Genomic DNA, 106,612 nt, shown 5'->3' with positions numbered 1-106,612 from the left:
GCTTTCGCTCAAGCGCTTTCGTGCTTGGCGCAAGATTGAATAATACGCGCCTCCCCGGGCCGTGTCCAGAACTATTTTGCGATAGGCGTCATCTTCACATTCTGCACACATATGGGGTCCGGGAGGGGTTCGAGGGGGGTGTTGCGGCCCCTTGGGGCTATGAGGGGATTCGGGCGCTTTGCGCCCTTCCCTGTACATTGATGGGGAGCGCCCCGAGGCGGGGTGCGCCGCTCGGCATAGCGGCAATCGCAACTACCGAGGGCAGAGCGCTGGGCGACGCGGGGCGAATCCAGGCTGGTGCCGTTTACATTCGCCAGAATAATGAGGCCAACACATCGTGGGCGTCTCATCCCTATACGCAAACGGAGAGGGCCGATCTTCGACCCCCTCCGTTCGATTCGCTATATATAGTTACAACTTCTAGCGTTGCAGCTAGACCAGGCGCAGGAACTTCTTCTTGCCGACCTGGATCTGCGCGCCCTCGAGACGGGCGGGCTCCAAGTTGTAGGACTTGGGCTCGAGCGCCTCGCCGTTGAGCTTGACGCCGCCGCCGTCGATGAGACGTCGTGCGTCGGAAACGCTTTGCGCTGCGCCGGCATTCACCAGCAGCTTGGCGAAGTATACGGTGCCGTCCTCGCCCGGGGTGAGGTCGGCCTGGAACGTGGGCGCGTCCTCCGGGAAGCCGTGGTCCTTGAACTTCAGGTCGAAGTCGGCTTCCGCCTGCTCGGCCGCAGCCTCATCGTGATAGGCGGCGACGATGTTGCGAGCCAATGCGCGCTTGACCTTGTTGGGATGCAGCTTGTCCGCCTTCAGGTCGGCCTCAAGCTGATCGATTTCGGCAACGGACAACGTGGATGCCAGGCGATAGTACTTGATCATGAGCTCATCGGGGATGGACATGACCTTGCCGAACATATCGTTAGCGTCATCGGTGAGGCCCACGTAGTTGCCGTAGCTTTTCGACATCTTGCGCACGCCGTCGGTGCCCTCGAGCAGCGGCATGGTAAGCGCGATCTGCGGCTCCATGTCCATCTTCTCCATGAGGTCGCGGCCGGCCAGAAGGTTGAACAGCTGGTCGGTGCCGCCCATTTCGACGTCCGCCTTCACCATGACCGAGTCATATGCCTGCATGATGGGATACAGGAACTCATGCATGGCGATGGGCGTTTGGGACTGGTAGCGCTTCGTGAAGTCATCGCGCTCGAGGATGCGGGCGACGGTGAACTTGCTCATAAGGCCGAGGAGGTCCTTGAGATTCAGCGACAAGATCCAATCGGCGTTGTAGACGATCTTCGTTTTCTCGGGGTCCAGGATCTTCATAGCCTGGGCGACGTAGGTTTCGGCGTTGGCCTGCACCTGCTCCTGGGAGAGCTGCGGGCGGGTGGTGTTCTTGCCCGACGGGTCGCCGATGAGCGCCGTGCCGTTGCCGATGATGAGCGTGACGTTATGGCCCAGGTCCTGGAACTGGCGCATCTTGCGCAGCGGAACCGCATGGCCCAGATGCAGGTCGGGGCTGGTGGGGTCGACGCCGAGCTTGATGTTGAGCGGCTTGCCGCGCTTGAGCTTCTCGAGCAGGCCGCTTTCGGGCACGATTTGCGCAGCGCCCGATGCGATGATGTGCAGTTGTTCTTCTGCGGACAGCATGGTTTCCTCTTTCTAAACGAGTATCTTCGGGATTCTAGCACATGCAGCTTATTGCACGCCGCGGAACAGGTGCCCGCTGGTGCAGCCGGGCTCTTTCGGCAGCGCCGCGCCCTGGGCGTGCGCCACATTGCGAGCACGGACGACTCGCTGCACTGCCTGAGTGGTTTCTTGCACGTTCATAAGCGTGCTGTCCACCAGAAGCCAGGTGATGCCAGCCTGAACGATATCGGGGGCGGCATGCGCGACATCAAGCTGCACGCTGTTATAAAGATGGCTGCGACCGAGCTGATCGGATATCACCGGGAAGTCGTAACCCTTGCGATCCTTCAGGAAATGCGGGCTTTTGCGGCGCGCACACGTTGCGCACTCCTGAGCGCAGGGACCCTGGCTCATGAGCATGCAGTGCTCCGTGGTCATGAGCTCCTGACGCCCGATGACGGTAAGGCCGAGCTCGACGGGGCTTTCCTTCGCCAAATCGGAGATTTGGGCCAGGTTGAGCTCGGGCGAGAGCCAGACCCGCTTCGCGCCAAGGCGCGCCGCGGTTTGCAGGGCGAGCGCATTGGTGATAGGCAGGTGCGGACCCACCTCTACGCAAGCGCCCATATCGCGAGCACGGACGAGCTGCCCAAGGCTTTCGGCCATAACCGGCTGATCAGCGTGAACGCTGCGCCAGGCGTCGAAGCCGCATGCATGCTCGCGCGTGAGCTCGCAGTCATCATGGTCGGCGACGGGCAGCACGACGGCGCATGCCTTCGGATAGCTTGCCTGCTCGGCGGTTTCCGAAAGCTGGCCGGCGATGGTGGCCTGGCCATGCGCCAGGTTGACCGCGGGAACGTACACCTCGTCGGCGCCGGCGCGCTTTGCCGCCCGAGCGCAGGCCGGGTTGGTGGCCAGCACCGCGATATGGACGCCGCCGGCATGCGCCGGAAGCATACGGCTTCCCACCTCCACGCGCGGCAACGGGCGCTGGAACGTGCCTTCGAGCAGAGCTTTCTCAAGGGAGTCGAGCGCCTCTGCGCGCACATGATGCAGCTGCGAGAAGCCGATTCCCACGCCCTCATCCATGTCGATATCAAGGTTCACCAGGGAAAATGGAGTCTGCCCCAACCTGTCGATATGGGCACGGACGTCATCTTCGCTAACCGCCTTGGTGCGTGCGGGTTCGATTTGCTGGCCCTCGGCAGCCCCAACGGGCAGCGCGCCCTCGGCAAAGCGCTTGCGGGCGCCGCGCAGCGCGCGCGGGTCGGCGGGGTTGTCGGCCAGGCAAAACTCGATGCGAAGCGGCTGCCCGATGCGCAGACGCGCGCGACCCTGCACCTGGATGCGCGGCAGGCGGTCGTCATCGACGAACGCAGCCTCAGCGCTGCGCACACGGAACACGCGATCGCCCTTCCCCACCGCACGCTCCGGCGCAAGCAGCAGATTGCCATTGCGATCGGTATCCACCTGGGAAACGGTGTAGGCGAAATGGCCTTTGTTCGTCCAAAACTCGAGCACGTCGCCCGCAACGATGGGGCGCTCGCATGCCACGGCAGCCTTTCCGTTCTTGACAGACGCCACACGTCCGACGAACACGCCGCGGTTGTTCGGACGGCCGTAGCTCATGATCTCGTTTCCGCGTTTGCCCTCCAGGTATGCGGTAGTGAAGCCACGGGAGAATGCCTCGGCAAGCTGGGCGTGCTCCTGCTCCGTTCCTCCCGGAGCGGCCCAATCCTGCGCACCGCTTTCGCGCGCGGCGTCGCGCGCCACGAGAACGCGGTCGAGCGCGGCGCGATAAGCGCTGGTTACAGCATAGACATATTCGGGCGACTTCATGCGGCCTTCGATTTTCAGGGACGCCACACCGGCGCGTACCAAATCAGGAAGCAGGTCGATGCTGCACAGATCCTGCGGAGACAGCAGGTGGTCGCCCGGTGCCGGGAGCGGCTTGCTCTTCGCCACGTTATGCAATGCGTACGGCAGGCGGCACGCTTGCGCGCACAAGCCGCGATTGGCCGAGCGCCCGCCGATGAGCGAGGACATGAAGCACTGGCCCGAATAGCACACACACAACGCACCGTGGGCGAACGTCTCGATTTCCAGGCCCAGCTCATCGCCGACCTTCGCCAAATGCTCGATCTCGGGCAGCGACAGCTCGCGCGCGAGCGTCACACGCGCTGCCCCGAGCTGGGCAGCGGCTTGCATACCCGCCTCGTTGTGCGTGTTCATTTGCGTGGAGATATGCAAGCGCGCCTGCGGCAACGTTCGCGAAAGCTCGGAGGCGATGCCGATATCTTGCACGATGAACGCATCGGCGCCGGCGCGATATGCCTGGCGCGCCGTTTCCATGGCGCTGTCGACCTCGCCGGGCAGAATGGCCGTGTTGAGCGTAACGTAGACGTTCACGCCGCGCAGATGCGCGAAAGCGCAAGCGTCGGCGAACGTATCGATGGTGAAATTGTCGGCGCCACGTCGCGCGTTGAACGATTGAAGGCCCAGGTAAACCGCATCGGCGCCGCCACGCACAGCGGCATGGAACGCCGCGATGCCGCCAGCCGGCGCCAGAAGCTCCACTTCTTGATCCATATATTCAACCCCCATTGAGTAGAGAAGACAGCTGCAAGTTCCACGCGGCAGAAGCCGCCTTGTTAATTCCAGTTGCAACAGCATAAGAAAAAAGCCACGGTAGTATAATCGAACAATGAAACTCAGACGAAAACAGCGTGAAATGCGCACCCATGCCGCCGCCTGGCTTTTGCTGGTTATCGTTGCATGCCTGTGTTTCACGGGCTACTGGGGCGTCAAGGGCGCCCTGCGGGTAATGGACGGCTGGTGCGACGACCTTCCACCCATCGAGGACACTGACTTCACCAACCACGCACGGGAATCGGTGATGTATGCCGCCGACGGCTCCACGGTGTTGGCGGAATTCCAGCTGGAAAAGCGCGATCCCGTTGAATCAGACCAGGTCAGCGACCTCGCGAAACAAGCCACAGTGGACACCGAGGACGTGCGCTTCTACCAACATGGAGGGGTTGACCTCCCGGGCATTGCGCGCGCATTCGTCAACAACCTTGCCGGAGGCAGCCTGGAAGGCGCATCCACCATCACGCAGCAGCTTGTGCGCAACACGGTGCTCACCCAAGAGGCCAACGAGATATCGATCGAGCGCAAGGTGCGCGAGGCGCAGTTGGCCATGGATCTTGAGAAGCAGTACAGCAAAGACGAGCTGCTTATGATGTACTTGAACACCGTGAACTACGGCGATGGCTGCTACGGCATACAGGCAGCTGCGCAAAACTATTTCCAAACCGATGCTGCCGATTTGAGCCTTACGCAAGCCGCCACCTTGGCCGGCATTCCGCAGTCGCCGACGTTCCTGAATCCGAAAACGTATCCCGACGCAGCGCTGGAGCGCCGCAACCTTGTCCTTGAGCGCATGCTGTCCGCCGGCGATATCACCCAAGAACAGTGCGACGCCGCGCAGGCCGAGCCGCTGAACCTCGATCCCGCTCCGGAGGTTCCGGAGGACGGCATTTACGCATACCCGTATTTCACCAGCTATGTGCGCAACCTCCTTATGGAGGAGGACAATCCCTTCGGATGCTCGTATGCCAGCCTGTTCGAAGGCGGGCTGACCATCCGCACCACCTTGAACCCCTCCTTGCAAGATGACGCGGAGGCGGCATGCGCCGCGCAGCGAGCCCGCATGAGCGGAGACCTTGATGCATCCCTAGTTGCCATCGACCCCGCAACGGGCTATGTCGAAGCCATGGTCGGCGGTGGCGACTACGATATCAGCCAGGTGAACATCGCCACAGGAGCGGGCGGCGGAGGCCGCCAAGCGGGATCGACGTTCAAGGCGTTCACGCTTGCGGCAGCTATAGAAAAGGGAATCTCGCCTCAAACGCGCATCAACTGCTCCTCCCCTATGACCAAGGAGGTCGACGGCAGGGAGCAGACATTCGAAAACTTCGACAACATCGATTACGGGGTGCGCACCATCCAGAGCGCCACAGCTGTTTCGGCGAATACGGGGTACTTGCGACTTTCCGAGGAAATCGGGCAAGCCGCAACGACAGAGATGGCCGAACGACTGGGCGTCGAGTCGCCGATGAGCACGGTGTACACCACAACGTTGGGCGTAGCCAGCGTGACTCCGCTCGATATGGCCAGCGCCTATGCAACGCTTGCAAGCGGCGGCACCAAGCGTGAGCCGGTTGTGATCACGGAAATCGAAGACAAGGACGGCAACATCATCTACAAGGCCGATGACACCTCGAAACGCGTGATAAGCGAAGAAGTTGCCGGCGCGACCACTAAAGTGCTTCGACAGGTCTTCGAGGCGTCTGATGGCACGGCGCAAACCGCGAAGCTTGGCAACGGCCAGCCCGTTGCGGGCAAAACGGGCACTTCGACCGATTTCGCCGACCATTGGCTGGTCGGGTACACCCCATCGCTTTCGGTGGCAACCTGGATCGGCAATCCTGCCGGAAGCATAGCCACGGACACGCAGCTGAACTGCAACGCCCTGTGGAAGGACTTCATGGACCGCGCATGCGCGGATAAGGCGGTCGAGCAATTCCCCGAGACGAAAGCCCCCAGCTACAACAATGCCTTCAACGAGAAGCAGAAAGCAGCGCTTGGCGCTGAGGAGGAGAAACCTTCCGAGAAGCAGACGCCCACGACGATAACCTCAGGTTCGCAAACCGCAGCCTCATCGCAGGTTGGCAACGCAGCAAGCTCGAAAACGCCGCCGGACGCCACGGGCAAAACGCTTGAAGAAGCGAAAGAGCTGCTGAAAGATTGGAAGGCCGGCTCGGTGACGGAATACTCGAGCACTGTGCCGAAGGATAGCGTGATCAGGCAATATATTGCCAGCGACGGCATGGTGGTGGTCGTGCTATCCACCGGCCCGAAAACCAACTAGCAAATCCAATCGCCGTTTGGTTGCGCGGCGCGGTCAGCACAAGCCGAGTTTCGCCAAGGAACTTCGCAAGCAGCTTGGCGAAGAAGCGTTAGATGCCGGAATACCCAAACGCTACGAAAACGAGGACGACCCCCGCGAAACGGTGTCGCGGGGGTCGTCCTCGTTTTCGTCTTGCCGTCATCGGCCTTAGGCTCGATGACGGCATTATCTTCTAGAAGGCCTTATTGCGGAAGATCAGCGGCGGTTTTGTCGCCTTCCTGCAGCTTTTCGATACCGCTGTTGTAAGCGGCTTGAATATCAGCAAGGCGCTGGTCGTACGTAGACCAATCGAACGGCTGCGCATCCGTTGCGCAGTCGATTTCCGTGTACAGCTCAATATAGGCGTTCAAGGCGTTTTCCAGCTGCTCGCTGCCGTCGACATAGCACTGCTTCACGTCTTTGAGGGCATCGGGCGCCTCTTGGCTATCAAGCTCATCGAGGGCTTTAAAGGCGTTGTCCGCCTGAGTGCGCATGGTGACCACATCGCCACGGGACACGGCATCCGAAAAACCGTTCAAACGGGTTTGCAGCGTTTCCATGGTTTGATTGACCTGCGTCATATAGGCACGGTTGTCAGACTGCGCCTGCGATGCCGCAGAGGTTTGCTGCTGGGGCATGCAGCCGCCTAGCACGGCAACGCTCAACGCCGCAGCGCAAACCGTTGCCGTCAGTTTTATCATCGTGTGAGCCATTTCCGGTCCTGTTCTACCTGTTGCCAAACCATATCTTACTGGGTTGCCGCACCGCCGCCGGCGGATGCGCCCCCGGAAGCTGCGCCCTCTCCGGTTGCCGACCCGGCGCCGCCTCCGCCGGTCGTACCGCCGGTTGCCGACCCGGTGCCGCCTCCCGTTGCGCCGCCGGTCGTTGCGCCGCCGGTTGCACTGCCGTTACCGGAGGCCGTGCCGCCTGAGGCGTTCCCGTTTGTGCTGCCGGTACCGTAACTATTGGAGTTGCCATTAGCCGTGCCGTACTGGCTGTTGCTAGAGCCGGTGGAACTGTCGTTTTGGTTAGCGCTCGAGTTTCCAGCGGAGTTCGTGCTGTTGGAGGACGAGCTGGAAGACGTCGTCCCGATATGGTACGTGGCATTCGAGAACGCCTTGTACGTGGGGTTCGAAGCCTGAGGGAACGTTTCGGTTTGCTTGCCGTACAGCGCCGCCGTCATGAACTTCTTGAACACGTCCGCCGCGCTAACGTCGGTGGGAATAGTTTCCTGGTTGGACGGATCGCCGAACCAGATGGCGACGGACAGCTGCGGCGTGATACCGCAGAACGTGATGTCATGGTACTCGCTGGAAGTACCCGTCTTCGCCGCCACTTCCTGGCCGTTATCGAGCTTGGCCAGCGTGCCAGTGCCTTCGGAGGTGTTCACGACGCCCTTCATGACCTCGGTTGCCGCGTGGGCTACTTCGGCGGAGATGACCTGCGTCCCCGACGGATGGCTGTTATCCACGATAAGGTTGTTGTTCTTGTCGTAAATCTTCAGGATGGGCTGCGCATCGTACTTCGTGCCGCCATTGGCGATGCAGGCATACGCATCCGCCATGTCGAGCATAGTGACGTTGGACTGGCCAAGCGTCAGCGACGGATTAGCGTTGAGCGTGGAGGTGATTCCCATCTTCTTCGCGGCATCGATGACCTTTTGGGTTCCCAACGCCATTTGCAGTCGCACGAAACCGGTGTTGGACGACACGGCGAACGCACGCGCGATGCTGCGGGTTCCGTAGTTGATATTGTTGATGTTCTGCAGCGGATTGGAGCTATCGTATCCGGTATCGGGGATCACCGAAGGCGAAGAGCAATCCACCATGGTTTGCGGGTCGATGCCCTCTTCCAAAGCCGCGATCAGCGTGAACGTCTTGAAGGACGAACCGCAAGGACGGCCGCCGTTGGTTCCCTCGCCGGTTGCCAGGTTGGTCTTTTGCGTGTCCCAATCCTTACCGCCGACCAATGCACGGATGAAACCCGTGGAAGGATCGATTGCCACGAGCGAACCGCTGATCGCATCGCTCAGGCCTTCTTCCTTCGTGCGGACGGCATCCTCTGCGGCCTCTTGGGTGTCAACGTCAAGGGTGGTGACGACGGTTAGCCCGCCCTTGAATACATCGAGCTGGGAGTACTGGTCGGAAAGCACGTTTTTGACGTAACTGGTGAAGTACGGGTACTTCTCGATGCCATCCGAAGAGGGCACGGAAGGATTGAGCACCAGATCCTGGGCTTTTGCGGAGTCGTGCTCTTCCTGAGTGATATAGCCGTTCGTCAGCATGCGATCGAGGACCAGATTACGACGCGCATAGCAATTGTCCGGATAATCGATAGGGTTGTTATACGTAGGCGATTGGGGAATGCCGACAAGCGCCGCCGCTTCCGCCAGCGTCAAATCGGTTGCATCCTTGGAGAAATATCGCTGAGAAGCCGCCTGGATACCATAAGCACCCGAACCGTAATTCACGGTGTTCAGGTACATGAGAAGGATGTCGTTTTTCGAGTACATCTCCTCGATTTTGACGGAAAGGTACATCTCGCGGACCTTGCGCTTAAGCGAGATATCGTTCATCTCGTCGGCGAGCACCGTGTTGCGCACGAACTGCTGCGTAATGGTGGAAGCGCCTTCGCGACCAGACCCCGTAAGCGTGACGAACGCGGCACGTGCGATGCCGACCAGGTCAAAGCCGCCATGGTCGTAGAATCGCTCGTCCTCCGTTGCCACAGTGCCCTGCATCACGTACTTGCTGATGCCGCTCAGCTCCACCGGCTCGCGGTTTTCCACCTGGAAACGCGCAAGCTGCGTGTTCTCATCGGATGCAAGCACCGTAGTCGGCGCAGACGAATTCAGCTCGGATACTTCCGAGACATCATAGGTTTTCAGGTCGCCGATCCAGGAATCGCCCAAGACGAAAACGCCTATGCAACCGGCGAGGCAAATAGCCGCGATGATACTGAGAAATGCAAGCAGGCCGACAAAAGGACGCTTTTTCTTAATGCTCGGCCTGTTCTTTATCGAACGAGAAGCCACGAACCACCTCCAAGAAACTTGGGTAATTGTACCATCGGGGGAAATAGGGTTTTCAAAGCACACAAGTTCGTAGCAAAAAAGCCAAGGGCGGCCAAGGAATCGACTGTCATTCCCTTGGCCGCCCTTTTGCTTTTCGAGGCGTTGCGGCTATAGCAGCGACTCATCTACGGCAAGCGCCGATTTAGCTTTCCCCATCTGCTGGGCCACAGCCGCTTCGCCCGTTCCCCCTTCCGTGGTTCGAGCAGCCACGATGCTGGGAAGATCGAGCGCTTTGACGATGTCCTCCTCGAACAACGGGCTTGCCGCCTTGAAGTCGTCGAACGACAGGTCGTCGAGGTTGCAACCGCGCTGCTCGCACAGCAACACCAAATGCCCCACCACTTCATGCGCATGACGGAACGGAAGGCCCTTCTTCGCCAAGTAGTCAGCCACATCCGTCGCCGCCAAATGGCCGAGTTTCGCCTGCTTGAGCATGTTCTCCGGCTTGATGCTCATGGTTTCTATCATTCCCGCGGCGCATTGCAGGCAATCTTCCAGCGTTTTCGTCGAATCGATTACCCCGTACTTGTCTTCTTGAAGGTCCTTGTTGTAGGCAAGGGGAAGCGCCTTCATAGTCACCAGCAACGACACCAAATTGCCGACCACGCGACCGGTTTTGCCGCGGATCAGCTCGGCAAAATCGGGGTTCTTCTTTTGAGGCATGATGGACGAACCCGTGGAGAACGCGTCGGACAGCTCGATGAAGCCGAACTCGGACGTTGACCAAAGCACCAGCTCCTCGCACAGACGCGACAGATGCATGCAGGAAACGGCGCAAGCGTAATCCAAGTCAAGCAGGAAATCGCGGTCCGACACGGCATCGAGCGAGTTCGGGACAACCGAAGCGAAACCCAATTCCCCTGCCGTCATCTGCCGATCAAGCGGATACGTTGTCCCAGCCAGCGCAGCTGCGCCCAGCGGACAGGCGTCGGCCGCATCTCGTGCAGCCTGAAGGCGCCGATAATCGCGTGCAAGCATCCACACATACGCAAGCATATGGTGCGAGAACAGGACCGGTTGCGCATGCTGCATGTGGGTATAACCAGGCAGGATAACATCGAAATTCGCCTCGGCCTGGCCTATGAGCGCATGACGCAGCGTAACATTGGCGCGCATCAAGTCGGTTGCTCGCTGCTTAGCATACAGACGCGTATCCGTTGCAACCTGATCGTTGCGGCTGCGGCCTGTGTGCAAACGCGCTCCCGCATCGCCGATTTCAGCAGTGAGCGCCTTTTCCACCGACATATGGATATCCTCGTCGTTGATATCGAACGAGAAACCACCTGACTCGATATCGGCTTTGATGCGATCAAGCCCCGCAGCGATTTGCCGAGCGTCCTCTTCCGAGATCACGCCGACCTTCGCCAGCATCTTCGCATGGGCCTTCGACCCTGCGATATCCTGTGCATACAGAGCCTTATCAACAGGCAGCGAGGCGCCGAAGCGTTGCGTGAACTCGCTAACGTTTTCCGTGAATCTGCCGGACCAGAGAGCCATAGGTTACTCCGTTTCCTTGTGGGCCTCAGCGGCAGCTTCCTGACGGAACAGCGGCGTGACGTCTTCGTAACGGCCGCGCTTGAGGGGGCCCTTTTCATTTTGAGCATCGAACAGCTCGGCAGGAGCGCCTTCCTGACGACGATTGACTGCCCAGGTTTTCGTGGACAGCGTCTGAATCTCGATAAAGCCCTTGGCTGCGTCGCGATTAAAGGTATCTCCCTTGTCGTACGTTGCCAGACCCTGATCATAGAGCGAGTATGCGGACTTGCGACCGACCACCGTGCAGGAGCCCTTGAAGAACTTCAAGCGGATGGTGCCGTACAGGCAGCGCTGCGTAGAAGCCATAAATGCATCGATAGCCTCTTTTAGCGGCGAGAACCATTGGCCGTTATAAACGCAATTCGCCCAGGTTTGCTCCAGCGCAAGCTTGTGATGCAGGACCTCGCGCTCAAGAACCAGATCCTCCAGCGCCTTATGCGCCTCGATCAGAGCCATTCCCGCAGGGGCTTCATAGCATTCGCGGCTTTTGACGCCTACCAAGCGGTTCTCGATCATGTCGATACGACCGTAACCGTGCTTGCCCGCAATCTCATTGAGCTCGTAAATGATGCCCAGATAGCTCTTCTGGTTGCCGTTGATCGCATAGGGCACTCCACGAGCGAAGGTGAGCTCCACATATTCCGGCTGATCAGGCGCCTGCATGGGATCAGCGGTCATGGTATAGATATCCGCAGGCGGCTCGATCCAAGGATCTTCCAGTACGCCGCACTCGATTGCGCGGCCCCACAGGTTGTCATCGATGGAGTATGGGGAATCCTTGGTGGCACCGACCTCCACGCCATGAGCCTGAGCCCACTCGATCTCATCGGGACGGGTAAGCAGATTCCACTCGCGAACCGGAGCCAAAATCTTCAGCGACGGATCGAGCATGGTGATGCTGGATTCGAAACGCACCTGGTCATTGCCCTTGCCCGTGCATCCGTGAGCGATATACTTTGCACCGAACTTATGCGCAGCATCCACAAGATGCTTCGAGATCAAAGGACGAGAAAGCGCCGACACCAGCGGGTACTTGTTCTCGTACATGGCGTTAGCCGCAAGCGCCTTCGTAAGGTATTCCTGCGCAAACATCTGGCGCATATCCACTACGATGCACTCGAGGGCACCGACGCGCAAAGCCTTTTCCTTGACCTTCTCAAGGCCATCGTGCTCCTGCCCCACATCGCCAACTACGGCGATGACGTCGAGGTTCATTTCATCCTGCAACCACTTTATGCAGCAAGATGTATCAAGACCACCGGAATATGCAAGTACTACTTTGTCTTTCTGCTCTGCCATGATAATCGGCCCTTTCGTCTGCGATTCGTTTTGCAATAAGGTGAGTTGGGTCCACGAGTGCCACAAGATACAGGTATGCCCCGTACTGCCTGGTTACAGACTAGTTTCCCAAGTGAAATTTCCTGAAACTACAGTAATCCCTTAGGAATTATACGTGCACAATTATCCAGAGATGACGCGCAGCGCAATGATGTAACAACTTGTAAATACAACGTGGAATATGCAAAGATAACCGTCTTTGCAACGGTAGAAAAACTAGACGATTATCGTCGTCGCAGACGGTCGATGGCTCGCTCGACCTCCACCGCAGCCTCGGGGCTTTCTGCTGCGATCATAATGGTGTTGTCGCCGGCAACGGTGCCGAGCGCTCCACGCAGGCTGGCTTTGTCAAGGGCTGCGGAGACGCCGGCAGCACCGCCGGAGAACGTCTTCACGACAACCAGATTACCAGCGACGTGCACCTCTTCAACTAATTCGGAAACCATGCGCTGAAGACGCATTTCCTCAGGGAGGACATAATAACCCTCGCGAGACTTCACGAGGCCCATGTCCATGATATCGCGGGAAATGGTAGCCTGAGTGCACTCGTAGCCGGCAGACTGCAGCTGATTAGCGAGATCGCGCTGCGTCTTGACATTGCGATCGCGAATGATGTCGCGAATCACGTCATGTCTTTGTTGCCGTTTCCTCATGCCTCGTTACTTCCCGCCCCAGATGGGGCATTGTACCCGGTTTCCTCCAATGATTCCTGATGCATATGCAAAATAGTGTAAGTGCCATCAAGAATATGCAATTCATAATACCGCAAGATTCGATGATCAGCGAGATGAAATTTAAATTAGCGAAGAATATGCCGCTTCCCTTGTATCGGCGAAACGTTGCCCCGAAATCCCATCCGCATGGATGCCAAGGGTCCACGCCGCAACATGGACCCTTGGCAAGCGTTATAGAGCCCTTAGGCTTCGATCATCTGGTTCAGACGCTCGACCATTGCATCGATATCGCCCTTCTCGCACACCAACGGCGGAAGGAAGCGCAGGGTATGGGCGCCCGTAGCGTTGAGCAGCAGGCCCTTGCCCAGCGCCTTCTGAACCAAAGCAGGCGCATCAACCGATTCATCAAGGTCGATGGCGTTCATGAGGCCAACGCCGCGGACCTCCTTGACCTTGGACACGCCGGCAAGCTGTTGGCGCATGTATTCGCCGGTTTCCTGCACATGCTGCTGAAAACCATTGGAAAGCGTATCAAGCGTTGCCGTTGCGGCCGCCACTGCCAAGCAGCTGCCGCCAAACGTGGTACCGTGGTCGCCAGGCTGATACGCCTTTGCGATATGGGCGGGGGCAGCACAGGCGCCCATGGGCATTCCACTGGCGATGCCCTTCGCCATGGTCACGATATCGGGGGTGACTCCGAAATGCTGGAAGCCAAACGGGGTACCGCAACGGAAGATTCCGGTTTGAACCTCGTCGCACACCATAAGAGCGCCATGCTCCTTGGTAAGATTGCGCACCGCCTCCAGGAATTCCTTCGTGCACGGATGCACGCCGCTTTCGCCTTGGATGCACTCGAGCATGACGGCGCAGATATCATGGCCCTGCTGCTCGAACAAACGGGTAAGAGCCTGAACGTCATTGATAGGCGTGCTTACGAAACCGCCGGGCAAGGGCTGGAACGCCTCCTGCTTCGCAGGCTGAGCAGTGGCCGCAAGCGTTGCGAGGGTTCGTCCATGGAAGCTGCGATCAAGGACCACGATGGTGCGCGGAGCGCCATCGAACGCCTGCTTGACCTGGGCCTCATCCGCTCCTGCGGCACGAGCGGCCTCTTCGGCGTTCTTACGCGCATACAAGCGAGCGAGCTTGATAGCGCACTCGTTCGCCTCAGCTCCGGAGTTTGCGTAGAACGTCTGCCACGACTCGGGGCTTGCCGGATCCCCACCATTGAGCAGCCCAGAGATTTTGCGGGAGAGTTCACCGCGACCCTCGATGTAGTAGTAATTGCTCACGTGGATCAGACGCTGAGACTGGTCTTGCAGAGCCTTGGTGATGACAGGATGGCAATGACCAAGACTGCATACGCCGATGCCCGCGATGAAGTCGAGGTATTTATTGCCTTCGGCATCTTCGACTTCCATGCCCTTGCCGGAAACGAGCTCGACGGGCTTACGGGCGAACGTATGCATCACATACTGCGATTCAAGTTCCTGCTGTTGCTCTAGCGACATGCTATCAACTTCCTTCATAAGGTAACGGTTGCTTTAATGCACGGAAGAACCTTGGATAGAGGCTTTCTGAGCGGCCTCGACTTCTTCACGGTTCTCCAGAAGCTTCGAAGCGAATTTGCCCAGAGGATGGCTATCGAAACGATAGGCCTCCTCGGTGGAATGCATGGTCGTGCCGACGCCGGTGCTGGTAAGCATTTCGAGCAGCAGAGCGTGAGGCGTGGTTCCGTTAATGATATGCGCACGCTGCACGCCGTTTTCCAGCGCGTGGATGCACGACTTGAGTTTCGGAATCATGCCCGTGGACACCACGTTGTTCTCGACCATATAACGAGCCTCGAACACGGTAAGGTTGGAGATGAGCGAGCTTTTATCCTCGAAGTTTTCGTACAGACCGTCGACGTCGGTGAGGAATACCGCCTTGTGAGCGCCGATGGCAGCAGCGATATGGCCGGCAACCATGTCGGCGTTCACGTTGTAGAAGCCGCCGTCCTCTCCGATTGCGACCGACGCGATAACCGGAATATAATCCGACGCCACCAAGTCATCGAGCAGCGGGCGATTGATACGCGTGATGCGGCCGACACGGCCCAGATCAGGACTCGCCTGCTCGGCCACGATAACGCCGCCGTCAGCGCCGGAGACGCCCACGGCGAAATTGCCATGATGGTTCAAGGCCTCGACCAATTCCTGATTGACCTCGCCCATAAGGACGGTGCGGACAAGATTCATGGCCTCAGGCGTGGTAACGCGCTGGCCGTCCTTGAACTCGACGGGGAATTCCATGAGGTCCATCGCCCTAGTGATGGCCTTTCCGCCGCCATGGACGATGACAGGATTCACGCCGACGATCTTGAGCAGCACGATGTCGCTCATGACATCCGCGCGCAGCTTCTCGTCGACCATGGCGGATCCGCCGTATTTGATGACCACGGTTTTACCCGTGATGTTTTTGATCCACGGCAGCGCCTCGACGAGGATCTTAGCTGCCTCAGTTGATGCGCCCTCGGGGCGCGTATCCTTTGCGTACTTCATGAGCGGTAATCTCCATTGATAGTGACGTATTCGTGCGAGAAATCGCATGTCCACATGGTTGTTGCGCAGTTGCCGGCGCCAAGGTCGACGTCGATGACCACTTCGGGCTCCTCGAAACGGCGAAGCGCCTCGTCCTCATCAAATTCCACGGTTAAGCCTTTTCGGCATACCGGAAGCCCCATGATATCGATGGCGACATCGCCTTGGGAGAACGCCGCGCCGGACCTGCCGAGCGCTGCGGCGATACGACCCCAATTAGCATCGTGTCCGTAAACCGCCGTTTTCACCAACGGCGAATTCGCTACGGTACGCGCCGCCTTGTCCGCATCCTCCGGATTTGCGGCTCCCGCTACGTTAACGGTGATGAGGCGCGTAGCGCCTTCGCCATCGACCGCCATCTCGCGGGCAAGCGCAACGCAAACGGTGCGCAGTGCGTTCTCGAACGCGTCGAAGACAGGCGTACCGGGCTGCATGCACGCAGCGCCTTGCGGCGCTGCCGCACCGCTTGCCATAAGGAAGCACGAGTCGTTCGTGGAGGTGTCGGAGTCGACGGTGATCTTGTTGAAGCTAATCCCCACCGCCTTCGAAAGAGCCTCATGCAAGTGGTTTGCGGCAATGGGCGCATCGGTGGTGATGACGCTGATCATGGTGGCCATATTGGGCATGATCATGCCCGAGCCCTTTGCCATGCCGCCCACCGTGAACATGCATCCATCGTAGCCCAAGCCGTTACCGCTAAACGTTACGGCGAATTCCTTCGGCTTGGTGTCCGTCGTCATGATGGCGCGAGCCGCATCGGCACCTCCCGCAGCAGACAGCGCCGAGACGGCCAGAGGCGCGCCGCTTTCAAAAGGCTCCATCTGCAGATGCTGGCCGATAACGCCCGTGGACGCCACCAAAACCTCTTGCGCCGGGCAACCGAGTGCATCGGCGACGATGCTGGACGATTGGCGCGCCGTCTGAAGGCCCTTGTCTCCGGTAGCCGCATTTGCGATACCCGAGTTGATGGCCACTGCACGCGCGATGCCATACCCTGCACCATCAAGGTGCTCCTTGGACACCGTGACCGGAGCCGAGCAGAATACGTTCGTGGTGAACACCGCGGCACACGCCGCCGGTTGATCAGCTGCCACCAGCGCAAAATCCAAACGCTTTGGATCAGCGCGGAATCCTGCGTGGATGCCGCAAGCCTTGAAACCCTTCGCCGACGCAACGCCGCCTGCCGGCAAAAACGGCAGATCTGCGTAGGAGTCGGCGGTGCTTGCGTTATGCAGAGGTTTCACCGCGTTCCCCTTAGACGCAGCGGAAACTGCATGAGTCATTACGCCCTCCTTCTGAAACGCCCGCCGAAACGGCGGGCGGATTGGCTATACGGGAACCGCCACCTTATCGAGGCCAAGGTCCTCTGGCAGCCCGAACACGATGTTAGCGCACTGAACAGCTTGATTAGCAGCGCCTTTACAAAGGTTGTCTATAGCTCCGACGGCAATGAGCATGCCAACCCGCTCATTGACGGCAAGCCCGATATGAGCGCAATTCGTGCCCACGACGGAAGACGTCTTGGGCATAACCCCTGCATCGAGCACGGTTACGAACGCGCTGTCTCGATAGAACTCTTTATAGCTCTCGACGATCTTCGCCACATCGCGCGTTGCCCCAGCCGCCAAGGGCAGGTTCACCGTAGACAGAAGGCCCCTGTTCAGCGGCGCCAAATGAGGGGTGAACACCAAGCGGTCGGAAACGCCCAGGATCTGCTCGATTTCAGGCGTATGGCGATGCGTAGCAACGCCGTAAGCCTCGAGATTTTCGTTGGCGAAACAGAAATGGGTGCGCGCCGTAGCCTTCTTGCCTGCACCCGTCACACCTGAAATGGCATCTACGACAATCGGAGCTTTGTCATCGACAAGGCCGAGACGCACGGCAGGCGCTGCAGCAAGCGTGGTTGCCGTGGGATAGCAGCCAGCGCAACCGACGACCGCCCCTTTGCCTTCCTTGCGCTGCTGCGCGGCGGCGACAAGATCGTCGGGGAACAGCTCGGGCAAGCCGAAGGCGGCGCGCTTGAGCAGCTCGGTTTGAGTATGAGGGACTTTGTACCACTGCTCGTAAACCGCAGGGTCCTTTAAGCGGAAATCGGCAGACAGGTCGACCACCACACCCCCACGATCGACGATACGAGGGGCCATTGCCATTGCCGCGGTATGAGGCACGGCAAGGAACACGACATCGCACTGATCGAGAGCCGGGTCGTCATGCCTGGAGAAGGCAAGGTCGGTTGCTCCCGTGAAGCAAGGGTATTCCTTGGCCACGGGGGTTCCAGCAAGCTCATTGGAGGTAACGGCGACCAATTCGAACTCGGGGTGCCGCAGCGCAACTCGGACCAGCTCTATGCCAGCGAAGCCGGCTGCACCGACAATACCGCATTTGATGCTCATACTATGCCCTTCCCATTCGAGGTGTAATGGTACGTTGGGACCGCCTGTTCAAGCATGCGAATAGCTTCCCCATCAGTTGCCGAAAGCGCGTTTTCCAACTCATCGAGCTTCGAGGCAACCTGATCATAGCTGATTTCCTGGCCCGTGGAGATCATGATGGACTGGTTATCGGTGGGAAGCGTGCTCTCCTCGTCCATGAGCAGTTCCTCGTACATCTTCTCACCTTCACGCAGACCCGTAAACTCTATTTTGATATCCACGTCCGGCGTAAGGCCTTGCAGTTGGATAAGGCCTTTTGCCAAATCGACGATCTTGACGGGTTCGCCCATATCCAAAATGAAGATCTCACCGCCATGCGCCATACCTCCCGCTTGGATAACCAATCGCGACGCCTCGGGGATGGTCATGAAGAACCGCTCGATATCCGGATGCGTGACGGTAACAGGCCCACCGGCGGCGATTTGACGCTGGAAGACGGGAATCACGCTGCCGTTAGAGCCAAGCACGTTGCCGAAACGCACTGCGGTGAAAATGGTTTTCGACGTACGCGCATAGTACTGCACGATCATTTCGCCCATGCGCTTGGTCGCCCCCATGACGCTCGTGGGGTTAACCGCCTTGTCGGTGGAGATGAAGATGAAGCGCGCCGCCCCGTATGCATCAGCGGCACGAACGGCATTCAACGTGCCGAACACGTTGTTGTGAACGGCCTCGCGCGGGCAATGCTCCATAAGAGGAACGTGTTTATGGGCAGCCGCATGAAACACCGCGCCCGGGCGATATTTCGCGAACACCTCATTGACGCGCTCCTTGTCGCATACGTTACCGATCTCGATGACGATATCGATGTCGTCGTATTCGGACAGAAGCTCGTTGCGCAGCATGTACGCATCATTCTCGTAAATGTCGAAGATGACTATGCGAGCAGGCGCCACCGTGCACAGCTGACGGCACAGCTCGCTGCCGATGGAACCGCCGCCGCCAGTGACCAGCACGGTTTCACCGGCGATATAGCCGGAAACCGCACGAGTGTTCAGAACGATCTCCTCGCGACCAAGCAGGTCCGCCACATCGACGTCGCGCAGGCTTACATCCCCGATTTCATCAAGGGACAAAGCGCGAACGTTGGGCAGCGTGCGCAAACGGCAATCCGTTTTCGTGCATTCGCCGTAAATGCGCTTACGCTCCTCGGGCGTGGACGAGGGGATAGCTACGACGATCTGCTCGATATCGTAGCGATCAACCAGATCGACGATGTCGGAGGTTCCGCCAGAAACCTTCACGCCATGGATGCGTTGACCTCGCTTCGCAGGGTCGTCGTCAGTGGCGACAATGGGGATACCGGGCATGAGCGGATCTTTCGACGCCATGCGCCCGATTGCCAGCGAGCCCGTTTCGCCCGCGCCGACCACCAGCGTGCGCGGGCGATCGCACGTGCGCTGCGACGAGGCGATGGCCCTTCCCTTTTGGCGCATGAAGCGGAACACGAAGCGGATACCGCCCATGAAGAAGATCAAAAGGAAGCACGAAACGACGAAAACCCTGATAGGAAGCCTAGTGCCGATAATCCACAGAAACACGGCGCCGCCCAACGTGCCGAGCACGGTTGCGCCGACGATTTGGATGACCTCATCGATGCTGGCATATTCCCATAAATTGTTGTACAGGCGAAACGTCGCCAAAACCACGACGTTGATAAACGCGAGAATACCCAATACGAAGTAAATCTCGTTATTGACGAACACCTCTCCCTTAACGTTGGTGAGAATAGATGCAAGCCAATACGACAGATACGTGGCGATGATGTCGAGCAGCAACAAAAGCGCTGTTCTTTTTGTGATATGCACGTCCAAACCCGGCCCCGTCTTCATCTTCAAATAGAACAGTTCATAGTGTCAGATTACCTACAAAGGCTGCCGACTGAAGGCCTATTGTAGCCAAACTGGCGTATGATTGCAGCGATATTACCGGCCAAGGAGCTTGTTACATGAATATTCCAGCCCCCGAAAACCATACCGACGCCACCCCCGGCGACGTCTCCCAACCTGCTCGTAACCACAATATCGAAGCGCTGACGGCTTTCTTCCGAAGCGGCATAAAACCCGCTGAATCGCACGGGAAACTGGGCATCGAGCTGGAACAGACCATTGTGCGCGCTGACGGCTCCCCTGTCTCCTATAGCGAGGAGAACGGCGTTGCGCATTTGCTTGAACAGCTAGGAGAATCCTATCCGCAAGCGACCGTAGATGAAGAAGGCGACCTTCTTGGCGTAGCTCGCCCAGGAGAGGCGATCACCATCGAACCTGCCGCCCAAATCGAGCTATCGGCGGGTCCGTTCGATGACCTGCAAAAAGCCCTGGAGACGTTTACCGCATATCGGAAAACGCTTGATGAGCTGCTTGCCCCCAAAGGCATGCATGTGGTGGCGCAAGGATACCATCCCACCGCCACGGCACGCAGCTTGGACCTGATACCTAAGCGCCGCTACGCATTCATGAACCGATATCTTGGCGCAAAGGATATCTACGGCCCCTGCATGATGCGAGGCAGCGCCTCAACGCAGATCTCCATCGACTACACAAGCGAGCAGGACTGCCTTCGAAAAATGAGGGTCGCCTATGCGCTTACTCCTATTTTGAGCTTGATTTGCGACAATTCGCCGGTATTCGAAGGCAAACCCCGCTCGCACAAGCTGATGAGGACCGACATATGGCGCCATACCGACAGCGACCGATGCGGCCTTGTGCCCGGTGCCCTTTCAAGCGGCTTCACGTTCGAAGACTATGCGAAGTACGTGTTAGACACGCCCGCTATAGTGGCGCCCGATGAAAACGAGGGCTGGCGCTACTGCGAGCAGACCTTTGGACAACTGTACGCCAACAAGCCGATGACCCGAAAGCAAGTAGAGCACGCGGTTTCCATGCAATTCCCCGACGTGCGGCTGAAAACGTACTTGGAGATCCGCCCGGCGGACTCTATGCCCATCCCCTATGTGATCGCCTATGCCGCCCTTATCAAGGGCTTGTTCTACGACGAAGACAACCTGCAGCAGCTTGAAGCCCTTTTCGCCGATGTAGACGCCGACGCTTTCGAAATGGCGAAAGATGCCCTGATGGAACGCGGCTACAATGCTGATGTTTACGGAGTGCCGGTAGCCGACCTGTGCGACCGCGTTATCGGGTTGGCTGAAAACGGCTTAAACCCCGATGACCGCACGCTCCTTAAACCCCTTTCCGACCTTGTGGCCCAACGGATCACGCTTGCCGACCTAGCAGAGAAGGAAACCGCAGAGGCGTAAAGCAACGGCAAAGGAACTTTTCGCGGTTCCCCCGTCATTACCGAGCCCGGCTTCAGGTTTGTCGGGTAGACTTAACCGAGCGAAATACCCATACGACAGGAGACGTTTCGATGAGCAACAAAGGCAAAAAGGTCAAGGTTCATTACACCGGCACGCTGGACGACGGTACGAAGTTCGACTCTTCCCTGGATCGCGGCGAGCCCTTGGAGTTCACGTGCATGGCCGGGCAGATGATCCCCGGATTCGATGCGGCAGTTGAGCTCATGGAGGAGGGCGAGACCAAAACCGTGCACATCCCCGCTGCCGACGCCTATGGAGAGCGCAACGAGGAACTGGTGCAGCGCATCCCCTTGGATCAGATCCCCAACGGCAACGAGCTTCCCGTTGGCCAGACGGTATACATGCAAAGCGGCGACGGCCAGATCTTCCCCGTGTTCGTGCAGTCGATCGAAGACGGCGTGGCAACCTTTGACATGAACCACGAACTGGCAGGCAAGGACCTGAACTTCGAGATCACGCTGGTGGAGATCGAAGGCTAGTCGATATAGCTTTTCAAGGTACCCCAGGCCGCTCGTTCGAGCGGCCCTTTTCATTGCAGGACGCTATGCCGCCTGCAGCCGATCTATAAGGTTTTCCACCCTGTTGAGAAAATCACCCTCACAAGCTTGATTAATCCTATCGACCCTGGCGATAAGGCGCTCTTGGCACGCTTCTTCCAAAGCATCGGGAACATACAAGCCCATGGACGCGGCTCGCACCGCCGCAAGCCTGCCAACGGAGTCGGCCGAAGGAAACGCTTCTTCGCAGCTTACGAACGAGCAATCGCAACGAGGCAACGATTGCGCCCCCGCCTTAGAGGTCGCGCTTTCCGAGGAGGTGCCGAGAATCCCAAGGCTCGAATCGCCTTGCCTCGACGCCGGCGCTTGGTGCGTCAGATGCCAGAACGCGCTTGCAAGGACCATGTAGCGCTCGCAGCAATCCCAGGGGCCTTCGAGCCATACGCGATACGAAAGCCCCTGCGACCAGGGAACGCAGCCGAACAGGCGCCCGCCTTCGGAGACATCTTGCCGCACTGCGCCCGCAGACAAGTCTGCCACGCGGGCCCGCACCAAACGCTCGATGCTTGCCTGGCCCCGTCGCGCATGCACGACGAAGCGTTCTTCGGGGAATATGCACAGGGCTTTGCCGCTTTTGCGCTTCACCACGCAATCGAGCATGGCGTCCAAAGCGCGGCCCATGCGCTTGCGAGCAACGCGGCGTTGCTGCGGAGTGGACTGACCCCACCCCGGCAAATGACGCGCATAACCCTGCTCGACCATGGAAAGCAGCGTTTCCCTATCGCAGCACAGAAAGGCATCCTGTAACGTGGGAACCTGTTTTCGAGACACCGACTGCGCATCCCAAAGAAGATCAGAGCACAACATGTCCGACCTCCTGCACAAGGGACACCGCATCGGCGCAATCCATAACGCATGCACATCGAAGCGGGAAGGCGCCGGGCAAGACCTGATCAAGCGCGGATCCAAACCCCAGCTGATCGAACTCCCGCCAATCATCAGCGCCTTCTCCGTCGCATCCCACCGGGATAAAGCCCTCTTCGAACAGCTGATACTCCATCGAATCGAGCGCATCGCGCAACTGACAGAGCGGAAGCGCCGCTATAACCACCAATGCACCTGGTTGCGCGCAGCAAGACACAGACCCGTTACCGGACATGGCAAACACCTTCTTCGATTGTTCCAAAAACGGAGAGGATCTTGCAAGCGTGGAACGGGCAGCGAGGAACACCGCTGCCATCTACGGGCGACCTTGGAGGGAGGCGCTTGCACTGGCTCTGATGTGTTGACGGGAGTATAACACGATTTCGTACGTTTGTTCGTTATAAAGTTGAAAAAAATCCCGGCAAGGGAGGACGCTATTGCCCAATTCCCCCTGCCGGGATGAAAGATTACCAGCTCAGAAGCTCATAGCCGGTTTCCGTGACCACCAGCTGCACTTCCCACTGAGCGGAGGGCTTGCGGTCCGCCGTGCGAACGGTCCAGCCATTGGGGTCGGTCATGTCGATCTTATGACCCCCCATGTTGATCATGGGCTCGATGGTGAAGCAGCAGCCCGGCGCCAGCACCATGCCCGTTCCGGGCTCAGACACGTGGCTGACGAAGGGATCTTCGTGGAACTCCAAGCCGATACCGTGGCCGCCGAACTCGCGCACCACCGAGAAGCCCTGCGCGTGCGCGTATTCGTGCACCGCAGCGCCCACATCGCCCAAAAGCCCCCACGGCTTCACCGCGGCAAGACCGGCTTCCAGCGCCTTCTTGGTTTCCTCCACAAGACGGCGCTTCTCGTCGGACACCTCGCCGATGCAGAACATGCGTGAGGAATCGGAATAGTAGCCGTCCAGGATGGTGGAGCAGTCGACGTTGACGATATCGCCGTCTTTCAGCACATCGTCGGGCGACGGGATGCCGTGGCAGACCACTTCGTTGATGGACGTGCAGACGCTTTTCGGATAGCCCTCGTAATCAAGGTCGGCCGGGATGCCGCCATGCTCGACGGTGTAATCGTAGATCCACTTGTCGATCTCCTCGGTGGTGACGCCCGCTCCGATGCGCTCCGCCACAAGATCCAGCACGCCGATGTTGATGGCGGCGCTTCTCTTGATGCCCTCGATCTCCTCCGGCGTTTTCAGCAAGCTGCGCTGGGGAACCTCGAAGCCCTGCTCATAGAGGCTTTGCAGGCGCTCGTCGAAATCAAGGTGGCACTTCTTGTATTTACGCCCACTGCCGCACCAACACTCGTCGTTGCGACCGGGGCTTTTCAGATTGTCGTACATACCGCATCCTTTCGTTTGCGCCCTATTGTAACGCTGTTAGCCATGGTTAAGTCTTAGAATCCGCCTGAAACAAGGAAACCGCCGGGCATGGACTCGGCGGCTTCCCTAGCGCGTGGGCTGATCGCCTTTACGCGCGGACCTCGGCGCCGGTGGCGCCGCAGACCTTCTTCACCAGCTTCGCATGCGCCTTATCGACCTCTTCGCCGGTAAGCGTGCGATCGGCGGCGCGGTACGTCAGCGCGTACGCCATGGACTTCTTGCCCTGGCCGATGCGCTCGGAATCGCGGTACACATCGAACAGGCGCACCTCGGCCAGCAGCTTGCCGCCCGCAGACGACATGCACTGCTCCAGACGCTCGTGCGTGACATCCTCGTCGACCACGAACGCCTGGTCGATGGAAACGGCCGGGAACGTGGGCACGTCGACGTAGTCGCGCGCAGGGCGGCAGGCCTTAGCGAGCGCCTCGACGTCCAGCTCGAAGGCGACCACGGGCGCCTGCGCGTCATAGGCGGCGCAAGCCAGCGGATGCAGCTCGCCCACCCAGCCGAGCACCGTGCCGCCGGAGAGCACCTGGGCGGCGCGGCCGGGCTGCAGATGCGGGGCCTCCTGCGCGGACAGCGCCTTGTAGCGGACCTTCGGGATGGCCAGCTCGCGCATCAGGTTCTCCACGACGCCTTTGCCGTCGAAGAAGTCGAACGCCGCAGGCTGCACGTTCCAGGCAGCGTCGCCGAATGCGCCCGCCATGACGCCGGCCAGGCGGCGGCGCTCCTTGGGCTGCTTCTTGCCTTCGTGAGCGAAGAACACCATGCCCTGCTCGTAGAGCTGGATGTTCTTCACGCCGCGAGCCTGGTTGTGCGCCACCGAGCGCAAAAGGCCCGGGATGATGCTCTGGCGCATGACCGACTGGTCGGAGTTCATGGGGTTTATGAGCTCCACGGGATCGCCCAGCCCCTCGACGGGCATGCGCAGACGCTCGAGCTCGGTGGGCTCGGCGAAGGAATACGTCATGGTCTCGTTGAGGCCGGATGCGGTCATGGTGCGGTTGACGGCATCCAGCACGTGCTCCATATGGGAGCGCACGCCGAAGCGGCCGCGGCCGCCGGGCAGCGTCTCGGGGATGAGGTCCATGCCGTACAGGCGCAGCACCTCCTCGTACAAGTCGATCTCGCGCGGCAGGTCGGGGCGGAACGTGGGGGAAACCACGTCCAGCACGTCCTCGTCGGCGGTGTTCTCGACCTTGCAGCCCAAACGCTCCAGAATCTCGACGATGAACTTGCGCGGGATCCGGGCGCCCATCATGGAACGGAAGCGCGGGATGCGGAACTTCAGCTGCGCAGCAGTGCTGGGCTCGGGCCACACGTCGATGATGCCTTGGTCGTCGGCCGCAGCGGCGCTTACGGTACCGCCGGCAACCTCCACGATGAGCGCGGCGGCGGCGGCGGAACGCGCCTCGATGCCGTGGTCGTCCACACCGCGCTCGTAGCGCATGGAGCTTTCGCTGATAAGTCCGAGGTTGCGGCTGGTACGGCTGGTGCGGCCCGCCTCGAACGTGGCGGCTTCCAGCAAGATGTTCACCGTATCGTCGGTCACCTCGGTGTCAAGGCCGCCCATGACGCCCGCCAGGGCCACCGCGCCCTGCTCGGGGGTGGAGATGACGGTCATGTCGCTGGTAAGGGTACGCTTCTCGCCGTCGAGCGTGGTCAGCGGCTCGCCGTCCTGCGCGGCACGCACCACGATGTGCGCACGGCCATCGGCGTTCTTCAGCTTGTCCAGGTCGAACGCGTGCAGCGGCTGGCCGAACAGGAACAGGATGTAGTTCGTGACGTCCACAATGTTGTTGACGGAGCGCTGGCCGATGGCCGCAAGGCGCTCGACCATCCAGTCGGGGCTGGGGCCCACCTTGCAGCCGCGGATGACGCGCGCCGTGTAGCGCGGGCAGCGCTTGGCATCCTCGACCGTGATCTGGACCTCTTCGTCGACAGGGGTTGCGGAGGCGTCGAGCTGGAGCTTGGCGGCCATTTCCGCCAGCGGGTCGTTCCAGTCGCGACGATACATCGCGCCCACCTCGCGGGCCAGGCCGGCAATGGAGAGGCTGTCGGGGCGGTTCGGGGTGATCTCCAGGTCGAGCACGGTGTCGGTGAGACCGGCGTACTCGGCGAACGGGACGCCCACCGGGGCATCTTCGGGCAAGATCATGATGCCGTCATGGTCGCCGCTCAGACCGAGCTCGCGCGCGGAGCAGTTCATGCCGAAGCTGGCGACGCCGCGAAGCTTGGACTTCTTGATCTTCACATCGCCGGGCAGTTCCGCGCCCACCATGGCGGTGACGATATGGTCGCCCTCGTCGAAGTTCTGCGCGCCGCAGACGATCTGCAGCGGCTCGGGGTTGCCTTCCTTATCGACGTTGAGCTCGCCCACGTCGACCGAGCACACCCACATGTGATCGGAGTCGGGATGATGCTCCTTTTTGAGCACCTTGGCGGTTACCACGTGGTCGAACGCGGCTCCAAGCGTCTCAACGCCCTCCACGCCCGTTCCCGTAAGGTCGAGCTTGTCGCAGAACGCCTTGATGTCCGTAGGGACCTCAACGTATTCGTTCAGCCATTTCAGCGATACTTTCATGACATTCTCTTTCTATGACATCGGACATAGCCGACGAAAATCAGTGGGGCGGCCGAGCTTGCCGAAATCGGCCCAGATGGCGAAGCGCGCCGCATCGACCGCATCCGATCAGCCGAGCGAGGCGATTGCTTGCGTCGAAAGCGGGGAGCTCGAGCCGGGCTCCGACCATCCGCGCGGTCAAGCGATTCCGACCGCCGTCGAGCAGACGAAGCTAGAACTGGCGAAGGAAGCGCATATCGCCCTCAAGCAGCATGCGCAGGTCGGGGACGTTGTACTTCAAGCACGCAACGCGCTCGACGCCCACGCCGAACGCGAAACCCGAATACTCCTCCGGATCGATGCCCGACATGCTGAGCACGTTGGGGTCGACCATGCCGCAACCCAAGATCTCCAGCCAGCCCGTGCCCTTGCACATGCGGCAGCGCTCGCCGTCGTGCAGATGACCCGTGCCGCCGCACACGCCGCAGCTGACGTCGGCCTCGGCGGAAGGCTCGGTGAACGGGAAGTAGTGGGCGCGGAAGCGCGTCTTGCGATCAGGGCCGAACATCTGCTTGCAGAAGTAGTCCAGCGTGCCCTTCAGGTCGCCGAACGAGATGCCCTTGTCGACGACCAGGCCCTCGATCTGCGTGAACTGCGGCAGATGACTGGGATCGGCGACGTCGCGGCGATACACCTTGCCCGGAGCGATGATGTAGATGGGCGGCTTCTGCTGCTCCATGACGTGCACCTGCACGCCGGAGGTCTGCGTGCGCAGCAGCACCTTGGACTCGCCGCGCACCGCGGACTCCTCGCCGGAGCGGTCGATCACGTAGAAGGTATCCTGCATGCTGCGGCTGGGATGGTCGGCCGGGGCGTTGAGCGCCTCGAAGTTATAGTAGTCGGTTTCCACCTCGGGACCTTGGGCCACGGTATAGCCCAAGCCCAGGAAGATCTCGGAGATCTGGTCGGTGATGGCGTTGATGAGATGGCGCGTGCCCACCTGCTGGCCGCGGCCCGGCAGCGTGACGTCGACGGCCGCCGCGTCGATGGCGGCCTCGAGCTCCTTGGCGGCAAGCGCACGCTTGCGCTCCTCGAGCGCCGCCTCCACGGCGCCGCGCACCTCGTTCACCGCCTTGCCCACGGCAGCGCGCTCCTCCTTCGCCACCTGGCCCATGCCGCGCAGGTAACCCGTCAGCGTGCCGGCCTTGCCCAGCACCGCCACGCGCACCTCCTCGAGCGCGGAAGTGTCCGCAGCCTGTTCGATGGCGGCCAGCGTGCTCGTGCGCAACGCCGACAGCTCGTCCACGATTGCCATGTGTCCGATCCTTTCCACATTTGCCGATGGCCACCGGATGCGGCCAATAAAAAAGAGCCCTCTTCGCCTATGGCCTGGGATGACCCAGCCCAAGGACGAGAGAAGGCTCTCGCGGTACCACCTTGGTTGACGGACGCGCACCTGCACGAACCGCCCGCTTCATTCGCCCCGATAACGGAGGGCACCCGCCATGGCCTACTAAAACGTCCGCGCTTGCCGCGCCCCGCTTTCAGCCCTGATGCTCGGAAGGGAATCGACGCGCTTGCCGCCCGGGTCCTTTCAGCCGATGAGACCCGTCTCTGCCGACCGCGATGATGCGCGCCGCTGTCTTCGTCTATGCATGTGCTTACGGAGTATACCGCAAACATCGGCGATTCGTCGCGTTTTCCATATCGCGCGCACCCGATGCAAGAAGACATAGCCCTCGTGGAAACAAGCCAGGACCATCCGGCGTTGGAACGGGCGAGGCCGCAGCATATCCCGCAATCCGGCTGCATCACGCCGACAAAGCACGCCCGAATCACGAATCGACCGATGACGACATCGAGCTGATCTTGGCAGAGAAGAGTCCAGCGTAGGGATCGGGCGGCAGCTCGACCATCACGCAACCCCCGCAAAGCAGTAGTACCATGGGCTCCTGATCGAAACACGAGAAGGAGCCCTTTTCATGACAACTCCCGTCATCCGCCTTGCAACCAGCGCCGACTCCGACGCCATCTTGGGCATCTATGCGCCCTATATAGACACATCCATAACGTTCGAGGAGGAGGTGCCCGCACGCGAGGCCTTTCAGGCCCGCACGGACGGCGTGCTTTCCGCCCACCCCTACCTGGTTGCCGAGTTTGACGGCAAGGTGGTTGGCTACGCTTATGCCCACGAGCTGCGCGAGCGCGGCGCCTATCGATGGAACTCCGAGCTTTCCGTATATCTTGCGCCCACCGCGCAGGGCCATGGGCTGGGCGCCGTGCTATACCGCGCGCTCATCGAGCTATGCGCCGCGCAGGGAATCAAAGCGGTGTACGGCATTGTGACCAGCCCGAACGACCCCAGCCAGCGCCTGCATGAAGGCCTTGGCTTCGAGGTGATGGGGCATCAGCGCCACGCCGGCTTCAAAAGCGGTCAATGGCATGATGTCACCTGGTACGTGAAGTTCTTGACCGACCGGTTCGAGGACGACCCCGCTTCCCCAGTTCCCTTCCCGCTGCTATGCGACCAGCAGCCGCAGGCAGTGAAGGATATCTTGGATCGAGCGAACTCGTCCCTACGATAAAGCGCGACGGCTCGGGTATGCCGAGCGCAACCCGACCTGCACGCGATATTGCCCGCCGCCCGCTGCGCAACGGGCGGGAAACCGTTAGGTAACGCCCGCCAGCACACATCCCGCCCATAAACAAAGAACAGTACAGTAGGTATCGCGCCCCGCAAGGCAGCAAACTCACCTTGCGGGGCGCGATACGCCGCATCACCGAAACGTTAGGCATTTCATGAAAGACTTCTTCCAACGATTGGCTCAACGCACCGCCGTGTGGATGCAGGGCCGCTACGGCAACGACGACCTTGGCAACGCGCTGGTAGCGCTGGGAATCATCGCCATGCTGGCTTCCATCCTGCCGCACTGCGGGTGGCTTTCCTATGTCGCGCTTGCGGCGATGGCGCTGGCCATTTGGCGCACCTGCTCGAAGAACATCGGGAAACGCCGTCAGGAAAACCAGAGCTATCTGCGCTTGTCCGCCAAGCCCCGCCGTAGCTACGAGCTTGGGAAGAAGAAATGGTCCAACCGCAAGACCACGAAGTACTTCCGCTGCAAGAACTGCGGACAGGAGCTTTCCGTACCCCGCGGGAAAGGCACGATGCGCGTGGTGTGCCCGAAGTGCAAGACGGAGACGAAGATGAAATCGTAACAAGCGGCATTTTACCGATAAGCGAAACCGAGAAGCCGGTGAAAAGCGCCTGAAAAGGCGCTTTTCAGGCTTATAAGGCAAAACCATGCCTCTACGGAATATGCGCTCCCCGATATTGCTCAAGCAAAAAATGGAAAGCGATCTTCGCGGCGGAGCTCCTCCCAACGGCCCTATCACTCAACGCTTCCCGACGCGCACGCCGATATACACTGCACGCCGCAAGAAGCCGCGCATCGCGCTCAAGTCCTTACCGAACAGGTGTTATCTTCGCTTTCTCAAGATGTCCGTGACCACCCAGATGGACAGCACCAACGCGCCCAGATATCCGAAGAAGGACAGCACGGGAACCCCGAGAACGCGCGGTTCCATAGTGGACAGGGCCACCATGGACGAGCCGATGAACAGGCCTGCCACTATGATGCCCAGCGACAGTCTGTTGATGATGATCGAAAGGCTGCGCATGGGCGCCTCGGAGCCCAGAACCTCCATGTTCACCTTCATCTGCCCACGCGTGAGCATATGCAGCGCCTGACCTGCATATTTCGCCGTGTCCAGCGTACCCGAGCCTGCAGCGCGCAACGCCAGCGCCAGCTCCTGCATAGCGCTTATCATCTCGGCCTTCATGTCCTTCGTGCGCTGGATATGCGCGTTGATGATGGACACCATGTTCTCATTGGGGATGAGCGGCATGACGGTGCCCTCAAGGGTGACGATGCCACGTGACACGCTGGTGATGGACGGCGGCAGCGTGACCTTGCATTGACGCGTAAGGTTCAGGATATCCGAAAGCAGCTGACCGACGTCGATGGCGCTGACATCGCACGAACCGTAATCTTTCAGCAGCAGATCCAGGTCTGCCAGGAAACGCGTATGGTCGATGGCGTTGTTGTCACGTTGGATGGCGAACGCCAACAGCGCATCTTTGAGCTCCGAGGCGCTTTGCATGCCCACCGCCTTGATGATGGAGCCGAACCCCGCGCGGTCACGCGGGGACAGGCGGCCCATCATGCCAAGGTCGATGTAGACGATCTTCCCGTCGCGCACCAGCATGTTGCCCGGATGCGGATCGGCATGGAAAAAGCCGAAATCCAACACCTGTGTGGCATAGTTATCCAGGATCTTCTCGCCGATCTCCTGCAAGTCGTATCCTGCAGCGCTCAGCTTCTCGAAATCGTCGATGGGGATGCCGTCGACGTACTCCATGACCAGGATGTTCTCGCGGCACAGCTCCGGATACACCTTCGGACACGCGATGAAGGCCACATCCTTGTTCAGCAGCGCGAACTCCTGCAAGTTGGCCGCTTCGCGCTTGAAATCCGTTTCCTCGAGAAACGTCGCCCACAGTTCCTCGACCACATCGCGCAAGTCGAGCATCTGCCCGTCTTTGATGAACCGCGACGCCTGCCGAGCCACGATACGCATGATGTCGATATCCTGCGCCATGGTGGCGCGCACGCCTGGCCGCTGGATCTTCACCGCCACCACGCTGCCGTCGGCAAGACGCGCCTTGTGCACCTGCGCCAAGGAAGCGCTTCCGAGCGGCTTGGGGTCGATCTCGGCGAAGATCTTTTCGCGTTCGTCACCGTAGATAGAGTCCATGGCCGCAAGCATCTCATCGAACGGAAGCGGCTTCGACCTTGCCTGCAGCTTCTTCAGCTCATCGCAATAAGCCTTGGGCAAGATCTCCGAACGGGTGGAAAGCGTCTGCCCGATCTTCACGAAGCTGGGGCCCAAACCCTCCAGCATGCTGCGGAAGGATTCGGGCGTGAACCCCTTCGTGAAGTGATGCTTCTGCATGATGGTGTATATCTCGCGCAGCCTTTGCGTGCGCGATTTGCGCGTAAGGTTGAACTGCCCCTCGGGGTCCACCTCGGAACCCGACGAGAAGAAGTATTTCAGCAGCGTGTTGTCGGCCATGGAAGCACGCGACCCCTATTGCTCGGCGGACGCTTCGGCCTGCTCGGAAGGCTCCTGGGAGTCCTCGGCTTGCGGCTGCTCCTGCACAGGCTGCGCCGCCGGGCGCGCCGCGATCTCGGCCGCCTTCGCGGCGAAGGCCTCGCGCTCCTCGGGAGTCATGACCGACATGCGCGCCTCAAGCGCATCGAAGCGCGCGGACTGCGCGGCGCTGGCCGCCTTGTGCGCAAGCTCGGTGTTGATCTGTTTGCCCTGCTCGACGGCAAGCTCGCCCTTCGCGATAAGCGTGCTCACCAGATCCGTGGCCTTCTCGCCCGTGATGGCCATAGCCCCCACGCCAGCCAGGAAAATATCTTTGAAACCATCGCCGATCGTTGCCATATCAGATTCCCCTTTCGATACGCTCGCACATTCGGCAAGCCCCTACGATGCCTATAATGCTACACGCCCGGCCGCGCAGGCGACCTCAAACGCGAAGTTGAAGCTGAAACGATACCTTACGCGCCTCGACGGTCGCCTCGACGGTCGCCCCGACGATGCAGCGCAATGCCGGTCCCCCGCGTAAACAGGAGCTTCACGGCCTTCGCCCTTGCCTTGCCGAATGCAGCAGTTGTCCTTACGGCTACAATGCTCTATTGCTGGGGGGCCTCCCCCATGCGCCTATCTTACCAACTAGCCGGACTCGCACGCACGGATAACCCGTCCGCGTCGTCGCGGCGCGAGACCATCGCCGCCGCTCGCGAAAACCGCTGCATCCCACAAAGGAGCATCATATGGTGAACCAGAAATACCATGCCCTGCTGCGCGTTGCCGAAACCGGCAGCTTCACGCAAGCGGCGTACGACCTCGGCTACTCGCAATCGGGCATCAGCGGCATGATATCTTCCCTGGAAAAGGAAATGGGCGTGCAGTTGGTCGTACGCGATTACAGGGAAGCCCACCTGTCAGCCGAAGGCGAGGACCTGCTGCCGTGGATTTCCAACGTTTGCAACGGCGAACGGCAGCTGGCAAGCCGGATAGCCGAGTTGAGGCGCCTGGAGCGCGGCGTGGTGCGCGTCGCCGCGCCCACCAGCGTTTCCACCCATTGGTTTCCCGGCATGGTGAAGGCCTTTGAGCGGAAATGCCCCGGCGTGGAGCTGCATCTGATGTGCATCGACGACGAAGCGGAGCTTGAGCGCGCCTTGTGGCATGGGGATGCCGATTGCGGGTTTTTGGTCGCGCCTGCGAAACGGGCGCTTAAAGCCATCCCCTTGCACAACGACCCGATCATGGTGCTGCTGCCGCCCGACCATGCGCTCGCGCATGCCGACCGAGTCTCCATGCGAACGCTTGCCGAGGAGCCTTTCATCCAGCCGCGAAGCAGATCAATGCAGGAAGCGGAAGCGCTGCTGCGCAACAGCGGGGTGAAGCCGCACGTACGCTTCGCGGTCGACAGCGACTTCAGCGTCATGAACATGGTGAGCAAAGGGCTGGGTTTCAGCATACTGCCCGGATTGCTGCTCGAAGATGCCCTGCTCCCCTTGACCGTGCTCCCGCCGCATCTGGATATGCGGCGGGAGATATCCATAGCCATGCGATCTTCGGACACCGCCTCTGCCGCCACGCGAGCGTTCGTGCAGACCGCGTGCGCCTGGGTGAAACGGCGTTACGACAAGCAGTGAGGGCAAGGGGCGGCCCGGCCGGCCGCGAACCGCCCTTGAGGGCTCGCGGGCGCGGCAACCCGTCGAACGCAAGCTGCCCCGAACAACCGCGGGCCGCAGCCAATCGAACGCAAGCCGCCTTGAAACCGAAACGGGCCCGGCATCTGCCGGGCCCGTAAGCGATATGCGTTCGCGTGAGCGCTATTCAGCTTTCTCGGTGAACAGGCCGGCGAAGGCGTTCAGGTTGTTGCCCCAACGACGCTGGGCACCCTTGGCGAAGCTCAAGGCCTCGGCCAGGCCCTCCAGCGAGATATCGCGGCGCTCGCCCGTAGCGCGGCGCTTGATCTCGACCTTGCCCTCGGCAAGGCCGCGCTTGCCCATGACGATCTGCAGCGGCCAGCCCATCAGGTCGGCCTCGGCGAACTTCACGCCCGCACGCTCCTTGCGGTCGTCGATGACCACTTCCAGGCCCAGGCCCGCCAGCTCCTCGGCCAGCTTCTCGGCAGCAGGCTGCACCAAGTCGTCGCCGGTGGCGAGCGGCAGGATGCACACGTGCGCCGGAGCCACGGACATCGGCCAGATCATGCCGTTCTCGTCGTTATGCTGCTCGATGATGGCGGCCAGGGTGCGGGACACGCCCACGCCGTAGCAGCCCATGATGAACGGCTGCTCCTTGCCGTCCTTGTTCATGAAAGTGGCGTTCATGGCCCGAGAATACTTGTCGCCGAGCTGGAACACCTGCGCGACCTCGATGCCGCGCGCACCCTTGAGCTCCATGCCGCACTTCGGGCAGCAGTCGCCAGGTTTGACGGTGATGATGTCGGCCCACTGGTCGACCTTGAAGTCCTTGCCAAGCTGCGCGCCCACATAGTGGTAGCCGTCCTCGTTGGCGCCGACGACCCACTTCGGAACCGCCTTCAGGCTGTTGGCCGCGATGACGAAAGCGTCCTCGGGCAGGCCGACCGGACCCATGGAGCCCTTGTGCAGGCCGTAAGCTTCCATGTCCTCGTCGGTGAGGATGGTGAAGCCGCCGGCTGCGCGAGCCGCCTTCTCCTCGTTCACCTCATGATCGCCGGGGACGAACAGCACGACGAGCTTGCCCTCGTCGTTCTTGCCGGAAAGCGCCTTCACCGTGGAGGATTCCGGGATGCCCAGGAACTCGGCGAGCTCGGCGATGGTGTGCACGCCGGGCGTGGCCACCTTCTCCATCTCGGGCACATCGTAGACCGTGGGGCGCGCCAGGCCCTCTCCCACCTCGTCGCTTGCGGCATAACCGCAATCGCAGTACACGAGCGCGGACTCGCCGGCCTCGGCAAGCGCATGGAACTCGCAGGTAACCGCGCCGCCGATCTGGCCGGCGTCGGCCTGCACGGGGCGGAACTCAAGGCCGCAGCGGGCGCAGATACGCTCGTAGGCCGCGTACATCCTGTCGTATTCCTCCTGCAGCGACTCCTGCGTATCGTGGAAGCTGTAGCCGTCCTTCATGACGAACTCGCGGCTGCGCAGCAGGCCGAAGCGCGGGCGGATCTCGTCGCGGAACTTCGTCTGGATCTGGTACATGTTCAGCGGCAGCTGCTTGTAAGAGCGCAGTTCGGCGCGCACGAGCGCGGTGATGAGCTCCTCATGGGTGGGGCCGAGGCAGAACTCGTGGTCGTGACGGTCGTTGAGGCGCATGCGCTCGGGGCCGTACGCATCGGCACGGCCGGACTCCTGCCAGAGTTCCTCGGGCTGGAGCATGGGCATGCGGATCTCCTGGGCGCCGCATGCGTCCATCTCCTCGCGCACGATGTTCTCGATCTTGGTCAGCACGCGCTTGCCCAAGGGCAAAAACGTGTAGATGCCGGCAGCGGTCTTGCGGATGAAACCGGCGCGCAGCAGCAGCTTATGGCTGGCGATCTCGGCATCGGTGGGGTCTTCCTTGAGCGTGGGAGCATACAGGGCGCTCATGCGCGTGATGTTGGCGTTGTTCATTTACAGGTCCTTTATCTCTTCCAGTAAAGCGTCGACGATGGCGCCTTCTTCCACTTTTCGAACGGTTTGGCCGTGGCGGAACACCACGCCCACGCCCTTGCCGCAGGCCACGCCGATATCGGCGTCGGCGGCCTCGCCCGGCCCGTTGACAACACAGCCCATGACGGCCACCTTCAACGGCTTGTCCAGACAGGCGATGCGCCGCTCCACCTCCTGCGCCAGCCCGATCAAGTCGACCTGGCACCTTCCGCATGTGGGGCAGCTGATCAGCTCGGGGTTGCGGCGGCGCAGGTCGAGCGCGCCGAGCAGCGTCCAGCAGGCGCGCATTTCCGTGACCGGGTCGTCGGTGAGCGAGATGCGCATGGTGTCGCCGATGCCCTGCTCGAGCAGGATGCCCAGGCCGGAAGCGTTTTTGATGACGCCTTGGAACGTAGTGCCCGCCTCGGTGATGCCGATGTGCAGCGGGATATGCGGGATATCGCGCGCCAGCTGGCGGTACGTGCGCACCGTGGCCATGACGTCGTGGGCCTTCGCGCTGACCACCAGGTCGTGAAAGCCCCGGCCTTCGCAGTATTCCACGTACTGTCGCGCGGAGGCGGCCAGCTTCTCGGGAAGCGAAAGGTCGTCGCGCTCGGCAAGCGCCTGGTCGAGCGAGCCGGCGTTCACGCCGATGCGGATCGGGATGCCCGCCTGCCCGGCGGCATCGAGCACGGCGTCGGTTTTCGCCAAGCCGCCGATGTTGCCTGGATTGATGCGCAGCTTCGCCGCGCCGCGGCGCGCAGCCTCGATGGCGATGGTTGCATCGAAGTGCACGTCGGCCACGACGGGCAAAGGCGACGCCTCGCACACGGCCTGGAACGTGTCAAGGCAGCTGCGGCGCGGGATGGCCATGCGCACGACCTCGCACCCGGCATCCGCCAGTTGCCGTATTTGCGCAAGGTTCGCCTGCGCATCATCGGCCGGGGCGTTGAGCATGGACTGCACCACCACGGGAGCCCCGCCGCCAAGCGCCACGTTGCCCACGTGCACCTGGTGCGTTTTCTGATTGGGACGCATAGCGTCCTGCGGCAACGGGCAGGCCGCGGACCCCGAAGGAGCCGCGGCGCACGCGTTGCCCATGTTCTCGTTAGTTTCCATAGCGGCTATTCTACCAGCGTAGCACCCCTCGTTGGCGAAACGTTTACAAGCAACAGGCGAAGAAAAAGCCGACAAGGGGCGAACCCCCTGCCGGCTTACGCGAAACACGAAACGAGAACGCCGCCCCTATTGCCCGAAGAACGTCCCTGAGATGATGCGTTGCACATCTTGATTGACCATGACCAGGAAAAACATGAGGAACAAGGCCATACCGGCGGCGCTCATGGCGTTCATGGCGCGCATGGAGACCACCTTTTTCGACAGCTTCTGGAACACCTCGATGACGAAACGGCCGCCGTCAAGCGGCGGGATGGGCAGTAGGTTCATAATGCCCAGCGACACCGAGATCATGGCCATGAACTGCATGAACGGCACCAAACCCGCATCGGCGAACTGCTTCGACATCACGGCGATGCCCACGACCGAAGACGAATCGGACACCGTCTGAGCCGCCGTTGCGGGGTTGAACAGGCCCGCAACGGCCTGCACGACCATGCCGATATAGGTGAAGCCCGCCACGATGGCGCGGCCCGGGTCCACCGTCATGTGCGTCACCTCGCCCGATTGCATCCGCACATCGAAGCCGATGACGCTGAACAGCACCACGAACACCAACATGGCGAACAGCAGGTTGACCGCGATGCCGGCCAGCAGGATGACGGAGCGCTTCCAAAACGGCAGGCTGCGGTATTGCTGCCGATATTCGCTCTCGAACAGCGCATGGGAATCCTCTACCGGGCGCGCCTGGCCCTCGGCGTAGCGCTCCGGCGCGGGCTTGCCGGCTTCAAGCGCCGTACGGATCTGCTTCTTGGAGGGAATGACCTCTGCGGCGCGATACGTGTTGTACTCGTCCTTCTTCGTGGGACCCGTGCAGCTTCCCCAATCCACCAGCTCATCGAGCGCCTTGAGCGCATCTTCGTCGGAAATGCCGCAATCGCGCGCGACATCCTCCATGTTCGCCGTGCCCCGACGGTACAGCGCCGCCAGCACCGGCTCCAGATGCGGGCTCATCTCGCCCGGCTCCATGCCGCAAACGCGTGCATAGCCGCCCAGCAAAATGGGCGTGACACCGAACTTCGTGCCCCATTTCTTGAAGCCGATGTTCGGGCCCGGCATGCCCAGCATGAACTCGGTGACGCGCACGCCGAAGGCGCGCGACGCCAGATAGTGGCCGCCTTCGTGGATGACCACCAAGATGCCCAGCACGATGGTGCAATACAAGATCATGAGGATGACGTTCAAAAACCGGCTCCTTGCCTTAGTTTGCGGACGAGACGAAGCGGGGCTTCGCTTGATGGCCCCGCGCGATGGAATCCGTCTCATTATAAAAAGAGGTTCCGCCCCGTTACCGAAGCGGAACCATAACCACACGATGCACGCGATTGCCGACACGAGAAAGCCGCCCCGTCTTGCTCCCAGCCCACGAGCAAAATCGGCTTTAAACCGCACGTCTTTTGGCAAGGATGATCTTCTGGGCGGTTTTGGAGGAGAAACGCCTATTGTGCTTGTTCCCGACCTGGGCTTTTATCAGGCAAACACGAAATCACCGCTCCAAAACCGCCCAGCAGTCAGGGGGTGGCGGGCATTTCAGGCACGAAAAGCTACAATATCGCCCAGAACTCTGGGGGTTATTGCACCACCATCCAGAACTCCGGGGCGTAGCGCCTGAAGATACACCGCTAGCGCACCGACTTGCGGGCGGTTTCGCGGGCCCATGCGTCAAGGGCCTGCAGCTGCTCGAGGCTTTCCACTTTCTGCACGCCCTCGCGCTCGTGCGCGTCCATGACGGCCTCCACGCACTCGGCGATGCCCAGGTAGCTGCCCTGTTCCGCCAAAAACGCTGCCACGGCCACCTCGTTGGCAGCGTTCATGACGCACGGCAGGGTTCCGCCCGCGCCGCCCGCATGACGGGCAAGCTCCAAGCAGCGGAACGTATCGGTGTCGGCCGGAGCGAACTCCAGGCTTCCCAGCTTGGTGAAATCCAAAGGCTCGACGGGCGCCTCCCAACGCTGCGGGTAGCTAAGCGCAAACTGGATGGGGATACGCATATCGGTGGTGCCCAGATGAGCCTTCACGCTGCCATCAGTGAACTCCACCATGGAGTGGATGGCGCTTTGCGGTTGGACCACCACGCTGATCTTGTCGTAGGGCATGTTGAACAGATGATGCGCCTCGATGACCTCCAGGCCCTTGTTCATAAGCGTGGAGGAGTCGATGGAGATCTTCGCCCCCATGTTCCAAGTAGGATGATTCAGCGCCTGAGCAGGCGTGATGCCCTCAAGATCGGCACGCTTCCTGCCGCGGAACGGGCCGCCGGAAGCCGTCACCCATAAGCGGGAGACCTCTCGCTCGGACTCGCCGAGCAGGCATTGGTAAATGGCGCCGTGCTCGGAGTCGATGGGCATGAGGGCGCCGGCCGGACCCACCGCAGGGGCCGTGCCCGCCGCGCGACGCTGCGCATCGACCTGCGCCGCCAGCGGCATGATCAAATCGCCGCCCACCACCAAGCTCTCCTTGTTCGCCAGCGCAAGGACCTTGCCCGCGCGCAACGTTTCATAGCTTGCGCGCAAGCCGGCGGCGCCCACCAGCGCGTTGACGACCACATCCGCCTCGGGCAGGCGCGCCAGATCGACCACGGCATCCATGCCGAAGCCCCATACACCCTGGGCACCGGCCTGTTCGCGCACCTCGGACGCGATGGCCTGGTCGGCGAAGCGCTCATCGCCCACGGCGAGGTTGCGCACGTTATGGGCGCGCGCCTGTTCGAGCATATCGTCTACGCGCGAGTTCACCGCCAAGCCGACGATCTCCAACTCGTCGGAATGCTGCCGAACCACGTCGACCGTTTGCGTCCCGATAGAGCCCGTGGACCCGAGAACAACGATGCGTTTCATGAAAGCCTCCGAATCATTTGCGAAAACAACTCGAGCCAACGCCGCAAGAACGTTGGCTCGTCCAATTTACCAGCTAAAGGGGATGCACCCGCCTGCCACCAGCAGGATAGCGGAGGCGACCGCCACCAAAAACAGGCTGTCGCAACGGTCGAGCAGGCCGCCATGGCCCGGCAGCAGCTTGCCGGAATCCTTGAAGCCCACGTTGCGCTTGATGCGGCTTTCAGCCAGATCGCCGAGCACGCCGCACAGGCCGCTAATCACGCCGAACACCATTGCCATGGGAATACCCAGATTCAGCCCCGGAATAAGCGTGAACAAACACCAGAACAGGGCCGATCCTACCAAACCCGCGAAAAAGCCTTCCCAACTTTTCTTCGGCGACACGCGCGGCGCCAGCTTGTGCTTGCCGAACTTGCTGCCGATCAGGTATGCGAAGGAGTCGTTGGCCCACACGCTGAAGAAGATACCGAGCACCAGCACGCCGCCCCACGGGTGCGGCAGCGCCTGGCGAACCACCACCAGACCGGAAAGCAGCATGCCGCAATATGCCGCCCCGAAGAAGCTGACGCCCACATCGGGGATGCGGGCACGCATCCAGAACACGTACCACACGATAAGCGCCAGCAGCAGCACAAGGCTGACCATGAGCGCACCCGACAACCCGAAGAAATGCACGCTGAGCGGATAGAGCGCCGCCGCCACGATGCCGAGCATCTCGTTGGGCAGCTTCGCGTCGGCGCGCAGCATGTAGTAGAACTCCCCGGCGCAAACCGCGGCGGTGGCGGACAGCAAGGCCAGCGTGGTCCATTCGCTCGCAAGGATGCACAACACGGAGACGGTAACGTAGATGAACCCCGTGCGGAAGCGAACCTGCAGGTCGGAAGCGTTCTTGAACTTCTGCGGCGTTTTCCGGTACGCGAAATCCTTCAAGCGCTCGCCGCGCGAGCGCTCATCCGCGCGCTGCTGCTCGCCGCCTTGCGGGTTCCCGGACATTTATTTCACCGCCCCGAAACGCCTATCTCGGGATTGGAACTCCAACAAGCAGCGCAAAAACTCGTAGCGGTTGAAATCGGGCCAGAGCACGTCGGTGGCGACGAACTCGGAATAGGCGACCTGCCACAGCAGGTAGTTCGACAGGCGCATCTCGCCAGATGTGCGGATAACCACCTCGGGATCGGGGATATCGGCCGTGTACAGCCCCTGGGCGAACTCGGCCTCCGTCAGCGGCGCCGTCGGGTCGCCGCCCTCGGCCGCCGTTGCCAGCGCACGGCGCACGCACGCCTCGGCGGCGTGCAAAATCTCCTGCCGCGAGCCGTAGTTCACCGCAACGACCAAGGTCATGCCCGTGTTGTCGCGCGTTTTCAGCCATGCCTCCTCGAAGGCCTCGCGCGTTTCAGCGGGCAGGGCCGAAAGGTCGCCGATGGTGCGCACGCGCACGTTCTCCTCGTGCAGGCCATCGACCTCCGCCAGCATGGTCTTGGCGAACAGGTCCATCAGGCCCACGACCTCTTCCTGAGGCCGCTTCCAGTTCTCCGTGGAGAACGAATAGATGGTCAGATAGCGAACGCCCAGGTCGGAGGCGCATCGAATGGTCTCGCGCACCGCCTCGATGCCGGCCTTGTGGCCCTTCAGGCGATTCAGCGCGCGCTTCTTCGCCCAACGGCCGTTGCCGTCCATGATGACGGCGACATGCTCGGGGATCGCCTGCGGGTCAAGGGCGGCAGGGTCCAGGCCCTTGGGCGGATTCGGGAATATGTAATCAAGCGTCTTGTTCATGGGCAGCCTCTTACATAAGGGAAAAGCCAACCGGCGGGAAAACCGCCGGCTGGCACTAGGGAAACGCTCATAAGAGCCGGATGGAGCAACCTGGTTGCGAACCAGGGTTGCAAGGAAATCGGAGTGCGCCAGGCGAAAGCAGGGGCCGCTCCCCCACCGTCGACCCGGGCGCGCAGACAGGCGCAGCCGACCGCACCCGCGCAAACCATGAGCACGCGATGCGCCGGGGCGCCCGCAGCTCCAAGAAACGGATTCGCCGACAGGCGAACGCCGCTTCTAGATCTCCATGACCTCGGCTTCCTTCTTCTTGAACACCGCGTCGACTTCGGCGACGTACTTGTCGGTGAGCTTCTGGATCTCGGCCTCGGCGCGACGCTGCTCGTCCTCGGGAAGGTTGTCTTCCTTGACGGACTTGGCGACGTGGTTGTTGCCATCGCGGCGGGCGTTGCGGATGGCCACGCGGGCCTCCTCGGCGTACTCCTTGCACTGCTTCACCAGCTCGCGGCGGCGATCCTCGGTGAGCGCGGGGAACGGCAGGCGGATGACCGAGCCGTCGTTGTTCGGCGTGACGCCCAGGTCGCTTTCCATGATGGCGTGCTCGATGGCGCCCAGGACGCCCTTGTCCCAAGGCTCGATGACCAGCATGTGCGCGTCGGGCGTTTTCACGCCCGCCATCTGGTTGATGGGCGTGGGGACGCCGTAGTAGTCGACCTTGATGCGGTCGAGCACCATGGCGTTGGCGCGGCCCGTGCGAACGGTCCCGAAGGCGTTGTGCAGGCCGTTGACGGCGCGCTGCATCTTCTCCTCGGTTTCAAGCATGATCTCGTCGATCATTTCGGTTCCTTTCCCTTTTGCGCCCGCCCTCCCCGGGCGACGCGGAAGACGTTACTCTACGGTGGTGCCCACGTCCTCGCCCTTCAGCGCACGGGCGATGTTGCCCTGCACCGTCAGGTCGAACACGATCATGGGGACCTTGTTGTCCATGCACAGGCTGGTGGCCGTGGAGTCCATGACGTTGAGCCCCTGCGAGAGAACCTCCATGTAGCTGATGCGGTCGTAGCGCTTCGCATCGGGGTTCTTCACGGGGTCGGAATCGTAGACGCCGTCGACCTTCGTGGCCTTCATGAGCACGTCGACGTCCAGCTCGCAGGCGCGCAGCGCCGCGGTGGTGTCGGTGGTGAAGTAGGGGTTGCCCGTGCCGGCGGCCAGGATGACCACGCGGCCCTTCTCCATGTGGCGGATGGCACGGCGACGGATGTAGGGCTCGGACACTTCCTGCATGTTGATAGCGCTTTGCACGCGGCTGAAGATGCCGTGGCGCTCGAAGGCGTCCTGCAGCGCCAGCGCGTTCATGACGGTGGCCAGCATGCCGATGTAGTCCGCCTGCGCGCGGTCCATGCCATCGGTTGCGCCGGAGACGCCGCGGAAGATGTTGCCGCCGCCCACCACGATGGCAAGCTGCACGCCGTCATGCACCACGTCGGCGATCTCGTCGGCCAGGGAATCGACCACCTTCGGATCGATGCCGTAGCCAAGGTCGCCTGCCAGCGCCTCGCCGGACAACTTCAGCAGCACGCGCTTGTATCGGTATTCCTCGGCCATATGCAACCTCCCGGTTAAATCGTAAAGCGTTTTAAGCTTCCCTATCTTACCCGAAAACGGAAACGGCCGCCCATCGGGGCGGCCGTTTCCAGGCTTTTCACGCAAAGGACAGACGAGCAGCTAGGCCTTCTCGATACCGTCGGCGTTGATGACCGCGGCGGGATCGTTGTACATATCGCGATCGAGGCCGCCGGTGAAGTTGGACGACGTGACGCCTGCCACCATGGAGTCGCTGACGTTGAGAGCGGTACGGCCCATGTCGATGAGCGGCTCGACGGAGGCCATCAGGCCCACGATCTCGATGGGCAGGCCCATGGTGCCCAGCACGATGAGGCTGGCGAAGGTGGCGCCGCCGCCCACGCCGGCAACGCCGAACGAGCTGATGACGATGACGGCGATCAGGCCGATGACCCACGTGGGGTCGAACACGTTGATGCCGACGGTAGGAGCGATGAGCGTTGCCATCATGGCCGGGTAGATGCCCGCGCAGCCGTTCTGGCCGATGGACATGCCGAAGCTTGCCGCGAAATTCGCCGTCGCCGGATCGACGCCGAGCGCCTTGGACTGCGTCTCGATGTTCATGGGAAGGGCGCCGGCGCTGGTGCGCGACACGAACGCGAACGACAGCACGGGGAAGGCCTTCTTAAGGTACATCACGGGGTTGACGCGGTTGCCGGCCAGGATGAGCAGGTGCACCAGGAACATGGCGATGATGGCCACATAGCTGAAGATAATGAACTTGCCCAAGTCGAGGATGGCGGCGTAGTCGCTGGTAGCCGTGACGTTGGCGATAAGGGCGAGCACGCCGTAGGGGGTAAGGCCCACGACCATTTTCACGACGCACATGACGATGCCGTACAGGCTGTCGATGAGGCTGCTGAAGAACTGCGCCTGCTCGGAATCGCGGTCGCGCAGCTTCAGGTAGGCCAGGCCCACGATGGCGGAGAAGATGACCACGGCGATGGTGGACGTGGAGCGCGTGCCGGCAAGGTCGGCGAACACGTTGACGGGGATCATGGACAGGATGGTCTGCGGGATGGTGGTATCGGCGACCTTGTCCTGACGCGTCTGCAGGGCGTCCAGCTTGGTTGCGTCGACGCTGCCCTGCGTGAAGTCTGCCCCGGCCAGGCCCGACAGGGCAATGGTCGCCCAGCCGAACAGCGCCGCGATGGCCACCGTGATCAAAAGGACGGCAAGCACCGATCCGCCGATCTTGCCCAAGTTGTCAACGGCCTTCGTGCGCGTGAACGCGCCGACGATGGCCACGAACACGAGCGGCATGACCAGCATGCGCAAAAGGTCGATGTAGCCGGTTCCCACCAGCGACATCCAGTCAAGCGCGGTGGTGGCGGCTTCGCTGCCGCGGCCCAGCGCCAACTGGATGCCCGCGCCCAGCACGATACCCAGCCCCAAGGCCGTGAACACGCGGAACGTGAAGCTTTTATCCTTCGCCTTCAGATAACGCAGCACCGCGATGAGCGCCGCGAAGATGACCAGCACGGCGAGCACCGGCCCCAATACGTCGAACGACATGTCTCTCGTCTCCCTTTTCCGTTTCGAAGCGATGCGACGGGCGGGCGAGCCACCGGGAAACGCACCCGGGAGCACTCGCCCGCCCGTCGCAGCTCCTGCTTACAGCGTGTCGTTAATTATGCGCCTACTTTACCTAGTAGTGCAATGGGCTTACTACGATATTTTCAGGCAGCCGGCTATCGGTCAAACCGCATGCGGAGCGACCCGTCCAATGGAAGGCAGCGGATTCGCCTGCCCGCTCATGAATGGTAACCGGCCACGACGGGTGCAAATGTCCGAAAAAATGGGAACGGCCCCAAAACAGGGGCCGTTCCCGCGGGAAAAGGGAAAAGGAAAGGAAAAGGGGCTTTCGGCCCCACGCGAGGTGCGCGGATCGCTCGTCTCGCGTGGGGCCGCTCGGCGTTTAATCGAGCGGCCCGTAAAGACCGCAGCTGCTAGGCCGCATCGTTCTTGCTGGAAGACCCGCTGTTGTTCAGCAGGCGCTTGAGCATCTCGCTGGAGCTGCTGCTGGAGTTCTGCTGCGTGGATGCGGATTGGGATGACTCATCGGAGCCAAGCGTGACCTCGATTTGCTTCGTCTCCCCATCTCGGTTGACCTCCAGCGTGACCTTGTCACCGGGGTTCTTCGAACGCACATCGAGCATAAGGTCGCTTGCGGAGCTGACGGAGTTGCCATCGAACTTCGTGACGATGTCGCCTTCCTCAAGACCGGCCTCGGCAGCCCCGGAGCCGCTGTTGACAGCGGAGATGTAGGCGCCGCTATCGACCTTCAGGCCATAGCGCTTCGCGTTCTGGGAGTTGACCGTGGAAAGGGACACGCCCAGCTGCGCATGCGTGGGGGTTTTGCCCTCGATGATCTGCTGCGCGATGTTGACCGCGTAGTTCACCGGGATGGCGAATCCGACGCCCGAGTAGTTGCCGGAATACGAGGTGATCAGCGTGTTGATGCCGATGAGCTTGCCGTTTGAATCCACCAGAGCGCCGCCGGAGTTGCCCGGGTTGATGGCCGCATCGGTCTGGATCATGTTCGGGTAAATGGTGTAGCCGCCGGACTGGGACGACGACCCGCCGTAACCGTACCCATAGCCGTCGCTGCCACCGCCGCTTTCGGAGTTGCTCATGATCTGCGAACGGCTGGTGGCCGACACGATGCCGGTTGCCACGGACTGCTCGAGGCCGAACGGGCTGCCGATGGACATGACCCACTCGCCGATGGTCAGGTTGTCGGAATCGCCGATCTCGACGGGGGTCAGGCCGCTTGCATTGCGCAGCTTGATGACGGCGATGTCGCTGGACTCGTCGGTGCCCACCACGTCGGCGTCGTACTCCTCACCGCCCACGGTGACCTTCAAGGCATCGGCACCCGCAACCACGTGGTTGTTCGTGACGATGTAGCCGTCTTCCGAAAGCACCACGCCGCTGCCCAGGGAGCTTTCGGTAAGCGTTCCGGAGCTTGACGTGCTGCGGCCGAACATGTCGGTGGAGGCTTGCGCCGTGTACACGTCGATGGCTGCCACCGAGGGCAGGCACTTCTGCGCCACGGCCTCGGGCAGCGTGTCATCGGTTGACTGGGCCTGGATCTCGGTGTTCGTGGACGCACCGAGCGTAACGCTGCCGCCCGAAGGGGTCCCCGTCACATTCTGATACACGGTGAAGCCGCCGAACGCGATGACGCAGGCAAGCGCCGCACCGGCGAACGCGGTGCCGAACGTGCGGCCGGAAGAGGTTTTGCGAGGATTTTGAGCATCGACCACCGGCTGCGTATAGGAGTGCTGATAGCCGGGCTGCTGGTAACCCTGCGCGGGCGGGATCGGCTGCCCAGGCTGCCGACCGGGCTGGCCGTAGCCGTTTTGGTTGTTGAACTGATCGGTCATGGCGTGCTCCTTGCTATCGGAGGCGCAGGGCCCTTATCGCCCTGCGTTTTGTTTGACAGGGCAACCTTACCACGCCGCGGCCCTCCTCGGCGGCGCTCGCACCGTTTCGTCACCCGCACGTCACTGAATTACATCCCCTGGTGTACGGTTTGCGGACCGCAAAACACCGAAGCGTCGACGTGCGCACGCGGCATTCCGAACCTTGCGCTATTCTATCCAGCAAGAATCGATATGCCCAGACGCGGACGGCGAAGCGCCCGGGCGCGCCGCCAGCGGCCTGCCCGACAAGACGGCGAAGCGAAGAAGGAGACGCGAACCCCGTGATGCAATTGGTAAAGGATATGGCCTTCCTGGTAAATCACCTGATGGACGAACGGGGCGCGGGGAATAAGCGCGTTGAACCGCAAGAGGACCCGCGCTGGTTCATGGAGCAATGGGAGCAGTTCCGCGCGCTGGTGAACACGCGCGAGCCGAAGCCCGCTTCGCCGGAGTTTCTGAAGGTGCAGGACCGCGTGCTCCAGCTCATGGTTGCCGAACCGGGCATCACCGAAGCCGACGAGCTTGCGCGCACCGCCTCCGACCCGCGCCTGAGCATCTGGCGCGGAGACATCACGGCTCTGCGATGCGACGCCATCGTCAACGCGGCGAACAGCGCGCTTCTGGGCTGCTGGATTCCCGGGCACCTGTGCATCGACAACGCCATCCACACCTTCGCCGGCGTGCAACTGCGCTTGAAATGCGCGCAGATCATGCAAGAGCAAGGCTACGAGGAGCCGGTCGGCCGCGCGAAGGTCACGGCCGCCTATAACCTCCCCTCGCATAACATCATCCACACGGTCGGCCCCATGACGAAAGGAAAACCGACGCTTGAACAGCGCAAACAACTGACGCAGTGCTATATCAGCTGCCTGGATGCGGCATGTGCGGCGAAGGCGAAGTCGGTGGCGTTCTGCTGCATCTCCACCGGCGTGTTCGGATTTCCGCAGCAGGAAGGCGCGCAGATCGCCGTGCAAGCGGTGAAGGCGTGGCTGAACTCTCGCGCCGCCGACGAGCCCGGCGCCGACATGCACGTCATCTTCGACGTATACACCGAGCAGGACGAGAACTTCTACCGCGCGATCCTCGGCGAAGACGAGAAGCCCGAGAGCGACACGGAGGAGTAGGCCCTCCGCTATCGCCTTACCGCGCCCCGCGAAGCGACAGGCCTATAGCAGCACGCTCAACGCAACAGCCGCCGCCGCGATCGCAACTGCCACGGCAAGCGCCGCGAAGTCGATGCATGCGAACGGGTACTCCTTGAAGCCGCTTTCCCGGGTCCGCAAATCGAAGCCTCGCACCTCGGCGGCAATGGCGGCGCTGTTGGTTTTGCGCACCGACGACACCAGCAGCGGAACGCACAGCGGCATCATCAGGCGGACCTTCTTCAAGACGCCGCCGTCGAATTCCACGCCGCGCGCGGTCTGCGCCTCCATGATGCCCGCCATATCGTTCATGAACACGGGGATGAAATGCACGGTGGACATGAACGTGAACGCATACTTATACGGTACGTGCAGCACCTTGACCAGCGCATTCGCCATATCGGTGAGCTTGGTCACGTAGAACACCAGAAACAGCGGCACCGCGCAGGCGACCAGCCGCACCACGATGAGCACGGCCGCGGCCACGCTCCCCGTGCCGATGTAGCCCCACGGCAGCTGCGCCAGCACATCGCCTTGCGGCGTGAACAGCAGCGCGATCAACGCCAAAACCAGCGAGAACAACGCCACGGCCTTCGCCAGGCCCAGCGTTTGCGAAACCATCTTGCATTGCACGGCGAGCACCGCATCAAGCACGATCACCAACGCCAGCAGCACAAGGTTGCTGGTGGCGAAGCAGGCGATCACCAGCAGAAACGCCGCCGCCAGTTTCGCAACCGGGTTCATGCGGTGCAGCAGGCTGTCGCCCGGCACGTATTCCAGGAAGCCCTTCATCGCGCACCCGTCCTTTCGCAAGCGCCCGCTGCAGAGGCAAGCGCATCGGTCATCTCGTCAAGCGTATCCGCCAGCGCCGCCGGCGATGACGCCACCACGGCGCCGTCCTTGACCAAACGCAGCGACACGTCCACCATCTGCGGCGGCAGCAGATGCGTGCGCGCCAGCACGTCGCGGTCGCGCAGCACGGCGAACGTTTCGCCGTCGGCAACCACCTGACCTGCGGTCATGGCGATCACCCGCTTAGCGTAGTCGGCCACCACCTCCATGTCGTGGCACACCATGATCACCGTGGTGCCGCGAGCGTTCAGCTCGGCGATGACGTCCATCACCTTGGCGCACTCGCGGAAATCAAGGCCGGTGGTCGGCTCGTCGAGCACCACCACGGGCGGCTCCATCACGATGATCGACGCCAGCGCCAACAGTTGGCGCGTGCCGCGGTTGAGCAGAAACGGCTCGGCGTCGCCGTCGAAGCCGAACCGCTCTATCATCGCATCCACCTTCGCCTCGGCCTCGGCGTCGGCGCGCCCTTGCGCGCGGAAACCGAACAGCAGCTCCTCGCGCACGGTGGAGCAGCAGATCTGGCGATCGGGGTTTTGGAACAGGAAGCCCACCTTCGCGGCAAGTTGGCTGGTGCGCAGCTGCGTGGTGGGCACGCCATCGATGAGGACCTGGCCCGACGAAGGCTTCAACAGGCCGTTAATCAAGCGCATCGTGGTTGATTTGCCCGCACCGTTCGTGCCCACGAACGCGACGAAATCGCCATCGGGGATGCGGAAGCTCACATCGCGCAGGATGGGCAGCTCGCCATCGTACGATGCGCTCACGTTCTCGAACTCGATCATGCCGAAGCCCCTTCTCCGCTTAAAACCCGCTTGCACACCTTTACGGCCTCGTCCACGTTGCGCGCCGCCGGCGCATCCACCAGGCCCCGTGCACGCAACCGGTTCACCAAGCTAGTGGAGCGCGGGCAGTTCACGCCGATCTCCAACAGCTCGTCGGAATGCTCGAGCACCTCGGCGGGCGTTCCCTGGAAGCGAACCTTGCCGCCGTCCACGATAAGCAGCATGTCGGCGAAATCGGACAGCAGCGCGATCTTCTGCTCCACCACGATGACCGTGGTGCCGTTTTCCCGGGCATATCGCGCCAGCAGCTCGAACACCGCCAGCGACGATGCCGGGTCCAGCTCGGCCGTCGGCTCATCGAGCACCAGCACGCGCGGCTTCAGCGCGATGACCGACGCCACCGCCACCTTCTGCTTCTGGCCGCCGGAAAGCTCGGCGATACCGCGATGGCGCAGATCGGAGATTCCCATGGCCTCCAGCGCCTCGGCGATACGGCCTTCCACCTGGTCCTTCGGCACGCCGAAGTTCTCAAGGCCGTACAGCACCTCGTCCTCGACCACCGACGACACCATCTGCGAGTCGATGTCCTGGCACACGCTGCCGACCAGGCGGCTGATGTCGGTCAAGGATGCCTCGCACGTGTCCATCCCGTCGATGATCACGCTGCCGTAGAAATCACCGGGATAGCAGTGCGGGATGATGCCGTTGAACGCATACGTGAGCGTGGACTTTCCACTGCCCGCGGCGCCGGTGACTCCCACGAACGAGCCGTCAGGGATGGCAAGGTCGATGCCGCGCAGGATAGGCTCGGCCCCCTCCCGATAGCGAAACGACAATTGCGAGATCTCGATCATGGGATGCTCCTTCCTGATGATGGGCTCTCAGGCGATGACCAGGCCGTTATCGCTTCAAGACAGCTCGCAGGACCGGGGTGAGGATGGCCGCCAGCACGGCGTTCATGGTTGCCGTGCCGAGCACCATCACGGCATATACGCCGAACACGGCCAACGGCTCAAGATGCGCAACGGCGACGCCCACGATCATGGCGAACGTGTAACCGGAGACGATGGTGGACAGGAACGTGGTGATCACGGGAGCAACGACGTCCTGGAAACCCTTATTGTCGGCGGCTACCTTCGCAAGGGCAGTAACCAGCAAACCGCACGCCAAAGCTCCCAGCATCTCGGAAGCAATGTTCACCAGCGGCGTGGCGTTCAGCATGGGAAGCTGGCTGACCAGGCCCACCAACAGGCCGATCACCACGGATTGATACACTTTCGGTCGCGTAAGGATGATTGCCAGGCAGTACATGGCGATCATGAAATTGGGCTTCATGCCCGCAAAGCTGAGGAAGCTGGAAACGGTCAGCTTAAGGACGGCGCCGGCTGCAATGAGCACGGCCACCAGGATAAGATCTTGTACGGACAAGCCCTCCTTCTTCGCGGAGGTTGCCACCGTACGCTTCTGGGCTGTAACGTTCTGAGTCATGATCCTCATTCCTTTCTTGGCGGGGTTTCCGCCGGTCATCGCCCGTCCCCGGGCTTTCGGTCTGCCGGCAACGAACGCGAATGAGGAATCATCGGCTTACAGGTTTCAAGCAAAGGCCGGTTTGCGGCTATGGCGACTCACCGCGCCCCGTGGCCCGAATAACCCGCAAAATAAAAAACGTCTGTCCTTTGAGATAAAGGACAGACGTAACATCTGCGGTGCCACCTTTACTTGACCCCCGAAGGAGCCCTCTCACGAACATGCCAACACATGTTCTGCCCTTAACGCAGGCTCACGGTCCAGATACTCAGCTGCCGACCGCCACGTGATAACGCAGCAACCGTCAACCTTTCCCCTTTCCCTCGGCGAACCATTTACCACCCAGCATTTCTACGGGATTCCCAGCAACACCCGCTCTCTGTGAGCGCTTATGATGGCTTGACTTTCGCCTCAACGGTTTCAAGGTATTAAGTTGTGGCACGAACTATAGGGGATGCCGTCGAAGGACGCAACCCCCTTTTTCCGCGAATTAACAGTCGCGAAATATTGCCGGCAAACGGTCGGCGAACGGCTGTAGCGCAGTGTGCAGCCTATCGAGACGGCTGGCCGAACGGCCTCGTAGCCGCGCGCAACGTCCCCGCAACGCAAGAAACCCGGCGAGCAGCACAAGCCGCCCACCGGGTTTACAAGGAGGAATCGAGAAGCGTCAGCCGAAAGCGGTCGGCCTTACGCGCCCACGCCCATCGCGAAGAACGCGTAACGGGCGACCACGACGCTCGCGAACGCCAAGACGAGCACGACCACGCCCGCCGTCTTGCCCGCAAGCTTGCCGCAGCGCGCCGCGGCCGCAACCACGGAAGCGCACACAGGGCCCAGCACGAAAGCCACTGCCAACAGGGCCGTTGCGTCAAGGCCGCTGCGCTGCAGGTACAGGCCGAATGCCACGATGGCCACGCCCCATGCAGCCTGCGCTGCGACCGTCGCCGGGCAAAGCAGGCTTGCCGCCCAGTCGTCCGCCTTCGCCAGAACGGCGCACAGACCAGCGCCCAGCGCCACGTCGCCCAGGATGAACACCGGCAGCGTCGCCGCGCCGCGCCAAGCCACCAGGCCCAGGCAGTCGAAGTACGCCAAGCCGGTCACCACCATGAAGCCCACGGCAACCGCGCCGCCAACCCAACGCACCGCGCGCACAGTCTTGCCGCGCCAGGAAAGCACCAGGTCAACCACGATAACGATACCCAGCGCAATGGCCCAGTAGGACTCCTGCGAAATGCCCGACGCGGGGTTCGCCATGCCGTTCACGAAGCGCAGCGGCTGGCCCAGGTGCGCCAGCGTGCCGCACAGGCCGATGCCCAGCAGCACGACGCACACGAGCGGGAACAGCCAGGGGGTCTTCGCCTCGCGGCCGTTGCCGCACACCGCGTCGACCGCATACGCGCCCGCCGCAAAACCGGCGAACGTCGTGAACACCAACAAAGGAAGCACATGCAAAATCATGTTCACCAACCGCCTTACACGTAATAGACCGACGGGTTCGTACCCATTTCAGGCAGGTACTGAACGCCCTTTTTCTGCTGCAGCAACTTGCTCGGCTCGCTTTCGGGATCGTTCAGATCGCCGAACACACGAGCGTTTGCCGGGCACGCCTCCGCGCAGAACGGCTTTTGGCCCTCGGCGATGCGGTCCTTGCAGAACGTGCACTTGCTCATGACGTGGTGCGCGTCGTCCATGGACGGGGCGCCGTACGGGCAGGTCCAGGTGCAGTAACCGCACGCGATGCAGCGATCTTGGTCCACCAGCACCAGCCCGGTTTCCTCGTCCTTGTGCATGGCATGGGTGGGGCAGTGCTTCACGCACGCCGGGTCTTCGCAGTGGTTGCACAGCATCGGGCGAAACGCCAGGCGCGTACACGGGAACGTGCCCGTGGCCTGGTACAGCTCATCGCCGTCGAGGCTTTCCAGATGATTCCAGTGGGCAGAGCCCGGAACTTCGTTGGAAATCTTGCAGCTGATCGTGCAGGTCTGGCAGCCGACGCAGTGCTCGGTGTCGATGACCATGCCGTAATGAACTTCGTTGCTCATGTCCTATCCCCCTTTAGGCCTTCTCGACTTCGACCAGGTTGTCGTAGAACGCCGAGTTCGTCATGCTGTACGACTCTTCCGCGTCGTTGATGGCCATGCGCGTCAGGTTCTGGTAGCAGCCCTCGATGAAGTGATCGGGCGTCCAACCGCTTTGCGTTGCCACCGTGCCGGGCACGATGCCCTCGGTCAGAAACACGCGCAGCTTCATGTCGCCGCGGTCGTTGAACACGTGCACGATATCGCCGTGGGAAAGGCCGCGCTCGCGGGCGTCCTTCGGGTTCATCTGCAGCAGCGGCTCGTTTTGCACCACCTCAAGCTCGGGAATGAGGATATGCTGCGTGTGCACGTTCAAACGGTCGTGATACTGGATGTACACAAGCGGGTACTTCTTGGCCAGCCCGCCTTCGCGCGGGTCTTCCGCCGGGGGCAGCCAGGAGGGAACCTCTTCGCCAAACGGCAGCATCTTTTCCGTGTAGAACTCGAACTTGCCGGTGTCGGTCTTGTAGCCCGCGCCATCGGCGTAGACGATGGCCGGCTCGTAGATGGCGTCGGAGCGGCCGTAAATGCCCTGCTCAACGACGTCGCGATTCCAATCAAGATCAGCCCATGCGGGATGGTCGGTGCCCACGAACTGGCGAATCCATTCCTCGTCGGTCTTGTCCCAGTACTGTTCCACGCCGCACTTCTTCGCCAGCACGGTCATCATCTCGACGTCGGACTTGCTCTCGCCCAGAGGCTCGATTGCCGGCTGGTTGAACATAGCCCACGGGCTGCGGTCGATGAGGTCCCAATGCTCCCAGTACGACGTTGCCGGCAGCACGATGTCGGAGTACTTCGCCGTCCAGGTCCACCACGGGTCGGCAGTCACAATGAAGTCGATGGCGGGAAGCACATGGTTGATCATGTAATTCGAATCGGGAGACATGTTGATGAGGTTGGAGTTGGCGATCCACAGGAAGTCGATGCCCACGGGGTTGCGGTCGACCGCAGCGTTGTACAGCTGCGACGAGGGAACCATGTTGGCCTTCTTGCCCGTGTTCGACCAGTCCTTGTAGTTGTAGACCGGGCCCGTGTAGCCGGCGACGGGCTTGTTCGTGGCGGTGCCGCCTGCGTGCGACGCGCCGCCGCCTTTGACGCCGATGTAGCCGGCGACCATGGCCAGCGTCGCCACGGTGCGGAACGGGGAATACGAGTGGTTCACGCGCTGCATGCCCTGGCCCATGCGGATAGCAGCAGGCTTGGCCGTGATGTATTCCTCGGCCAGACGCTCAACGACCGCCGGATCGATGCCGCAGATCTTGCCCGTGTACTCGGGCGTGTAGCCCTTGCAGCCGTCAACCAGGTGATCGAACGCCGTGCGGCACTTCACGCCGTCGACGGTGAACGTGCCGGAAAGCGCCGGCTTGACTTCGCCGGCCTTGATGGCAGCGGCCTTCGGGGCATCCATAGCGGCGCCGGTCAGCTCGTCCCAGATCACGTACGTGTGCGCGCCCGAACCGGCGTCGCCCTGGGAAGCGGGCGTGGAGCCGATGGACGTTGCGTCGGCCGCGTCGTCGGCGGTGCTTTCGACGACCTTGCCGTCGACCATGCGCAGGTACTTGCCGTTGTCCTCGCGAATGAGGTACGGGGCAACGGATTCCTCGACCAGTTTGTCTTTCGCGTGCAGGTCGTGGCCGATGATCCAGTTCATCATGCCAAGCGCCAGGGCAGGGTCGGTCTGCGGGTTGATGCCGATCCACTCGTCTGCCATGGCCGCCGTCGAGCACTGGCGCGGGTCGATGACAATGATCTTCGCGCCGTTTTTGCGCGCGGCCACGTAGTCGCGCAGCTCGGAGGTGTGCGTGTCGGCCAGGTTACGGCCCCAGCAGATGACCAGGTTGGAGTTCAGGTAATCGCGCGAATCGTGCGCGCCGCGATGCGTGCCGAACACCATGGTCATGCCCATGGACGCACCATGGTCGCCCATGATGCCCTCGACATCCCACGTGGTTGCGCCCAGGCAGCCGGCGAAACGCGTGGGGGCTTCCCACGACAGCTTGCCCAGGTCGCCCGTGAACGAGTAGAACGACGCGTTCTTCGGGTCTTTCGCCACCACGGCGTTGAGCTTTTCGGCGATGATGTCGATGGCCTCATCCCAGGTGATGCGCTCGAATTCACCGCTACCGCGCTCACCCGTGCGCTTCATGGGGTACATGACACGCGCGTTTTCGTCCTGCACGTGCTTGATGTAGCTCATCGAGCGCAGGCACGCGTTCGCATAACCCGGACGGCCCGGCATGTTGCCCGGCTCCACGCGGATCAGCTTGCCGTCACGCACCGTGCCGTGCAGGTGGCAACGCGACGTGCAGTTCACGGTGCACACCGCGTGCACCGACTTCTCGCCGGCCTTGGCCGGAGCCTCGTCGGCAACGGCCACGCCTTCGGGCGATGCCTGTGCGCCGAATCCGAGCGCGGACGCCACCGTGATGGCGCCGACGCCCTTGATGAACGTGCGGCGGGTCAGCTTCCCGTCGCGCATGAAGTACTCCGGAGCGGCTTCGGCAGGCGAAGCGCAGTGCCCGTTCGGGTTCCCCATGGTGTCCTCCCTCGTCTTGTTAACTCGTCTTGCCTTTGCGGCTCGACGCAGCATAGGCGCGAGGGCAGGAGCCCACCACACACGGCTGGGGCGGACCACCACGGTTGGACCGCGCTCCCAATGTTCGCGGCCGCCCACAACCTTGTGGGACGGAAACAAGGCTATGTTTGCTGCGCGCGCGAACCTTCCTACCATGCAAGCAATGCGATATTCTGACGAATTGACATGGGAATGCCAGGGGATGGGGGAGCATATGGAAGCGATCAGCCTGTTCGTGCAGCCAAAACCGCTGCTCAGCAACACGATCGAGCGCATCACGAAAACCGGCGAGCTGAAGGCAGCGTCTCACGTGCTCGCACCGGGCGACTACCTGTTTCGCGAAGGCGACGACATCCGCTCGACGTTCTATATCCAGCGCGGCATGGTGAGGCTGTACAGCACCACGCCCGACGGGTATTCCAAAACCGTGTTCTTCCACAAGGCGGGCACGCTCATCGGCTTTCAGGGGTTTCAATACGACGAAAATCGCAAGCCCTCCATCCTCAACGCGCGCGTCACCACGAAAGTCGAGCTGCTTGAAATCGACGGCGCTACGTTCGGCGCATATCTGCGCGACCACGGCGACGTGTGCTACGCCATGGCGCAATACCTGTTCGAGATGATGGCGCTGCAGACGCGCGAGGCGGTCAACGCGGCCATCTACCCCGTGCTGCAGCGATTTTCCGCGTTGCTGCTGACGCTCATGAGCGAATTCAGCGCGGCGCACGCCCCGGCTATCGTGCCGTTTTCCAACGATGAGATGGCCGAAATGCTTGGCGTGCACGTAAACTCGATCACCAACAGCATCAGCGCCCTGCGCAAAGCCGAATGCGTGGAGCGGCAGCGCGGTGCGCTCGTGATCACCGATTTTAAGAAGCTGAAAAGCGTGGCGGAAAGCCTGATCGCGAACAAGCGCTAGGCGCGAAAGGCAGCGCACAAGACGGTTGTGCTCCCCAAATTGTGCACGTTATTTGTTGACAGCAAAAGAATTTTGTGATTCGCACACTTCGTACGTCAACGTTTTTACGCGCGCGCTACCATTAGAGACAACACATCGGCGTCTTACGACGCCCCCGGCATGTTCTTTGCGCCGGGGGCGTCGTTTTTTCCGTCGCCTTTCCCTATTCGAATCCGCGAGCGCATATGCGTTTGGCGAGCCTTATGGGCCGCCTTTGGCTTGTGCGCTCAACGGACGCAACGCGGCTGCGCCATGCCGCACAGATTGGAGCCGCTCATGGCTAACTGGGGTCTTACCCGAAAGCAAATCATCATGCTGATCGTGCTGGTGTTCGGCACCTTCGTCACCGTGCTGAACCAGACGGTCGTGGCGCCGGCGCTACCATCGATCATGAGCGAGATGTGCGTCGACGCCGCCGTCGCACAGTGGTTGACCACCGGATTTACGCTGGTCAACGCCATCATGGTGCCCATCACCGCGTTTCTGACCGACCGCTTCACCACGCGCCGGCTGTTCCTTGCGTCCATGGTCCTGTTCACCGCCGGCACGGCGCTGGCGGCCTGGGGCCCGAACTTCCCCGTGTTGCTTGCCGGCCGTTTGGTTCAAGCCGCCGGCGCCGGCATCCTCATGCCGCTCGTGATGACGGTGCTCATGTGGACGTTCCCCATCGACTGTCGCGGCACCGCCATGGGCGTGTTCGGCATCGTCATCGCGTTCGCCCCCGCCGCCGGCCCCACCGTCGCCGGCATCATCATCGACCAGGCGAACTGGCACGTCATGTTCTGGATCATCGCCGTGCTGTGCGCAGCCGTCATCGTGTTCGCCGCCTTCGCGCTTGAACGTGGCGGCGAAACGAACAAGGACGTGAAGCTCGACGTGGTTTCGGTCGCCCTGTCCACGCTCGGGTTCGGCGGGCTGCTGTACGGCCTGTCGGCAATCGGCAGTTACGGCGTGACCGCCGATTCGGCGGGCGGTGTCGTTATCGGCGCGGTTGCGCTCGCGTTCTTCTTCCGCCGCCAGCTGCGCATGGAGCAGCCTATGCTGCAGGTGCGCGTGCTGACGAACCGTAAGTTCCTCATCGCCACCATCATCGTGATGCTCGTGCAAGGCGCGCTGCTTGCCGGCGGCATCCTCATCCCCATCTTGCTGCAGTCCTACATGGGCTTCTCCGCCACCACATCGGGCCTTGTGCTGCTACCCGGCGCCATCGTCATGGGAGCCATGGGACCGGTCGCCGGCCGCTTGTTCGACAAGCACGGCCCGCGCGTGCTGGCCGTCATCGGCACCGGCGTGCTGGCGCTGACCACCGCCACGTTCATGTTCATGGGGCCGGGTATGGGGCTCATCACGCTCACGGTCATCTACACGGTGCGCCTGTTCAGCCTGTCGCTGGTGAACATGCCCATCTCCACCTGGGGCATGAATGCGCTGCCCGACAAGCTGATGAACCACGGAACCTCCGTGCAGAACACGTTTCGCCAGGTGGCGGGCTCGCTGGGCACAGCCGTCATCGTGTCCGCGTCCACCGTTGCCACCAACATGGTTTCCGGTTCGACCGATGCCGTGACCGCCGGCGTGTTCGGCATCCATGCGGCGTTCGCCGTGGCCACGGCCCTGTGCGTGCTGGGCTTCGTGCTGACCGTAGCGCTCGTGCGCAACAAGCCCGGCGATGAGGCGGCCGCCGACGAAGACAATGCGCACCGCTCCATCATCGAGCAGATCATGAAGCGCGACGTGTACACGCTGCCTGAAAACGCCACCGTGCTCGAAGCCATGCAACTGCTGGTGAACAACCATATCAGCGCCGCGCCGCTGGTCGACGCCGCCGGCAAGCCGACCGGATTCATCTCCGACGGCGACATCATGCGCTACCTGTCCAAGCGCGGCCAGATGATCATGGACCCCGTGGTGATGATCGTGCAAACCGTGGACGCGTATTCCGACCACAAGGACTACGCCCACAAGCTGGAGCACCTTATGGGCATGAAAGCCTCCGATATCGGCGCGAAGGGGATCATCGGCGTCAGCGTGCACGCCGACCTGCCCGAGATTTGCCGCGTGCTTGGCGAGAATCACCTGAAGAAGGTACCCGTGCTCGAAGACGGCGTCATCGTGGGCGTTATCAACCGAAGCGACATCACGCACTTCAGCATGGAGAAATACCTGGAGGAGCGCGGGGCGTAGAACGCGCAGGGACGCAATCCCCCGCGAAGCGACGGTCGGCAACGGCCGCCTGGACGCCGAACGAAAACCCGCTTTAGAGACATAAGTCCGAGGGGGCTCGGCGAGCGACCCCCCCCCTGAACGCAAAACTCCCGCTACCGCGCAATTCAATTTGCGGTAGCGGGAGTTTTTGCAGCCTGGGCCTATACGACCTATACGGCAAGGCCGACCATCAAGTGCATCATATAGAACGCGAAACGCATGACGAAGATGCCGGCGAACACCAGCAGACACGAGACAAGCAGGCGAACAAGCACGCGCTTGGAGAATGCAAGCTCACCCCCGCCGTGCGCCACCGCTTCCCTCGACACGGCATGCATCGTGAAGGCGGCAAGCACGCAACCGGCAAAGCACATCAACGCGAACACCAGCAGCATCGTGCGGTAATGCGGCACAAGGTCGGCTGCCGCGACCACCGAATTCGCGACACCATTCAATAGCCGGCCCTGCACGATATACGCGGCCATATTAGCCGCAAGCGCAATGAAGGGCACTGTCATCAGCAGCAGACCGAAACGCCCCGCAAGCGCACGCCATTGGGCGGCATACAACGTGATCGCCGCCAGCAAAGGCCCTCCCACCAGGGCATTCAACCACAACGAAATCGGAACCGTAGGCAAGCTCCAAGTGACGATGGTGTCGACGGAATACGCAAGGGACACCATCGTCACGAACGCGACGCCCGTTGCCACAATCATCGTCAGCAGCAGCCGATGCAGCCATACAAAGGGCTTGGCCGAAAACGAGTACAGCCAATACAGGCCGCTGCACGCCAACAACCCCACCGCGCTGACGACTTCGTTCGAAAGAGGGCTGGACCCGACGTGCAAAAACACGTACAGCGCATTGGCCGGGTTTCCAAGATGCGTGGCCGACGCGACAAGCCCTACCATGGTAACCACAAGGGGGATGCACATGAACGTGCTGATGCGCGCCCGCATCGTCGATTCGAGCTTCGGAAGCAACAACACCGCCGCAACCAGAACAAGGGCGATAGCGCCCGAAGGGGCGAGCGTGGTGAACAGCACCAACGTCACCTCGCCTAACGCAGTATCGAACCCGGAAATCATCAGCTCCCCCTCTTTGCAGCACTGCTCGATGCGAAACGCGCATAACACCTGCATGGTCCGGCGCGTCAGCTTGCAGCGACGCGCCGGACCAAACGATTCCTTGGTATTTTAGCGATAGAAGCGAGGCGTGACGACCTCCAACCCCAACGCCTCCTGAACGCCGTCCAAGCTTGCACGCGTTAAGCGAGCCAGCCCTTCATAGAAAGGATGCTCGGCGGCATCGGCAAGCTCGTCCAGGAAATGCCCCACCCACGTCAGGAAGTGAAGGCTCAGGAACTCGCCCAGGTCGGCGGGCTGATTCTGCGCGAGCCACGCCATAAGGGCGAGCATAAGCCCGATATGGTCCTCCGGGGTTTTCTCGTCAGCGGTTCGCGCAACGCCATGTTCGCGCATCCATGCGCGCAGCTCAAGGGCGGTCGCGCCGAACACCACGCACTCCCGGTCGGTGTACACCGAGCCCCACGGCGGCGCCGGCTTTGCGGCCGGGCCAATGAACAAGCGGCGATACTCCCACGTCAGATCATCATCCGCGGCAAAGGCACCGCCCTCTCCGGCAACGCGGCTCGGCGCCAGGCCCTCGACCATCATTGCCAGATAACGTGCGGCCTCTTTCTGGCCGGCAAACGGCCATTCCGCGCCAGCAGTCTGTGCATCAAGCGCAGCGACCGCCGCAAACTCGGCCTCTGCAGAGCCTGTTCGCGGGTCCTGCAGGAAGAACGGCGCCAGGGTGTTCCCCAGAAACGCAACGCCCTCAAGCGTCGCAGCATCAAGATCCGTCATGCGATCCTCTCCTTATCGCTTAAGGCATCCATCATAAGGCAAAGGGCGCGCCCGCAAACCGGACGCGCCCCGAAAAGCATCGACCCTCAGCGGTTAGCCGATGCACAGGCCAACGCTCAGCTGCACCGCATAGAACGCCAGGCGAGCAGCGAACACGCCCACGATCGCCAGCACCGGAGCCGCGGCGGCAAGCGCCGTGGACTTCGAGTTGCGCAGAGCCATGAAGGCGGCCGCTGCGGCAACGACCATGCACACCACGCCGATCCACATGGGAGCAGAGGCGGCGGTAACCAGGTCCGCGCCGTCGACCAGCGCGTTGCCCATGCCGGACACGCTCATGACCTGCACCAACAGGCCAACCACGCCAAGGACCAGGCCGACGACCAGCACCGCCAGCGCAGCCATCTTGAAGCCACCCTTCGCAGCATCCTCAAGCGCACCGGACAGCGCCAGCACGAGCACGCCCAGGGAAACGCCGCCCAGCAGGCTGAAGCCCAGCACGGCAACGGGAACCATCGGGGTGTTCCAGGAAACGATGGTCTCCATCATGTAGGCAGCGCCCGTGAAGCACGCGAACACGATCGCCATGACAGCTACCACAGCGGCAAAACCCTTGCGAGCACCCTCGCCAAGCTTGCCGGCGAGCGCCACGATCCAGTACACGATAGCCAGCACGGCGAACACGACGCCGGCAAGCAGCTCGTTGGACAGCGGGCTCGCGCCCAGGCCGGCGAACACGCCGAACGCATGCATGGGGCTTGCCAGATGGAAGAACGCGCAGATGAAGCCTGCCACCAACACGACGACCGGGATGGTGGTCATGCGGTCGATCTTCTTCAGCTGCTCATCGGAGAACTTCGTGGTGAAGAAAGCCACAGCCAGCGCGATGAACGCGCCCGCGCCGATAGGCGCCAGCGTGGTGAACAAAGCCAAAGGCAGCTCGGCCATCATGCTACATCACCTCCAGGGGATTCACGACTTTGCCGTCCTCGGCACCTGCGGGCAGGGCGTCGGCGGAAGCCTTGATGTACAGGTTCGGTTTCGTGTAGGTCGGCTCGGGCAGAGGCGCGATGTTCCCGCGCTCGCCGAGCTTGGCCATTTCCTCGATCGTGCCGAAGTCCAACGCGCGAGCCGGGCACGCCTCCACGCATACAGGCTTTTCACCTGCGGCAACACGCTCGGCGCAACCGTCGCACTTCACGCTGTGGCCCTTTTCGCGATCGACCTTCGGCGCGTTGTACGGGCAGGCCATGTGGCAGTAGCCGCAACCGATGCACTTGTCGGCGTCCACGGACACCAGACCGGTTTCGGGGTCTTTGTGCATTGCGGTGGTCGGGCACACCTTGGTGCACGCCGGGTCATCGCAGTGGTTGCACGACATGGACAGCGGATAGCTCACGCAGCTGCTGACGACGCAGCCGTTCGCATCGCGCTCGGTCGTGCCCAACGTCACCTCGTACACCTTGCGGAACGCGGTGCCGACGCTCAGGTCCTTGAAATCCTTGCAGGCCATCTCGCAGGTTTTGCAACCCGTGCAGCGAGTGCCGTCGAAATGAAATGCATATCGAGTCATCTCTTACTCCTCTCGTACTCGCTGCCTTTAAGCCTTCACGACTTCGCAGATGTTGGAATGCTGCGGATTGCCCTTGGCCAACGGGCTCGGGCGATGCGTGGTCAGCGTGTTGATGCAACCGCCCTTGTCCAGACGAGCCTTGGGATCGGAAGAGGACATATCCGCGTTATGCCAAGCACCCTGGGAAATGGCGACCATGCCCGGGATAACACGCGGCGTGACCTTCGCCAACAGCTCGATGGTGCCGAACTCGTTCTTCACATGGACGGTGTCGCCCTGCTTGATGCCGCGAGGCTCCGCATCTGCCGGATTGATCCAAGCCTCCTGCGGGTTGACCTCCTTCAGCTCCTCGATACCGCCCCAAGAGGAGTGCAGACGGCCGCGATAATGGAAGCCGCCCAACGCCAACGGATACTCATCGGTGGTCGTTTCAACGCCATCCCACTCGGGGATGTACGCGGGGATCGGCGCCAGCGTGTTCAGGCATGCAAGCGTATCGCCGTCGGTCAGCTCCCAGCCTTCGGTGTCTTTCAGCAGCTTCTCGGAGAAGATCTCGATCTTGCCGGAGGGCGTGGTCAGCGCGTTGGCCTCGGGATCATCGCGGAACTTCTTCATGGAAATGGTGGGGGCATATTCGCGCGTGTACACGCCCATCTTCACCGCTTCATCCCACGTGGGCAGCTCCTCGTCCTTCTCGCGAGACTTCTCGTACAGCTCCTTCATCCACTCGAGCTCGGTCTTGCCCTCGGTGAACTTGTCTTTGACGCCAAACTTGTCGGCGATAAGCTCGCACATCTCGTAGCAGGTCTTGCGCTCGTACTTCACGGACGTAGCAGGGGTGCCGGTGATGACATAGCCCCAGTTCGAGCCCGTGGCGATCTGCGAGTTCTGCTCGAAGCGGAACATGTCGGGCAGGATGACGTCGGAGTACTTCAGGGAATCGGTCATCACGATGTCGATGCCCAGGATGAACTCGCACAGCGACTCGTCCACCAGGATGTCGTGCGCATAGTTGATGTCGCCATGCTGGTTGGTCAGGCAGTTGCCCGCGTAGTTGATCATGTACTTGATACCGGTGTTCAGCTTGTCGACGTATTTCACGCCCCAGTTCTTGGCCGTCATGTCCGCGCCATGCTTGATGGCGTCGGTCCACACGAAGCACGAGATGGAGGCCTTCACCGGATTGGTGCCCGCCGGCAGGGACTGCAGCGTCGGGCTGTTGCGCGCCTCGCGGCAACCGTTGTTGGTGCCCGCCAGGCCGACCTGGCCGACCAGGCACGGCAGGGCCATGATGGACCAGGACGTCCACTCGCCGTTGCTGCGACGCTGCGGGCCCCAGCCCTGGCAGACGAACAGCGGCTTGGTGGTGCCGATCTCTTCAGCCAGCTCCTCGATCTTCTTCTCGGGGATGCCGGTGACCTTGGCAGCCCACGCCGGCGTCTTCTCCACCTTGTCGTAACCCGTGCCCATAACATAGTCGAAATAGGACATGTTCTTGCCCTTGTACGCCTCGGGCATGGTCTGTTCGTCAAAGCCCACGCAGTAGGTGTGCAGGAAGTCCATATCGCACATGTCATGCTGAATCAGGTAATGTGCGATACCCGCGACCAACGCGGCGTCGGTGCCGGGGTTGATGGGCAGCCACTGGTCGGAATGGCCCATGATGGAGTCGTTCATGCGCGGATCGATCACATAGATCTTCGCACCGGTCTTCTCGCGCAGCTGGACCCAGTCGTAATGAGTGGTCAGACCGCCCTGGCGCGTTTCGGTGGGGCTGGTACCGAACATGAGGATGAGCTTGGCATCCTCGGCGTTCTTGAAGGAGCTGCCGCCGTTGTTCTTGGAGCCGTACATGTAAGGGGTGATGGCCGTGATCTGGGCAGTGGAATAATCGCCGTAGCGATTCAGGCTGCCGCCCAGCATGTTCAGCAGTCGATTGAACGGACGAGCCGTGGTTGCGGAAACGCCGGTCGCATACGGCAGGTACACAGCCTCGTTGCCGTACTTCTCGATAACCTCTTTGAGCTTCGTGGCCGCCAGGTCGATAGCCTCATCCCAAGAGATGCGCTCGAACTTGCCCTCGCCGCGCTTGCCGACGCGCTTCATGGGGTAGTTGATGCGGTCGGGATGGTTCATCCAACGACGATACGTACGGCCGCGCAGGCACGCACGGGGCTGCGGGTCATCGAACCCGGCGTCCTTGCTCGTGCAGGTGTCCACCCACACAACCTCATCGTCCTTCACATGGAACTTCAGGCTGCAGCGGCCCGGGCAGTTGATGGCGCAATGGCCCCATGTGATCTTCTCCTCGGACTCCGCGAGCGCCGGTTCGGTTGCGCCGAACAGGTTCGCACCCGTTGCAGCAGCGCCGCCGACGGCGGCCAGAGCACCCAGCGCACCCGTCGACTTGACGAACGTGCGGCGGTTCATGCTTGGCATGTCTTGCATTGCCTCCCCCTTCATTCTTTCCTTTTCGCCTCTGTCGAAACGGCTGCGCTATCGCGCGCCGCGACACGGCTTCTTCCTTTCGCGGCCTTTTCGCCGCTCACCACCCTTGCTTCCTTGGTTGGGGCTCGTCTACCCTCCAAGCGCATTTGGTGAGGAAACCTTATCGCCTTGCCCGATCAGCCGTGTCACATAAAACGTGCGAATTTCGCGTTTGCCCAGTTCACAGGCTATCACCCTTTGCAGTATGTGACAGCCTGGACCCGATTGCGCGCTATACTGTTTTGAGCAATCGATTTCGCATTCTTGCTATGCAGCGGCGAAATCACGCAAGGGAGAAGAGCACTCGACCATCCGCCGCCGGCACCTTCAGGCGGGCGAACGGCAGTGCCCGACGACGAGGATCTCTGTGGCACGTACACGCATTTCCAACATAGCCCGCACGTTCAAGCCCAACACCGCATCGCTTGGATACGCCCTCTTTTTGGCCATCAACGCAGCCGGCGTATGGGGCGGCGTGTTCCCGTTTCTGCCCATGAACTTCCAAACCCCGGAGGTCATGTTCTGGTTCTTCTTGATGCAATCGCTCGTGTTCTCGCTATGCTATTTCGCCAGCGCCATCGGAGTGTACTACTTCCCCGGACCTACGCGCCGCTTCATGGTGATGCTTGCCAGCGCCCCTTATCTGCTTGGCTGGTGCTGCCTTATCGGAGCCATCTATCTACATGGAATCGCTCACATATTGGTGATCGCCGGCGGTGCGCTTCTGGGCCTGGGGTCTGCCGGCTTCTATATGTTGTGGCAGCGCCTGTTCGCCAGCTTCGACGCAGACCATGGCAACCATGACCTGATCCTGGGCACGGCCTATGGCGCGCTTCTGTACTTCGCCCTGTACGCCATCCCACAAGCCGTGACCGCGTTTCTCATCCCGCTGGTGTTCATGCCGCTGTTCGCGCTCGCCATCGTGCTGAAAAGCCGGCACATCGACTTGAGGCAGCCCATGTTCGAGGATGTTCCGCGCGAGCACCCGAACGTGTATAGGCGCGTGCTGCGCGATTACTGGCGCAGCGCCTTATGCGTCGGCGCCATCGCATTCTGCACCGGCGTCATGCGCTCGCTGGCCATCGGCGACCCACGGGTCGGCAGCCTTGTGAACCTGCTGTCGATGACGGGATGCCTGGTTGCGGGCATCGGCGTTTTGGTGCTCTGGCAGTTCAAGAACGTGCGGATGAACGTCGCCAACGCCTACCGCATCGCCTTCCCGCTGCTCATCAGCTCGTTTCTGGTGCTTCCGTTTTGCAGCGACGGTTATGCGCGATGGCAAGCCGCCATCCTGTATGCGGTATACAGCGTGGCCATCGCGCTCATGATGATCCAGTGCGCGCAGGCATCGCGCGACCGAGGCATCAACCCCGTGTTCATCTACGGCTTCTTCGCTGGCATCGTGTATGCATTGCACGATGTCGGGTTCCTTGCAGGCACCTTCGCCGAGCAGATACGCGTCATCGGCATGCAGCCCGATGCCGTCGTCGCGCTGGTGGCGGTGTACTTGCTCGGCCTTATGTTCTTCATCGGCCAAGGCGGCTTCAAACGGGCGCTGGCGGCAAGCCAAGCGGAGGACATCGAGCTTGTCGCAGGCGCGCCTTTGCAAATCGCCGACATCAACGAGCGCCAAACCGACCTCGATGAAGTCGAATCAGGAAGCGAAGCGTCTCCCGCGGCAAACGCCGGATGCGCGGGCCCCTGCCCTTTCAACATGCAAGATACCGGCATGTTCGAGATGAGGCCCATCATCATCGCACGAACGGATACCGAGGACGCCTCGATCGCCAGAGAACCCGCGATGGCGCCCGACAACGGCCCCCTCCCGACGGATGCCGCAAAACTCGAGAAACGCGACCATGCCCGCAGCTCCGATGCGCCCAACTACCAGGACCGCCTGTCGAAGCAGGCTGTGCTGGTTCGACAGCACTACCGCCTATCCGCGCGCGAAACCGAGGTCATGGAGCTCATCGCACGAGGCAACACCGTGGCGCGCATCGCCGAGCAGCTGGTGGTTTCGGAAAACACCATCCGAACCCACAGCAAGCGCATCTACGCCAAGCTGGATATCCACAAGAAGCAAGAGCTGGTCGACCTGCTGGAAACGTTCAATCCGAAAGACCTGGAAGATTAACCTCTGAACGAACGATGGCCGCGCATTTCGCGCGGCCATCTTGCTTCAGTTCGTCACATCCCCGCTTTGATCAAGGCTGATCGGCTCGCCCACATACGTGGACGGCACGCGGAACAGCGCCTTGAAGAAGTCCTTAGTGCGCGCGGGAATCTCCCGAATATCGTATTGCAGTTGTTTCTGATACTCGTGGTAGTCGCTGGGAACGCCCTCGGCTTGCATCCCCAGGCTTTTCGCGGACCACAACGCGCGATACAGGTGATACGTTTGTGTGGCAACCACGATGCGCTCGCACCCGAACACGTATTTCGCCCGGTACATGCTCTCGTACGTGGAGAAGCCCGCATGATCGCAGAAGATATCCTGACTGGGCACGCCTTGCGCGATAGCGTATTGCTTCATCGCCTTCACTTCGTTGTACGAAGCGGTGCCGTTGTCGCCGCTCATGATGATCTTCGGCGCCACTCCCGCAAAGTACAGCGCGATGCCATCATCCAGGCGATCGGCCAGAATACCCGAAGGCGTTCCGTCCGGCAACACCGATGCCCCGAGCACCACGATGGCATCGGCGTTGCCGATACTGGCCTTCTCGGGGGTGACGATGGACCCTTTCGAGCCCACGATGGTCACCACGTTCGTAATGGCGAACACCGCCACCACGGCAAATACCGCCGCCAGCACCATATCCAGCACCCGCCTCAGGCATCCCTTATGTTTCTTCGCGCTACTCATAGGAAACAGACAATAGCAAACGCCGAAACCTCACGGCAAGCGTTTCGCCGGAACGGCGCAACAACGCCACCGAAACCCAACCCCGAAAACAAAACGACCCGGAGCATCCTCCGGGTCGCTTCGACTGCAATGTCAGCGTTTTTACTTCGCCACGATGTTCACCAGACGACCGGGCACCACAACGACCTTCTTCAGGTCCTTGCCTGCCACGGCGTCTTGCACGGCCTCGAGCGCCACAGCCTTCACGGATTCCTGATCGGCATCCGCGGCAACCGTGATACGGGCCTTCACCTTGCCGTTGATCTGCACGGCAAGCTCGACCTCGTCGTCCTTGGCCTTCTCGGGGTCGAACTCGGGCCATTCCTGCGTATGGATGGAGCCCTCGCAACCCAACGCATCATGCCACAGCTCGTCGGTCATATGCGGGCAGATGGGTGCCAGCAGCCTTACCAGCACATTGGCGACCTCGGTCGCAAGCGCCTGCTCGTCAGCGGATGCGGCGCGCTGCTCCGGGCCGACCTTGCGCAGGTAATCGCCGATGGCGTTCACCAGCTCCATGATGGCGGCGATGGCGGTGTTGAAGTTGTTGCGATCGAAATCGTCCACAACCTTACCGGCGACGCGATGACGCTCGCGCAGCAGCACCTTACGAGCCGCTGCCGCCTCGGCATCGGATGCGCCCGGCTGGTACAGCGTATCCTCGTCGGCCTTGCCCACCAGGTCGTGCACCATGCGCCACACGCGGTTGAGGAACTTGTGCATGCCGGCCAGGCCGTCCTCGTTCCACTGCAGCTCCTTATCAGGCGGAGCCATGAACAGGATGTAGGCGCGCACGGCGTCGCAGCCGTAGCCCGCGATCATCTCCTCGGGGGAGATGACGTTGCCCTTGGACTTGCTCATGACGTCGCCGTGCTCGTCAAGCACCATGCCCTGGCACAGCAGGTTCTTGAACGGCTCGTCGAAGTCCAGCATGCCCAGATCGCGCAGCACCTTTGTGAAGAAGCGGCTGTACAGCAGGTGCAGGATGGCGTGCTCGATGCCGCCGATGTACTGGTCGACCGGCATCCAGCGGTTGGTTTTCGCGCTGTCGAAGGGCAGCTCGGTGTTGTGCGGGTCGGTGTAGCGCAAGTAATACCAGCTCGAGCACGTGAACGTGTCCATGGTATCGGTCTCACGGCGAGCCTCGCCGCCGCACTTCGGGCACGTGCACTTCGCGAAGCCCTCGTGCGTTGCCAAGGTCTCGCCGGCGGAAAGGTCGATGTCCTCGGGCAGGCGCACCGGCAGGTCTTCTTCCGGCACCGGCACCAGGCCGCACTTATCGCAGTAGATCATCGGGATGGGGTTGCCCCAATAGCGCTGGCGGGAGATCAGCCAGTCGCGCAGGCGGAACTCCACCTTGCGCTTGCCGCGGCCCGCGGCCTCCAGATCGGCAACGATGGCCTCCTCGCCCTCGGAATGCTTGCCGCCCGTAAGGCCGGTGTACTTGCCGGACTGCACCAGTCGACCCTCGGCCTCCATGGCGCTATCCCAATCGACGCTGGTGACCACACGGCCCTGTTCGTCTTTGAGCTGCTCGAACAGCGGGTCGTCGTCACCCAAGATGATGGGGATGATGGGCAGGTCGTATTTCTTGGCGAACTCGAAGTCGCGCTGGTCGCCGCACGGCACAGCCATAACCGCGCCGGTGCCGTAATCGGCCACGATGTAGTCGGCAACCCACACGGGCACCTTCTCGCCGTTGATGGGGTTCACCACATAACGGCCGGTGAACGCACCGTGCTTCTCCTTGTTGCCCTGCGCACGCTCGACGGCGGTGATCTTCTTCGCGTCCTCGACCACCTGCATGACCGCGGCCTCATACTCCGTGCCCTCGACCAGGCCCTTCAGGATGGGGCTTTCCGGGGCAAGCAGGAAGAAGCTGCAGCCGAACAGGGTGTCGGCACGCGTGGTGAACACGGTGATCAGGTCGTCTTCCGTGGGATTCTCGGGTGCGTTGCCCTGCTTGTCGCACAGCGTGAACTTCACCTCGGCGCCCTCGGAGCGGCCGATCCAGTTCGCCTGCATCTGCTTGACGCGCTCCGGCCAGCCGTCCAGCTGATCCAGGTCGTCCAGAAGCTCCTGCGCGTAATCGGTGATCTTGAGATACCACTGCGTCAGGTCGCGCTTCTCGACGGCGCTGTGGCAACGCCAGCACTCGCCCTCGGTGACCTGCTCGTTGGCGAGCACGGTCTGGCACTTCGGGCACCAGTTCACCGGAGAGTTGCGACGCTCCACCAGGCCGCGCTTCCAGAACTGCAGGAAGATCCACTGGCCCCAGCGGTAGTACTCGGGGTCGCACGCCACGACGGTACGGTCCCAGTCATAGGAAAGGCCCATGCGCTTGAAGCTGGCCTTCTGGGTTTCGATGTTGGCATAGGTCCACTTCGCCGGATGGCTGTGATGCTTGATGGCCGCGTTCTCAGCCGGCAGGCCGAACGCGTCCCAACCCATGGGATGCAGCACGTCGAAGCCACGCATCTTGGAATAGCGGGCGATGACGTCGCCGATCGTGTAGTTGCGCACATGGCCCATATGGATGTCGCCCGACGGGTACGGGAACATCTCGAGCACGTACTTCTTGGGCTTGGCGTGATCTTCCGTGACCTTGTACAGGTCGGCATCTTCCCAAGCCTTCTGCCAACGAGGTTCGATCTCGTGAGGGTTGTACTGTTTCATCGTCCATCTTCCTTGGCTGACGCGGTAATACACATAGGGTTCATTGTAGCAGCCCCGCGTTTTCACGAGGGGAAAAAGCGGCAACATCCCAGGCAAGGAAAGCCGAGCGGACTCCTGGGGAAACCTCGTCCGGCTTTCGTGCCGGCATTGCGGGTTCGATGCCGGAAAACGACAAGCCGCCCAGGCAGCCCGACCCGCTTGCGGCGCGCAGTCAAGGTTTACCCCTGACTGCGCGAACCGCAGCGGAACGGCGCGCCTGAGCGGCCTGTGTGCTTTACGCTGTTCGCCGAATTCGGCTCGACGAGGCCTTGATTAACGCTTGATGTTGTAGAAAGCGTTCTTGCCAGCGTACTGAGCCTGGGAGTCGAGCTCCTCCTCGATACGCAGCAGCTGGTTGTACTTGGCAACGCGGTCGCTACGGCACGGAGCGCCGGTCTTGATCTGGCCGGTGTTCAGAGCCACGGACAGGTCGGCGATGGTGGTGTCCTCGGTCTCGCCGGAGCGGTGGCTCATAACGCATGCGTAACCCGCCTGCTTGGCCATCTCGATGGCATCCAGCGTCTCGGACAGGCTACCGATCTGGTTGACCTTGATGAGGATGGCGTTGGCGCAACCAAGCTCGATGCCCTTTGCCAGGCGCTTGGAGTTCGTGACGAACAGGTCGTCGCCCACCAGCTGCACCTTGTCGCCGATGCGGTCGGTCAGCTGCTTCCAGCCGTCCCAGTCCTCCTCGGCCATGCCGTCCTCGATGGAGATGATCGGGTACTTCTCGACCAGCGCGGCCCAGTAGTCCACCATCTCGGCGCTGGTCAGTTCGCGACCCTCGCCCTTCAGCTCGTACTTGCCGGTTTCAGCGTTGTAGAACTCGGTGGAAGCCGGGTCCATGGCGAACATGATGTCGTCGCCGGGCTTGTAGCCTGCCGCCTCGCAAGCCTTCACGATGTACTGCAGGGGCTCTTCGTTGGTGGTGAAGTTGGGAGCGAAGCCGCCCTCGTCGCCGACGCCACCGCCCAGGCCGGCCTCGTGCAGAACCTTCTTCAGGGTGTGGTAGATCTCGGCGCACCAGCGCAGCGCCTCGGCGAACGACTCGGCGCCCACCGGCATGATCATGAACTCCTGGAAGTCGACGTTGTTGTCGGCATGCACGCCGCCGTTGAGGATGTTCATCATGGGCGTGGGCAGGATATGGCCGTTCACGCCGCCCACGTACTTGTACAGCGGAAGACCGGCGGACTCGGCAGCGGCCTTGGCGCAGGCCAGGGACACGCCCAGGATGGCGTTAGCGCCCAGAGCGCCCTTGTTGTCCGTGCCGTCCAGCTCCAGCATCACGTCGTCGATAGCGCGCTGATCGTCGGCTTCGAAACCGACGAGCGCGTCGGCGATCTCATCGTTCACATGGCCAACGGCATCCAGGGTGCCCTTGCCCAGATAGCGCTCCTTATCGCAGTCGCGCAGCTCAACGGCCTCGAACGCGCCCGTGGACGCACCGGAGGGAACGGCCGCACGACCGAAGGAACCATCCTCCAACACAACTTCCACCTCGACCGTGGGGTTGCCGCGAGAGTCCAGGATTTCACGCCCGAACACATCGATGATGACGCTCATTGAATGCCTCCTCGTAGGATGTTTCCTTTTGCGCCCGGCGCCTTGCACCAGGCCATACGGGCAAATGATACCATGCCCGCCCCGACATGTGCGAACCAGCAGGCGGACGGCGAAATGCGCCTGTGCGCGGAGGCGATCGCTAGGGAATGGCGATAGCGGCGGCGTTCGCTGTGGCCGAATGCGCGCCTATGCACGGAAGCGATTACTAGAAGAACGCCGCTACGGCTAGAGCAGAAACGCTATTGCGGCAAGAAGGCCTAAACCGCAGGTCAGCGCGGCAACGGACGGCATCGTCATGCGATAGTCTCGTAGCGAGGTTCGCCGGCCGCCGCGCACGCCATAGCAGCGGGCATCCATGGCAACCGAAAGCTTGTCCGCCCTTCGGAACATTCCCACGAACAACGGGATGAAGACCGGAGGCCAAGCCGACAATCGTTGCCATAATCCACCTCGATGAAACGATGCGCCTCGTGAGAATTGAGCACCATGGATCGCGCAGAGCTCTTGAGCCATCAAGGGGATGAAGCGAATAGCCATGCAAAACACCATAGCGATATCATCTGCTGGCATGCGCAAAGCCCGCAACGGGAACACGAACGACCGCAGCGCATCGGTAAGCGCCGTAGACGTTGTGGTAAGCACGACGATGAAGCTGCCAAGGACGAGCAAGATCATCCTTGCTCCGTAAAAGCAACCCAGCACGAACCCCACCTGGTTATTGATCGATGCGAACAACACAGTGAGAGCCGCCATCATGTACACGGGGATTCCCATAGCCAGCATGCGGCCAAGCGGGACGCGGGCTGCCAAAGCCAGCACCAGGCATACACCGGCAAGCAGGCACTGTCCGACCCACGTTTCAACCCAGAAAACGGTTGCGGTATATGCGCACAGCAGCACAACCTTCACCCGAGCATCGCAGGTGTGCACGAAAGAATCGCCGTCGATATACGTGTTAATTCGTAATTGCATGCGTGAAGTATAGCGCAGCATGAGATTCAGGAAGAAGAACACTGCGCCCCTTAAGCCACAGCGCACAATGAACGCTTGCGAGAAAAAAGTTTTAGGTGTTTCTGCAAGCGAATCAATCCAAAAAAGAAAGGACCCCGAAGGGTCCTTTCTCAATAGCATGTGAGGGTAGCTTATTCAGCCTTCTCCTCAGCAGCCTCGACAGCCTCAGCAGCTTCCTCGGCCTTGGGCTCCTCGACAGCCTCGACCTTCTTCGGAGCAGCCTTCTTGGCAGCCGGCTTCTCAGCCTTCTTGGCCACCGGCTCGGTGACGAGCTCCATGATGACCATGGGAGCGTTGTCGCCCTTGCGGTTGCCCAGCTTCATGATGCGGGTGTAGCCACCCTGACGATCGGCGAACATGCCCTGCTCGACCTTCTCGAAGATCTCGCGGACCAGTTCCTTGTCGTTGCCCAGCGCAGCGATGGCCAGACGACGGCTATGCAGGTCGCCCTTCTTCGCCCAGGTGATGATCTTGTCGACATCGGGGCGGATTTCCTTAGCGCGGGACTCGATGGTCTTGATGCGGTCGTTGAGGAACAGCGCCTGCACCAGACTACGCTTCATGGCCTTGGTATGGGCAAAGTCGGTGCCCAGCTTGCGGCCCTTGTAGTTATGCCTCATGGTAGGTTTCTCCTATTGCTTCAAATTGAGGTCCATGGAAATGAGCTTGTCCTTCACTTCCTCAATGGACTTCGCACCAAAGTTCCTGATGTTCAGCAGGTCGTTCTCGGAGAACTCGACCAGCTGGCGCACCGAATGGATGCCGGCGCGCTTCAGGCAGTTGTACGAGCGGACGGACAGGTCCAGGTCCTCGATCTGCTTGTCCAGCTCGGCGTTCGACTCCTGACCCTCCGGAGCGAAGATGGACGGCACTTCGCCCTCTTCCTCTTCGGGGGTGCTGGTCAGGCTGAGGAACGCGCCCATGTACTGGTTGATGATGTTGGCAGCACGGGTGACCGCATCGATAGGCTCGATGGAGCCGTCCGTCTCAACCTCCAAAACCAACTTGTCGTAGTCGGTACGCTGGCCCACGCGGGTGTCGGTCACGTTCATCGTGCAACGGCGAACCGGGGAGAACAGCGAGTCGACATGGATGACGCCGATAGGATCCTCCGTGCGCTTGTTGCGCTCGGCGGAAACGTAACCGCGGCCCACGCCAATACGGACCGTCATGTCAAGCTGGCCGCCGTCGGCAACCGTGGCGATGACATGCTCGGGGTTGATCAGCGTGAACTCGGTGGGAACCTGCAGGTCCGCACCGGTCACAACGCAGGGGCCCTCGGCAGAAACATGAGCCGTGGCCTCTTCCACGTCGTCATTGAGAGCCGAGAAGACCAGGCCCTTGACGTTCAGGACGATATCGGTGATATCCTCGATGACGCCTTCAGCCGTGGTGAACTCGTGCTGCACACCGTCGATTTGGATGGCCGTCGCCTTGGCGCCGTCGAGAGACGACAGCAGAACGCGACGCATGCTGTTACCCAGCGTATAGCCGTAGCCACGCTCCAGCGGTTCCACGATGAAACGCGCAACAGTATCGTTGACTTCTTCCGTTGTTACCGTCGGCCTCATGAACTCTGTCATGTTGGGTAAGCCTCCTTACTAGCGCGATTACTTGGAGTAGAGCTCGACGATGAGCTGTTCGCGGATGTCGAGATCGATCTGATCGCGGGTCGGAAGAGCCAGAACGCTGCCCTGCAGCTTCTCGATGTCAACCTCAAGCCAAGCCGGAACCTGGAAACGGGCGTTGGAGACCAGAGCGCTCTTGATGACCAGCAGTTCCTTGGACTTGTCGGCAACAGCAATCTTGTCGCCGGCCTTGACGCGGTAGGACGGGATGTCCACGCGACGGCCGTTGACGGTGATGTGGCCGTGGGTCACGATCTGACGAGCTTCCTTGCGGGTGCGGGCAAAGCCCAGACGGAAGATCACGCTGTCCAGACGGGACTCCAGGATGATCATGAGGTTGTCACCCGTGATGCCCGGCATGGACTTGGCCTTGTTGAAGTAGCCATGGAACTGCTTCTCCAGCACGCCGTAGATGAACTTGACCTTCTGCTTCTCGCGAAGCTGCATCGCGTACTCGGATTCCTTACGACGACGCTTGGGCTCGCGCTTGGAAGTCTTGGAGCTGCTGTAACCCAGCACGACGGGATCCAGGCCCAGCTGGCGGCAGCGCTTAAGAACCGGAGTTCTATTGATAGCCATAGTAAATAGATCCTTTCAGTTACACGCGACGACGCTTCTTGGGGCGGCAGCCGTTGTGCGGAATGGGGGTGCAGTCCTGAATGCTGGCGACTTCCAGACCGGTAGCCTGCAGCGAACGGATAGCCGTCTCGCGACCAGAGCCGGGGCCCTTCACGTACACGGCGACCTTCTTCAGGCCGTGCTCCATAGCCGTCTTGGCAGCAGCCTCAGCAGCCATCTGCGCGGCAAACGGCGTGGACTTACGGGAACCCTTGAAGCCGACGGTACCGGCGGACTGCCAAGAGATCACGTTGCCCTGAGGATCGGTGATGCTGACGATGGTGTTGTTGAACGTAGACTTGATATGCGCAGCGCCAACGGCAATGTTCTTGCGCTCGGAGCGCTTGATGCGCGTGCGCACGTTTTTCTTAGTTGCCACTTCTTAGCTCCCTTACTTACTTCTTCTTGCCGCCGATTTGCTTGCGGGGACCCTTGCGGGTACGGGCATTCGTGTGGGTGCGCTGACCGCGAACGGGCAGGCCCTTGCGATGACGCAGGCCACGGTAGCAGCCGATTTCCATAAGGCGCTTGATGTTCTGAGACACCTCGCGGTGCAGGTCGCCCTCCACCTTGATGTTGTTCTGGATGTAGTCACGCAGCTTGACGAGATCCTCTTCGGTGAGGTCGTTCGTGCGCGTGTCCGGATTGATGCCCGTCTCAGCCAAGATCTTCTTGGACGTGGTCAGGCCAATGCCGTAGATGTAGGTCAAGCCGACTTCAATGCGCTTGTCGCGAGGAAGGTCGACACCAACAAGACGTGCCATAGGTTTATCTCCTCTTTCTTCCTAGCCTTGACGCTGCTTATGACGGGGGTTCTCGCAGATAACGAGGACCTTGCCATGGCGTCGAATGATCTTGCACTTGTCGCACATTTTCTTGACCGAAGGACGTACCTTCATTTCAATTTCCTTTCGGTTAATGCGGTCCTATATGTACACACCCAGCCGCAGGTGATTATTCTCGGGGACACTGGCGCGCCGGCTTGCGCGCGGGCTGAGACTACTTGAAACGGTACGTGATGCGCCCGCGGTTCAAGTCGTAGACGGACAGCTCGACCGTCACCTTGTCGCCGGGCAAGATCTTGATGTAATGCATACGCATCTTGCCGGAAATGTGGGCCAGGATTTGGTGGCCGTTTTCCAGCTCCACCTTGAACATGGCATTCGGCAGGGCTTCCAGAACCTTACCACCCAGTTCGATAACATCTTGCTTGGTCAACGGTGCTCCTTCAAACTAATTTCGTCTTTTCGCAGCAATCCGGAATGATACCAAACTTATTGAGTTGTGTGGGGAAAATACACAAAGCGCACAAGACCAGAGGAGCTCGTGGCTTTTCGATACCTGCATGTCAGGCGTGCGGTCTAGATGCCGCGCAGCCTTCGCCGCTTAGATTGGGCGAGGCCGCCAGGTATTCGCGCAGTGCGCAGCCGCCTTGTCGGCTTAACGCGTGAGAATGATTAAGATGAGATTCGCGTTTAGATTCTTACAACTATACCCTTTCAACGCGATGCGTCAAGAGCGTTGCAAGAGAAATCACGCGTTCCGAATGTTCTCGGGCAATAAAAAACCTCCCGATCGGGAGGCTGAAACGTTAAATGGCTGGGCCACTAGGATTCGAACCTAGGTAGCTGGTACCAAAAACCAGAGTCCTGCCGTTGGACGATGGCCCAGTGCATTCAAACCGCCATGGCGGCCCTGCGCAAGAAGTGGTGGGCCCTGTGGGGATCGAACCCACGACCTTGGGATTAAAAGTCCCCTGCTCTACCGACTGAGCTAAAGGCCCACTTCGCATATGCGCGGCTATCCATTTTACCGGTGCCCTATGGAACGGTCAACGGGAAAATGGGGAATTCATCTTGCCGCCGCAATTGCGACCTTCGAGCCTTACAATGCGTTGCAACGCTATCTTTCGCGAAGGACGCAACTATGACGCTTCAACAGCTTCGTTACCTTATCGCCATTGCCGAATACGGGTCGATCAACGCCGCCGCGCAGAACCTTTATGCGTCGCAGTCGAACCTGTCTACTGCCATCAAGGAGCTAGAGCAGGAGCTCGGCATCTCCATCTTCACGCGCAGCAACCGCGGCGTGACGCTGACCAACGACGGCACCGAGCTGCTCGGCTACGCACGCCAGGTCATCGAGCAGGCGAACATGCTGGAATCGCGCTACGCCAACAAGGAAAAGCCCCAGGCGCGCCTGGCGGTTTCCACCCAGCACTACGCCTTCAGCGTGGAGGCCTTCGTGAACGTGGTCGAGCAATGCGAAGGGGATTTCTTCGATTTCATCCTTCGGGAAACCACCACCGCCGAGATTATCGACGATGTGCGGTCGTTCCGCAGCGAAGTGGGCATATTGTACCTGGACGCGTTCAACCAGCGCGTCATGCAGAAGGCCTTTGACGACGCCGACGTGTCGTTCTACCCGCTGTTCGACGCAGGCGTGCACGTGTTCGTGGGAGAGAACCACCCGCTGGCCGGGCGCGATATCATCAAGCCCGAAGAGCTGACCGGGTGGCCCCGCTACAGCTTCGAGCAGGGCACCGCGAACTCGTTCTATTACTCCGAGGAGCCGCTCAGCTACGTTGAACACTCGCGCAACATCCGCATTTCCGACCGCGGCACGCTTTCCAACCTACTGACCAGCTATAACGGCTACACGCTTTCCACGGGCGTGCTTTCGAGCGAAATGCATACGGGCATCGTGAGCATCCCCCTTGACACCGACGAGCGCATGACCGTGGGATACATCATGCACAACGAACGCAAGCCCTCCGAGCTTCTGGACCGTTACATCGAGGAGCTGCATCGCATCATCGGGGAAAGCGAGGGCGTGACCGCTCGATAGCGGCCCCGCGAGAGCTTCGCCCCGCACACAACACCGCAACCAGAGCCGGGCAGCTGGTTCTCGCGGCAATGGAATCGGCGATCAAACCGAGAGGCTCACACCGACGCAATCGGCGCAACTCCCAGAGACATCCCGTCAGATTGATTGGGCAAGAGACCGATTCAAGCAAATTAAGAAGCATCGGCTTGCACCGATGCTTCTTAATTTGATGCACATCACACCCTAGAAACCGCCGATGCCCCTGAATGCGACGCGCATTTTGCCCTTGTAGCCGCATTTCCATCCCGCAAACCAAGACGCCCCCGCTTCCGCACCGGGAAACGGGGGCGATTCGAAGCCTTTGCAAGGCTTGACGTTTAGCTAGACGGCAAGTTTAGCGCATGTTGGACGCGTAAGGAGCCTTGTCCTTCAGCACGACGTCGTGCGCGCCGCCCTCGACGATGGAGGTGGAGCTGATGACGGTGAGCTTGGCCTTGTCCTGGAACTCGGGGATGGTGAGCGCGCCGCAGTTGCACATGGTGGACTTGATCTTCAGCAGCGTGACCGCGATGTTGTCCTTAAGCGGGCCGGCGTAGGGCACGTAGGAGTCGACGCCCTCCTCGAACGACAGGCTCTTCTTGCCGCCCAGGTCGTAACGGCCCCAGTTGCGGGCACGGGCAGAACCCTCGCCCCAGTATTCCTTCATGTAGGTGCCGTTGACCATGACCTTGGCCGACGGGGACTCGTCGAAGCGAGCGAAGTAACGGCCCAGCATGACGAAGTCGGCGCCCATGGCCAGCGCCAGGGAGATGTGATGGTCGTAGACGATGCCGCCGTCGGAGCAGATGGGCACGTAGATGCCGGTCTCCTTGAAATACTCGTCGCGAGCCTTGGCCACCTCGATGGTTGCCGTGGCCTGACCGCGGCCGATGCCCTTGGTCTCGCGGGTGATGCAGATGGAACCGCCGCCGATGCCGATCTTCACGAAGTCGGCGCCAGCCTCTGCCAGGAAGCGGAAGCCCTCACCGTCGACCACGTTGCCGGCGCCGATCTTGACGGAATCGCCGTAGTGCTTGCGCACCCACTCGATGGTCATCTTCTGCCAGTCGGAATAACCCTCGGAGCTGTCGATGCACAGCACGTCGGCGCCTGCCTCGACCAGCGCGGGAACGCGCTCGGCGTAGTCGCGGGAGTTGATACCCGCGCCCACGATGTAGCGCTTGTGGCTGTCGAGCATCTCGTTGGGGTTGGACTTGTGGCTGTCGTAGTCCTTGCGGAACACCATGTAGACCAGCTTGCCCTCGGCATCCACCAGCGGCAGGGAGTTCAGCTTGTGATCCCAGATGATATCGTTGGCGACCTTGAGGGAGGTGTCATCGGAAGCGGTGACCAGCTTCTCGAGCGGGGTCATGAACTCGGAGACCTTCTCCTCGCCGGTCATGCGGGACAGGCGGTAGTCGCGCTCGGTGACCACGCCAAGCAGCTTGCCATGGGCAGAGCCGTCGTCGGTGACGGGCATGGTGGAGTGGCCCGTCTGCTCCTTCAGGGCCACAACCTGGTTGAGCGTCATGTCGGGGGAAAGGTTGGCGTCGGACTCGACGAAGCCGGCCTTGTAGTTCTTCACACGGGCGACCATGGCGGCTTCCTGCTCGATGGTCTGGTTGCCGTAGATGAAGCTCAGACCGCCCTCGGTTGCCAGGGCGACGGCCATGTTGTCGTCGGACACGGCGGCCATGATGGCGCTTACCATGGGGATGTTGAGCGAAAGCGGGCACTCTTCCTGGCCCTTGCGGTACTTGACCAACGGGGTTTTCAGGCTCACCGACGCCGGAACGCACGTAGCAGGCGTATGACCAGGTACCAGAAGATACTCGTTGAACGTACGTGACGGCTCGTCGTAATAATAAGCCATGGGAGACGGCTCCTTCTCTCGCAACGGGATTTTCGTTGCTAGCCATTATAGTCACGCCAACGGCCCGATTGCGAGGGCAGGCCGGCAAATAGCCGAGAATGTGGAGAAACGCACGAAGGAAAGCGCCTTCGGGCAACGAAAAAGGCCGCCGGCTCCCCGGCGGCCCTAGCAGGGCGCGATATGCGATTTCGAGGCCTTATCAGCCCAACCCCGCCCATTTGGCGATGATGGGAGCGTAACCCATGGCGAACACGATGAGCATGCCCACGGGGATGACGTAGGTCACGTAGCCGCGCGCCCATCGCGGGAACTTCAGGCCGCTGCCCGTGTCGGCCTCCGCCAAAAAGCCTTCCCAGCCCCAGCCGCTTTTGCGCGTGCAGAACAGCACCAGCAGCAAGCCGCCCCACGGCAGGATGTTGTTCGACACCAGAAAGTCCTCGATGGCCTGGATATCGCCGATGCCCGGGACCGTGAAGCCCGCCAGCACGTTGAAGCCCAGGACGCACGGCATGCTGAGCACGGCCAGCAGCACACCGTTGACCAGGCACGCCTTCTTACGCGGCGTTCCCCACTGGTCCATGGTGAAGCTCATGATGTTCTCGAACACGGCGATGACGGTGGACAGCGCGGCGAACGTCATGAACACGAAGAACAGCACGGCCCACAGCTGGCCGAACGGCATCTCGTTGAACACGCTGGGCAGCGTGATGAACACCAGGCCCGGGCCCGAGCCGGGCTCCACGCCGAACGCGAAGCACGACGGGAAGATGACCAGGCCCGCCATCAGCGCCACGAGCGTATCGAGGCCCGCCACGCGCACCGCCTCGCCCGTAAGCGTATGGTCCTTGCCGATATAGCTGCCGAAGATGGACATGCCGCCCATGCCCACCGAAACGGTGAAGAAAGCCTGACCCATGGCCGCGTACACGGCATCGCCGAAGGTTGCCAGCTGCTCGGCAAGCGTGGCGCCGGCGAACATCTTGCTGAAGTCGGGCATCAGGTAGAAGCGCAGGCCCTCTGCCGCGCCCGGCAGCGTAACCGCACGCACGCACAGGGCCACGAGCACCACGAACAGCGCCATCATCATGACCTTCGTCACGCGCTCCACGCCCTTCTGCACGCCGGCGCGCGTGACGCCCACGCCCACGCCCACGATGATGAGCATGTACACGGCAAGCTGCACCGGGTCTGCCAGCAAGCCGTTGAAGACGTCCGCCACCTGGGAGCTTTCAAGACCCACGAACTCACCGGAGGCGCTTTTCACCACGAAGGCGAGCATCCAGCCGCCCACGGTGGTGTAGAACATCATGAGCAGGTAGTTGCCGGCCAGGGCCAGCCACTTGAACGCATGCCATTTCGTTCCCGCCGGCTCAAGCACGTCGTAGCTGCGCGCGATAGAGCGCTGGCTTGCGCGGCCGGCGGCGAACTCCATGATGAGCGCCGGAAGCGCGAAGATGGCCAGAAACGCCAGGTACATGATCACAAACGCCGCGCCGCCGTACTCGCCCGTGATATAGGGGAAGCGCCACACGTTGCCCAGGCCGATGGCGCAACCCGCGCTCACCAGGATGAACCCGAGGCGGGTTCCGAACTTCTCGCGTTCCATTCGTCCTCCAAACCGCGCGCCGTGGCGCGCGTAACGCAAAAAACGCCCGGCGTAGCGATACGCCGGGCGCTCACAATCAACCCTTGCAGTGTAGCGGAAAGCGGGGCCTGCCGCCAGAAACGTTACCGAACGCGGTCGCCTTATTCCGACCGCAGGGCCTCGACCGGGTCCTTTCGGCTAGCGGCACTTGAGGGGATCAGACCCGCTAGGAACGTAAGGAGCACGCTGATACCCACGAGCACCACCGCCGCCTGCCAGGGGAGGATGGCCACATTGCGGACGTCGAACAGCGAGTACACGATGGCATTGGCGGGTATGCAGGCAAGCGCGGTCAACCCGATGCCGATGACGCCGGCCGTGAATCCCACGATGACGGTCTCTGCGTTGAACACGCGGCTGATGTCGCCTTTGCTGGCGCCGATGGAGCGCAAGATGCCGATCTCCTTCTTGCGCTCGAGCACGCTGATATAGGTGATCACCCCGATCATGATGGAGCTAACCACCAGCGAGATGGCAACGAACGCCACCAGCACGTAGCTGATCATGTTCACGATGGTGGTGACCGAGCTCATCAGCGCACCCACGATATCGGTGTAGCTGACCACCTTGCCCTCTTCGCCGTTCATCTCCATACGGTCGTTGTAGGCGTCGAGGATGTCGATGACGCTTTGCTTGCTGGGGAAATCCTTCGGATAGATGTCGATGCTGGCGGGTTTGGCGTAATCGGCCCAGCCGAGCTTCTTCATGTTGTTGTCGTAGCTGGACTGCTCGGTGGACATGAGGCTTGACATGAGCTCGGCAAGCTCCTTCTCGTCCATATTCATCTGGAAGGCGTCGGCGAAGGCGGACTGGTCGATGCCCATGGCGCTGGACATGTTGCCGGCGAGCCTGGTCATATACGAGTTCATCGCGGCGGACACCTGCTGCTGCATCGCACCTGCGAACTGGGTCATCACCTGCGACATAGCGCTTTGCATATACGTTTGCATGGCGGCGCCGAGCTGCGTTTGCAGCTGCGAGGAGATGGCCTGCGTAAACGCCGGGAGCAGCTGTTGCTGGATCTGCTGGCCGATCTGCTGCGAAAGCTGATCGCGCAACCGCTGCTCGATCTGACCCGACATGCCGCTGAAGTCGATGGAGTCGGCGATGACCTGCTGCATCGCCGCCTGCGTGGCGGGGTCTGCCAGATACGCCGCCACGGCCGTATCGATGCTGCCCGCATATTCCGGATGCGCCGCCAGCCACGCGGGGTATCCTTGCACGATGCCCATAACGCCGGCGGTAAGCGCATCGGTTTTGATGGTGGGCTGCACGCCGTCGAAGCTGATGTCCAACCCGCTGAAATCAAGGCTGAGCTTGCTGACGTCGATGGCGCTCGGATCGATACTGATGGACGACGCGTCGAAGGCGGGCAAGCTGGAAAGATCAAGGTTCATGCCCGACAAATCCATGCTGGCGCCCAGATCGGCGCCCTGCAGCCCCGCGGTCAGCGCGCTTTGGTCGAACGTGAAGGCGCTCTGCAGCTTCTGCCCGTCGATGGTGAACAGGCTGGACATATCGAAGCCGTTGCCGCTTTTCTGGGCGCTTTCCTCATCGGCGAACGACTTGCCCGTGATCACGTTCGTTGCCGGGTTCGCCTTCTGGTCCTGCACGATTTGGGTGTTCCCCGCTTGGTCGATCAGGTGGTTCACCAAGCTGGAGGGGTAGTACAGACCCGTCTGCAGGGAGGTGATCTTCGCGCCTTCCTTCGGCTTCACGACGCCCGCGATCTTCAGCGTTTCCCCGTTGTCCACCAGGTTCCTCATGTAGGCATCGTCGCCGGATTTGTCCTTCCACACGCCGTACTCGTCATCACGCTGATAGAAATCGGCGGCGTTCACCAGCTTGAAGGTGACGCCCATCAGGTCGTCATAGGAAAACGACAGGCTGTCGCTCGGCGCGTTGACGGCTTCTTCGTTGGCGAAGGCGCGCACCATGCTCTCGAGCTCGGCATGATCGCGCAGGCCCATGGAATAGAGCATGAAATCGCTCACGCTGCCGCCCGGCGTGAGCACCAGCACGACCTCGTCGTAGCTTTCAGGCCAATGACCCGCCATAACGTCGTACTGGCCCTCGACCATGCCCATATTGTCGGGCAGCTTGTAGAAGATGTTGGTGCTCATCATCGACGACATGATGCCATTCGAAGCCGTAGAGGAGCCCAGACCGATGCTGGCGAACGACTTGTCCGGGTTCACCTGATGCACGGCGCCGGATGTATCGGAGCTGAAGATCTGCGGCGTGACATTGTAGCCGTACTCGATGGAGCTCACATACGGCTCCATGCCCGATTCGCCCGAGTCGAAGTACTCCTTCAGCGACGCCAGGTCATTGCTGCCGATGCTGTCGAACGTGCTCGCGATCATCTTCGATTCGTGCACGGGCTTGCCCGAATCGCCATCGGAGGAGTTGCCCTGAGCTTTCTCCGCCGATGAACCTTCCGCACTACTGCCCAGCCCCATCATGCTGGTCATGTCGAACCCTTGGTCCTGAATCTGCAGCGGGTATTCGGAAAGCGTCTCCTCTTCCACATTGGCGATGTAGCTGTTCACGCCGTTGGCCAGCGACAAGATGGCGGCGATGCCGATGATGCCGATACTGCCCGCGAACGCCGTCATAAGCGTGCGACCCTTCTTCGTAAGCAGGTTCTTGAACGACAGGGAAAGCGCCGTGAGGAACGACATGCTGGTGCGACGGGCCTGCTTGGCGGCGCGGCGCGGGGCGTTCTCAGCCGCCGGGTCGAACGGACGGGTGTCGTCGCGGATGACGCCATCGGCCAAGGTGACGATGCGCGTGGCGTAGCGCTGCGCCAGCTCGGGATTGTGCGTGACCATGATGACCAGGCGGTCGTCGGCGATTTCGGTGAGCAGGTCCATGATCTGCACGCTGGTCTTGGAGTCGAGCGCGCCCGTAGGCTCGTCGGCCAACAAGATCTCGGGGTCGTTGATGAGCGCACGGGCGATGGCGACGCGCTGCATCTGGCCGCCGGAAAGCTGGCTAGGCTTCTTGTTGACATGCTCGGCAAGCCCCACGCGGCCGAGCGCCTCGATGGCGCGCTGACGGCGCTCGGCGCGGGACACGCCGGAAAGCGTGAGGGCAAGCTCGACGTTTTCCAGAATGGTCTGATGCGGGATAAGGTTATAGGCCTGGAACACGAAGCCGATGCGGTTGTTGCGGTACGCGTCCCAATCGCGGTCTTTGTATTCGCTTGTGGACACGCCGTCGATGAGCAGGTTTCCGTCGTCGTAATGGTCAAGGCCGCCGATGATGTTGAGCATGGTGGTCTTGCCCGAGCCCGAAGGCCCCAGCACTGCCACGAACTCGTTGTCGCGGAAGGCCACCGACACATGGTCGAGCGCGGTTTGCGTGAAGTCCGCGGTGGTATAGGACTTGCACACGTTTATCAATTGCAGCATGCAGCCGCCTTTCGAATTTGAAGACAATCGTTATGATTATCCCCCGCCGCGCCCCCCATCCGCCGCGCTTTCGCGAAATGCGTGGAATCCGTTACCTTCGGGCGCGCGATTTAGCCGATAGCGGCGTCTGCCGCTTGTGCGACATCGACCATGCAAGCCTGCGCCTGCGACCTTTCGGCATTGCCGGAAAGCACCACCATCACATAGGGATTCCGGTCGAGCGCAATGCCCCCATCGTTGAACACACCGTCGAGCGTACCCGTCTTGTGAGCGAAAACGCTGCCCGCAGGCAACCCTTCAAGCAGCCCAGCGTTATCATGCTGGCCTTTCAGCAAGTCAAGAGCGAACTCACTCGCGTCCGAGCTCACCAGCTTCCCTTGGTAGATCAGCTGCAGCATATGCGCAACATCGTTCGCCGATGTATAGTTCTCGTCGCCTGCGGCAAAATCCATCATCCGACGGTTGAGAGCGGTCTGCGTGAGGCCGATTTCGCTCGCGTACTCGTTCACAGCCGACATGCCGACCGCGTCGATAATCAGATTAGTGGCGACATTGTCGCTATCTTGAATCATGTAAGCGGCAAGCTGGCGATACGTATACGACCCGCCGGCACCCGATGCCTGGATGACGCCCGTACCTCCCACTATGTCCGACGGGCCCACGGTTACCGAATCATCAAGCGATAACGCCCCGGATTGAGCCTGATCAAGCAAAGTTCCCAAGATCGCCAACTTGATGATGCTGGCAGAAACGAAGGGCTCGTCACCGTTCACGTCGACCGACCAAGATCCATCAGCCGACGCGCATGCAACGGCATAAGTCCCCGCATGGGCCCCCGTAGCCTGCTCCAACGCATCCCGCAAGCCCTCGGGCGCCGAAACAGGCGCCGCAGCTTCGCCGGCCCGAGTATCATCGACGCAGTCGACAAGTGCCTCGACATCGGAGGTGCCAGCCGCTTCTCCTTGTTTCTCCTGGCCAGAATCGCATCCAGCAAGCAAACACGATGCAAGCAGCACCGTCATTGCCGTCACCCAGACGCCCGCCACCCGCACTGGCGCGCCCATCATAAGCAGAACCCGAACACGACGCCCTCCGCGGTGGAGGCATAGCCGCCGTTATCTACCTCCGGACCCATGTCCCCGAACGACGTTGCGACATTAGGAGCCGAAGAGCGCATCCACCAAACGCCGGGATTGCTCGATCCGGCAATGCTGCGATCAAGCGAAGCGTGACCCTGCTCGCCAGCAACGCCTTGCTGCTTGAACCAAGCGTATTGCGACCCCTCCTTATTATCCACCGTGTCGATATAGCTTTGATCCGACCCCTTATTCCACGCAATGGGGCCAAGGCATTCCACCCAGGAGAACAGCCATACGCTGTCCTGCGTCTCGGTAACGCTTGCGGGCGAAGTGGTCTTACCGGCATTGTTCGACAGCTTGCTCACCGCCACCACGCCAGAACGCATTTCATCGGGAAACGACTGCAGCACTTCCCCGTTCAACCAAGCGCGCATACCCGACGACTTCCAGCCGCCGGAGTTCGAAGCCGTGGGATTCATAGGATGCTCGGCGAAAATTTCCGAAGTCATGAACGTGAACGCCGCGCTTCGCCCGCTCGAGCCCTTGTCTTTGAACACGTCGACGATGAACACGTCTACGTTTCCCATAGATGTCTGCAGCGTCTTCGCTTCGCCGGTAAACGAACCGTCCGGCTTCACGAGGTTGTAGCTTGCCGCCATCTTCACGGCATCGTCGCGGTTTTTCGCCGTGCGCTCAATTTCCGCAGCGATATTCGAAAGGTCAGCCCACGAATACTCGGAGATGCCGCTTTTCACCTGCACTTGCTGGGAGACGGCGTTTTCCGCGGCGGATCCCTGCGCCCCGTCGGATTGCTGCTGGGCCTGCTGATCGGTCTGCTGCCGGCTTGCCGTCTCGCTAGACGAGCCACCAGCCGCTTCGATGATGCGGGGCACAGCGAACACGGCTACCGCGATGACGAGAACCGCGCATACCGCCGCAACGGTCGCAACCTGCGGGGAGATGCCCTTACTCCGAGAGGCGGCTCCTTGCGCCATCGCCGGGCGAAACCCCCGATTGCCCCCAACATCCTGCGACGGCGATGCCTGCGCGGAGACGGTATCCCCCGCTTGCCGGCCCGAGACATCGCCAGCATACGACGCAGGCTCTTCGTCAAGAACCGGGGCCCCGCAGAACTCGCAGAACCTGGCATCATCCTCAATCGGCTTTCCGCAATTCGCGCAGAACATAGCGCACCCCCTACCGCTAGCCACCAAACAGCATCTGCCACGACAGCAACATGATGGCTCCATAGTAGCCGAACGACAAGCAAAGAAAACAGGCGAATCAGCATCCGGCGCCCCTCCGCCCGGTTCGGCAACTTGCCCTGCGGGACGATTCCCGCCAAGGCGATTGCGATGAATGCCACGGGGCGCCGTTGCCGGTATACTATCTTCATTGCGGCAGGAAGGCTGCTTTAGGGGTTCGAAAAGGAGGAATCGTTATGTACGGATCAACTGGCGTTATGTATGGTTCAACTGGCTCTCACGGGATGTCTACGGCCATCGACATCATTGCGCCCATTTTGGGGATTGCAGCCATTGCGGGGGCGATTGTGCTGTTCATCAAGTTCGCAAGCAAGAAAGCGGATAAGACGAAGCCGCTTACCAAGTTCTTCAGCTTCGATCACCTGTTCATCGAAAGCATCACGAAGTTTCTGTATGTGTTCTCAACAACCTCGATTGCAGCATTTTGCCTGATCCTCCCCTTTATGTCCGCTGCATCGAAATCGGGCGTCAGAGCAATGGGAGCCTTCTTCGAAGGTCTCATCATAGCCGTCTTCGCATTCGTGATTTTCGAGGTCGTCAACCGCCTGCTTTTCGAATGGAGCATGATGTTCATCCGCGGCGCAGTCGATCTGCACGACATCCGCAACAAAATGCTCGGATCGACCGACTCGGCATTCAATGACTCAATCGACTTGAGCGGGATATTCGCTGCAAAACGTCGTTCCGGCAATACCCCAACGGACAAGGCCGAACAGTCGGCTGCCCAGCCCTCCCAACCCTCTCAACCCGCACAGCCGACGGTGCCCATCAGCCCCGTCGCGGCGAGCACATGGGACTGCCCGTGCGGAAAGACGGGTAACGCCGGATCGTTTTGCCCCAAATGCGGACACCCCCGGCCGTAGCTTATAAGCCATCACCAATAACTTCGATTCACAAGCAGGGCGACCGCCCTGAACGGATCGCCATGGTCTCTAGCATCAGATATCAGCTGCAAGCATAACTGCAGCCGCGAAGGAGGCGTCGATGTACTGCGAGCATTGCGGAGCGAAGCTTTCCGATAATGCACGGTTTTGCCCAACCTGCGGAAGCGCAACCAACGAACAATCCCCAGCCGACGACCAAGGATCGGCGAGCGCATCCGGCACAACGTCCTGCTCCCAAGCGGATACGCCCCGGAAAGCCATCGGGAAGCCCACCGTGATCGCAGTTTCGGCCGTGGCGTTCGCGCTTATCGCCGCCGGAGTCGCTTTCGGCGCGCTCTCCATCAGCAACCCGGCAAAACCCACAGACGAGCAAACCTCAACCGAACAAGAGACTCCGGAAATAAAGCAACCGGAACAGCCATCGGCTGCTGCGGTGCCAGAGCAAGAGCCGGCACCCGAGACCGCGCCGGAGCCAGAACCCACGCCCGCACCCGTCAACCCCGCCGCAGAGGCGCAAACCGCCCTGCAAGCGGTCGTCGACGACTATCGATCGCTTGCAGACGATTCCGCCAAGCTCAGCAAGGACGACCTAGCTTCCAGACATCCTTACGTGAATTCGATGGCCATTCCCAATTATCTTATGGATTGGGCGAACAGCGGCTTCTCGAACGTTTGCTACGCCTTTTCCGATTTGAACGGCGATGACGTCCCCGAGCTGATCATCGGCTGCAAAGACGCGCAGTCCAACACGCAGGCGTTCGACATCTGGTCCTACGTCAACAATGCCCCCGTTCGCGTCGCTTATTCGTGGGAACGTTCGATTATGCGTGTTTGCGCCGGCGGCTATCTTTACGAACGCGGAAGCGGCGGCTTCCAAGACTGGATGATCACCGTGAGCACGCTGAGCGCCTACCCGACCGGCGTCGGCGACGCCTGGACGGACTACACGAACGGCTTCAAAGGTCGCACCGATAACCTCAACGTAGTCGAGAAGCTCGGCATGGAGAGCGGGACGTACGTGAAGATTGATGCGCAGGGCAACAAGACGTCCATTACCGCCGAGCAATTCCAAACCGAGAATCAAGCCATCGAAGCGCAATACCCGGCCGACAGTTCCATCGAGTGGATTCCGCTTATGTCATAGCGCCTTCGCAGCGATTCGCCCGAGACTCCAATCTGACCTTTTCGCTGTTCATAGAGCTGTTAGGCCTATCGTTAGCGATATTCGGTGATTTCCGTTTGTGCTGTCGCGCGCCCTGTTCGCCCCGCTTTCGCGAAATGCGTGGAATCCGTTACCTTCTCCGCAAACCGCAAACGCAACCGGCGCAGTTGTCGGCTTTCCCCGTTGCACCCCTTCCCTGCCTAGCGTGCCCGCCCCGGTTGGCGTACTATCGTCTGCGAGAAACGATCCCCGAATGCAAGGAGCGTATATGGAACGCGAATCCGCGTGGAAACGCTACGATGAGGACCAGCTGGCCGAGCTCGAGCAGCTTGCCGCCGGCTACATCGACTTCATCTCCGAGAACAAGACCGAGCGCGAGTTCTCCGCCGCCGCCATCCGCAGCGCCGAGGCCGCCGGCTACGAAAGCCTGGACGCCGCCATTTCCGCAGGCCGCAAGCTTGTCCCCGGCGACAAGGTGTGGGCAACCATGCGTAACAAGGCCGTTATCCTGGTGCAGCTGGGCGCCCGCCCGCTAACCGACGGCATGAACATCCTGGGCGCGCACATCGACAGCCCGCGCCTGGACGTCAAGCAGAACCCGCTGTACGAATCCAGCGAGCTTGCCTTTATGGACACCCACTACTACGGCGGCATCAAGCACTACCAATGGGTCACCGTCCCGCTGGCGCTGCACGGCGTGATCGCCAAAAAGGACGGCAGCATGGTGGACGTGAAGATCGGCGAGGATGCCGATGACCCCGTCTTCTGTATCTCCGACCTGCTCATCCACCTGGCGAACCAGCAGATGGGCAAGAAGGCAAACGAGGTCGTCGAAGGCGAGGCGCTCGACATCCTGGTCGGCAACCGCCCCCTGGTGGTGCGCGACGAGGACGGCGAGGCCAAGGAGCAGAAGGACCCCGTGAAAGCCTTCGCCCTGAAGCTACTTGCCGACAAGTACGGCATCGAGGAAGAGGACTTCCTGTCCGCCGAGCTTGAGGTCGTTCCCGCCGGCCGCGCCCGCGACCTGGGCTTCGACCGCAGCATGGTGCTGGGCTACGGTCAGGACGACAGCGTGTGCGCCTACACCTCGCTGGTGGCGCAGCTTGCCGTCGCCGGCGAGGAGCTCGACCGCGCCGCCGTGTGCGTGCTCGTGGACAAGGAGGAGATCGGCAGCGTGGGCGCCACGGGCATGGCCTCGCAGTTCTTCGAGAACACCATCGCCGAGATCATGGAGCTTGCCGGCGAAGGCGGCATGTTGCCGCTGCGCCGCGCGCTGGCCGCTTCCGCCATGCTCTCCTCCGACGTCTCCGCTGGCTTCGACCCCGCATACGCCAGCGTATTCGAGGCGAAGAACAGCGCATACCTGGGCCACGGCCTGGTGTTCAACAAGTACACGGGAGCGCGCGGCAAGTCGGGTAGCAACGACGCCCGCGCCGAGTACATGGCACGCATCCGCAAGCTCATGGACGACGCCGGCGTGCAGTTCCAAACCTGCGAGCTGGGCAAGGTCGATGCCGGCGGCGGCGGGACCATCGCGTACATCCCCGCGAAGTACGGCATGGACGTCATCGACTCCGGCGTGGCAGTGCTTTCCATGCACAGCCCCTGGGAGGCCACCAGCAAAGCCGACATCTACGAGGCCGAGCGCGGCTACGAGGCGTTCCTGCGCGCATAACGGGCAGGGGCACGAAAGCGAAGACCGCTCCCGCACGCAACCTCGGAAAACCGTCGATAAACAGCAAGAAGCGCCGCGACTTGAAGTCGCGGCGCTTCTTTATTCGCTAGCTTGTCGCAGGCTCAGACGCGCACCTGCGCATCCGCCGTTTAGAACTCCAGGCCCTCCAGGCGTTTGAATACCTCGTCCTTGCGGGTCAGGAAGTCCCACGGATTGAAGATCTCGTCGAGCGTTTCCTTGGACAGCTTGGCCTCGGGGTCGTTCTCCAGGCGCTCGCGATACGTGGGGCCGTCCACCGCGTTCTGGATATCCTCCCACACGGCCATGGCGTTGCGCTGCACGATGACGTACGCCTCCTCGCGCGTGATACCCGTGTTCACCAGGGCCAGCAGCACCTTGCTGGAGAAGATGAGGCCCTTGGTGCGCCACACGTTGTGCTCCATCTTCGCCGGATAGGTTTGCAGACCGTCCATGATCCACTGCATCTTGGCGAACATGTAGTCAAGCGCGGTGAAGCTGTCGGCCAGCGCCACGCGCTCGGTGCCGGAGTGGCTGATGTCGCGCTCGTACCACAGCGCCACGTTATCGAGCGCCACCTGGGCGTTCGCCTTCACGCAGCGGGCAAGGCCGCACACGCGCTCGGCCGTGATGGGGTTGCGCTTGTGGGGCATGGCCGACGAGCCCTTCTGGCCCTTCTTGAACGGCTCCTCCGCCTCGATGACGTCGGTCTGCTGCAGCAGGCGCACCTGCATGGCGATGGACTCCAGCGTTGCGGCAGCGCAAGCCAGCGCGCACATGACCTGGGCGTGGCGGTCGCGCGCCAGCACCTGGGTGGACAGCGGGTCGGGCGTCAGGCCCAGCTTCTCGCACACGTACTTCTCAACGTAGGGGTCGATGCTGGAGTACGTGCCCACCGCGCCGGAGATGGCGCCGGTCGCGGCGACCTCGCGAGCCTGCTCCAGGCGGGTCTGCGCGCGCTTGAGCGCCCAAGCCCAGCTGCCGAACTTCATGCCGAACGTCATGGGCTCGGCATGAATGCCGTGCGTACGACCCACGCACAGGGTGTTCTGGAACTCGAACGCGCGGCGCTTGCACGTCTCACCCAGCTGCTTCACGTCGTCCAGGATGATGTCGATGGCCTGCACGATCTGGTACGACAGCGCGGTGTCGCCCAGGTCGGAGGAGGTCATGCCGTAATGCACCCAGCGGCTGGGCTTTTCCTGACCCTCGGGGACGTCGGCGTCGATGTACTCGGCCATGCAGGTGGTGAAGGCGATGACGTCGTGGTTCGTGACTTTCTCGATCTCGTCGATGCGCTCAACCGTGAAGTCGGCGTGGTCGCGGATCCACTGCGCCTCCTCCTTCGTGATGCCGGCTTGGCCGAGCTCGGCCTGAGCCTCACACGCCAGCACCTCGATTTCCTTCCAGATGGAGAACTTGTTCTGAAGCTCCCAGATGGCGCCCATGGCCGGGCGCGTGTAGCGGTTGATCACAACGACCCCTTTCGCGGTTGATAGTTGATGGCCCCATGATACCGTGCGCGCAAGCGGCGCGCCGGCACCGCACGCGTTTCTGCAGATGGTTTACGTATGAAAGCGGACGAACGGAGGGAGCCCGAGCGGCAAGCAGCGCGCTGCCGCGCCTTCCCCCGCGCCCCACCCCGCCTTTCGCGGATTCAACGTGTTCGTTCGCCGAATCATTCTCAGATATGATAAGATGCGCCTAGCTATTTACTAGGTTTATTGGGGGGATCATGACGATCGAGAAAGAAAAGGGCCGACAGGACGACGCTCTCGAAGCATGCAATGCCGAAGCCGCCGCGCACAAGGCAGGCGAACAGCTCAACGTGTTCGACAAGGGCCGCATGGAAGGACCCGACGCCGACAGCACCACACACGGCACCGTGCGCGCCGTCTGCGTGTCCAAGCGCAAGGGCACGCGCAAGACCGTGGTGGACGGCCCGGTGACCATCGAGGCCCATCACGGCGTCGCCGAGGACGCGCACGCCGGAGACTGGCACCGCCAAGTTTCGCTTCTGGCCTGGGAATCCATCGAGAAAGCCCGGGCGCGCGGCCTAGATGTGAAGGAAGGCGATTTCGCCGAGAACATCACCACCGAGGGCATCAACCTCATGGCGCTGCCGCTCGGCACGCAGCTCAAGATCGGCGACGATGTGCTGCTGGAGCTGTCGCAGCAGGGCAAGGTGTGCCACAAGAAGTGCGCGATTTTCTACCTGGCCGGTGACTGCATCTTCCCGCGCGAGGGCATCTTCTTCGTCGCCCTCACCGGCGGCAAGGTCAAGGCCGGCGACAGCATCGACGTGGTGAAGCTGGGCGACGGCACATGCGAATACACGCCGCAGGAGGCCTTGGACGAGCTGGCGAACACGCCGCGCTAAAGCCGCGAAGCGCCAACCGCCGTGCGGGCACCTACCCGCGAGCCGACCCACCTGCTAGCCAACCTATCCGCACGCATGCAGACGCGCGCCCGCGCCGAGCACGGCGGCTTCGCCGGCTCCGCCCCTGCGCTTCAATTCATCCTCATAACGCGAAAGGGCCCGAAATGAAATCCATTTCGGGCCCTTTCATCAGGAGCTCGGCCTAGAAGGCCCTCGCCCCGTTGCTACAAACCTTTAAACGCGGCGCGCACGGCGTCGATGACCTGGTTATCCGCCACCACGATGGCCTTGTCACCGGGGAACAGCACGGTGTCCTCGTTCACCACCTCCACGTTGTCGCTGGACGCGACCGCCGCGATGATGCTATCGGGAGGCAGGGGTATGGCGCTTGCCAGCACACCGGCATCGTTGGAGTGGTGTCGCATGCGCGGGACGACCACCTCGGTCAGCATGACGTTGCCGTGCGTCAGCGACGACACGACGCTCACGCTGCCCAGCAGTGTCTCCTCCTCGATAAGATTGGCAATGAGCGTGGTGGATGACACGCACTCGATGCCCACCTCGTGGAAGATGCGCAGGTTCTTCGGGCTGTTCACGCGAGCGATACAGCGAGGCACGTTGAACACGCGCTGGGCGATCTCGCACGAAACCAGGTTGTCGTCGTCCTGGCCCGTGGTGGCCACGAACACGTCGGCGCGGCGGATTCCCGCGTCCTCCTGGTATTTCGAATCGCAGCCGTCGCCGTGAATGACCAGGTAACGACCCTGCAAAACCACCGACAAGCGGTCGGCCGTTTCCAGGTCCTCCTCGATGATGGTCACATCGTTGCCGCTCTCAAGCAGCACGTTCGCCAGATATTCGCCGATTTTGCCGCCGCCGGCGATCACTACGTACATCAGCCAAACCTCCCCCGCTTCGCCATCGGGCAAGCGGAAACCGCGTTAATCTTGAATGTACTTGCTGAATTGCTCGATAAGCTCATGGCGCACGCACGCCAGCACCGAGTCCCCGTTGTATAGGATGGACTCGCGCGTGGGGATGGAGCTGGCGCTGCCGTCGCCGCGCTCGAACGCCACGATGCGGATATCATGGTCACGCTCCATCTCCGCCACGCGGATGGTGTTTCGCTCGGACCAGCTCAAATCGAGGGAAAAGCGCAGCACCTCGAACTCGCCGAACGTGTCCAGATGGGCGCCGTGCCCGGAAACCACCTTGCTGAACACGTCTTCGGCCACCAGCGACGTGCCGCACACGTAGTCGATGCCCAGCTGCATGTACGCTCGCTCATGGTCGGGGTTGTACAGACGGGCGATCACGTGGGGAACGCCGAACAGGCGGCTTGCCACCTCGCAGCACATAAGGTTGGTGTTGTCCAGCTGCGTTACCGCCGCCACAACGTCGCATTCATCGACGCCGGCTTTCTCCAGCGTTTCCTCGTCGAAGCCCACGCCCTGAATGGTGGACCCGTTGAAGTTGCGGCCCAGATTGGCGAACGCGTCCACGTTGCGATCGATCACGCACACGTTGCTGCCGTTGTCCGACAGCATGTTGGCCAGCTGCGATCCAACGCGGCCGCAGCCCACCACGATGACGTTGCTCATGCGAAAATCCTTCCCGAAGTTCACGCAACAGGATAACGCAAAAGGCGGCCCGCAGGCCGCCTTCGCGCTAGATCAGCTGCATTTGCGCAAGCGTTTTCGCGTACCAATCCTCATAGGTTGGCGGGCAGTACTTGTTGGCGTTCGCCAGGGAAATGGTGTACCCATAACCCTTCGCCAAACCCTGCACGTGCGCGTTGATGGATTCATTCCAGCTTCCCCAGGACGTATTCCCCATCCAACCCCATGCATTATGGCTGCGGAAGCAGTTCAGACCCTTCGTGGATTCGGTATTGGAGATGGCCGGGGAGAAACGCGGGTCCACGCCGTTTTCCCAAGCCGCCTCGGCGAACGTGGCGCCATAGCCTGAAAGCGAGCTTCCCGCCAGATACGCGTCGATGCGCAGCGTCCATTCGCCCACGAACTCCGCCTTGCTGACGTTCCAGTCGACCTCCGCCAAGCCCGTCAAGCCAGCGCCTTCGTCGCGGGAAAGCTGAGCATCCCTGTTGGCAAGCGCGGCCTGAGTATGCGCCAGGTCCTCGGCGCGCTGCGCCTCCTCGGCGGCGCGACGGGCTGCCTCCTCCTCGGCCTCGATGGCGGCGACGCCCTTCGAGATGTCGCGCGTTCCAGCGGCCGCCAAACGGGATGTTGCGGTCACGGAAGCGTCCGCAGCCTGGTCGGACAGGGACTCGGCCGATGCCGATGCGCTGCCCGGCGTGCTGACCTCGCTGATGCCGAACGTCTGCATATCGTGGGAAACGCCGGCGGCGGCGGTTGCGAATCCCACGCCCAGGCAACCTGCCAGCACGCACGATGCGCAAGCAAGGCCGACGATCTTCAGCGCCAGCCCGCCGGTGCGGTATGCATTGCGTTTCTTCAAACAAAACCTTTCGCTCGCAGCACACGACCAGGCCGCCAAGGCGGCGACAGCTTGTTTTCGATTGTCGAAAGGGTTTGCTGCCTGAAGGGCGATATGCTGTTCTGACAGGCATTATTTTACCGGAAGGCCCGAAACCGGCAAAATCATGTGAAGGCGCCCTTCATCGTTTGTTCGATTGACAAGTAAAACATTTATATTTCCCCAGGTGGCTTCCCATAGCTTAGGCAAAACCGAAACACGAACAAGCGTACCGCATCCGACGAGCGGCGCCTTATGAAACGGAAACGGCCATGCGCGCTGCGCATGGCCGTCGTGCAAACCCATCGGTTTGGCTAATCAAAAGGCAAAGGGAAGAGGTACTCGCGTCCCAGCGGCGTGCCGAAGGACAACTCGCGCAGCGGGCCGGGCTCGGAAAGCAAATCGAAGCCGAGCACGCAGAACAGCACCACGAACACCGCCGCCGCCACGACAACGACGGGCCGACGCGCATATACCCCCATCGCCAGCAAAACTGCCGCCAACGCGGGAAGGGGCCACAAATACTCGAACATCTTCGACAACGTGGCCCACGAGACGAACCCCATGCTCATAGGCAGCAGCGTCAGCCCCGCCACGAACACGGAGACGCCCGCGAAAAACGCCAAAGCGCGCTCGCCTTCGCTGCCCGGCACGGCTATGCGCACAATGCCGAAGACCACCAAGGCCAACGGCCAGCATTGCCACCAGGCAACCCCGTGCAAAAACCCCGACACCGCAAACGATGCGCCCAACGAGGCCAAAAGGCAGCCGGCCGTAAGAGCAAGCACGATGCGAGCGGTCGACGGGCCATCCCCTTCGCCGGCTTTAGCGCCACGGGGTTCGGCGGAAGCAGCATCAAGGCCCATCGCGGGCCCTTGGTCGCATCGGGCTTTCTCGGCCATCGCAGGCGGCACGGGAGGCAGATGCGCCGCGCCCACATAAGGCGCGGCGCTCGCGCAACGCCCCATCGCGGCACCGCGAGCACGACGGCAATCCACCGCGCCGAACGTATCGGAATGAACGGAATCAGGCTCCACCTTCACGGGCTTCACCTGCATGGGTCTTTTAGGAAGCACGGCCCAGAGCACCATATACGCAAGGCCCGCAAGGCCCAACGTCAACACGGCGAACGTCAGGAAAAGAATGCGCACGACCAGCGGATCGACGTCGAAACGCTCGGCGATTCCGGCACACACGCCCCCTACCAGCGCATTGCGCGACCGGTACAGCTGGCGTGTTCGGCTCACTGCTCCTCCTGACCTGCCTTACCATCAGATGCTTGCAAGGCATCGCCGGAAATGCGCTCCACGCGTACCGCAAGGATGCGCCGACGTCGCATGGAGTGGATAGTGAAGCGGTAGCCGTCCTTCTCGAAGGAGTAGCCCATTTGCGGAACGGTGTCCAACATGCTGAGCACCCAGCCGGCTATGGTCTCGTAGTCCTCGGACTCGGCAAGCGGCCAACCCATCTCAACGGCGTCCTCAACGGGAAAACGGCCGTCGGCAAGCCACACACCGGGACCTTCCTGCTTCAGAATGGGGCGCTCGCGATCGGTTTCGTCCACGATCTCGCCCACGATCTCCTCGACGATGTCCTCGACGGTAATTAAACCATCGGTTCCACCGTACTCGTCCACCACGATGGCCATCTGTTGCCGTTTCGTTTGCATTTCGGCCAGAAGCGGGAACACATCCTTCGACTCAGGCACGAACAGCGGCTCGAAGGCATAGTCGACCGCCAGGTCGTCGCCATGGCCGTCGAGCACGGGAGGCACCAGGTCCTTATAATGGACCACGCCGACGATGCGGTCGATATCCCCTTGGAACACCGGGAGGCGCGAATAGCCCGTTCCCATCATGCGGTCCACCGCTTGACGCACGGTTTCGGTATCCTCCACCAAGATCATATCCACGCGCGGCGTCATGATCTCGCCGGCATCCATGTCGCCCAGGTCCAAGATCTCGTGAATCATGCGCTTCTCATCATCGAGCAAATCGTCGCTATCCGCCACGAAATCCTTGATCTCGTCCTCAGCCGACAGGGCCTGGCGCTTCGGCGCTCCCAAGAAGCCGAAAATGCCCTTCAAGCCCTTTTTACCGTCGCCGTCTTCGTTTTTCCCGTTCATGCGCTAAAACCGCTCCTAGTGATAATTTCCTTTTGAGCTAGCCTACATGACATACAGCGCAATCGCCAGGAATTGCAGCACGCTTCCCGCCACAACCCACAAATGGAATATGGAATGCATGTACGGGATCTTCTTCAACACGTAGAAGATGCATCCAACCGAGTAGCAAAGACCGCCTGCGACCAGCAGCCACAGCCCCGCAGCAGGGATGGCCTGGATAAGCGCCGGCAGGAACCCCACGATAGACCAGCCCAGCGCAAGATAAAGCACCGCGGAAATCCAGCGCGGGCGAAAAACCCAGAACGCCTCGCAAGCAACGCCTATCACGGCAAGGACCCACACGAACGCGCACAGCACGATACCGTTCGAATCGGCAAGGGAGATCAGGCAGAACGGCGTGTACGAGCCAGCGATGAACAGGTAGATGCAGCTATGGTCCAGCACCTTGAACACGCGTTTCGCCTTGTCGACGGCCAACGCGTGATACAGCGTGGACATGGTGTACTCCAGCAGCATGGTGAGCGTGTACACCAACGCGGCGAACAACAGGATGCCGCCGCCATGGCTTACCGCCTTCACCACAAGGATGGGGATGGCGGCGATGGCCAGAAGCGCGCCGACGCCGTGCGAGATGGAGTTGGCTATCTCCTCGCCCAACGTGTACTCGCGCACGTTGCGCTTCCTGTTCGCCTCGTTCGCCGAGGTTTGCGCAGGCTCATTGCGATGCACTCGGGCCTCGCGCAGGTCGCGCGGTTTGAACTGGGACGGCGTCCAAGCATGGGGAGCAGCAGGCGCTGCAGGGGTTTCACCGGCGCCGGAAGGCATATCCGGCGATGCGGGGTATGTCGTTTCAGTATCCATAGGCACCAGTTATACCACACGCGCAGCATAACGGCTCCCGTATGCTGCGCACCCGTAGCGAAGCGGCTGCGCAAAGGAAGCCAGCGTCTTGCAGGCGGCGTTATACTGGGATATGGAACACCTGGCGCCACGCGCCGCAGGACCTCGAAATCAAGGAGCGCACATGCAATACGACGAGCTGAAAGAGCACATCAAGCAGGCCATGAAGGCACACGACAAGGTCCGCCTGTCCATCCTTCGCCAAGTTCACGGCGAGATCAAGAACATCGAGGTGAACGAGCGCCGCGAGATCACGGAGCAAGACGTCGACGACATGGCCAAACGCGTCATCAAGCAAACCAAGGAAACGCTGGAAGGCTCCATCAAGGCCGGCAACGACCAGGAGCGCACCGACACGCTCACCGCTCAGGTGAAGATGCTCGAGGAGCTGCTGCCGCAGCAGCTGGCCGGCGAGCAGCTTTCCGCGCTCATCGACACCGTGCTGTCCGAAACGGGCGCAACCACGAAGAAGGAGATGGGGCGCGTCATGGGCGAGCTCACCAAGCGCACCGGCGGCAACTTCGACAAGGCCGCCGCCGCGAAGGAGCTGCAGGGCAAGCTTGCCTAACGCAACGGCAAGCGAATAGCGAAAACGCCGCTTGCAGCGCAGGCGGCAAAAGCGAACGGGGTCGAAGGCGCGCATCGCCTTCGACCCCGTTCACGTATGGTAGCTTCGACCCCGTTCCGCATTGCAGCTTCGCAGCGCTCGGCCGCCTCCGACAGCCACGCCAGCTCCGCATCACGGCTTAAGGACGGCCACCTTCTCGACAACGGTCACTCCGCAGCAGCCTTCGATCGAAACGCCCGACGGCCTTCTACGGCCACCCCCAGCTGCACATCACGGCTTAGGGGCGATCGGCCGCCTCCTCGACGACAGCCAGCTCCGCAGCAACCTCGCTCGAAACGCTCGACGGCCTTCTCGGCTGCAACCGGCCCCAAATCCCTACTCGAAATGCTCGGCGGCCTTCCCGAGCTGCTCGATGATGTTGATGCCCTGCGGGCACATGGCCTCGCAGGCGCCGCACTGGATGCAGTCGCTCGCACGGCCCGGCACCGCCTGCCAACTATATTGCTGCTTGGCGAACTCGGTATTCTCCGTTTGAACCTCCAGGTTCAGCAGGTTCATGATCTCGGGAATGGCAACCTGCTGCGGACAGTCCTTCACGCAGTAACGGCAATTGGTGCACGGCACCGTGGGCATAGCGGCCAACACTTCGCGCGCCGCATCGAGCGCTTTCTGCTCCTCCGGGGAGAACCCGCCGCCGTGCTCATGCCATTCGGCGATATTCTGCCTCATCTGATCGGGCGTGGACATGCCAGAAAGCACGGTGAGCACGCCGGGCTGGTTGTAGCAGAAGCGATACGCCCACGACGCCTGGCTCAGATCCGGGCGCTGCTCCAGCAGCGGCGCCGCAACGGCTGCCGGCAAATCGGCCAAACGTCCGCCACGTGCGGGCTCCATGATCACCACCGGCTTGCCGTGCTTGCGGGCAACCTCCATGTTGCGACGCGATTGCACCACGGGGCTTTCCCAGTCCAGATAGTTAACCTGCAACTGAATGAAGTCCACCTCGGGATGGTCGTTGAGCAGCTGATCGAGCGTTTCCGCACCGTCGTGCATGCTGAAGCCCACATTGCGGATTTTGCCAGCGGCCTTCATCTCCTGCGCCCATTCCCACATACCGAAGTCATCGAACTTCTTCGTGCGCTCACCGCCCACGTTGTGCAGCAGGTAGTAATCCACGTAGTCGGTGCCCAACCGTTCAAGAGACGTATCTAGACACGCCTTGGCGGTTTCGGCATCGGGCAACGCCCAGGCAAGGCACTTTGTGGCGATGGTAAAGCTCTCACGCGGATAGCGCTCAACCAACGCCTCACGCAACGCCACCTCGGAGTGCCCGTTATGGTAGACGAACGCGGTATCGAAATACGTGCCACCGGCGTCCATGAACAAATCCACCATCTCCTTGACCTGGTCGATGTCGATGGCGGTGACATCCTTGGGGTCGGTAAGCGGCAAGCGCATGCAGCCGAAGCCCAGCTTCGGCACGGTGTTGTTCTCTACGGTCATCGAATGCTCCTCTCGTCTCATTCGATGGTAAAGGCTAGAGCGCACTTCAGGTCAAGGGCGGTTTCAAACAACGGCAAAAGCCTACCTGTCGCGCACCTCATCCGCATCCCACACCAACGTGGTTATGCTGTGCCCCGCCGCCTTGCACTCCGCCGTGAACACCCCTTCCGACACCAGGAACTTTCGCGGTCTGGTATGACGGTTCAGCACGACCAGCGCACGCGACCCATCGGGACGCAGAAAGCCCACCGTTTCCAAATCATCGGTGTAACGCGAGGTCAGGAAACGACGGGAGCCCACCGGCGCGAAACGCGAGAAATGCGCCATGTAGAAGAACGATCGATTCGCCACCAGCTCGCGCTTGTCGCGATCGTACATCAACGGCGCTTCGCAGAAGTTGCGGGCATGGTTCGGCCCGCCCTTCTCGTTGAGCAGCAGATTCCAATCGATGAACCCGGCAGCGCCTGCGTTCAGGCTGCCTATGACGGCATGCGCATACTGCTCAGCTTTGCGTTCCTGCGTTGCCTTGCGCTCCTCGCCGCGCGTGTATTCCACGCAGCCCTCAGTGAACAACAGCTCCTTGTCGGGCCAACGCCGCGCCACTTCGTCCACCTGCTCGAAGTGATCGCCCGCATACCAATGGAACGCCACGCCCGCAAAAGCATCGGAGGCGACCGTGCCCTCGGCTCGCCAGCCGGCAGCGGCAAGCGGCAGCTTCCCCGCCTGACTCACCGGCGCCCCGAAGGTGGACTGAACGCGCGACAATATCTTGTCGGTGTTGTGATCCCAAGCGAACAGCTTCACGTCGCCATGCCCCGACGCATCCAACGCCGGACGCAGATACGCTGCCGCAAATTGAGCTTCCTCTTCCGCGCTGAACAGGCACGAATCCCATGCTTGGCTTGCCATAGGCTCGTTTTGCGCGCTCATGCGGCTTATGCGCACGCCCTCGCGAGCATACGCGTCCACATATTTCGCCAGCACCTCGGCCCATGCCTCATATTGCGAACGGCGCAGCTTTCCCCCACCGTTCATGCGTCGATTGGTCTTCATGAACGCCGGCGGGCTCCAGGGGCTTGCGAACAACTGCAGCTGCGGGTTCACCGCAAGCCCGCACTTGATGAACGGAAGCAGCAGCTGCCTGTCGCGGCTGATAGTGAACGACCGCAAGCTGGAATCGAAGGGCCTGACATACGAGTAGTTGCTCAACGCGAAATCGCAGCTTTGGATATGCGTGCGGCACAAGCTATACGCATTTCCACCGGCAGCCGGATCGCCGTCCTTCGCTCCCCCGAAGCACAACAGCAGAAACCGGTCCTGCAACTCAGGCGGCATGAGGGCGAACACGTTCGCCGCCGCCTCCGTGAACGCACCGCCAAACCCCGATATACGCTGATACGCCACATCGGGACGGCAGGTGATCAAATGGAGTTCGGCATCCGGATTGCGAGTGAACCCCAGCTCATCCTGGGACAGCGTGTTATTCGCATCGGTGACGTAACGCTTCATGATGACTACCCTTCAGGCTCCAAGGCGCCCGCCAGCACCTGCATGCGGGCCTCGACCTCCTCGATGATACGGCTGCAATCCTTCAGCTCGCTGCCGGCATCGATGCCTTGCACCTCGCTGACGGCCTTGTACTTCAAATCGTGCTCTAAGCTTGCCCAGAAATCCATGGCAAGCGTTCTCAGCTGGATTTCCACGGGAATGGACTCCTTCTTATCCATGAAGAACACGGGGATGCGCGCGATAACGTGAAGGCTGCGATACCCGTTCGGCTTCGGCGAGGCGATGTAATCCTTCACCTTCACGATCTCAAGATCATCCTGGCGATTGAGCAGCTCGAACAGGCTGTACACATCCTGGATATAAGGGCAGATGACGCGAATGCCGGCGATATCGAGAATGTAGCGTTCCATATTCTCAAGCGTTGCCTCGTACCCGTAGCGCCCGATCTTCTCATAGATGCTCGCAGGAGTTTTCAAGCGGCTTTCGATATGGTGGATGGGATTGCGATGCTTCTTCAGGTTCAGATCCTGGTCCAAGATCTCCAAGCGAACCTGCATCTCCCTCATGGCGGCCCGATACTTTTGCATGATCGACTGAGTCTCCACGCTGGCCCGATGCAGCTTCTCCATGCTTTCGGAAGTCATGTGCAGATTCCCATTCATATCGAACGCCGAAAGATCGGGTACGTTCGGGACGGGAAGCTGCTTTGCGGCATCATCCTCCACAGTACGGCCCTGTAGCCTTTCCGGGGCTTCATTTGCGGGTTCACCGGTCGTACTCATCGGCTTGCTCCTTCTCCGCATCCCATCGATACGGTACGTCTACGCAGTTCGCGCATTGAAAATACGCGCCGCAGGCCATGCGGCTTGCGGCGCGTGCTATTGATTACGATTATGGTACCGCACGGGAAGCCAGGTTTACAGAGCGGCGAGGGCTTTCTTACCGTTCCGTTACCACGGCCGGTCTCCCGTCCAGGCGATCACGCCTACTTGCGCAAATCGGCCTTCGCCTGCTCCCACAAGCGGTTTTGCTCCTCGCAGGTCATATCCTCAAGGCGCACGCCCTGCTCAAACGCCGACTGTTCCATAACGGACCAGCGCGTACGGAACTTACGGCAACTTGCCCGCAGCGCGTTCTCGGAGTTCACGCCCATGCGACGAGCAACGTTGACCAGGCTGAACAGCACATCGCCCAGCTCCTCCTCCACATGGGCGACGGCATCGGGGTCGCCTTCGACCTTGCCGTTGGCCGCCTTCGGAGCCTGGTCATACGCCTCGTTCAACTCATCGATTTCGCTTCGAACCTGGTCCCACACATCTTCGAGGGTATCCCACTCGAATCCGGCCGCAGCCGCCTTACGCGATATCTTCTGCGCCTGCATAAGGGCCGGGAAGCTCACGGGCACGCCATCCAGCAACCCTGCCGGCGGCTCGTCTCCGCTTTCCCCACCAGCCTGATCAGCTGCCTGCTTTTCCTGAAGTTTCACTTTATCCCAGAGGTTCAACACCTCGGATGCGCCAGCTGCCGCCTCATCCCCGAACACGTGCGGATGGCGCCTGATCATCTTGGCATCCACGTCCGCCGCAACATCCTCGATATCGAACTCGCCCGCATCTGCTGCAATCTGGCTTTGCAGCACCACCTGCAACAACACATCGCCAAGCTCCTCGCGCATATGGGCAACGTCGCCCGCCTCGATGGCATCGACCGCTTCGTACGCTTCCTCGATCATGTTGTGGGCAATGGACAAGTGCGTCTGCTCGCGATCCCATGGGCAGCCATCAGGCGCGCGAAGCGCCGATATCGTAGCCACGAACTGATCGAACGCGGGGTGCTGCTCGGGATGCGCCGCCCGCTCAAGCGCATTCTCATGTTGCGATGCCGACATACCATGCTCCTTCGTCGAGTTATCTTGTGAAGAGTATACCCTTCAACGCAACGAGACCGCCAAACCTCGGAGATAGAGCCCGCATTTAAGGGATGCAGTTTTCACGGCTAGGCAAGGAAACCAAGCCGGCTTTTCTACCACGGCATGAGAACTGCACTTTTCCGAGCGCAACCTTGATTTCGTTAAGCGTTGCGGTTTTATGCCATGGCGCCAGAACCGCACCTCTCCTCGATACAAAGCAACGGAAGCTTCGTTTTAACGTGCAACAGGCCGCAATGCGCCCTTAAAGAGCCAATCGAGCATTCCTGATACTACGGCATAAGCTCGCCCCATGGATTGAGGCAACAGAGCTCAGGCCATGAGCCTTTTATCGATTCGATCCTCGTTGCCACAGGTCTCGTTTTGCACATAACAAAGTGACCGTGACCGTAACCGTAACCCTATCCCTCCCCGCTTGCCAGTCCGTCCGCCTTTTCACCCTTCGCTTTGTCTTAGCGCTTAGTTCCTCTCCAGGGTTTCCGCCAATCTGCCACCCTTACACACGCTGCCGAGTTGCCGCCCCATCGCCCGACTGCAGGTTCCGCGCACGTGCTGCGCATCGTTGCGGCTATCGGGTATCATTAATCCCAAGCAACATCGAACAGGAAGAACGGCTCATGATCATCAACGTCAGCACCATAGACGACCCCCGCCTTGACGCATACGCGCGTCTGACGGAGGTGCAATTGCGAAACAAGCTCGAACCCGAGAAGGGCATGTTCATCGCCGAGTCATCGAAGGTCATCGAACGCGCCGTCGCGGGCGGTATGCAACCGCTTTCGCTGCTGATGGAGGAGAAGTTCCTTTCCGGCATGGAGCCCATCATCAAGCAAATCGAGCAACGCTACCCGGATTTCGATTTACCGGTGTTCATTCTCCCCCATGGCCAGCTCAAACAACTGACCGGCTTCGAACTCACGCGTGGCGCGCTCGGAGCCTTCCGACGTCCTATCGCGGAAAGCGTTGAGGACGTTTGCCGCAATGCCCGACGAGTTGCCGTGCTCGAGGACATCACGAACCACACCAATGTCGGAGCCATCTTCCGCAGCGCAGCCGCGCTCGGAATCGATGCCGTGCTCGTCACGCAAGCTTGCTATGATCCGCTCTATCGTCGAGCAGTCCGCGTATCCATGGGAACCGTATTCCAAGTCCCCTGGGCCCGCATCGGCGCAGATTCCGGCGCCACAGGAGCCGGCTCATGGGCCCACGACGGCATTCCGTTGCTACACAGCCTTGGGTTTAAGACCGCCGCTTTGGCGCTATCGGATAATTCGATTTCCATCGATGACCCCCAGCTTGCCAGCGAAGAGCGCCTAGCCCTGGTGCTAGGAACCGAAGGCGACGGCTTAGCAGCAAGCACTATCGCGCATTGCGACTACACCGTGCGTATCCCCATGGCCCACGGAGTGGACAGCCTCAACGTAGCAGCAGCAAGCGCCGTTGCCTTCTGGGAGCTGCGTGCAAAGTAGCGCATCGCCAACTCGCCGATCCTCGACCTCAACACACCCCCTCTTACAGGCTCAGGAAAAGAATTGGCCGCCAGCGAAAACTCGCAAGCGGCCAATCAAACCGTTAATCAAATAGCATGGAACTATTTCACGACTAGCACAGGTACCTTTGCACCAGCAAGCACCTTGTGGCTAACGCTGCCCGTATATTCCTTCAAACCAGAGAGTCCCCTATTACCGATAACGATCATGTCGTAATCACGCTGATCAGCAAGTCGCAGGATCTCGCTAGCCGGATTGGTGCCCGTAAGCAACAACGAATCGGTGCGAGACGCAACGTCATCGCCCATGCCATCAGCCGCAGCCGCAAGCAGGTCCTCGCCATCAGAGATCATCAAATCCAAAATGCTTTGGAAACTAGCCATCTGATCGGAGCTCAACATTGGAATCGGCACTACATACACAAGGTCGATATGAGCATTCGCGTTTGCCGCAGCCAATTCAGATGCAGTCTTGAGCGCCTTCTTCGAACCCTCAGACTCATCAAACGCAACAAGCATCTTATCTACAGCCATAATGAATCTCCTCCCTTGCAGCCCGAACCAGCAGACCGCAAAATCGCGAGCAATCACTCCAATCCCTTAGTTGAAGTATAGTCGACCTACCCTACACGGATCATACACAATTTGGTAACAGCAAGCACGGCACCAAAACCTTGTTCCAAACTGGCCCCAAATCCACAGATGATTTTGAATCTTGCTACGTTCTAGCGCCCCCAAACGCGGAAAGGCCCGCAGGGGAACCTCCCCCCGCGGGCCTTCTTCGGCGCGATAGAAAAGCGCCCTCCGCGAGCGCGACGCCCTGCCCTCCCGCAGCCTGGCGCTGCAG

Annotated in this window: 86 protein-coding genes, 2 tRNA genes and 1 pseudogene; 18 read left to right on the top strand and 71 right to left on the bottom strand. The window is 61.2% G+C overall.

What is annotated here, in order from left to right; genetic code table 11:
* Window positions 1–432: 432 nt before the first annotated feature.
* Both tyrS and Q0G75_RS04805 read right to left on the bottom strand, forming a co-directional pair.
* Window positions 433–1,644, bottom strand: a complete 1,212-nt coding sequence (gene tyrS, locus Q0G75_RS04810; protein WP_294361509.1) for a tyrosine--tRNA ligase — start codon at window positions 1,642–1,644, stop codon at window positions 433–435.
* Window positions 1,645–1,692: 48 nt separating this feature from the next.
* The gene (locus Q0G75_RS04805) at window positions 1,693–4,209 is read right to left on the bottom strand and encodes a U32 family peptidase (RefSeq protein ID WP_294415644.1); all 2,517 of its coding nucleotides are present in this window, start codon (window positions 4,207–4,209) and stop codon (window positions 1,693–1,695) included.
* A 142-nt stretch (window positions 4,210–4,351) separates the two neighbouring features.
* On the opposite strand from Q0G75_RS04805, the gene Q0G75_RS04800 reads away from it, so the two are divergent.
* Entirely contained in the window at window positions 4,352–6,553 is a 2,202-nt protein-coding gene (locus Q0G75_RS04800; protein ID WP_294415647.1) for a transglycosylase domain-containing protein, read from the top strand.
* Between the two features lie 221 nt (window positions 6,554–6,774).
* Here the strand turns inward: Q0G75_RS04800 and Q0G75_RS04795 are convergent, their stop codons facing one another.
* The 10 genes from Q0G75_RS04795 to Q0G75_RS04750 all read right to left on the bottom strand — a co-directional run bounded on the left by Q0G75_RS04795 (window position 6,775) and on the right by Q0G75_RS04750 (window position 19,984).
* Entirely contained in the window at window positions 6,775–7,284 is a 510-nt protein-coding gene (locus tag Q0G75_RS04795; protein ID WP_294415649.1) for a hypothetical protein, read from the bottom strand.
* 35 nt (window positions 7,285–7,319) lie between these two features.
* Window positions 7,320–9,482 (bottom strand): transglycosylase domain-containing protein, encoded by a 2,163-nt coding sequence (locus tag Q0G75_RS04790; RefSeq protein WP_294415650.1) that lies wholly within the window; start codon window positions 9,480–9,482, stop codon window positions 7,320–7,322.
* Window positions 9,483–9,752: 270 nt separating this feature from the next.
* Window positions 9,753–11,141, bottom strand: a complete 1,389-nt coding sequence (argH, locus tag Q0G75_RS04785; protein ID WP_294415652.1) for an argininosuccinate lyase — start codon at window positions 11,139–11,141, stop codon at window positions 9,753–9,755.
* 3 nt (window positions 11,142–11,144) lie between these two features.
* Window positions 11,145–12,479: an argininosuccinate synthase gene (locus Q0G75_RS04780; protein ID WP_294415653.1), complete on the bottom strand. Its 1,335-nt coding sequence runs from the start codon at window positions 12,477–12,479 to the stop codon at window positions 11,145–11,147.
* A gap of 263 nt (window positions 12,480–12,742) precedes the next feature.
* Window positions 12,743–13,171 (bottom strand): arginine repressor, encoded by a 429-nt coding sequence (locus tag Q0G75_RS04775; RefSeq protein ID WP_042436819.1) that lies wholly within the window; start codon window positions 13,169–13,171, stop codon window positions 12,743–12,745.
* Between the two features lie 263 nt (window positions 13,172–13,434).
* Window positions 13,435–14,700, bottom strand: coding sequence for an acetylornithine/succinylornithine family transaminase (locus Q0G75_RS04770; protein WP_294415655.1), 1,266 nt, complete (start codon window positions 14,698–14,700; stop codon window positions 13,435–13,437).
* Between the two features lie 33 nt (window positions 14,701–14,733).
* Window positions 14,734–15,732, bottom strand: a complete 999-nt coding sequence (gene argB, locus Q0G75_RS04765) for an acetylglutamate kinase (protein ID WP_294415657.1) — start codon at window positions 15,730–15,732, stop codon at window positions 14,734–14,736.
* Window positions 15,729–17,054 (bottom strand): bifunctional glutamate N-acetyltransferase/amino-acid acetyltransferase ArgJ, encoded by a 1,326-nt coding sequence (gene argJ / locus Q0G75_RS04760; protein WP_294415658.1) that lies wholly within the window; start codon window positions 17,052–17,054, stop codon window positions 15,729–15,731. Before argJ ends, argB begins: the two co-directional genes overlap by 4 nt.
* A gap of 45 nt (window positions 17,055–17,099) precedes the next feature.
* Window positions 17,100–18,164 (bottom strand): N-acetyl-gamma-glutamyl-phosphate reductase, encoded by a 1,065-nt coding sequence (gene argC / locus Q0G75_RS04755; RefSeq protein WP_294415660.1) that lies wholly within the window; start codon window positions 18,162–18,164, stop codon window positions 17,100–17,102.
* On the bottom strand, window positions 18,161–19,984 hold the full coding sequence (locus Q0G75_RS04750) for a nucleoside-diphosphate sugar epimerase/dehydratase (protein WP_294361494.1): 1,824 nt from the start codon (window positions 19,982–19,984) through the stop codon (window positions 18,161–18,163). The genes argC and Q0G75_RS04750 overlap by 4 nt, the downstream gene beginning before the upstream one ends.
* Window positions 19,985–20,151: 167 nt before the next feature.
* Here Q0G75_RS04750 and Q0G75_RS04745 point away from each other — a divergent pair, with 167 nt between their 5' ends.
* Window positions 20,152–21,462, top strand: coding sequence for a glutamate-cysteine ligase family protein (locus tag Q0G75_RS04745; RefSeq protein ID WP_294415662.1), 1,311 nt, complete (start codon window positions 20,152–20,154; stop codon window positions 21,460–21,462).
* A 110-nt stretch (window positions 21,463–21,572) separates the two neighbouring features.
* Window positions 21,573–22,001, top strand: coding sequence for a peptidylprolyl isomerase (locus Q0G75_RS04740; protein WP_294415664.1), 429 nt, complete (start codon window positions 21,573–21,575; stop codon window positions 21,999–22,001).
* A gap of 63 nt (window positions 22,002–22,064) precedes the next feature.
* Here the strand turns inward: Q0G75_RS04740 and Q0G75_RS04735 are convergent, their stop codons facing one another.
* From Q0G75_RS04735 to pheS, 5 genes are all read right to left on the bottom strand, one after another.
* On the bottom strand, window positions 22,065–22,886 hold the full coding sequence (locus tag Q0G75_RS04735) for a hypothetical protein (RefSeq protein WP_294415666.1): 822 nt from the start codon (window positions 22,884–22,886) through the stop codon (window positions 22,065–22,067).
* Window positions 22,873–23,178, bottom strand: a complete 306-nt coding sequence (locus Q0G75_RS04730) for a hypothetical protein (protein ID WP_294415667.1) — start codon at window positions 23,176–23,178, stop codon at window positions 22,873–22,875. The genes Q0G75_RS04735 and Q0G75_RS04730 overlap by 14 nt, the downstream gene beginning before the upstream one ends.
* Before the next feature lie 232 nt (window positions 23,179–23,410).
* Entirely contained in the window at window positions 23,411–24,295 is an 885-nt protein-coding gene (locus Q0G75_RS04725) for a methionyl aminopeptidase (RefSeq protein ID WP_294415668.1), read from the bottom strand.
* A gap of 127 nt (window positions 24,296–24,422) precedes the next feature.
* Entirely contained in the window at window positions 24,423–26,918 is a 2,496-nt protein-coding gene (pheT, locus tag Q0G75_RS04720) for a phenylalanine--tRNA ligase subunit beta (protein ID WP_294415669.1), read from the bottom strand.
* 211 nt (window positions 26,919–27,129) lie between these two features.
* Window positions 27,130–28,212 (bottom strand): phenylalanine--tRNA ligase subunit alpha, encoded by a 1,083-nt coding sequence (pheS, locus tag Q0G75_RS04715; protein WP_294415671.1) that lies wholly within the window; start codon window positions 28,210–28,212, stop codon window positions 27,130–27,132.
* A gap of 667 nt (window positions 28,213–28,879) precedes the next feature.
* Between pheS and Q0G75_RS04710 the strand changes: the two genes are divergently transcribed.
* A complete protein-coding gene (locus Q0G75_RS04710; RefSeq protein WP_294415672.1) occupies window positions 28,880–29,482 on the top strand; it encodes a GNAT family N-acetyltransferase in 603 nt (200 codons plus the stop codon).
* A gap of 214 nt (window positions 29,483–29,696) precedes the next feature.
* Window positions 29,697–30,113, top strand: a complete 417-nt coding sequence (locus tag Q0G75_RS04705) for a hypothetical protein (protein WP_294415674.1) — start codon at window positions 29,697–29,699, stop codon at window positions 30,111–30,113.
* Window positions 30,114–30,374: 261 nt separating this feature from the next.
* Here Q0G75_RS04705 and Q0G75_RS04700 read toward each other — a convergent pair whose 3' ends face one another.
* Entirely contained in the window at window positions 30,375–32,030 is a 1,656-nt protein-coding gene (locus Q0G75_RS04700; protein WP_294415676.1) for a lipopolysaccharide core heptose(II) kinase RfaY, read from the bottom strand.
* A gap of 15 nt (window positions 32,031–32,045) precedes the next feature.
* On the bottom strand, window positions 32,046–32,408 hold the full coding sequence (locus Q0G75_RS04695; RefSeq protein ID WP_294415678.1) for a hypothetical protein: 363 nt from the start codon (window positions 32,406–32,408) through the stop codon (window positions 32,046–32,048).
* A gap of 392 nt (window positions 32,409–32,800) precedes the next feature.
* Here Q0G75_RS04695 and Q0G75_RS04690 point away from each other — a divergent pair, with 392 nt between their 5' ends.
* Window positions 32,801–33,688, top strand: coding sequence for a LysR family transcriptional regulator (locus tag Q0G75_RS04690; RefSeq protein WP_294415680.1), 888 nt, complete (start codon window positions 32,801–32,803; stop codon window positions 33,686–33,688).
* 180 nt (window positions 33,689–33,868) lie between these two features.
* Here the strand turns inward: Q0G75_RS04690 and Q0G75_RS04685 are convergent, their stop codons facing one another.
* From Q0G75_RS04685 to Q0G75_RS04640, 10 genes are all read right to left on the bottom strand, one after another.
* Entirely contained in the window at window positions 33,869–35,638 is a 1,770-nt protein-coding gene (locus Q0G75_RS04685) for a proline--tRNA ligase (protein ID WP_294415682.1), read from the bottom strand.
* Window positions 35,639–36,694 carry a flavodoxin-dependent (E)-4-hydroxy-3-methylbut-2-enyl-diphosphate synthase gene (gene ispG / locus Q0G75_RS04680; RefSeq protein WP_294415724.1) on the bottom strand — a complete coding sequence of 352 codons (1,056 nt, stop codon included), beginning with the start codon at window positions 36,692–36,694 and terminating at the stop codon, window positions 35,639–35,641. It lies immediately after the preceding gene.
* 207 nt (window positions 36,695–36,901) lie between these two features.
* Window positions 36,902–38,017: a site-2 protease family protein gene (locus Q0G75_RS04675; protein ID WP_294415684.1), complete on the bottom strand. Its 1,116-nt coding sequence runs from the start codon at window positions 38,015–38,017 to the stop codon at window positions 36,902–36,904.
* A gap of 437 nt (window positions 38,018–38,454) precedes the next feature.
* Complete coding sequence (gene dxr / locus Q0G75_RS04670; RefSeq protein WP_294415686.1) at window positions 38,455–39,669, bottom strand: 1-deoxy-D-xylulose-5-phosphate reductoisomerase; 1,215 nt, start codon at window positions 39,667–39,669, stop codon at window positions 38,455–38,457.
* Window positions 39,670–39,735: 66 nt separating this feature from the next.
* Window positions 39,736–40,662: a phosphatidate cytidylyltransferase gene (locus tag Q0G75_RS04665; protein WP_294415688.1), complete on the bottom strand. Its 927-nt coding sequence runs from the start codon at window positions 40,660–40,662 to the stop codon at window positions 39,736–39,738.
* Complete coding sequence (locus tag Q0G75_RS04660) at window positions 40,663–41,445, bottom strand: isoprenyl transferase (protein ID WP_294415689.1); 783 nt, start codon at window positions 41,443–41,445, stop codon at window positions 40,663–40,665.
* Between the two features lie 276 nt (window positions 41,446–41,721).
* A complete protein-coding gene (gene frr / locus Q0G75_RS04655; protein ID WP_365368461.1) occupies window positions 41,722–42,279 on the bottom strand; it encodes a ribosome recycling factor in 558 nt (185 codons plus the stop codon).
* 51 nt (window positions 42,280–42,330) lie between these two features.
* Window positions 42,331–43,047: a UMP kinase gene (pyrH, locus tag Q0G75_RS04650; RefSeq protein WP_042436881.1), complete on the bottom strand. Its 717-nt coding sequence runs from the start codon at window positions 43,045–43,047 to the stop codon at window positions 42,331–42,333.
* 120 nt (window positions 43,048–43,167) lie between these two features.
* Window positions 43,168–44,580: a cation:dicarboxylase symporter family transporter gene (locus Q0G75_RS04645; protein WP_294415691.1), complete on the bottom strand. Its 1,413-nt coding sequence runs from the start codon at window positions 44,578–44,580 to the stop codon at window positions 43,168–43,170.
* Between the two features lie 434 nt (window positions 44,581–45,014).
* Window positions 45,015–46,454, bottom strand: a complete 1,440-nt coding sequence (locus tag Q0G75_RS04640; protein ID WP_294415693.1) for a trypsin-like peptidase domain-containing protein — start codon at window positions 46,452–46,454, stop codon at window positions 45,015–45,017.
* Window positions 46,455–46,777: 323 nt separating this feature from the next.
* Between Q0G75_RS04640 and Q0G75_RS04635 the strand changes: the two genes are divergently transcribed.
* Complete coding sequence (locus Q0G75_RS04635; RefSeq protein WP_294415726.1) at window positions 46,778–47,617, top strand: protein-ADP-ribose hydrolase; 840 nt, start codon at window positions 46,778–46,780, stop codon at window positions 47,615–47,617.
* A 42-nt stretch (window positions 47,618–47,659) separates the two neighbouring features.
* On the opposite strand, the gene Q0G75_RS04630 is transcribed toward Q0G75_RS04635, so the two are convergent.
* The 7 genes from Q0G75_RS04630 to Q0G75_RS04600 all read right to left on the bottom strand — a co-directional run bounded on the left by Q0G75_RS04630 (window position 47,660) and on the right by Q0G75_RS04600 (window position 55,416).
* The gene (locus tag Q0G75_RS04630) at window positions 47,660–48,427 is read right to left on the bottom strand and encodes an energy-coupling factor transporter transmembrane protein EcfT (RefSeq protein WP_294415695.1); all 768 of its coding nucleotides are present in this window, start codon (window positions 48,425–48,427) and stop codon (window positions 47,660–47,662) included.
* A complete protein-coding gene (locus tag Q0G75_RS04625; protein WP_294415696.1) occupies window positions 48,424–49,272 on the bottom strand; it encodes an ABC transporter ATP-binding protein in 849 nt (282 codons plus the stop codon). The genes Q0G75_RS04630 and Q0G75_RS04625 overlap by 4 nt, the downstream gene beginning before the upstream one ends.
* Entirely contained in the window at window positions 49,269–50,126 is an 858-nt protein-coding gene (locus Q0G75_RS04620) for an ATP-binding cassette domain-containing protein (protein ID WP_294415697.1), read from the bottom strand. The genes Q0G75_RS04625 and Q0G75_RS04620 overlap by 4 nt, the downstream gene beginning before the upstream one ends.
* A 46-nt stretch (window positions 50,127–50,172) precedes the next feature.
* Complete coding sequence (locus Q0G75_RS04615) at window positions 50,173–50,760, bottom strand: tryptophan transporter (protein ID WP_294415698.1); 588 nt, start codon at window positions 50,758–50,760, stop codon at window positions 50,173–50,175.
* Between the two features lie 726 nt (window positions 50,761–51,486).
* A complete protein-coding gene (locus tag Q0G75_RS04610) occupies window positions 51,487–52,257 on the bottom strand; it encodes a DmsC/YnfH family molybdoenzyme membrane anchor subunit (RefSeq protein ID WP_294415700.1) in 771 nt (256 codons plus the stop codon).
* Between the two features lie 14 nt (window positions 52,258–52,271).
* Window positions 52,272–52,841, bottom strand: a complete 570-nt coding sequence (locus tag Q0G75_RS04605; RefSeq protein ID WP_294415701.1) for a 4Fe-4S dicluster domain-containing protein — start codon at window positions 52,839–52,841, stop codon at window positions 52,272–52,274.
* A 13-nt stretch (window positions 52,842–52,854) separates the two neighbouring features.
* Window positions 52,855–55,416, bottom strand: coding sequence for a molybdopterin-dependent oxidoreductase (locus Q0G75_RS04600; protein WP_294415703.1), 2,562 nt, complete (start codon window positions 55,414–55,416; stop codon window positions 52,855–52,857).
* Window positions 55,417–55,669: 253 nt separating this feature from the next.
* On the opposite strand from Q0G75_RS04600, the gene Q0G75_RS04595 reads away from it, so the two are divergent.
* A complete protein-coding gene (locus Q0G75_RS04595) occupies window positions 55,670–56,374 on the top strand; it encodes a Crp/Fnr family transcriptional regulator (protein ID WP_294415705.1) in 705 nt (234 codons plus the stop codon).
* 315 nt (window positions 56,375–56,689) lie between these two features.
* Window positions 56,690–58,597: an MDR family MFS transporter gene (locus Q0G75_RS04590; protein WP_294415707.1), complete on the top strand. Its 1,908-nt coding sequence runs from the start codon at window positions 56,690–56,692 to the stop codon at window positions 58,595–58,597.
* Between the two features lie 191 nt (window positions 58,598–58,788).
* Here the strand turns inward: Q0G75_RS04590 and Q0G75_RS04585 are convergent, their stop codons facing one another.
* The 5 genes from Q0G75_RS04585 to Q0G75_RS04565 form a co-directional block, all read right to left on the bottom strand.
* Window positions 58,789–59,760: a DmsC/YnfH family molybdoenzyme membrane anchor subunit gene (locus Q0G75_RS04585; protein WP_294415709.1), complete on the bottom strand. Its 972-nt coding sequence runs from the start codon at window positions 59,758–59,760 to the stop codon at window positions 58,789–58,791.
* 54 nt (window positions 59,761–59,814) lie between these two features.
* Entirely contained in the window at window positions 59,815–60,486 is a 672-nt protein-coding gene (gene dmsD, locus Q0G75_RS04580) for a Tat proofreading chaperone DmsD (RefSeq protein ID WP_294415710.1), read from the bottom strand.
* A 93-nt stretch (window positions 60,487–60,579) separates the two neighbouring features.
* Window positions 60,580–61,437, bottom strand: a complete 858-nt coding sequence (locus Q0G75_RS04575) for a DmsC/YnfH family molybdoenzyme membrane anchor subunit (RefSeq protein WP_294398960.1) — start codon at window positions 61,435–61,437, stop codon at window positions 60,580–60,582.
* Window position 61,438: 1 nt separating this feature from the next.
* Complete coding sequence (locus Q0G75_RS04570; RefSeq protein WP_294415711.1) at window positions 61,439–62,059, bottom strand: 4Fe-4S dicluster domain-containing protein; 621 nt, start codon at window positions 62,057–62,059, stop codon at window positions 61,439–61,441.
* Window positions 62,060–62,086: 27 nt separating this feature from the next.
* Complete coding sequence (locus tag Q0G75_RS04565) at window positions 62,087–64,507, bottom strand: DMSO/selenate family reductase complex A subunit (protein WP_294415713.1); 2,421 nt, start codon at window positions 64,505–64,507, stop codon at window positions 62,087–62,089.
* 406 nt (window positions 64,508–64,913) lie between these two features.
* On the opposite strand from Q0G75_RS04565, the gene Q0G75_RS04560 reads away from it, so the two are divergent.
* A complete protein-coding gene (locus tag Q0G75_RS04560; RefSeq protein WP_294415715.1) occupies window positions 64,914–66,680 on the top strand; it encodes a helix-turn-helix transcriptional regulator in 1,767 nt (588 codons plus the stop codon).
* A 45-nt stretch (window positions 66,681–66,725) separates the two neighbouring features.
* On the opposite strand, the gene Q0G75_RS04555 is transcribed toward Q0G75_RS04560, so the two are convergent.
* From Q0G75_RS04555 to Q0G75_RS04495, 13 genes are all read right to left on the bottom strand, one after another.
* Entirely contained in the window at window positions 66,726–67,361 is a 636-nt protein-coding gene (locus Q0G75_RS04555) for an ElyC/SanA/YdcF family protein (protein ID WP_294415727.1), read from the bottom strand.
* A gap of 189 nt (window positions 67,362–67,550) precedes the next feature.
* On the bottom strand, window positions 67,551–70,124 hold the full coding sequence (gene leuS, locus Q0G75_RS04550) for a leucine--tRNA ligase (protein WP_294415716.1): 2,574 nt from the start codon (window positions 70,122–70,124) through the stop codon (window positions 67,551–67,553).
* Window positions 70,125–70,436: 312 nt separating this feature from the next.
* Entirely contained in the window at window positions 70,437–71,729 is a 1,293-nt protein-coding gene (gene eno / locus Q0G75_RS04545; RefSeq protein ID WP_042436916.1) for a phosphopyruvate hydratase, read from the bottom strand.
* 225 nt (window positions 71,730–71,954) lie between these two features.
* On the bottom strand, window positions 71,955–72,743 hold the full coding sequence (locus Q0G75_RS04540) for an energy-coupling factor transporter transmembrane protein EcfT (RefSeq protein WP_294415718.1): 789 nt from the start codon (window positions 72,741–72,743) through the stop codon (window positions 71,955–71,957).
* Window positions 72,744–72,871: 128 nt separating this feature from the next.
* Window positions 72,872–73,360, bottom strand: a complete 489-nt coding sequence (gene rplQ / locus Q0G75_RS04535) for a 50S ribosomal protein L17 (RefSeq protein WP_042436918.1) — start codon at window positions 73,358–73,360, stop codon at window positions 72,872–72,874.
* A gap of 12 nt (window positions 73,361–73,372) precedes the next feature.
* Window positions 73,373–74,323 carry a DNA-directed RNA polymerase subunit alpha gene (locus Q0G75_RS04530; RefSeq protein ID WP_042436921.1) on the bottom strand — a complete coding sequence of 317 codons (951 nt, stop codon included), beginning with the start codon at window positions 74,321–74,323 and terminating at the stop codon, window positions 73,373–73,375.
* A 27-nt stretch (window positions 74,324–74,350) separates the two neighbouring features.
* Entirely contained in the window at window positions 74,351–74,947 is a 597-nt protein-coding gene (gene rpsD / locus Q0G75_RS04525; protein WP_042436924.1) for a 30S ribosomal protein S4, read from the bottom strand.
* 19 nt (window positions 74,948–74,966) lie between these two features.
* Window positions 74,967–75,365, bottom strand: coding sequence for a 30S ribosomal protein S11 (gene rpsK / locus Q0G75_RS04520; RefSeq protein WP_042436927.1), 399 nt, complete (start codon window positions 75,363–75,365; stop codon window positions 74,967–74,969).
* A gap of 16 nt (window positions 75,366–75,381) precedes the next feature.
* A complete protein-coding gene (rpsM, locus tag Q0G75_RS04515) occupies window positions 75,382–75,750 on the bottom strand; it encodes a 30S ribosomal protein S13 (RefSeq protein ID WP_042436929.1) in 369 nt (122 codons plus the stop codon).
* 21 nt (window positions 75,751–75,771) lie between these two features.
* The gene (rpmJ, locus tag Q0G75_RS04510) at window positions 75,772–75,885 is read right to left on the bottom strand and encodes a 50S ribosomal protein L36 (RefSeq protein ID WP_006363204.1); all 114 of its coding nucleotides are present in this window, start codon (window positions 75,883–75,885) and stop codon (window positions 75,772–75,774) included.
* Window positions 75,886–75,985: 100 nt separating this feature from the next.
* Complete coding sequence (gene infA, locus Q0G75_RS04505; RefSeq protein WP_042436934.1) at window positions 75,986–76,204, bottom strand: translation initiation factor IF-1; 219 nt, start codon at window positions 76,202–76,204, stop codon at window positions 75,986–75,988.
* A 378-nt stretch (window positions 76,205–76,582) separates the two neighbouring features.
* A tRNA-Gln gene (locus Q0G75_RS04500) sits at window positions 76,583–76,656 on the bottom strand.
* Window positions 76,657–76,693: 37 nt separating this feature from the next.
* Window positions 76,694–76,769 (bottom strand) — tRNA-Lys (locus Q0G75_RS04495).
* A gap of 143 nt (window positions 76,770–76,912) precedes the next feature.
* Here Q0G75_RS04495 and Q0G75_RS04490 point away from each other — a divergent pair.
* A complete protein-coding gene (locus tag Q0G75_RS04490; RefSeq protein WP_294415720.1) occupies window positions 76,913–77,833 on the top strand; it encodes a LysR family transcriptional regulator in 921 nt (306 codons plus the stop codon).
* Between the two features lie 373 nt (window positions 77,834–78,206).
* Here Q0G75_RS04490 and Q0G75_RS04485 read toward each other — a convergent pair whose 3' ends face one another.
* The 5 genes from Q0G75_RS04485 to Q0G75_RS04465 all read right to left on the bottom strand — a co-directional run bounded on the left by Q0G75_RS04485 (window position 78,207) and on the right by Q0G75_RS04465 (window position 87,051).
* Window positions 78,207–79,724, bottom strand: a complete 1,518-nt coding sequence (locus tag Q0G75_RS04485) for an IMP dehydrogenase (protein ID WP_294417742.1) — start codon at window positions 79,722–79,724, stop codon at window positions 78,207–78,209.
* Between the two features lie 199 nt (window positions 79,725–79,923).
* Window positions 79,924–81,330, bottom strand: a complete 1,407-nt coding sequence (locus Q0G75_RS04480) for a sodium-dependent transporter (RefSeq protein WP_294417015.1) — start codon at window positions 81,328–81,330, stop codon at window positions 79,924–79,926.
* A 140-nt stretch (window positions 81,331–81,470) separates the two neighbouring features.
* A complete protein-coding gene (locus Q0G75_RS04475; RefSeq protein ID WP_294417013.1) occupies window positions 81,471–84,785 on the bottom strand; it encodes an ABC transporter ATP-binding protein/permease in 3,315 nt (1,104 codons plus the stop codon).
* A 110-nt stretch (window positions 84,786–84,895) separates the two neighbouring features.
* Window positions 84,896–85,807: a serine hydrolase gene (locus Q0G75_RS04470; RefSeq protein WP_294417011.1), complete on the bottom strand. Its 912-nt coding sequence runs from the start codon at window positions 85,805–85,807 to the stop codon at window positions 84,896–84,898.
* A 41-nt stretch (window positions 85,808–85,848) separates the two neighbouring features.
* Window positions 85,849–87,051, bottom strand: coding sequence for a DUF6273 domain-containing protein (locus tag Q0G75_RS04465; RefSeq protein WP_294417009.1), 1,203 nt, complete (start codon window positions 87,049–87,051; stop codon window positions 85,849–85,851).
* Window positions 87,052–87,305: 254 nt separating this feature from the next.
* Here Q0G75_RS04465 and Q0G75_RS04460 point away from each other — a divergent pair, with 254 nt between their 5' ends.
* The 4 genes and pseudogenes from Q0G75_RS04460 (at window position 87,306) to Q0G75_RS04450 (ending at window position 90,850) form a co-directional block, all read left to right on the top strand.
* On the top strand, window positions 87,306–87,992 hold the full coding sequence (locus tag Q0G75_RS04460; RefSeq protein WP_294417007.1) for a DUF4282 domain-containing protein: 687 nt from the start codon (window positions 87,306–87,308) through the stop codon (window positions 87,990–87,992).
* Between the two features lie 121 nt (window positions 87,993–88,113).
* Window positions 88,114–88,176 (top strand): annotated as a pseudogene (locus Q0G75_RS09345) (zinc-ribbon domain-containing protein); the annotation flags it as partial.
* A 129-nt stretch (window positions 88,177–88,305) separates the two neighbouring features.
* On the top strand, window positions 88,306–89,157 hold the full coding sequence (locus Q0G75_RS04455) for a hypothetical protein (RefSeq protein WP_294417005.1): 852 nt from the start codon (window positions 88,306–88,308) through the stop codon (window positions 89,155–89,157).
* Window positions 89,158–89,443: 286 nt separating this feature from the next.
* Window positions 89,444–90,850 carry an aminopeptidase gene (locus Q0G75_RS04450; protein ID WP_294417004.1) on the top strand — a complete coding sequence of 469 codons (1,407 nt, stop codon included), beginning with the start codon at window positions 89,444–89,446 and terminating at the stop codon, window positions 90,848–90,850.
* Window positions 90,851–90,999: 149 nt separating this feature from the next.
* On the opposite strand, the gene purB is transcribed toward Q0G75_RS04450, so the two are convergent.
* The gene (gene purB, locus Q0G75_RS04445) at window positions 91,000–92,343 is read right to left on the bottom strand and encodes an adenylosuccinate lyase (RefSeq protein WP_294416980.1); all 1,344 of its coding nucleotides are present in this window, start codon (window positions 92,341–92,343) and stop codon (window positions 91,000–91,002) included.
* 260 nt (window positions 92,344–92,603) lie between these two features.
* Here purB and Q0G75_RS04440 point away from each other — a divergent pair, with 260 nt between their 5' ends.
* The gene (locus tag Q0G75_RS04440; protein WP_294416977.1) at window positions 92,604–93,248 is read left to right on the top strand and encodes an MOSC domain-containing protein; all 645 of its coding nucleotides are present in this window, start codon (window positions 92,604–92,606) and stop codon (window positions 93,246–93,248) included.
* Window positions 93,249–93,472: 224 nt separating this feature from the next.
* On the opposite strand, the gene Q0G75_RS04435 is transcribed toward Q0G75_RS04440, so the two are convergent.
* The 6 genes from Q0G75_RS04435 to Q0G75_RS04410 all read right to left on the bottom strand — a co-directional run bounded on the left by Q0G75_RS04435 (window position 93,473) and on the right by Q0G75_RS04410 (window position 98,730).
* Window positions 93,473–94,144, bottom strand: a complete 672-nt coding sequence (locus Q0G75_RS04435; RefSeq protein ID WP_294361391.1) for a TrkA family potassium uptake protein — start codon at window positions 94,142–94,144, stop codon at window positions 93,473–93,475.
* Between the two features lie 45 nt (window positions 94,145–94,189).
* Entirely contained in the window at window positions 94,190–94,849 is a 660-nt protein-coding gene (locus Q0G75_RS04430) for a TrkA family potassium uptake protein (RefSeq protein WP_042436957.1), read from the bottom strand.
* A gap of 67 nt (window positions 94,850–94,916) precedes the next feature.
* The gene (locus Q0G75_RS04425) at window positions 94,917–95,726 is read right to left on the bottom strand and encodes a hypothetical protein (RefSeq protein WP_294416975.1); all 810 of its coding nucleotides are present in this window, start codon (window positions 95,724–95,726) and stop codon (window positions 94,917–94,919) included.
* A gap of 332 nt (window positions 95,727–96,058) precedes the next feature.
* A complete protein-coding gene (locus Q0G75_RS04420) occupies window positions 96,059–96,991 on the bottom strand; it encodes a PspC domain-containing protein (RefSeq protein ID WP_294416974.1) in 933 nt (310 codons plus the stop codon).
* Complete coding sequence (locus tag Q0G75_RS04415; RefSeq protein WP_294416972.1) at window positions 96,988–97,869, bottom strand: hemolysin family protein; 882 nt, start codon at window positions 97,867–97,869, stop codon at window positions 96,988–96,990. The genes Q0G75_RS04420 and Q0G75_RS04415 overlap by 4 nt, the downstream gene beginning before the upstream one ends.
* Before the next feature lie 42 nt (window positions 97,870–97,911).
* A complete protein-coding gene (locus Q0G75_RS04410) occupies window positions 97,912–98,730 on the bottom strand; it encodes a hemolysin III family protein (RefSeq protein ID WP_294416969.1) in 819 nt (272 codons plus the stop codon).
* Window positions 98,731–98,893: 163 nt separating this feature from the next.
* On the opposite strand from Q0G75_RS04410, the gene Q0G75_RS04405 reads away from it, so the two are divergent.
* Window positions 98,894–99,337, top strand: coding sequence for a GatB/YqeY domain-containing protein (locus Q0G75_RS04405; protein ID WP_294416968.1), 444 nt, complete (start codon window positions 98,894–98,896; stop codon window positions 99,335–99,337).
* 375 nt (window positions 99,338–99,712) lie between these two features.
* Here the strand turns inward: Q0G75_RS04405 and Q0G75_RS04400 are convergent, their stop codons facing one another.
* The 4 genes from Q0G75_RS04400 to mazG form a co-directional block, all read right to left on the bottom strand.
* The gene (locus Q0G75_RS04400; protein WP_294416967.1) at window positions 99,713–100,840 is read right to left on the bottom strand and encodes an aldo/keto reductase; all 1,128 of its coding nucleotides are present in this window, start codon (window positions 100,838–100,840) and stop codon (window positions 99,713–99,715) included.
* An 81-nt stretch (window positions 100,841–100,921) separates the two neighbouring features.
* Window positions 100,922–102,349: a glycoside hydrolase family 30 beta sandwich domain-containing protein gene (locus Q0G75_RS04395; RefSeq protein ID WP_294416965.1), complete on the bottom strand. Its 1,428-nt coding sequence runs from the start codon at window positions 102,347–102,349 to the stop codon at window positions 100,922–100,924.
* 5 nt (window positions 102,350–102,354) lie between these two features.
* On the bottom strand, window positions 102,355–103,131 hold the full coding sequence (locus Q0G75_RS04390) for a GTP pyrophosphokinase family protein (RefSeq protein ID WP_294416963.1): 777 nt from the start codon (window positions 103,129–103,131) through the stop codon (window positions 102,355–102,357).
* Between the two features lie 203 nt (window positions 103,132–103,334).
* Complete coding sequence (gene mazG, locus Q0G75_RS04385; RefSeq protein ID WP_294416961.1) at window positions 103,335–104,237, bottom strand: nucleoside triphosphate pyrophosphohydrolase; 903 nt, start codon at window positions 104,235–104,237, stop codon at window positions 103,335–103,337.
* A 656-nt stretch (window positions 104,238–104,893) separates the two neighbouring features.
* Here mazG and Q0G75_RS04380 point away from each other — a divergent pair.
* Window positions 104,894–105,745 (top strand): RNA methyltransferase, encoded by an 852-nt coding sequence (locus Q0G75_RS04380; RefSeq protein WP_294416959.1) that lies wholly within the window; start codon window positions 104,894–104,896, stop codon window positions 105,743–105,745.
* A gap of 122 nt (window positions 105,746–105,867) precedes the next feature.
* On the opposite strand, the gene Q0G75_RS04375 is transcribed toward Q0G75_RS04380, so the two are convergent.
* The gene (locus Q0G75_RS04375) at window positions 105,868–106,299 is read right to left on the bottom strand and encodes a universal stress protein (RefSeq protein ID WP_294416957.1); all 432 of its coding nucleotides are present in this window, start codon (window positions 106,297–106,299) and stop codon (window positions 105,868–105,870) included.
* Between the last annotated feature and the right edge of the window lie 313 nt (window positions 106,300–106,612).

Source organism: uncultured Senegalimassilia sp., assembly GCF_934636665.1.
Classification (GTDB): domain Bacteria; phylum Actinomycetota; class Coriobacteriia; order Coriobacteriales; family Eggerthellaceae; genus Senegalimassilia.
Note: the sequence above shows the minus strand (reverse complement) of the source record. Positions and strands in the feature narration are given on the sequence as shown.

What these genes read in the sequence shown, in the direction of transcription:
- tyrS (WP_294361509.1), bottom strand. Translation starts at nt 1,644, where the DNA reads ATGCTGTCCGCAGAAGAACAACTGCACATCATCGCATCGGGCGCTGCG.
- Q0G75_RS04805 (WP_294415644.1), bottom strand. Translation starts at nt 4,209, where the DNA reads ATGGATCAAGAAGTGGAGCTTCTGGCGCCGGCTGGCGGCATCGCGGCG.
- Q0G75_RS04800 (WP_294415647.1), top strand. Translation starts at nt 4,352, where the DNA reads ATGCGCACCCATGCCGCCGCCTGGCTTTTGCTGGTTATCGTTGCATGC.
- Q0G75_RS04795 (WP_294415649.1), bottom strand. Translation starts at nt 7,284, where the DNA reads ATGGCTCACACGATGATAAAACTGACGGCAACGGTTTGCGCTGCGGCG.
- argH (WP_294415652.1), bottom strand. Translation starts at nt 11,141, where the DNA reads ATGGCTCTCTGGTCCGGCAGATTCACGGAAAACGTTAGCGAGTTCACG.
- Q0G75_RS04780 (WP_294415653.1), bottom strand. Translation starts at nt 12,479, where the DNA reads ATGGCAGAGCAGAAAGACAAAGTAGTACTTGCATATTCCGGTGGTCTT.
- Q0G75_RS04775 (WP_042436819.1), bottom strand. Translation starts at nt 13,171, where the DNA reads ATGAGGAAACGGCAACAAAGACATGACGTGATTCGCGACATCATTCGC.
- Q0G75_RS04770 (WP_294415655.1), bottom strand. Translation starts at nt 14,700, where the DNA reads ATGTCGCTAGAGCAACAGCAGGAACTTGAATCGCAGTATGTGATGCAT.
- argB (WP_294415657.1), bottom strand. Translation starts at nt 15,732, where the DNA reads ATGAAGTACGCAAAGGATACGCGCCCCGAGGGCGCATCAACTGAGGCA.
- argJ (WP_294415658.1), bottom strand. Translation starts at nt 17,054, where the DNA reads ATGACTCATGCAGTTTCCGCTGCGTCTAAGGGGAACGCGGTGAAACCT.
- argC (WP_294415660.1), bottom strand. Translation starts at nt 18,164, where the DNA reads ATGAGCATCAAATGCGGTATTGTCGGTGCAGCCGGCTTCGCTGGCATA.
- Q0G75_RS04745 (WP_294415662.1), top strand. Translation starts at nt 20,152, where the DNA reads ATGAATATTCCAGCCCCCGAAAACCATACCGACGCCACCCCCGGCGAC.
- Q0G75_RS04740 (WP_294415664.1), top strand. Translation starts at nt 21,573, where the DNA reads ATGAGCAACAAAGGCAAAAAGGTCAAGGTTCATTACACCGGCACGCTG.
- Q0G75_RS04735 (WP_294415666.1), bottom strand. Translation starts at nt 22,886, where the DNA reads ATGTTGTGCTCTGATCTTCTTTGGGATGCGCAGTCGGTGTCTCGAAAA.
- Q0G75_RS04730 (WP_294415667.1), bottom strand. Translation starts at nt 23,178, where the DNA reads ATGTCCGGTAACGGGTCTGTGTCTTGCTGCGCGCAACCAGGTGCATTG.
- Q0G75_RS04725 (WP_294415668.1), bottom strand. Translation starts at nt 24,295, where the DNA reads ATGTACGACAATCTGAAAAGCCCCGGTCGCAACGACGAGTGTTGGTGC.
- pheT (WP_294415669.1), bottom strand. Translation starts at nt 26,918, where the DNA reads ATGAAAGTATCGCTGAAATGGCTGAACGAATACGTTGAGGTCCCTACG.
- pheS (WP_294415671.1), bottom strand. Translation starts at nt 28,212, where the DNA reads ATGGCAATCGTGGACGAGCTGTCGGCGTTGCGCACGAGCACGCTGGCC.
- Q0G75_RS04710 (WP_294415672.1), top strand. Translation starts at nt 28,880, where the DNA reads ATGACAACTCCCGTCATCCGCCTTGCAACCAGCGCCGACTCCGACGCC.
- Q0G75_RS04705 (WP_294415674.1), top strand. Translation starts at nt 29,697, where the DNA reads ATGAAAGACTTCTTCCAACGATTGGCTCAACGCACCGCCGTGTGGATG.
- Q0G75_RS04700 (WP_294415676.1), bottom strand. Translation starts at nt 32,030, where the DNA reads ATGGCCGACAACACGCTGCTGAAATACTTCTTCTCGTCGGGTTCCGAG.
- Q0G75_RS04695 (WP_294415678.1), bottom strand. Translation starts at nt 32,408, where the DNA reads ATGGCAACGATCGGCGATGGTTTCAAAGATATTTTCCTGGCTGGCGTG.
- Q0G75_RS04690 (WP_294415680.1), top strand. Translation starts at nt 32,801, where the DNA reads ATGGTGAACCAGAAATACCATGCCCTGCTGCGCGTTGCCGAAACCGGC.
- Q0G75_RS04685 (WP_294415682.1), bottom strand. Translation starts at nt 35,638, where the DNA reads ATGAACAACGCCAACATCACGCGCATGAGCGCCCTGTATGCTCCCACG.
- ispG (WP_294415724.1), bottom strand. Translation starts at nt 36,694, where the DNA reads ATGCGTCCCAATCAGAAAACGCACCAGGTGCACGTGGGCAACGTGGCG.
- dxr (WP_294415686.1), bottom strand. Translation starts at nt 39,669, where the DNA reads ATGAAACGCATCGTTGTTCTCGGGTCCACGGGCTCTATCGGGACGCAA.
- Q0G75_RS04665 (WP_294415688.1), bottom strand. Translation starts at nt 40,662, where the DNA reads ATGTCCGGGAACCCGCAAGGCGGCGAGCAGCAGCGCGCGGATGAGCGC.
- Q0G75_RS04660 (WP_294415689.1), bottom strand. Translation starts at nt 41,445, where the DNA reads ATGAACAAGACGCTTGATTACATATTCCCGAATCCGCCCAAGGGCCTG.
- frr (WP_365368461.1), bottom strand. Translation starts at nt 42,279, where the DNA reads ATGATCGACGAGATCATGCTTGAAACCGAGGAGAAGATGCAGCGCGCC.
- pyrH (WP_042436881.1), bottom strand. Translation starts at nt 43,047, where the DNA reads ATGGCCGAGGAATACCGATACAAGCGCGTGCTGCTGAAGTTGTCCGGC.
- Q0G75_RS04645 (WP_294415691.1), bottom strand. Translation starts at nt 44,580, where the DNA reads ATGTCGTTCGACGTATTGGGGCCGGTGCTCGCCGTGCTGGTCATCTTC.
- Q0G75_RS04640 (WP_294415693.1), bottom strand. Translation starts at nt 46,454, where the DNA reads ATGACCGATCAGTTCAACAACCAAAACGGCTACGGCCAGCCCGGTCGG.
- Q0G75_RS04635 (WP_294415726.1), top strand. Translation starts at nt 46,778, where the DNA reads ATGCAATTGGTAAAGGATATGGCCTTCCTGGTAAATCACCTGATGGAC.
- Q0G75_RS04630 (WP_294415695.1), bottom strand. Translation starts at nt 48,427, where the DNA reads ATGAAGGGCTTCCTGGAATACGTGCCGGGCGACAGCCTGCTGCACCGC.
- Q0G75_RS04625 (WP_294415696.1), bottom strand. Translation starts at nt 49,272, where the DNA reads ATGATCGAGTTCGAGAACGTGAGCGCATCGTACGATGGCGAGCTGCCC.
- Q0G75_RS04620 (WP_294415697.1), bottom strand. Translation starts at nt 50,126, where the DNA reads ATGATCGAGATCTCGCAATTGTCGTTTCGCTATCGGGAGGGGGCCGAG.
- Q0G75_RS04615 (WP_294415698.1), bottom strand. Translation starts at nt 50,760, where the DNA reads ATGACTCAGAACGTTACAGCCCAGAAGCGTACGGTGGCAACCTCCGCG.
- Q0G75_RS04610 (WP_294415700.1), bottom strand. Translation starts at nt 52,257, where the DNA reads ATGATTTTGCATGTGCTTCCTTTGTTGGTGTTCACGACGTTCGCCGGT.
- Q0G75_RS04605 (WP_294415701.1), bottom strand. Translation starts at nt 52,841, where the DNA reads ATGAGCAACGAAGTTCATTACGGCATGGTCATCGACACCGAGCACTGC.
- Q0G75_RS04600 (WP_294415703.1), bottom strand. Translation starts at nt 55,416, where the DNA reads ATGGGGAACCCGAACGGGCACTGCGCTTCGCCTGCCGAAGCCGCTCCG.
- Q0G75_RS04595 (WP_294415705.1), top strand. Translation starts at nt 55,670, where the DNA reads ATGGAAGCGATCAGCCTGTTCGTGCAGCCAAAACCGCTGCTCAGCAAC.
- Q0G75_RS04590 (WP_294415707.1), top strand. Translation starts at nt 56,690, where the DNA reads ATGGCTAACTGGGGTCTTACCCGAAAGCAAATCATCATGCTGATCGTG.
- Q0G75_RS04585 (WP_294415709.1), bottom strand. Translation starts at nt 59,760, where the DNA reads ATGCAGGTGTTATGCGCGTTTCGCATCGAGCAGTGCTGCAAAGAGGGG.
- dmsD (WP_294415710.1), bottom strand. Translation starts at nt 60,486, where the DNA reads ATGACGGATCTTGATGCTGCGACGCTTGAGGGCGTTGCGTTTCTGGGG.
- Q0G75_RS04575 (WP_294398960.1), bottom strand. Translation starts at nt 61,437, where the DNA reads ATGATGGCCGAGCTGCCTTTGGCTTTGTTCACCACGCTGGCGCCTATC.
- Q0G75_RS04570 (WP_294415711.1), bottom strand. Translation starts at nt 62,059, where the DNA reads ATGACTCGATATGCATTTCATTTCGACGGCACTCGCTGCACGGGTTGC.
- Q0G75_RS04565 (WP_294415713.1), bottom strand. Translation starts at nt 64,507, where the DNA reads ATGCAAGACATGCCAAGCATGAACCGCCGCACGTTCGTCAAGTCGACG.
- Q0G75_RS04555 (WP_294415727.1), bottom strand. Translation starts at nt 67,361, where the DNA reads ATGGTGCTGGCGGCGGTATTTGCCGTGGTGGCGGTGTTCGCCATTACG.
- leuS (WP_294415716.1), bottom strand. Translation starts at nt 70,124, where the DNA reads ATGAAACAGTACAACCCTCACGAGATCGAACCTCGTTGGCAGAAGGCT.
- eno (WP_042436916.1), bottom strand. Translation starts at nt 71,729, where the DNA reads ATGAGCGTCATCATCGATGTGTTCGGGCGTGAAATCCTGGACTCTCGC.
- rplQ (WP_042436918.1), bottom strand. Translation starts at nt 73,360, where the DNA reads ATGAGGCATAACTACAAGGGCCGCAAGCTGGGCACCGACTTTGCCCAT.
- Q0G75_RS04530 (WP_042436921.1), bottom strand. Translation starts at nt 74,323, where the DNA reads ATGACAGAGTTCATGAGGCCGACGGTAACAACGGAAGAAGTCAACGAT.
- rpsD (WP_042436924.1), bottom strand. Translation starts at nt 74,947, where the DNA reads ATGGCTATCAATAGAACTCCGGTTCTTAAGCGCTGCCGCCAGCTGGGC.
- rpsM (WP_042436929.1), bottom strand. Translation starts at nt 75,750, where the DNA reads ATGGCACGTCTTGTTGGTGTCGACCTTCCTCGCGACAAGCGCATTGAA.
- rpmJ (WP_006363204.1), bottom strand. Translation starts at nt 75,885, where the DNA reads ATGAAGGTACGTCCTTCGGTCAAGAAAATGTGCGACAAGTGCAAGATC.
- Q0G75_RS04490 (WP_294415720.1), top strand. Translation starts at nt 76,913, where the DNA reads ATGACGCTTCAACAGCTTCGTTACCTTATCGCCATTGCCGAATACGGG.
- Q0G75_RS04485 (WP_294417742.1), bottom strand. Translation starts at nt 79,724, where the DNA reads ATGGCTTATTATTACGACGAGCCGTCACGTACGTTCAACGAGTATCTT.
- Q0G75_RS04480 (WP_294417015.1), bottom strand. Translation starts at nt 81,330, where the DNA reads ATGGAACGCGAGAAGTTCGGAACCCGCCTCGGGTTCATCCTGGTGAGC.
- Q0G75_RS04475 (WP_294417013.1), bottom strand. Translation starts at nt 84,785, where the DNA reads ATGCTGCAATTGATAAACGTGTGCAAGTCCTATACCACCGCGGACTTC.
- Q0G75_RS04470 (WP_294417011.1), bottom strand. Translation starts at nt 85,807, where the DNA reads ATGACGGTGCTGCTTGCATCGTGTTTGCTTGCTGGATGCGATTCTGGC.
- Q0G75_RS04465 (WP_294417009.1), bottom strand. Translation starts at nt 87,051, where the DNA reads ATGTTCTGCGCGAATTGCGGAAAGCCGATTGAGGATGATGCCAGGTTC.
- Q0G75_RS04460 (WP_294417007.1), top strand. Translation starts at nt 87,306, where the DNA reads ATGTACGGATCAACTGGCGTTATGTATGGTTCAACTGGCTCTCACGGG.
- Q0G75_RS04450 (WP_294417004.1), top strand. Translation starts at nt 89,444, where the DNA reads ATGGAACGCGAATCCGCGTGGAAACGCTACGATGAGGACCAGCTGGCC.
- Q0G75_RS04440 (WP_294416977.1), top strand. Translation starts at nt 92,604, where the DNA reads ATGACGATCGAGAAAGAAAAGGGCCGACAGGACGACGCTCTCGAAGCA.
- Q0G75_RS04435 (WP_294361391.1), bottom strand. Translation starts at nt 94,144, where the DNA reads ATGTACGTAGTGATCGCCGGCGGCGGCAAAATCGGCGAATATCTGGCG.
- Q0G75_RS04430 (WP_042436957.1), bottom strand. Translation starts at nt 94,849, where the DNA reads ATGAGCAACGTCATCGTGGTGGGCTGCGGCCGCGTTGGATCGCAGCTG.
- Q0G75_RS04415 (WP_294416972.1), bottom strand. Translation starts at nt 97,869, where the DNA reads ATGAACGGGAAAAACGAAGACGGCGACGGTAAAAAGGGCTTGAAGGGC.
- Q0G75_RS04410 (WP_294416969.1), bottom strand. Translation starts at nt 98,730, where the DNA reads ATGGATACTGAAACGACATACCCCGCATCGCCGGATATGCCTTCCGGC.
- Q0G75_RS04405 (WP_294416968.1), top strand. Translation starts at nt 98,894, where the DNA reads ATGCAATACGACGAGCTGAAAGAGCACATCAAGCAGGCCATGAAGGCA.
- Q0G75_RS04400 (WP_294416967.1), bottom strand. Translation starts at nt 100,840, where the DNA reads ATGACCGTAGAGAACAACACCGTGCCGAAGCTGGGCTTCGGCTGCATG.
- Q0G75_RS04395 (WP_294416965.1), bottom strand. Translation starts at nt 102,349, where the DNA reads ATGAAGCGTTACGTCACCGATGCGAATAACACGCTGTCCCAGGATGAG.
- Q0G75_RS04390 (WP_294416963.1), bottom strand. Translation starts at nt 103,131, where the DNA reads ATGAGTACGACCGGTGAACCCGCAAATGAAGCCCCGGAAAGGCTACAG.
- mazG (WP_294416961.1), bottom strand. Translation starts at nt 104,237, where the DNA reads ATGTCGGCATCGCAACATGAGAATGCGCTTGAGCGGGCGGCGCATCCC.
- Q0G75_RS04380 (WP_294416959.1), top strand. Translation starts at nt 104,894, where the DNA reads ATGATCATCAACGTCAGCACCATAGACGACCCCCGCCTTGACGCATAC.
- Q0G75_RS04375 (WP_294416957.1), bottom strand. Translation starts at nt 106,299, where the DNA reads ATGGCTGTAGATAAGATGCTTGTTGCGTTTGATGAGTCTGAGGGTTCG.